Raw genomic sequence first — 111,383 nt, forward strand, 5'->3', positions numbered from 1 at the left:
TTGGCGCCCAGGGGCGCAACCTGGGTTTGTGGGGGTGGGGTCGTGAGTGCGTAACAGTGCTCGAAGACCGTTACGCACTCACGACTCATGCTGGCACCTCGGTGGGGTGGGGTTGCAGCTGTGTGAAGACGCTCGCACCTCGGTCGGCCCGGCCGACCGCCTGGCGGAAAGCCGAGAACAGCTCGCGGCCGGTGCCGAACGGTGCGCGGTCGGCTGAGGGAGCGGGTGCCCGGGAGGCCAGTTCGTCGTCGGGCACGAGCAGTTCCAGCGTTCCGCGGTCGGCGTCGAGGCGGACCACGTCGCCGTCGCGCACCCGCGCCAGCGGACCTCCCGCGCTGGCCTCCGGGGTCAGCTGGATCGCCGCCGGGATCTTGCCGGAAGCGCCGGACATGCGGCCGTCGGTGACCAGCGCGATCTGATGGCCGCGGTCCATCAGCACGCCCAGCGCCGGGGTGAGTCCGTGCAGCTCGGGCATGCCGTTGGCCTGCGGACCTTGGTTGCGGATCACCACCACGACGTCGTGGTCCAGCTCGTCGTTCTGGAACGCGGCGGTGAACTCGTGCTGGTCGTCGAAAACCCGCGCCGGGGCAGTGACCGCGCGGTGCTCGGCGCTGACCGCGGACACCTTGATCACCGAGCGCCCCAGGTTGCCCTCCAGCACCCGCAGCCCGCCGTCCGGCGCGAACGGGTCGTCGACACCGCGCAGCACGTCCGGGTCCAGGCTCTTGCGCGGCGCATCGCGCCACACCAGCTCGCCGTCCTCGAGGAACGGTTGCTGCCGGTAGCGGTCCAGGCCCGGCCCGGCGACGGTCTTGACGTCGGCGTGCAGCAGCCCCGCATCCAGCAGCTCGCCGACCAGCGTCTGCACCCCGCCCGCAGCTGCGAAGTGGTTGATGTCGGCCGAGCCGTTCGGGTACACCTTCGCCAGCGACGGCACGACGGCCGACAGGTCGGAGAAGTCGTCCCAGCTCAGCTCGATGCCGGCGGCCGCGGCGATGGCGACCAGGTGCAGCGTGTGGTTGGTGGAGCCGCCGGTGGCCAGCAGCGCGACCACGCCGTTGACGATGGCGCGCTCGTCCACGATCTCGCCGATCGGCGCGTCCAGCCCAACCACGCGCCGCGCGGCCTCCTCGGTCAGCGCCTTGCGCAGCGGGGTGCCCGGCGGCACGAAGCTCGATCCCGGCAGGTGCAGGCCCATCACTTCCACGACCAGCTGGTTGGAGTTCGCGGTGCCGTAGAAGGTGCAGGTGCCGGGGGAGTGGTAGGACGCGGACTCGGCTTCCAGCAGGTTCTCGCGGCTGGCCTTGCCCTCCGCGAACAGCTGCCGGATGCGGCTCTTCTCCCGGTTCGGCAGTCCGGAAGGCATCGGCCCGGCGGGCACCAGCACGGTCGGGAGGTGTCCGAAGGCCAGCGCGCCGATCAGCAGCCCCGGCACGATCTTGTCGCACACCCCGAGCAGCAGAGCGCCGTCGAACATCTCGTGGGACAGCGCAACGCCGGTGGCCATCGCGATCACGTCGCGGGAGAACAACGACAGCTCCATGCCGGTGCGGCCCTGGGTGATCCCGTCGCACATCGCGGGCACCCCGCCGGCGAACTGCGCGACGCCACCGGCCTCGCGCACCGCGTCCTTGATCCAGGCAGGGAACTCGGCGTAGGGCTGGTGCGCGGAGAGCATGTCGTTGTAGGCCGACACGATCGCCACACCGGGCTTCGTCGCACCGCGCACCGCGAGCCGGTCGGCGCCGCTGCAAGCGGCGAACCCGTGCGCGAGGTTGCTGCACGGCAGTTCGGTGCGTGCCGGTCCGACGGCGGCTGCAGCGCGGATGCGCTCCAGGTACGCGGTGCGGCTCGGGGCGCTGCGCTCGACGATGCGCTCGGTGACCTGTTGGACGACATGCTGCGCGGACTGCGCCATGGATCGCCTCCGGAAGTGACCTCGAAACCGGGCGGCAACGCTGGCGCCACATGACTGCCATCACACTAACGGGTGTGTTCTGGATTTCACAATCGATCCAGTTTACCGGCAAACCATCCCCGTTCTGTCAGACCGGTGCGCGATCATCTGATAGCTGTGGTGAGTGGGAGGAGTGGTGATGCGGATTCGCGTGCTCGCGCTGGTGTGCTTGAGCGCCGTGCTGACGGGCTGCGGTCAGGATCCGGAGGTCGCGCAGAACCGGCTGCCTCCCGCCCCGGCCACGTCCGTCGCGCCGCCGGTGTCGTCGGACGGCACTTCGGTGGAGCTGTCCACCTCGCCGACCCTGGTCAAGATCCAGCAGCGCCGGAAGGTGCGGGTCGGCGTCCGCGTCGACGCCCCACCGGCCTTCCTCAGCCGCGACCAGACCGGTGACTACCAGGGCTTCGACGCGGAGATCGCGCGCGACCTGGCCCACCGCATCGGCCTGGAGCCAACCGACGTGCAGTTCCGGCGGCTGCCCACGACGCAGCTGCGGGACGCGGTGCTGTCCGGTGACGTCGACCTGCTGCTCGGTGGCGAGGCCGATGATCCGCAGCTGGCGAAGGTCGGGCCGTACGCGATCACCGACACCGAGCGGAACCTGGTGATCAAGTCCGACGACCGGTTGCTGGCCGAGGAGCTGCAGCGCATGCTCGACGCCGCGGTCGCCGACGGATCCTGGCAGCGCGCCTACGACAAGACCCTCGGCGCAGCCGGGATCCAAGCCCGACCCGGCTCCTGATCGCCTGCGCCGCGCAGTGAGTTCGCCTGCTCCCGGCGAAAAAACAGATGCCGATTGCGCGGCTGATCCGCAGACTCGAACCCTGCGTCGCGTTCGACGACGTGGTGGCCCGACTCGGGCTGCGCCGGTCGAACCGACCGATTACTCGCGAGGAGCAACCTGACCATGACCGATTCCGCAACTGCGGACGTCGCCCGCGGCACCACACCACCGCGGGCGCCAGTGCTGATAGGTGTGCTGGTCGCCTCTGCGTTCGTGATGATCCTCAACGAGACGATCCTGAGCGTTGCGCTGCGCGATCTCACGGTCGACCTGGAGGTCAGCACCACGACCGTGCAGTGGCTGACCAGCGGATTCCTGCTGACGATGGCGGTGGTCATCCCCACCACCGGTTTTCTGCTGGAGCGCTTCACCCCGCGCCAGATCTTCCTGACCGCGCAGTCGCTGTTCAGCGCCGGCACTCTGATCAGCGCGGTCGCGCCGGGGTTCGAGGTGCTGCTGGCGGGCCGCGTCGTGCAGGCGTGCGGAACGGCGGTGATGGTGCCGCTGCTGATGACCTCGGTGATGCGCCTGGTCCCGGCCGACAAGCGCGGCGCGACGATGGGCACGATCACCATCGTCATCGCCGTGGCGCCGGCGATCGGCCCGACGATCGGTGGCGCGGTGCTGAACCAGCTGAGCTGGCGCTGGATGTTCTGGATCGTGCTGCCGCTAGCGCTGATCGCGCTGGCCATCGGCGCGGTCTGGATGCGGTTGGACAGCGAGACGCGGGCGGTGCCGCTGGACCTGCGCTCGGTGCTGCTGTCGGCCGTGGGCTTCAGCGGTCTGCTCTACGGCCTGTCGCTGGTCGGTGAATCCGGCGGGCTGCAGCAGCTGCCACCGTGGATCCCGGTCGCGATCGGCGCGGTCGCGCTGGCCACCTTCGCGGCGCGGCAGATCCGCTTGCAGCGCCAGGACCGCGCTTTGCTGGACCTGCGCCCGTTGGCCAACCGGTCCTTCGGAACCGCCTTGCTGCTGAGCGCTCTGCTGTTCATGTGCCTGCTGGGGGCCGGGGCGATCCTGCTGCCGCTGTACCTGCAGACCGTCCTGCACCAGACGACGTTCGCCAGCGGCTTGGCAGTGCTGCCGGGTGGTCTGGTCATGGGTCTGCTCGGGCGTCCGGTGGGCCGGTTGTTCGACCGGGTCGGTGCGCGACCGCTGGTGATCCCGGGTGCGCTGGCCATGGCGGTTTCGCTGTGCCTGTTCGCCACCCTCGGGCCGAACTCGCCGCTGGCCGCGGTCATCGCGATCCACGTGGTGCTCATGGCCGGTCTCGGGCTGATGATGACCCCTCTGATGACCGCGTCGCTGAGCGCGCTGCCCGATCACCTCTACTCGCACGGCAGCGCGATCATGGCGACGCTCCAGCAGGTCGCGGGCGCGTTCGGCACGGCGGTGTTCGTCACCGTGTCCGCCCTGGCCAGCAGCACCCCATCCGGCATCCCGGACGCGGCGGGCCTGCGCACGGCGTTCATCGTCGCTGCGGGAATCGGCGTGCTGGCGTTCATCACGTCCTTGTTCATCCGCACGCCTCCGACCGCGGAGCAGTCGGAACACACCGCTGAGGAACCAGGCCGAGAGCCGACACCCGCAGCGCACTGACCGAGCCCAGTCGAGAAAGCCCCGAGCCACCGAGCTCCGGGGCTTTCTCGTGCGCTGTTCAGGACATCCGCCCCTTTCCGCGGCCACCCCGCGAAAGCTGCACTGGTCGGTGGGCTCGGTCAGAACTCCCCGGAGGCTGGCATGGCGAACGTTCAACAACGGGTCGCCCTCATCACGGGCGCGAGCAGGGGGATCGGCGAGGCCGTGGCCCGGTTGCTGGCGTCCCGGGGCATGGGGGTCGTCGTCAACTACCGCAGCAGCCGCGACGAGGCGCACGACGTGGTCGCGTCGATCAGATCCACCGGCGGCCGCGCGATGGCCGTGCAGGCCGACGTCCGAGACGAATCCGACGTGCTTGGCATGGTCGAGCGGGTCCGGGCCGCCATGGGCGGGGTGGAGGTCCTGGTCCACAACGCCCTGATCCCGTACGCCATCAAATCGTTCGACGAGATCTCGTGGGACGAACTGGGCGGCAAGCTGGAACAGGAGATGCGAGCGGCTTTCCTGATGACGAAGGCGGTCGTCCCCGGCATGGCGGAGGGCGGTTACGGGCGGATCGTCTACCTCGGCACCGTGTTGAGCCGGCGGCCGCGTGAGGGCATGATCGCGCTCGGAACCGCGAAGGCAGCCCTGAGCCAGTTCGCCCGCTTCGTCGCGCAGGAGTTGGGACCTCGCGGGATCACCGTCAACGTGGTGGCACCGGGTCCGGTGGGCGAGACCGCGATCGCCGACGCCGCCTTGAGCCAGGAACTCGAGCAGCGCCAAGCAGCCCAGACGGCACTCGGTCGCATCGCCTCACCGGAGGACGTAGCCCGGGCCGTCGCCTTCTACGCCGGGGACGACAGCGGATTCATCACGGGTACCACCGCGCCGGTCAACGGTGGACTGGCCATGGACTGACGCGTCCCGAGGAGGCAACGCCGTGCGCACGATCGACCTGACCTACGTCGGACTGGGAATCCACGAGGAACTGGTCGCCCACGTCGCCGACCAGGAGAACTACTACGAGCAGGAGGAGGTCCACGTCGCCCTGCGCGACGGGCGCGCCTGGGACGACGAACGGATCCGGCGGACCGCCACGATCGGACTGGGCCGAGCAGTGGTGTCGCGCATCACCCACGGTGTTCCGTGGACGGTGCTGTGCGTCAACACCCAGTGGCCGCTGTTCTGGCTGCTCGCCCGCGATGCTCACGCGTCGGTTGAAGCGCTGAAGGGCTGCCGGATCGGCATCCATCCGCCGAAGACAGCGCCTGGGTGCTTCTCCCGCATCGTGCTCAGGAGGCACGGGCTCGATCCCGACCACGACGTCAAGCCGGTCCTCATGGCACCAGGTGACTACGGCCGCCATCTCCGGCTGCTTGCCGAAGGCTCGCTGGACGCGGCGTTCGTCGGCAGCACCCTGGCGCCCGAGGTCGCGGTCCGCGAGAACGGCCTGCGGCTGCTGGCCTTCGTCGGGGACCACTTCAAGATCCCCACGGTCGGCGTCGCCGTGGACCGCACCCGCACAGCGCCGGACGATCCAGCAGTGCTGGCTCTCGTGCGGGCCAACCGACGTGCCTTGCGCACGATCCACGACGAACCGGATCTGGCCGCCCGATACGTCAACGCCCTCGTCCCGAGCCTCACCGAGACGCAGGCCTGCCGGTACTACGAGCGCTACGTCGCCCCGTACTTCACCACCGACGGCCGCCACGACCCGTCCGTCGCGGCCCAGGCGATGTCGACCGTGGCGGGAGAGCTGGGAATCTCCGCGGTGCCCGACGCAACCGACATCTATCGCACGGAACCAGTCGCATGACGTCGCACGAGAAAGGCCGAAGAGATGAAGATCGCTGTCATGGGAGGGACGGGGCTCATCGGATCGCAGGTGGTCGAGATCCTGATCGCGGCCGGGCACGAGGCGGTGCCGCACTCGCTGTCCACCGGTCTGGATCTGCTCAGCGGGCAAGGCCTGCGCGAGGCGGTGGAGGGGGTCGACGTCGTCGTCAACCTGACGAACTCGCCGACCTTCGACGAAGCCTCGCCCGCGTTCTTCCAGCAGACCATGGACAACCTGCTGGCGGCCGCCGAAGCCGCCGGCGTCGGCCACGCGGTCGTGCTCTCCATCGTGGGCGCCGATCGGGTGCCGGGCCTGGTCTACTACCGCGCCAAGGTGCTGCAGGAGGACCTCCTCAAGGCCAGCTCCGTGCCGCACTCGATCGTCCGCGCCACCCAGTTCTTCGAGTTCCTCGCCGCGGTGCTGACCGAGGACGCCGACGAGAACACCGTCCGCCTGCCAGCCACGCTCGTCCAGCCCATCGCAGCGGCCGAGGTCGCCCAGGCCGTGGCCGACGTCAGCCTGGGCGAGCCGTTGCAGGGCACTCGCAACATCGCCGGACCCGAGATCTTCACCCTCGACGAGCTGGGCAAGATCACCCTCGCCGCCCACGGTGACCACCGCATGGTCGTCACCGACAACACCGCCGGCATGTTCGCAGCGGTACCGGGCAACGCCCTCATCGCCGACGAGGACGCCGCCATCGCCAAGACCACCTATCGCGAGTGGCTCACCCGCTGACTCGGCGGGTCAGCTGCCGCGCCGAGTTTCGGCGAGCCGTTGCAGGCCGTCGAGCTGCCACTCCAGTTGCTGCTCGAAGGTCACCACCTCGGCCATCGGATCGGGTTCGTTCAACCAGCGGATGTAGTGCGGGTAGTCGCCGTCCGCCTTGATCCGCTCCAGGTAGGGACGCGCGGCCTCTTCGAGCTCGGTGTCGGAGGCGAGCCCGGTCCGCTGGCGCATGGCGAGTTCTTCCAGCAACGCCAGCCCGGAGCCGAAGACCTGCCCGAGCACGGTGTTGATGAAGCCGATGCGGCCGGCAGCCTCCAGGCCGAGCTCGTCGACGGCGGCGAGCGCGGAGTCGTAGAGGCGCAATGCGTTCGGGCCGAGCGGTGGGCGGCTGAAGGCCAGCCGCGCGAACCACGGGTGCCGTTGCACCGCGGCCCACGCGGACAAGCCCATCGCGCGCAGGCAGGTCCGCCAGTCGCCGGGCGGTGGCACGGTGATCTCGCCGTAGACCTCGTCGACCATCAGGTCGGTCAACCCGTCCTTGCTGCCGACGTAGCGGTACAGCGCCATCGGGCTGCGCGAGCCGAGCCGGCTCGCGATCGCCCGCATCGTGACCTCGCCCGACGAGCTCTCGTCGGCGAGGGCGATCGCGGCGGCGACGACTCGCTCGCGGCTGAGCTGGTCGGTGGCTGGTGGGGGCGGGGGTTCGTCGAACCAGACCAGGCCGCCCGTTGGTTTAGCAGCGTTCATTTGCCCCGGATGGTAACCCGCGTGTACAACGTACACCGTGAATGTACAACGTACACTCGAATCTCAGGTGCTGGTGGTGGGTGGCGGCCTGGTCGGTTTGACGACCGCCCTCGTCCTGCGCCACCACGGCGTCGACGTGACGCTGGTGGAGAAGCGCGCGACGACCTCGCCGCAACCCAAAGCCCGCCGGTTCCACATGCGCAGCCTGGAGATCTTCCGTGCGCTCGGGCTCGCCGCGACGGTCCGCGAGGCCGCGCGCGACCTCGCCGAACACGACCACATGGCCACCGGGCGCACGCTCGCCGAAGCTCGGCAGCTACCGCTGTGGCGGCCCTCCGGCCCGGACGACGAGCCGATCGAGGCCAGTCCGGAACTGCCGTGCCTGGTCGCTCAAGACGTGCTGGAGCCGGTCCTGCGGCAGGCGGCCGAGGACGCCGGGGTGCGAGTGCGGTTCCACGCCGAGCTGACCTCGTTCGCGCAGGACACCGACGGTGTGCTCGCCGAGCTGCGTGATCGTCGGACGGGGCGGAACGGCCAACTCCGCGCGGCTTTCGTCGTCGCGGCTGATGGTGCGCGCAGTCCGATGCGCTCCGCGTTGGGGATCAGCCGTTCCGGCCGCGGTGCCATTGGCGGGCCCAACGTCAACGTCTACTTCCACGCCGATCTGTCCGAGGTGGTCCGCGGCCGGGAGTTCAACCTCTGCCAGCTCGAGCATCCGGACGCACCGGGTGCGCTGGCTGCGGTCGACGGACGGTTCCGGTGGGTGTTCATGGCCGGAGGCGCCGAGGTCGAACGGGATTGGCCCGCGCTGCTGCGCACCGTGCTCGGTGTGCCAGCGCCGGATCTCGAAGTCCGCAGCGTCCTGCCCTGGCAGCCGGAGATGCTGGTCGCCGACCGCTATTCGGGCGGGCGGGTGCACCTGGTGGGGGATGCCGCCCACGTGATGCCGCCGTTCGCCGCGCTCGGCGCGAACACCGGCATCGACGACGCGCACAACCTCGGCTGGAAGCTCGCCGCAGTGCTGTCCGGTGCGGCCGCGCCCGCGCTGCTGGACAGCTACGACACCGAGCGGCGCCCGGCCGGGTGGTTCGCCGCCGATCAGTCGAGTCGGCGAAGGGGTGTGACGACCACGCCGGATCCGACGCTGGCCGACCCGTTCGTGCTGGCAGCTGGTGGGTTCCAGTACCCGGCCGGGGCGTTCGCGGGTGGCCCGGACGAGGGCGGCGAGGTCGAGCCGGTCACCGAGTTCGCCCCGGCCGGGCGGGTCGCCACCCGCATCCCCCACCACTGGCTCGGCCCCGGGCGGACGCTGTCCACTTTGGACCTCGCTGGTCCGGGATGGGCGCTCGCGGTGGCCGACGATCCGCAGCGCTGGGCGCCCAACGGCATTCCGGCTCACCGGTTGGACGCCGACTTCCTGGCACCGGGCGAAGGGCTCCTGATCCGCCCCGACGACGTGATCTCCTGGCGCGGCACCGATCCCACCGCGCCGGCCGAAGTCCGCGCGAAGCTCCTCGCCAGCAAGTGACCGCAAAAAAGAGCACCTCCGACCGGTGCGGTCGGAGGTGCTCTTCAGCGTGGCTTTGGTCAGTCGCCCGCGGTGGTTTCCGCGAGCGGCTTGGCCGTCGGAGCCAGTTGCCTGGTCTTCTTCGTGCGGCGGTTGCGCCGGTCCAGATAGGTGGCGAACCACGTCAGCAGCAGGCACATCGAGATGTAGATAGCTGCCACCACCAGGCTGACCGGGATGATCGGCCGGTCCAGCGTCGGGATGCCGCCGAGGTAGCGCGCGTAGTACAGCAGCTCCTGGTAGGTGATCAGGAAGCCGAGCGCGCTGTCCTTGAGCAGCACCACTAGCTGGCTGATGATCGCCGGCAGCATCATGCGTACCGCCTGCGGCAGCACCACGGTCCGCATGACCTGGTTCTTGCGCATGCCGATGGAGTACGCGGCCTCGGTCTGGCCCTTGGGCAGAGCAGCCACACCGGCCCGGAACGTCTCGGCCAGCACCGAACCGTTGTACAGGGTCAGGCCGAGCACGACCGACCAGTACTGGCCGAAGTTCACGCCCAACGTCGGCGCCGCGTAGTACAGGAAGAAGATCAGGACGACCAGTGGGATCGCGCGGAACAGCTCCACGATGATCCCGCACGGCACCCGGATCCAGGAGTGGTCGGAGAGCCGGCCGAGTGCGAACACCGCGCCGAAGACCAGGGCGAGCAGCGCACCCATGAGGAACGCGCGGACGGTGTTCCACAGGGCGCCGAACAGCTCGATCTGGATCTGCTCGTAGAGCAGCCACTCCCACTTGCTGGCGTCGAATTGGCCGGTGGCGTAGAAGCGCAGCACCACGTAACCCAGCAGGCCCAGCACCACGATCGTGCTGATGATGCTGATCAGCCGGTTCCGCGCGCGGGCGCGCGGACCGGGGGTGTCGAACAGGACGCTGCTCATCGGGCCACGCTCCACCGTTTCTCGAAGCTGCGCTGCACCAGGGTCAGCGGGATCACCAGGATCAGGAACCCGACGGCGATCCACACGAACGCGTTCAGCGTCGGCTCACCCTGCTCGTTGAGGAACGGGATGACCGAGCCGATCTCGTTCACGCTGAACCCGGCCGCGACCGTGGTGTTCTTCAGCAGCGCGATCAGCACGCTGACCAGCGGCGGAACCGTGGCCCGGAACGCCTGCGGCAGGATCACGTTGGTCAGCGACTGGCCGAAGCCGAGGCCGATGGAGCGCGCCGCCTCGGCCTGTCCGACCGGAACGGTGTTGATCCCTGCTCGCAGCACCTCGCAGACGAAGGCCGACGTGTAGATGGTCAGCGCGATGATCGCGGCGGTGAAGAACGGGAACTGAACCAGCTCGAGCTTGGGGTAGGCGAAGACGAAGAAGAAGAACACCAACGTCAGCGGTGTGTTTCGCAGCAACGTCACGTAGCCGGTGCCGACCGCCCGCAGTGCCGGGATCGGGCTGACCCGCATCGTGGCCAGGATCGTGCCCAGCACCAACGAGCCCACTGCGGACAGCAGGAAGAGCTCGATGGTGCGGAGGAATCCCCTGGCGAGGACGTCGCCGTACTCCACCAAGATGTCGAACAATGAGTACTCCAGGAGGAATCGGATGCCCAGGGCACTTGTGGCGCCCTGGGCATCCGATGACGGATCAGTAGCGGTCCACCTTGGGCGGTTCGGCGGTGCTGCCGGACTTGCCGAGGGTCGCGTCGTAGATGCGCTTCCACTCGCCGCCGTTGGCCGCCTGCTCCAGGATGTCGTTGACCTTCCCGCGCAGGGCGTTGTCGTCGCGGGACATGCCGACGCCGTAGGGCTCTTCGGAGAACGGCTTGCCGACGACCTTGACCTTGTCCGGGTCCTGGGCCGCGTAGCCCTTCAGGATGGCGTCATCCGTGGTGACCGCGTCGATCTGGCCGTCGAGCAGCTGCTGCACGCACTCGGAGTAGCGCTGGAACTCGACGATGTTCTGCGGCTCGGTCAGGCCCTCGCTCTTGACCTTCTGGATCGGGGTCGATCCGGTCGCCGAGCAGACCTTCTTGCCCTTGAGCGAGTCCTTGCCGGTGATGTCGGTGTTGTCCGCGCGAACCAGCAGGTCCTGACCGGCCATGTAGTACGGCCCGGCGAAGCCGACCTGCTCCTTGCGCTTGTCGTTGATCGTGTAGGTGCCGACGTAGTAGTCGACCTCACCGGTGGAGATCGCCTGCTCGCGCGCGGTCGACGGGATCGGCTTGTAGTCGATCTGGGTGTTCGGGTCGAAACCCAGCTGCGCGGCGATGTGCCGGGCGATCTCGATGTCGAAGCCGGAGTACTCGTTGGTGACCGGGTCGCGGAAGCCCAGACCCGGCTGGTCCTCCTTGACGCCGATCGTGACGCGGCCCTTCTGCTTCATCCGGTCGAACGTCGGCGATCCCTGGACCTGCACGTTCTGCGCGACGTCCTGGTTGACCTGCTGGTCGCCACCGCCGGGGGAGCCCTCACGACCGCAGCCGGTCAGGGCCAGCGCCAGCGAGGCGGCCAGCACGGTCACCAACCGCATTTTCTTGGCTCGCATTGTCTGCCTTTCTCCGCAGGTGGGCACTCAGTGGGTGAGGATCTTGCCGAGGAAGTCCTTGGCGCGGTCGCTCTTGGGGGAGTCGAAGAACGCGTCGGGCTTGGCGTCCTCGACCACCTCGCCGTCGGCCATGAACAGCACCCGGTGCGCGGCCCGGCGGGCGAAGCCCATCTCGTGGGTGACGACGACCATGGTCATGCCCTCGGCGGCGAGGTCGGTCATGACGTCGAGCACCTCGTTGACCATCTCCGGGTCCAGCGCCGAGGTGGGCTCGTCGAAGAGCATCACCTTCGGCTTCATCGCGAGCGCTCGGGCGATCGCCACGCGCTGCTGCTGACCACCGGAGAGCTGCGCCGGGTACTTGTCGGCCTGGTTCGCAATGCCGACCCGTTCCAGCAGCTGCAGCGCGGTTTCCCGGGCCTCGTCCTTGCTCTGCTTGCGGACCTTGACCGGTCCGAGCGTGACGTTCTCCAGGATGGTCTTGTGCGCGAAGAGGTTGAACTGCTGGAACACCATGCCGACGTCGGCGCGCAGTTCGGCCAGCGCCCGGCCCTCGGAGGGCAGCGCGACGCCGTCGATCTCGATGCCGCCGGAGTTGATCGGCTCCAGCCGGTTGATCGCGCGGCACAACGTCGACTTGCCCGACCCGGATGGCCCGAGGACCACCACGACCTGCCCGCGTGGGACTTCCAGGTCGATCTCCCGCAGCACGTGCAAGGAACCGAAGTACTTGTCGACCGCGGACATCCGGATCATCGGAACGTCCTTGGAAGCTGCGGTCATTCAAACTCCTGAACGCGTCAGAGTGGATTTCGTTGGCCGAAACTTAAGCCCCTACGGGGGGATAGTCCAGATAGAAGAAGCCTTGACAGGTTGCAAGTAGGTTACGCTCCGCAGTTGCTTCGCGTGGGTGATCGATGACGGTCGGTAGCTGAATCGCGATCGACTTGCGCGCCGGGCGGGTGAATCCGCGACATGACCAGGCGCTACCGTGGAACGGTGAGCACGAGGACGTACGAGATCCGCACCTTCGGCTGCCAGATGAACGTGCACGATTCGGAGCGGCTCGCGGGCATGTTGGAGGACGCCGGGTACGAGCGCGCCGGTTCGGGCGACGCCGACGTGGTCGTGTTCAACACCTGCGCGGTGCGGGAGAACGCGGACAACCGCCTCTACGGCACGCTCGGCCACATGCGCCCGGCCAAGGACCGCAACCCGAACATGCAGATCGCGGTCGGTGGTTGCCTGGCGCAGAAGGACCGCGACACGATCGTCAAGCGCGCCCCGTGGGTGGACGTCGTCTTCGGCACCCACAACCTCGGGTCGCTGCCGACTCTGCTCGAGCGCGCCCGGCACAACGAAGAGGCCGAGGTCGAGATCCTCGAGGCGCTCGACGTCTTCCCGTCGACGCTGCCCGCGCGCCGCGAATCGGCCTACGCCGGCTGGGTGTCGGTCTCGGTCGGCTGCAACAACACCTGCACGTTCTGCATCGTGCCCGCGCTGCGCGGCAAGGAGAAGGACCGCCGTCCCGGCGAGATCCTGGCCGAGGTGCAGGCACTGGTGTCCGAGGGCGTTCTCGAGGTGACGCTGCTGGGGCAGAACGTCAACGCCTACGGTGTCGAATTCGGCGACCGCTTCGCGTTCAGCAAGCTGCTGCGCTCCTGCGGGGAGATCGAGGGCCTGGAGCGGGTCCGCTTCACCTCGCCGCACCCGCGCGACTTCACCGACGACGTGATCGAGGCGATGGCCGAGACGCCGAACGTGTGCCCGCAGCTGCACATGCCGCTGCAGTCGGGCTCCGACCGGATCCTCAAGGCGATGCGCCGTTCCTACCGCTCCGAGCGGTACCTGAACATCCTGCGCAACGTGCGCGAGGCGATGCCGGACGCGGCGATCACCACCGACATCATCGTCGGCTTCCCGGGTGAGACCGAGGAGGACTTCGAGGCGACGATGGAGGTCGTCCGGCAGGCGCGGTTCTCCAGCGCGTTCACCTTCCAGTACTCCAAGCGGCCCGGCACCCCCGCGGCGGACCTGCCCGACCAGCTGCCCAAGGAGGTCGTCCAGCAGCGCTACGACCGGCTGGTCGAGCTGCAGAACGAGATCTCCTGGGACGAGAACAAGAAGCTCGTCGGCCGTCCGGTGGAGCTGCTGGTCGCCGAGGGTGAGGGCCGCAAGGACGCGGAAACCCACCGGCTGTCCGGTCGGGCCCGCGACGGGCGGCTGGTGCACTTCACGCCGACCGGTGCCCTCGACCGCGAGATCCGGCCCGGCGACGTCGTGCACACCACCATCACCCGCGCCGCCCCGCACCACCTGGTCGCCGACGCCGACATCAGCTCGCACCGGCGGACCAGGGCCGGTGACCACTGGGAGGAGGGTGTGCGGCCGAAGACCTCGGGCGTCACGCTCGGCCTGCCCTCCTTCGGAGCACCGGCCGCGAAGCCGGCCGCGGAACAGGGATGTGCGTGTTGACCCAAGTTCAGGACGTGACGATGAGCGAAGCCAAGATCGGCCGAGACCTGCTGCGCCGCATCGACCCGGGCGCCCGAGCACTGGTGATCGCCTCGGTGATGCTGGTGCTGGTCGTCTCCTCGCTGCTGCCGTGGGCAGGTGACGCTGCGGGCTGGCAGGTGCTGACCGGTCAGGCGGACCCGGAGCTCAAGATTGGCCTGCTGCCGTGGCTGTTCGCGGTCAACTCCACGGTCGTCGGCCTGGGTTTCGGCTCGCTGGCGCTGATCACCCGCCGCTGGGTGTTCGCCTTCGCGGCGGGCCTGGCCGGAGCGGTGGTGACCTTCGAAGGCATGATCGCGATCTGGTCTCGCCAGACCAGCGGCCAGCACGGCCCTGCGATCGGCCTGATCCTCGCGATGGTCTGCATGGCCGTCCTGACAGTCCAGTGGATCAAGACCATCTGGACGCAGGAGGACTGAACCGTCTCCGAATGAGGGGCACCTTCGACCGCTGGTCGAAGGTGCCCCTCACTTGTGCCCGTTTTTGATCCTTTGCCTTTGAAGCGCCGAAGGCGCATAGTCCACCCTCGCAGCTTGCACCGCCGCGGGTTCTCAGCGTTCGCCTGGCGGGGACGGCCCCACTGCCGTGTATTTGGCATGCGCAGACCAGGCGGACGCTGAGGTTCCGCTACCCGCACCGCCACGCAAAACGAGTTCAAAACAGGTTCTTCGGCCGATCGGGTGAGCGCAACAACTGGTCCGGTGCTTCGGACGTCCCACGGGCATGTCGAGAGATCTTCACTGGGACGGCGGCTACAACGTTCGCGACCTGGGCGGCCTGCCCGCAGGTGACGGACAGCAGGTGCGTCGGGGCGCGGTCGTGCGCTCGGCGGGTTTGTCGTTTCTGACGGAGAACGGCTGGACGCGGGTGTGGGAGCACGGCGTCCGCACCGTCGTCGATCTGACCGACGAGGGTGAGGAGCGCGCTGACCTCGCGCCGCGACCGGCCGGTCTGACCAACCTCAAGATTCCGCTGGATCCGGTGCACGACACCGAGTTCTGGGACTACTGGGGCAAGGGCCTGCAGGGCACCCCGCTGTACCTCCGGCCGTTCCTGGACCGGTTCCCGGAGCGCACTGCGAAGGTCGTCAAGTCCATCGCGCACGCCGAACCGGGCGGCGTGATCGTGCACTGCGCCGCTGGTCGCGACCGAACCGGGATCATCGCGCTGGTGCTGCTTGCCTTCGCCGGGGTGGCGGCCGACGAGATCGTCGCTGACCACGGTCTCAGCGACGAGCGGTTGCGGCCGATGTTCGAGCGGCTCGGTCGACCGGACCAGGAGCCGGTGATCAGCGAAGTCCTCGCCGAGCGCGGCACCACCAAGCGCGAAGTGGTGCACGCGGCGCTCGACGGGTTCGACGTCGAAGCCCACCTACGAGCCGGTGGCTGCACCGACGCGGACCTGGCGGTGCTGAAGGAGAGGCTGCTCGCGCCGTCCGCGTGACGGCGCGAGCCCACGGGGCTACCGGCTGGCGATCGCCTGCTCCGCGGCCGCCAGCCACTCCCGCCACTGGTCGGCCTGCTCCTGCGCCTTCTTCGCGCGGCGCTCGTCGCCCGCGGCGCGCGCCTTCTCGGCCTGCGCCTCGAACTGCTCGACCCGCTCGCGGAACTGGTCGACCCGGGCCTGCGCCTCGGGGTCGGTGCGCCGCCACTGCGTGTCCGCGGCGGAGCGGACCTTGTCGCCCACGGTCCGCAGACGGCCTTCCAGCTCGCGCATCCGCTCCCGCGGCACCTTGCCGATCCCGTCCCAACGCTCCTGGATGCGGTGCAGGTGCGCCTGGGCGGCCTTGAGGTCTGCGGACGCATCGATCTGCTCGGCCTCGACGAGCAGCTCTTCCTTCAGCTTCGCGTTCTCGGCGAACTCGGCGTCGCGCTCGGAGAACGCCTCCGAGCGGCGGCTGAAGAACCGGTCCTGCGCGGCGCGGAACCGCTGCCACAACGCCTCGTCGCTGTCCTTCGGTGCCCGCCCAGCGGCCTTCCACTCGGCCATCAGCTGCTTGTAGCGGTTCGCGGTGTCACCCCAGTCGCTGGACTCGGTCAGCGCCTCCGCTTCCTCGACGAGTTCCTGCTTGTGGGCCTTGGACGCCGCGCGCTGCCGGTCCAGCTCGGCGAAGTGCGAACCCCGGCGGCGGCTGAACGCGTCGCGCGCCTTGGAGAACCGCCGCCACAGCTGCTCGTCGGTCTTGCGGTCGACGCCGCGGACCTTCTTCCACTCCTCGAGGATCTGACGCAGCCGGTCGCCCGCGCTCTTCCAGTGCGTGGCCTCGGCGGCGATCTCCTCGGCCTCGGCGACCAGCGCTTCCTTGCGCGCGATGGCGTCCGCTCGGGCCTGCTCCTTCTCGTGCTTGGCGCCTTCGACGGCCTGCTCGGCGCGCTCCAGCAGGTGTTCGATCCGGGCGTTGAGCGCCGTCAGGTCACCGATCACGTGAGCATCGGCCAGCGACTCGTGCAGGTGCTTGGCGTTGGTCAGGGTGTGCTTCGGGTCGCCGGCGTGGGTGCGCAGCCGGGTCTCAAGCAGCTCGACCTCGGTGAGCAGGTCGTCGAACTTGCGCGCGTAGAGGGCCAAGCCCTCGGCGGCGTCACCGGCCTGCCAGGAGCCGATCGCCCGCTCCCCGTCGGCGGTGCGGACGTAGACCGTGCCGTCGGCGTCCACCCAACCCCACTTGGTGGGATCGCTGGACGCGGTCGGTACCGCGGGCGCGGCCGTGGTTGACCCGGTGGTGCCGGTGATCGAGTCCTCGGTCGCCTTCTTGGCGACCGGCTCGGGGGTCGTGTCCTGGTGCGTCATGGCCGGCTTCCTCCTTGCGTGCCCGCTCCGATGCCCGTGCTTGGCACGGGCGCCCCGAACCATCGGGGCCCAGCAAGCGGTGACCCGAACCCATCGGCGGTCCGTCCTCCGCTGGCGCATTCAAACAGGTCAAGGCGCGAATCGGTACTCCGTCGCGGAATTGACGCGCCGGAGCAACGGCGAACCTCCGCGCGCGGCGTCCGCAGCGATCTTGTGACCTGCACGGCTTCATTGTCTTCAAGCACCTGTTCGGTTGCAGAGGGCAGGGGTGGACAAGCCGACGTCGAAGCCGCTCGCGGCTCCCCGCTCCGTGCCATTCGCCAGTGCCTCTACCGTGCACAGATGTGATCGCCTGTGTCGCTGTGGTGCCGTACCCGCCGTTGCTCGCCCCCGCGCTGACCGTGCGCGCCGACGCGGAAACCGAGCGTTTGCGGGGCGCCTGTTCGCGCGCCGTGTCCAGTCTGACTGAATGTGCAACCGAATGGGTGGCCGTTGCCGCAGATCGATCCGGCCCGCTCGTGCTGGGCCCGGACTCAGCCGGAACCTTCTCGGGGTTCGGCGTCGATGTCCCGGTGACGTTGGGCGGCACCGCGCCCGCGGACCCGGAGTTCCCGCTCCCCGCGCTGATCACCGGTCTGCTGCGCGAACAGGCAGGTGCCAGCTCTGCATCGGTGCACCTGCTCTCCCCGGACACTCCGGCGGAAGAGAGCCAGCGGCTCGGTGAGTCGTTGGCGGAGGAAGCCGTTGGCCTGCTGGTCCTGGCGGATGGCACGAACTGCTCCGACGAGCGCTCGCCGTACCTGCCGGACGAGCGAGCCGGGCAGCTCGACGAGCAGATCCGCACTGCGTTGGCCGATGTCGGCACCGACCGGCTCCGGGCGCTGGACCCGGAGCTGTGCGCCGAACTCGGTGTCGAAGGCCGCGCGGCGCTCCAGGTGCTGCCGGGAGTCGTGGCCGCCAGCGGCGGAACCTGGCGAGGCGAGCTCCTCTACTCGGCAACGCCATACGGAGTCACCTACCACGTCGCAACCTGGACCCGGCAGCCCTGAACCCGCCGCCGTCACCCTGAAATTGACGCCTCGCGGCAGGGGAGTGGTGGGGATCCGGTAGGCCGGGGGCAGGAACTAAGGTCGAGGGGTGCAGTGCCTTCCCCACCTGGTGGCGATCGTCGGTCCCACCGCTACCGGCAAGTCGGATCTGGCCGTGGAGCTCGCCCAGGAGCTTGGCGGTGAAGTGATCAACGCGGACGCGATGCAGCTCTACCAGGGGATGGACATCGGCACCGCCAAGCTCACCGAGGCCGAGCGCCAGGGCGTTCCGCATCACCTGCTCGACGTCCTCGTCGTCACCGAGACTGCGTCGGTCGCGGCCTACCAGCGGCAGGCGCGCGGCGTCGTCGAGGACGTACTCGCCCGCAACCGCACGCCGATCCTGGTCGGCGGCTCCGGGCTCTACGTGCAGGCCGTGATCGACGACCTGACCTTCCCCGGCACCGACCCGGAGGTCCGCAGCAAGTTCGAAGCGGAGCTCGCGCAGGTCGGCCCCGCGGCCTTGCACCGACGGCTGGAGGAGCTGGACCCGGCGGCCGCCGCGGCGATCCTGACCAGCAACGGGCGGCGCATCGTGCGTGCGCTCGAAGTCATCGAGATCACCGGCAAGCCGTTCTCGGCGAACCTGCCGAAGCCCGGGCCGCCGCGTTACGGCGCGGTGCTGCTGGGCCTGGACCGCCCGGTCGAGGCCCTCGACGAGCGCGTCGACCTGCGCGTCACCCGCATGTTCGACGCGGGACTGGTAGACGAGGTCCGCAGCCTGGAGAAGGTCGGGCTGCGCGAGGGGCGCACCGCCAGCCGCGCCCTCGGCTACCAGCAGGTTCTCGCCGAACTTGACGGCGCGGAGGACATGGCGGAGGCCGCGGCCGAGACCGCCAAGCTCACCCGCCGCTTCGTCCGGCGGCAGCGTTCCTGGTTCCGCCGCGACCTCCGGACCCGCTGGTTCGACGCCGCCGACCCGGCGCTGGTCGCCGATGTCCAGGCCGCACTCGCTCCGTAGACTTGCCTCGTGCGCACTTCTCAGGGGCCCGAGTTCATCAAGGGCCACGGCACCCAGAACGATTTCGTCATCCTGCCCGACCCGGACGGCGCGTTGGAGCTGACCGAGGAGCGGGTGCAGGCGCTGTGCGACCGCCGCCGCGGGCTGGGCGCGGACGGCGTGCTGCGAGTGGTCCGTGCCGGCGCGCTGCCGGACGCCCCCGCCGACGTCCCGGCGGACGTGTGGTTCATGGACTACCGCAACGCCGACGGCTCGATCGCCGAGATGTGCGGCAACGGCGTGCGGGTGTTCGCCCGCTACCTGGTCGATGCCGGGCTGGCCGCTGAAGGTGAGCTGCCGGTCGGCACCCGCGCGGGCGTGCGACCGGTCCGGATCCGCGAGGACGGGCACGTCACCATCCACATGGGCGCGGCGAAGATCTTCGGCGAGTCCACCACCAACGCTTCCGGCCGCACCTTCACCGGGGTTGCCGTCGACGTCGGCAACCCCCACCTGGCCTGCGTGAGCGACGTCGAGCTGGAAGGCCTGGACCTGAAGACTCGGCCGCCGCACGACCCCGACCTGTTCCCGAACGGCACGAACATCGAGTTCGTCCGGCCGCTGGACGGCGACCACGTGCAGATGCGGGTCTACGAGCGTGGAGTGGGCGAAACCCGCTCCTGCGGTACCGGCACCGTCGCAGCGGCCGTCGCGGCGCTGCGTGCGTCCGGTGCGGACACCGGGCGTCGAGTCGTGCACATCCCCGGTGGCACCGTCGAGGTGGAGGTCACCCCGACGACTGCCACGCTCACTGGGCCGGCCGTCCTGATCGCCCGCGGGCACCTCGACCCGACCTGGTGGCAGAACGCGTAACGGTTCGGCTGTTGGTGGCCTCACACGGGTGCAAACGGGTCACCGCCAGTTCGAGGCGTGAAAATCAGTCGCGGACCGTGGGACAATGGTGTTGATATGAAAAATTCTTTGACCTGGTCCGCCGAACTCGACCACGACGTGATCGAAGCCGACGAATACGAATCCGCTCCGTCCGCAGATCCGTCCACGGGCGAAATGGAACGCGACGAGCGCGCGTCGCTGCGGCGGATCGCGGGGTTGTCCACCGAGCTCGCGGACATCACCGAGGTCGAATACCGCCAACTCCGCCTGGAGCGCGTGGTGCTGGTCGGTGTCTGGACCGATGGCGACGCCGCGCACGCCGACGCCTCGCTCGAGGAGCTGGCCCGACTGGCCGAAACGGCCGGCTCGGAGGTGCTGGAGGGCATCATCCAGCGCCGCGACCGCCCGGACCCCGGCACCTACGTCGGTTCCGGCAAGGTGCTCGAGCTCCGCGACATCGTCGTGGCGACCGGTGCGGACACCGTGATCTGCGACGGTGAGCTCTCGCCCGGCCAGCTGCGTCAGCTGGAGGAGAAGCTCAAGGTCAAGGTGGTCGACCGGACCGCGCTGATCCTGGACATCTTCGCCCAGCACGCCCGCTCCAAGGAGGGCAAGGCGCAGGTCGAGCTCGCCCAGCTCCAGTACTTCCTGCCGCGCCTGCGCGGTTGGGGCGAGACGATGTCCCGGCAGGCAGGTGGCCGCGCCGGGGCCAACGGCGGTGTCGGTACCCGTGGTCCTGGTGAGACCAAGCTGGAGACCGATCGGCGGCGTATCCACAAGCGCATAAGCAAGCTCCGCAAGGACCTGGCCGCGATGAGCACGGTGCGCGGTACCAAGCGGGGCCGCCGGGAGGCCAACGAGGTGCCGAGCGTGGCCATCGCCGGCTACACCAACGCGGGCAAGTCCAGCTTGCTCAACGCGCTAACCGGCGCGGGCGTGCTGGTGGAGGACGCGCTGTTCGCCACCCTGGACCCCACCACCCGCCGGGCCGCCACTCCGGACGGTCGCGCTTACACGCTGACAGACACCGTCGGTTTCGTGCGCCACCTGCCGCACCAGCTGGTCGAGGCGTTCCGCTCCACGCTGGAGGAGGTCGGCGGCGCGGATCTGCTGGTGCACGTCGTGGACGGCTCCGAGGGGTCGCCGCACGAGCAGGTCGCCGCGGTGCGCGAGGTGCTCAGCGAGATCGGCGACGAGCACGAGTCGGAGATGCCGCGGGAGCTGCTGGTGGTGAACAAGATCGACTCGGTGGATGAGACGCGCATGGCAGAGCTGCGACGGTTGCTGCCGGGCGCGATGTTCGTCTCCGCGCACAGCGGCGCGGGCGTGGAGGAGCTGCGCGAGGCCATCGCCGAACTGCTGCCCCGCCCGGACGTCTTCGTCTCCGCGCTCGTGCCTTACACCCGCGGCGAACTGGTCGCGCGCGTGCACGCCGAGGGCGAGGTCGTCGCTGAGGAGCACACCCCGGACGGCACCAGTCTGCAAGCCAAGGTCCGATCCGACCTGGCCAGCGCGCTGGAGCCCTTCACCGGCAAGGGCTGAGAACTGCGGTTGCACTGCTGCTGGTGACGTCGGGCACCGCCTCGGCGTCACCATTTCTGCGCGTCGGTAGTCCTGACCAGACGACGGGCCGAATCCGTCAGTCCGTCGGTCAAGCCGAGCAGGACCGGCGCTTCAACCGGCCAGCACTGCTGTTCGCCGCTGTGCTGGCCGGGCTGTCTGTCTTCCGCACGGGCCGACTGCGCCGCAAGCGCTGACCCGGGTATCACCAGACCCGGGTATCAACGTTGCTCGGCCCCGCAGGAAGAACCTCTAGAACGGTCGTCTCAGAGACGACGCAAAACTGCGACTACCTTGCCGAGGATCGCCGCGTCGTCGCCCAGGATTGGCTCGTAGGCGGCGTTGTGGGGCAGTAGCCAGACGTGCTCGTCGGTGCGCTTGAAGGTCTTCACCGTCGCCTCGCCGTCGATCATCGCGGCCACGACGTCGCCGTTCTCGGCGTCCGGCTGCTGGCGCACGGCGACCCAGTCACCGTCGGTGATGGCGAGGTCCACCATGGAATCGCCGACGACCTTGAGCAGGAACAGCGTTCCGTCGCCGACGATTTCCTTCGGCAGCGGGAAGACGTCCTCGATCGACTCCTCGGCCAGGATCGGACCACCGGCCGCGATGCGTCCCACCACCGGCACGTAGGCGGGCTTGGCCTGCCCGGAACCCTCCAGCTCCAACTCGCCGCCGACCAGCACGCCGACCGTGCGCGGACGGTGCGGATCCCGGCGCAGGTAGCCCTTCCGCTCCAGCACGCGGAGCTGGTAGGCGACAGACGAGGTCGAGGTGAGGCCGACGGCATCACCGATCTCGCGCACGCTTGGCGGATAGCCGTGCTCGCGCATCCACTTGCGGATGGCGTCCAGCACCCGCAGCTGGCGTTCGCTGAGTTCTTCGACTCCGCTGGGCTGCTCGGGCAGGGCGTGCACCTCGGCCTGGGAGTCCTTGATGTCTTGTACCTGGCCCTTGATCGAGCCGGTCGCATTGCTCGCCACCGCTGCCTCCTGTCCATGTGGGTGAACTGCGGTGTTGATCGCGGGGGCGTTCGGAACGCCCGGTTTCCACAGTAGACGCGCGAAACGTAGAGATCAAACACCTGTTCGAGTTAATTTTGACCCCAGATATCGCGCTTCGGGGCACTCTTGGTACACAATCGCACGCAGGTTCGATCGAACATTTATTCGATCTTGGTTCGCGGTGCGGGAGGCGGCATGACCACGTTCATCGATGCGGCGGGGCGGACGCGCCAGGTCGAGCGGCGGTCGGCCGCCCGGCGGAGGACGACTGATCCGGTCGTAGTGATCCGGCCGCGCGACGGAGAGGTGCAGGCAGCTTGCCGGGTCGCGTCGCGCGCGGCGCAGCCAGCTGCGGACGCGTACGACCGGGCGCGCCGGAGCGGCGAATGGATTTGGCTGACCTCGGTGGCGATCTTCACTTTCCTCATTGTCATGCTGGTGGGCCTCTTCGGGTTCCGCGACGCGCTGATGGCGGGTGGTACCACCCTGGTCGAGGTACGCGCCGGTGACACTCTGTGGGGGATAGCCGACCAGGTGGCCCCGGCTGGCGACCCGCGGGCCGTGGTCACTCGGATCGTGGAGCTGAACGGGTTGGACACGACCGCCGTCGAGGCTGGTCGACTGCTAGTGGTTCCGGTGTCCGATTGATCCACTTGACGGAGTGGCCGGGGTCTCGTGTCCGGGTGCTCCATGCGGCGACCTGCCGGTTTTCAAGCGCGGTGTGCGAGGGGGGTGGACGCGGCACGCAGAAGGCCGTTCCTGGTTTGCATCGCGCTCCCGGCGCGGTTTAGAGTTGACCACAACATCTAGTAGTTACGTCCGTGTGTTTAGTCCACAGGTTGGGCTTGTAAGGTGTTCGCGCACCCACGGAGCGTGAGTGGTCGTCGACTGCCGTGAGGCAGGTGGCGGCGAACTGGGGAAGGGGGTGAGTGCCGGTGCGGTGCCCATTCTGCCGCGGGGAGGACTCCAGGGTCGTCGATTCGCGCGAGGTCGAGGAAGGTCAGGCGATCCGGCGCAGGCGATCGTGCTCGACGTGCGGTCGGCGCTTCACGACCATCGAGGAACTGGTGCTGTCGGTGGTCAAGCGCTCCGGTGTCACCGAGCCCTTCAGCCGGGAGAAGGTCGTGCGCGGCGTGCGCCGCGCGTGCCAGGGGCGTCCGGTCGAGGAAGACGCGCTGCAGCAGCTCGCGCACCAGGTGGAGGAGACCGTCCGGTCGCTCGGCGTGTCCGAGCTGCCCAGCCACGAGGTCGGTTTGGCGATCCTCGGGCCGCTGCGCGAGCTGGACGAGGTCGCCTACCTGCGCTTCGCGAGCGTGTACCAGGCGTACTCCTCGGTGGAGGACTTCGAGAAGGAGATCGCCGAGCTGCGAGCGGCCCGCGAGGCCGCGCAGAGCGGTGCGGAGAACAGCAGTGAGTAAGGCGCGCCGGCGCGCGGTTCGCCGCCAGGCCGGAAACGCAAGACATCAGCCGGAGTCCCAACCGGGGACGCCGCTGAGTGAACAGCCACGACCGAACCGGACGGGTAGCCCGGACGGGGCCGACCAAGCACGACGAGTGAGTGACAAGGAAGAGGGTCAGGTCATGACAGAGACCGTCGGTAGCCCGGCCGGCGCAGCGGGGGAGTCGGCAGCAGGTGCCCGCGAGGGCATCCGGGTGCAGCGCGTCTACACCACCGAGGGGGTGCACCCCTACGACGAGGTCAAGTGGGAGCACCGCGATGTGGTGATGACCAACTGGCGGGACGGGTCGGTCAACTTCGAACAGCGCGGTGTCGAGTTCCCCGACTTCTGGTCGCTCAACGCGGTCAACATCGTCACCAGCAAGTACTTCCGCGGTGCGATGGGTTCCGAGGAGCGGGAGAGCAGCCTCCGGCAGCTCATCGACCGGGTCGTCAAGACCTACGTCGCCGCCGGTGTCGAGTACGACTACTTCGCCACCGACGCCGACGCGGAGATCTTCGAGCACGAGCTGACCTGGATGCTGCTGCACCAGGTGTTCAGCTTCAACTCCCCGGTGTGGTTCAACGTCGGCACCAGCTCGCGCCAGCAGGTGTCCGCCTGCTTCATCCTCTCCGTCGACGACACGATGGAGTCGATCCTCGACTGGTACAAGGAAGAGGGCCTGATCTTCAAGGGCGGTTCCGGCGCCGGCCTGAACCTGTCCCGCATCCGTTCCTCCCGCGAGCTGCTGTCCTCGGGCGGCACCGCGTCCGGTCCGGTTTCGTTCATGCGCGGTGCGGACGCCTCGGCGGGCACCATCAAGTCCGGTGGCGCGACCCGCCGTGCGGCGAAGATGGTCGTGCTGGACGTCGACCACCCGGACATCGAGGAGTTCATCGAGACCAAGTCGCGCGAGGAGCACAAGATCCGCGCGCTGCGCGACGCCGGGTTCGACATGGACCTCGGTGGCGCCGACTCCAACTCGGTGCAGTACCAGAACGCGAACAACTCGGTGCGCGTCTCCGACGAGTTCATGCGCGCGGTGGAGAGCGACGGCCAGTTCGGGCTGCGCGCCCGCACCTCCGGTGAGGTGCTGGACTCGGTGCAGGCCCGCGCCCTGTTCCACAAGATGGCCAAGGCCGCTTGGGGTTGCGCCGACCCGGGCATCCAGTACGACGACACGATCAACGACTGGCACACCTCGCCGGAGACCGGTCGGATCACCGCGTCCAACCCGTGCTCGGAGTACATGCACCTGGACAACTCCAGCTGCAACCTGGCGTCGCTGAACCTGCTCAAGTTCCTGCGCGATGACCTGACCTTCGACGCGGACCTGTTCGAGAAGGCCGTCGAGTTCGTCATCACCGCGATGGACATCTCGATCTGCTTCGCGGACTTCCCGACCGAGCCGATCGGCACCACCACCCGCAAGTTCCGCCAGCTGGGCATCGGCTACGCCAACCTGGGTGCGCTGCTGATGGCCACCGGTCACGCCTACGACTCGGACGGCGGCCGGGCTCTGGCGGCGGCGATCACCTCGCTGATGACCGGTACCGCCTACAAGCGGTCGGCCGAGCTGGCCGGTGTGGTCGGCCCGTACGAGGGCTACGCCCGCAACGCCGAGGCGCACCAGCGCGTCATGCGCAAGCACGCCGCGGCCAACGACCTGGTCCGCACCTACCACCAGAACGACGCCGCCGTGCACAAGCTGGCGACGAAGGTGTGGCAGGAGGGCCTGGAGATCGGTGCCCGCAACGGCTGGCGCAACGCGCAGGCCTCCGTGCTGGCCCCGACCGGGACCATCGGCCTGATGATGGACTGCGACACGACCGGCATCGAGCCGGACCTGGCGCTGGTCAAGTTCAAGAAGCTGGTCGGCGGCGGCTCGATGCAGATCGTCAACCAGACGGTGCCGCGGGCGCTGAAGGCGCTGGGTTACCAGGACGAGCAGATCGAGGCGATCGTCGAGTTCATCGCCGAGAACGGCCACGTGGTCGACGCGCCGGGTCTGCGCCCGGAGCACTACGAGGTCTTCGACTGCGCGATGGGCGAGCGCTCGATCGCGCCGATGGGCCACGTGCGGATGATGGCCGCGGTGCAGCCGTTCATCTCGGGTGCGATCTCCAAGACGGTCAACATGCCGGAGTCGGCGACCATCGAAGAGGTCGAGCAGCTCTACTTCGAGGGCTGGAAGCTGGGTCTGAAGGCGCTGGCGATCTACCGCGACAACTGCAAGGTGGGTCAGCCGCTGTCGGCGGGCAAGGGCGACAAGGCCGAGAAGGAGAAGGAGGTCGAGAAGCAGATCGAGTACCGCCCGGTCCGCAAGCGGCTTCCGAAGAAGCGTCCGAGCCAGACGGTGTCGTTCACCGTGGGTGGCGCCGAGGGCTACCTGCACGCCGGTTCGTACCCGGACGACGGGCTGGGCGAGATCTTCGTCAAGCTCGGCAAGCAGGGTTCGACCCTGGCGGGTGTCATGGACGCCTTCTCGATGTCGATCTCGGTGGGTCTGCAGTACGGCATTCCGCTGGAGTTCTACGTCTCGAAGTTCCAGAACCTGCGCTTCGAGCCGGCCGGCATGACCGACGACCCGGACGTCCGGATGGCCAGCAGCGTGCTGGACTACTTGTTCCGCCGTCTGGCGCTGGACTACCTGCCCTACGAGAAGCGTGCCCAGCTGGGCATCTTCACCGCCAATGAGCGGGAGGCGCAGGTCAGCGGTGAGGCGGTCCCGGCCGAGCAGCCGAACGAGGTCCACCTGGACACCCTGCGCTCTACTGTGGACTACTCGAAGAAGGAGAAGTCCGAGGACTTGAACCGGGCGGGCAGCTCGACCGAGCTCCTGGAGCTGCGCCTGGGCAAGGCCGCGGACGCGCCGCTGTGCATGACCTGCGGCACCAAGATGCGTCCGTCGGGTTCCTGCTACCTCTGCGAGGGCTGCGGCTCCACCTCCGGCTGCAGCTGAGGTTGGATTTACTGCATCTAACACAACATTGAGCACCTGACGCGGAGTCGTGAAGGTGCTGGTGAAAGGGGAGTCGGCCGCTCAGGTCGGCTCCCCTTTCTGGTGCATACGCCGTCCACTGGGCCACCTGTGCCGTCGCTCGAGCAAAGGAGACGGCGGCGAGCGGTAGTTCAGTCAGAGCGCGGCGCATGAAAAACAGCACCGGCTTACGGTGGACAACGTCGCGCAGCGTGCGGGGGTGCACAACGGTCTACCGTCGGTGGACGGACCGAGAGAGCCTCGTCGTGGACGCGCTTGCCGACCACGTCGCCGCCCGATACCGGCGCTGTTGACACCGATCTCCGCGAACTCGCGCACTCGCTCGTGCGCACGATGACGAGCCCGATCGGACAGGCCGTCCTCGCGGCGATGCTCTCGGATGCGGCGCGCCTACCGGAGATCGCCGACGCCAGGAAGCGCATCTTCAGCGACCGGCTCAGGCGCGCCGAACCGGTGATTGCGCGGGCTGTCGAGCGCGGAGAACTTCCCGCCGACACAGATCCCGGCGAACTGCTCAAGACACTCGCCGCGCCGATCTACTTCCGACTGCTGATCAGCGCCGAGCCGGTCGACGACGTCACCGCCGAGCACGCGGCCGCCCTCGCGCTCGCCGCCGCACGAGGCGGCGTGGTGCGGAAGAAGTGAGCCGGACGCCGGAAGATAAAGAAGTCTCCGGCGGAGCGATGCTCGCCACCTGTTGGACGGCCAGCAAGGGCGGAGCCGTTATCGTGGGTGCGGGGCCGTGACTGGCGTTCAGGTGGAGTACCACCGGGGAGCGGCCCGGCCGGCTGTGCCGGTCCGAAGCCGCGCGCCTGGGTGATCAGGAAGAACGACACCCGAGGAGCAACGCATGGCTGACTCTCGTCTGATCGACGGCACCGCGGTGGCCCGCGACATTATGGATCGCACCGGCGAGAAGGCCGCGCACTTCGAGAAGCAGACCGGGGCCAAGCCCTGCCTGGCGACGGTGCTGGTCGGCGAGGACCCAGCTTCGGTCACCTACGTGCGGATGAAGCGGAACCGGTGCGCGAAGTACGGCATCGAGTCCCGTCACGTGCCGCTACCGGACACGATCACGACCGAGGAACTGGTCGGCGCGATCACCGAGCTGTCGAACGACCCGTCGGTGCACGGCATTCTGCTGCAGCACCCGGTCCCGGCCCACATCGACGAGCGCTCGGCGTTCGACGCCATCTCGGCGGAGAAGGACGTCGACGGTGTCACTTCGCAGTCCTTCGCGTCGATGGCGTTCGGATTCGACGGTTTCGCCTCGTGCACGCCGGCGGGGATCATGCGCCTGCTCGACGCCTACGACGTGGATCCGCGAGGCAAGCACGCTGTGGTGATCGGCCGCAGCGCCATCTTGGGCAAGCCGATGAGCATGCTGCTCCTGGGGCGCGACGCGACGGTGACGGTGTGCCACTCGAGGACTACCGACCTGCCCTCGCACGTGCGGAACGCGGACATCGTGGTCGCTGCGGTCGGCAAGCCGGAGTTCGTCCGCGGCGAGTGGCTCAAGCCCGGTGCGGTCGTGATCGATGCGGGCTACAACGAGGGCAACGTCGGCGATGTCGAGTTCGACGAAGCGGCCACCCGCGCCGGCCTGATCACCCCGGTCCCGGGCGGGGTTGGCCCTACAACGATCGCGGTTCTGCTCGAGCAGACCGTCACCGCAGCCTTCCGCCAGCAGCGAATCCCCACCGAGGCGTAGTACGGACCGGATCCACATCGGACGCTGATCGCCGCTCCGGATCGGAGCGGCGATCGCGGGATTTTCGTTCGCGCGCAATGCGAAACTGGTATCCGGCCCGGACAGCTGGGACACCTGGACCTGCCTCGGGGGTCTGACCGAGAGGTCTTGGCGTGTTTCGTGAACGGTTGATCCAGGACGAGCAGCAGGCGCGTCAGGCAGCCGAGTGGCTCACGGAGTCCGAGCTCGGCGCCTCGAAGGTCTTCCTGTGGGTTGCGGCGAGGTTGGTCGCAGCTGGCGGTTGATGCCTGGGTGGGGGGCTGCACCCGCGACCCCCCCACCAGTGGCGTCAGTTCTGGCGGTCGGCGAGGAGCTTCTCGGTGCCGACGAGGCGGACGCAGGTGGCCAGGCCCGCGATGGCCTCTTCGAGTTCCGCCTGGTCCGGGAAGGTCGGAGCGATGCGGATCATGCTGTCGGTCGGGTCGTCGCCGTAGGGGTGGGTCGCGCCGGCCGGGGTGAGGGCGATGCCCGCCTCCTTGGCCTTCGCGACCACCGCGCGGGCGCAGCCCTCGGGGACCTGCAGGCTGATGAAGTAGCCGCCGACCGGCTTGGTCCACGAGGCGAGGTCGGTGTCGCCCAGCTCAGCGGTGAGGATCTTGTCGACCGCGTCGAACTTGGGGCGGATCAGCGCCGCGTGCTGCCGCATGTGCTCACGCAGGCCCTCGGCGTCGCGGAGGAAGCGGACGTGGCGCAGCTGGTTGATCTTGTCCGGGCCAATGCTGCGCTTGGCGGTGCAGCCCAGCCACCACTCGACGTTGGCGGGGGAGGAGCCGAAGAAGGCGACACCGCCACCGGCGAAGGTGATCTTCGAGGTGGAGCCGAAGACGAACGCCCGTTCCGGGTTGCCGTTCTCGGCGCACAGCGCGAGCACGTCGGCGATCTCAACGGCCTCGGCGGTGAGGTGGTGCACCGCGTAGGCGTTGTCCCAGAAGATCCGGAAGTCCGGGGCGGCGGTGGGCATGGCGGCCAACCGGCGCACGGTCTCGTCGGAGTAGACGACGCCGTCCGGGTTGCTGTACTTGGGCACGCACCAGATGCCCTTGATCTTCGGGTCCTCGGCGACGAGGCGCTCGACGACGTCCATGTCCGGGCCGTCCGCGGTCATCGGGACCTGGATCATCTTGATGCCGAACCGCTCGCACAGCGCGAAGTGCCGGTCGTAGCCGGGGACCGGGCACAGGAACGCGATCTCGGGCTCCTCGACCCAGCGGCGCTGGCCGCCCGGGAGAGTGCCGAGCTGTGCGAAGACCAGCGCGTCGTGCATCAGCTCGAGGCTGGAGTTGCCAGCGGCCAGCAGCTGCTCGGCCGGCACCTGCAGGTCGTCGCTGAAGATCGCCCGCAGCTCGGGCAGACCCTGCTGCCCGCCGTAGTTGCGCAGGTCGGTGCCGTTCGCGGAGGTCAGCGGGCCCTGGACGGTCGCCAGGTCGTTGGAGAGGTCGAGCTGGCGTGGCGACGGCTTGCCCCGGGTGAGGTCCAGCTGCAGGCCGCGCGCGACCAGGGCCGCGTGGTCCTGGCTGGCGCGATCGCGCTGGGCGGTCAGCTCTTCGACGGTCGATGCTGGAGCGTTCACCGGGGTCCCTTCGCCGTGAATCGTGGATCAGGCCACCTGTACACCCTAATGACCTGCTCGCCGCCATTTCGACGGCACCGGGATGTGGTGCGTGCCGGCCGCCCGGCGCGGCGGCGGAATCCTCGCGTTGCCAACCGATCCGGTGGATCGTGTTCCTGGCCACAGCCCGTCACCGCAGTGCTGAAGGCAGACCTTCGCGATAGGTCGGGTACTGCGGCGTCCAGTCCAGTTCGCGTTTGGCCTTGCTGTTGTCGAGCCGGATCTGAGTGCCGACCAGCAGGGCGTGCAGGTAGGGGGTGGCTCGCAGCAGCCAGCCGGGTATGCGCAGCGGGGCTGGCGCTCCCGCGGTCTTGGCCACCGCGCTCAGGAAGTCGCCCATGTCGACGGGCTGGTCGTCGACGATGTTGTACGCCTGACCGGCTCGTCCGCGCTCGAGTGCGGCGATCGTGGCGGAGGCGGCGTCGGCGATGTGGATCGGGTGCAGCGTCGCTGCCGGGCGCGGAACGGGGAGCAGTCGTTTCCGCGCCAATGCCAGCATCTTCCGCGTCGCGGGCTCGGGTCCGTAGAACAGTCCGTAGCGCAAGGCGATGCCTTCGATCCCCGAAGCTCCGAGCACCTGGTCCTCATTGGACCGCAGCGACCGCAGGTGGTGGTCGAAAGCGCCGTGCCCCGTCTCGGCGAACGGGTGGTCTTCGGTGAGGCTTTGCTGGCCGTGGTCGCGCCATCCGTAGCCGAGGAAGAACGACTGGGTGACGAACCTGTGTGCCCCGAGCTGCGTTGCGGCGCGCAACAGGTTTCGCGTACCCACATCGCGCAGTGCATCGGTGGGGTGCAGGTCGCGGTGGTGAGCGGGGGTTCGCGTGATGGCGGTGGCCTGGTGGATCACCGCGTCCGCGGTCTGCCCGTCGAGCGCGGTCAGGAGTGCATCAGCGTTCATCACGTCGGCGATCACGGGCACGACTCCGGCGGCGCGGATTCGCTGCGCCCCGGTGGAACTCCGGGTGAGTCCGATGACCTCGTGACCCGCTGCGAGCAGCTGGGGCACAAGTGCGGAGCTGATCGTCCCAGTTGCTCCGGCCAGCACGACTCTCATCGTCCGACCTCCAATCCGGAGTGACGGATCGTGCGCATCCGGATCAGGAGTGCGGCGGCCCCCAGTGCGGCCGTGCCGAACAGGATCCACGAATCGGACGGGCGACCGCCACCGGTGTCGACTGCGTGGTTGATCCCGTGGAGCAGGTCGACGACCACGAATCCGGTGAGCACGACGACCAGCGCATCGCGCCAGGTCAGGGCGGTGAGCATCATCAGCCCGATGCCGATCTGGAACACCCCTGCGTCGTGCAGGAAGTGCTCGTGGTTCGGCCAGTTCGCCCACTCCGCGAAGCTCGTCGGATCGAGCCGGCACCAAGAGCCGGTCACGAGCATCATGGCTGCGCCGATGATGGTCACGGTCGTGGTGAAGACGTTCCGCGGGCACTGTGCGTACGTTGTCATCGAGACCCTCCTTCTCGTCGCTGGGTGGACGAGAAGGGCCGCCGGGACGTGACACGAGCGCAGAAGCGGTTGGCGGATCGGTGAGTCGAAGCCCGACTGGATTCGCCTCGAAGTGCTCTGGAAGGTCGGTTTGCGGGCGAACCCGGTGTTCCGCGTGCGGTCGGATCCCCTCATCGTCGCAACGTTCGTCGAGCCCTACCGGGGCGTGAGTCGGATCGTCTGGCCGGTCGTCGTCCCGATCCACCTGGTGGCGCGGCGCTATCTGCTCTCCCGGGCCGTGCGCTTTACGCCAGACACGACTCGCTGACGCTTGCTTGGGCGAGGCGTCGACGCCAGTATTGGACAGCTCGTTTCATGACCTGTTGCGGTCCTCGCATGGCGCGACCGAGGTTGTTCGACGAGGACCGTGCGCTGGAGGCCGCGATGCGGACCTTCTGGGCGAATGGTTACGAGGCGACGTCGACCCAGGATCTGTGCGAGGCGACCGGCCTCGGTCGCAGCAGCATCTACAACACCTTCAACAGCAAGCACGACCTGTTCATGCGCTCGCTCGTCCGCTACATCGATGCCACGACCAAGCAGCTGTCGATCCTGGACGACCCCGAGAGCTCCGAGCTGGAGCGGATTCGGGCGCTGTTCGCGGTGATCGTCGAATCGGAGCTGGATAACCGCCGGGGCTGGTGTTCGCCGGGCTGATGCCGCAGATGGCCGTCGGACTCGACGCCACCATCCCGCAGATCGGCTACCTGATCATCGCGTTCGCCGCCGCGATGGCCCTCGGCGGGCCGTTCCTCACTGTCGCGCTGATGAAGTTCCGGCCGAAAACGGCGCTGCTGAGCCTGTTCGGGATCTTCCTCGCCGGCAACCTGCTGGCGGCCACCGCGGCGGGGTACGGGGTGATGGTGGTGGCCCGCGTCATCACCGGTGTGGCGTCCCAGGCGTTCTTCGGAATCGCGCTGTCGTTGTGCGCGCAGCTGACCCGTCCCGAGGTGCGTGGCCGCGCCATCGCAGTGGTGATGGACGGACTGATGCTGGGCACCCTGCTCGGCATGCATCGGTCTGTGTCAACGGTCTAGAAGCACCCGCGCTGCGACGTGCTGGGTTCCTGTCCGGCACGTCGCAGCGCGGGTGCGCTAGCCTCCACGGCATGACGGCTCCTGCTCATGCTGCTGTGGTCGGTTAGTTCCGGATCCCACCCCACCGGCCGAGGCGTGCGTGCCCGGCTGGGGATCTGAGCGTCCACCTTCCGCTTCGTGCAGCTCAAGCGCGCAATTCGCTGCTGAGCTGCATTCGACCGCATCAGCAGGAGCGGTTCATGCACCTTCCAGAAGTCGATGCTGCTTGCGCGCAGCAGGTCATGCCCGGAAATGCGCTGCGTTGGTTCTCGGTTAACGGCGCAGAACCACCGGCTCAGTTCGTCCACGCCGATGACCGGATGCCTGCGAACCGGGCGTGCCAGCTGGTATCCCGGGGGACGGGCTTGCTGTGGCAGGGCGATTTCCACCAGGCCCGCCAACTCCTCAGCGCGATCTCCCGCCGTCTGCAGCGGCCGCAGAAGCGCACTTCGTCTGCCACCGAAGCGTTCTTCCACCACCGGCAGGAACAGTCGCGCAGAGCACGGGCGCTGTCACTCGTCATGGTCCGCATCGAGAGTGACCATGTGCTGGCGCTGCGTCGCGCACCAGACGTTGGTCCTGCTTGCCGCGACGTTTACGGAGAGGTTGACGCGCCGTACGTCGTCCCGCTGCGGGAGTTGCTAGGCGTCATCAGTGCGAGGGAATGGCGGAGGAAGGGCGTCGCAGTGCCAGCGCTCGGGGCACACATCCACCCGCACTACGGCGTGTTCGCCCCGACGAGGAACGAGTACGTCGACCTGGTCGCAGATGCTCCGCTGTCGCAGATCCGGACCGCATTCGACATCGGTACTGGAACCGGCGTGCTGGCAGCGGTTCTCGCGCGCCGCGGCGTGGTACGGGTGGTGGCCACGGACAGCTCGGCACGAGCGATCCGGTGCGCCGAGGACAACGCGCGACGGTTGGGACTCGCCGGTCGGATCGAACCTGTGGAGGCAGACCTCTTCCCGCCGGGACGTGCGCAGCTGGTCGTGTGCAACCCGCCGTGGGTGCCTGCCCAGCCGCATTCGTCGCTGGACCACGCGGTCTACGACCCGGAGAGCCGGATGCTGCGGGACTTCCTCGATCGATTGCCCGCCCACATGCAGCCGGGAGGGGAGGGGTGGTTGATCCTCTCGGACCTGGCTGAACGCCTTGGCCTGCGCACTCGAGCCGATCTGCTCGAGGCCATTCACCGGGCCGGGCTTCATGTCGTCGCCAGATCGGACACCGAGCCTCGTCATCCGAAGGCCGCAGCGTCCGAAGATCCGCTCCACGCCGCCCGCGTCGCGGAGGTCATCTCTCTGTGGCGGCTCGCGCCGCTCGAGGGCTGAACGGGCATTCGTGGGTGTCGTCCTGGGCGGCACCCACGGGTGTCACGTTCTGCGGCTTCGACTCGTCCTCCTGGTGTCTTCGGGAAAGGACGGATGAGTGCGGAATCCGATTTTGGTGACTGGCGGGACGGGCACGCTGGGCACAGCAGTGGTGGACCAGTTGCTCGATGCCGGACACGACCTGCGAGTGCTCAGCCGTAGGACTCACTCGGCCGTTGCCAGGCACGAGTGGGCGACCGGGGATCTGCGCACGGGCGATGGCATGGACGCGGCGACGTCGGGAGTCGACGCCATCGTGCACTGCGCAACGACGTTGGGGCGCAAGGACGTGGCGGCGACGCAGCGACTGATCGACTCGGCGCGGCGCAACGGCGATCCGCACCTGATCTACATCTCGATCGTCGGCGTCGACGAGGTGCCATTGCCCTACTACCGGGCGAAGCTCGAAGCCGAGGAACGCGTGGTGAGCTCGGGATTGCCGTGGACGATCCTGCGGACCACCCAGTTCCACGACCTGGTGGCCCGGATGACCTCGGCGCAACGCCGGTCACCGGTGATCGCGACGCTCGCGGGAGTGGACTTCCAGCCGATCGACGTCCGGGAGGTCGCGGCGCGTCTGGCCGAGCTCGCGGTCGGCGCTCCGACGGGCCGCGTCCCGGACATGGGCGGGCCGGAGATCCGCAGCCACCGCGACCTCGCCCGCGTGTACCTGGCACCGGACGCCGTCGGCTCGTGCTGCCGATCCGCGTGCCGGGCGCAGCTTTCGCCGGTTATCGCCGCGGTGGACACCTGGCTCCGGAGCAGGCGGTCGGCCGCGTGACCTTCAGCGATTTCCTCGCCGAACGGGGCGCTGACGATGCGCGCCTGGCTCCGCACGGGTCTGTTCGTCCTGACCTTCGTGCACGTCGCAACGGGAACTTGGACGTTGTTCTTCCCGCAGTCGTTCTACGACGATGTGCTGACCGTCAGCGACTACCCGCCGTTCAACGAGCACCTGTTCCGCGACTTCGGGGCGATGAACCTGGCCATGGCAGTGGTGCTCGGCGCAGCCGCGATGCTCCTCGACCGGCCCCTGGTCCTCGTCGCGTTGGCGTCGAACCTCGTCTGGGTCGTGCCGCACCTGGTCTTCCACACCGTGCACCCAGCGCACACGGCAGGCCCGCTGCTGGTGGTGGGCCTGACCGCGATCGTCGCGATTCCGGTGGCGCTGCTCGCGCTTACCCGCGGTGCTTTGCCAGCAGGTGCGCGGCGACAGCAGTCGCACCGGTGACGGAGAAGACCGACGGCCAGGCCCCGATCTTCTTGGCCAGCGGGTGCGAGCCGGTCAGCGCTGCGGTGTAGGTGGCGCCCAGGGCGAGGGCCGGGACGACGCCGGTCCGGCGGCGGCAGGTCTCCATCGCGGCGAGCCCCGCGCCTGCCGCGACAACTCCGCCCCAGTGCCGGTGCTTGGTGGCGCGGGCGACCGCGAAACCGCCGATCAAACCGGCCGAGGTGAGCAGGCTGGACGGGATGGACATGCGCACTCCTTGCAGCTGGCGGCGGACTTGTTCCCGCGACTCTACCGGGACGCGGGCGGGGAAATTTGGCGCAAACCCGCCCAGAACGTGCTTCACCGGGCATTTCGAGCTAAGAAATGTGCTGGTGTCATGTCCCTTCGATGTTCCCGGGAGCCTGCATGCGGCGCGTTCGGATAGGTTTGCTGGCTGCGTTGTGCGTCCTACCGCTGAGCGGACCGCCCGCGATGGCGCAACCGCCGCAGGGCCCCGTGTTCCAGGACGGGGAGGCGCAGCCGGTGTTCGATCCGGGGCAGGCGGTGCGCGAGGACCTGTTCGTGACCGCGCCCGTGGACAGCGATCACGACGGGCAGGACGACCGGGTGCACGTCCAGGTGGTGCGGCCGAAGGAAACCGACCAGGGCCTGCGCGTTCCGGTCGTCTACCAGGCCAGTCCTTACTTCTCCGGTGGCAACGACGTCCCGAACCACAACGTCGACACCGAGCTCTACGTGCCGGAGAAGCCCGGCAACCGGTCGCTGCGCACCTCCGCCGCTGACGAGCGGATGGCGGTGGCCGCCGACATCAAGTGGGACTACGAGGAATACCTGCTGTCCAGGGGATTTGCCGTGGTGTACGCGGAATCCCTGGGCACCGGCGAGTCCACCGGATGCCCGACCACCGGGGCCGATAACGAGACCATCGGCGCGAAATCGGTCGTCGACTGGCTCAACTCGCGAGCTCCCGGGCACGACGCCGACGGCGCGCTCGTGGCGGCCGGCTGGGCGACCGGCAAGGTCGGGATGATGGGCGTGTCCTACAACGGCACGCTGCCCAACGCGGTGGCCAGCACCGGCGTCGACGGGCTGGAAGCGATCGTGCCGATCGGTGCGATCTCGAACTGGTACGACTACTACCGCAGCGACGGAGCGGTCGTCGCGCCCGGCGGCTACCAGGGCGAAGACGCCGACGTGCTCGCCGAGTACGTGCACACCCGAGCCGACCGCGAACCGTGCCGCGCGGTGCTCGACCAGCTCAGGGCGGACCAGGACCGGATCACCGGCGACTACAGCCCGTTCTGGGACGAGCGCAACTACCTCAACGACGTCGGAAACGTCCGGGCCGCAGTGCTTTCCGTGCACGGGCTCAACGACTGGAACGTCAAGACCAGGCAGGCAGCCCAGTGGTACGAGGCGCTGCGCGAGCGCGATGTTCCGCACAAGATCTGGTGGCACCAGTCCGGACACACCGACCCGATCCGGCTCCGCAAGGAGGAGTGGCTGCGTGAGCTGAACCGCTGGTTCACCCGCTACCTGTACCAGGTGCCCAACGGCGTCGAGGGCGAGCCGCGCGCCACCGTGCAGCGCGAGGACGGCAGCTGGAGCCAGGAGCCGGAATGGCCCGCGCCGCAGGCCGAAGACGTGGTCCTGCGGCCGACCCCCGGCGGTCCTGAGCGGGGTGGGCTGACCACGGAGAAGAAGTCCGACCGGGCCGTTGAGTCGCTGCGCGACGACGCGACTCGGCTGGCCGAAGACCTCGCGGCCGCACCGAGTTCGCCGAACCGGTTGGCCTACTTCAGCGAACCGCTCGCGGAGCAGGCCCGGGTCAGCGGAACGGTGCGGGCGGAGTTCGCCCTGGCCTTCGACCGGTCGGCAGCGAACGTGACCGCGCTGCTGGTGGACCAGGCGCCGGACGGCTCGGTGTCGGTGGTGACCCGGGGTTGGGCCGACCCGCAGAACCGGCAGAAGATCGACATGACCTCGCCGATCAAGCCCGGGCAGACCTACCGGATCGAGGTGGCCATGCAGCCGGACGACTACGTGTTCGCGCCGGGGCACCGCCTCGGCGTCGTCGTGCTGTCCAGCGATCATGACTTCACGCTGCGTCCGAAGCCGGGCGCGGGGCTGGCGCTGGACCTGTCCCGCACGTCGATCACGCTGCCGATGCTCGGGTCCGTCCGGTAGCGGTCCGAGGGTTCAACGGGCAGTCGGAGTTTCGACTCCGACTGCCCGTTTTTGATAGAACTTCGCGTTGTTGCGCCGGTTGCGGAGCGCATTCGCCGATCAAGCGATCCGCTTCACCCCGCCGAATGTCATTCCATAGTGGACTTTTCGGGATTCTGATCGTCAATTGTCCACAGCGGACCAATTGATCCACAGATTCCGAAAAACCCCTTTCCTCAACGGGATTCGGCGGTGATGGTGGTGGCATGACAACGCGACTGAACACCACCGTTTCGCTGACCGAGCCCGACGACGTGCTGGCCGCGGTGCCGCACATGCTCGGCTTCCACCCGACCAACTCGCTCGTGGTGCTGACGCTGCACGACCTGGGGTTCACCCCGAGGTTCGGCGTCACCGTGCGCACGGACCTGCCCTGTTCGATGCGGATATGCGGATTCGGCGAATACCTGCTGTCCGGACCGCTGGGGCGGCAGCGGGCGGAAGCCGTCATCCTCGTCGTCATCGGGGAAGGACCCAGCGAGGACGCCTGCGACGACAACTGCGCCGGCGCCTGCCAACGACCATTGCTCAACGGGACCGATGCGGACGAGATCGATACCGGTCCGCCGCACGCGGACCTGGTCGACATGATCCGGGATTCCTTCCACCGGGCCGGAATCGTGACGGCGCACGCCATGTGGGCGCCGGAGATCCAGGCCGGTGCCCGTTGGCACTGCTACTCCGATCCGGAGTGCTTCGGCGAGATCCCCGACCCGAAGTCCTCGCCGGTCGCGGCTGCGATGGCCGCAGCGGGAGCGGTGACCTTCGGCAGCCGCGACGAACTCCGCGCGCTGGTGGCACCCGAGTCGCCCCAGACCGTCACGCGCTGGTCGGCGAAGCTCGACGCGCTGGCCGAGGAACGGATCGAAGACCACGATCCGGCCAGGGTGGCGCGAGACGTGCAGCTCGTGCACGCGGCCATCCAGCGCGCGGCCAGTGGTTCCGCGCTGACCGAGGACGACAAGCTACGGGTGCTGCTAGCGGTGTCCGACACCCGAGTCCGCGACATCGCCTTGGGCACCGCACTGGGCGAAACGGCCAAGGCGGCCGAAGAGCTCTGGCTCGCCCTGGTCCGCAACGCCCCGGACCCGGAACTGCCCGAAGTCGCCGCGCTGCTGGCGTTCTCCGCCTACCTGCGTGGCGAGGGTGCGCTCGCCGGGGTCGCGCTGGAAAGGATCGAGCGGACCGAGCCGGACCACCAGCTGGGAGCCCTGCTGCGGCAGGCCATGGAAGCAGGCCTGCCGCCCACCGAACTGGCCGTCATCGCCAGAGACGCCGCTGAAGACGCCCGGATCATGCTCGAAGAGGACGGAGCTTGGTGATGCAGGACAACGCGAAGATCCGACTGCGCGGGAACCGCTGCTCAGGCCCCCTGGCGCTGCTGGGTGAACTGCCAGGCGTCGCGCACGATGACGTCGAGGTCGGCTCGCTGCGGCTGCCAACCCAGCTCGTCCCGCGCGCGCTGGCTCGACGCCACCAGCGTCGCCGGGTCACCGGCGCGGCGCGGCGCCACCTTGGCGGGGATCGGGTGACCGGTCACCCGGCGGCAGGTGTCGATGACTTGCTTGACCGAGAAGCCGGTGCCGTTGCCCAGGTTGTAGATCCGGTGCTCGCCAGCGACGGCGTTCTCCAGGGCCAGCAGGTGGGCGTCGGCCAGGTCCGTGACGTGGATGTAGTCGCGGACGCAGGTGCCGTCCGCGGTGGGCCAGTCCTCGCCGAACATCTGCACCTGCTCCCGCTGGCCGAGGGCGACCTGCAGCACGATCGGGATGAGGTGCGTCTCGACGGTGTGCCGCTCGCCGAAGGCGTCGTGCGCGCCCGCCACGTTGAAGTACCGCAGGCTGACCGCGCCGATGCCGTGGGCGTTGGCGTAGGAGGTGATCGCGTGGTCGATGGCCAGCTTCGTCGCGCCGTAGGTGTTCGTCGGCCGCGTCGCGGTGTCCTCCGTGATCGGCGAGACCTCCGGTTCCCCGTAGGTCGCCGCGGTGGAGGAGAACACCAACCGGGGCGTGCCGTGCTCGCGCATCGCGTCCAGCAGCCGCAGCGAGGTGACCACGTTGCCCTGCCAGTACTTCTGCGGGTCCTGCATGGATTCGCCGACCAGCGACTTGGCCGCGAAGTGCAGCACACCGTCGAACGGCTCCGCGAGCAGCTCGCTCGCCGCTGCGGCGATGTCGGCCTCGACGAACTTGCAACCGTCCGGGACCGCGTCGGCGTGCCCGGTGGACAGGTCGTCGACCACGACGACCTCGTGACCGGACTCCACCAGGCGTGCGGCGCACACGCTTCCGACGTAGCCGGCGCCGCCTGTGACGAGGAGCTTCAACTCGGTACTGCCTTCCGTGCGAGTTCTAGTTCGGCCGCCGTGGACCGGCGAGCGGCAGCGGTCGCCCGGTGGTCACCGGTCCCGCCCCGCACCGGCGGAGGGTACCGCTGTGAAAAGCCGGGGCTCAGTCAGGTGCGCCTGCTCGAAGGCGTCCAGGACGGCCTGCTCGATCTGCGGCCGGTCGCCGACGGGCACGAGGGCGATCGCGGAACCGCCGAAGCCGCCGCCGATCATCCGGGAACCCAGCGCGCCGGTGGCCAATGTCGTGTCGACCGCGAGGTTCAGCTCGGGGCTGGAGACCCGGTAGTCGTCGCGCAGGCTGGCGTGCGAGGCGTTGAGCAGCGGGCCGATCTCGGCGTACCGCCCGGCGCGGAGCTCGTCCACTGTGGTCAGCACCCGGTCGTTCTCGGTGACGACGTGCTTCACCAGTGGGCGGAGTTCCTCCGGAAGCTGCGGCAAGACCGTCGGCAGCTCCGCCGCGGTCACGTCGCGCAGTGCCTTGCGCTCGAGCAGCTCCGCTGCGCGCTCACAACCCCGACGGCGTTCTCCGTAACCGGATTCGCTGTGCGAATGCTTCACGCGGGTGTCGATGACGAGCAGTTCCAGGTCTGCGCTGAGCGGGTCGAACGGGATCTGCTCGGCGTCGCCGGAGCGCACGTCGAAGAACAGCGCGTGCGCCTCGGTGCAGGCCAGCGATGCGGTCTGGTCGAGCAGGCCCGTCGGCGCCCCGGCGAAGTCGTTCTCGGCCCGCTGCACCAGACGCGCGATCTCGCCGAGGCGCGGCGCGCCCGGCTGCCCCGGCGCGGCGTGCGCGGAGTCGAGCAGCGCCAGCGCCGTCGCGCACTCCAGCGCGTGCGAAGAGGACAGACCGGCACCGGTCGGCACGTCACCGACGATCACCAGGTCTGCCCCGCTGAGGGTGAAACCGGCTTCGCGCAGCGCCCAGGCGACCCCGGCGGGATAAGCGGCCCAACCGGTGGGGGAGCCCGGTCGCAGTCCGTCGATGCTGGTCCCGTGGCTGCGGTGCAGTCGTCCGTCGCTGCCGTAGGTCGCCATCGACAGGCGCCCGTCGGTGCGGGTCCGGATCGCGACCGCGGTACGGTGCGGCAAGGCGAAGGGGAGCACGAACCCGTCGTTGTAGTCGGTGTGTTCCCCGATGAGGTTCACCCGACCGGGGGCGGACCAGACCGCGTCGGCGACGCCGCCGTGCTCTTCGGCGAATACTGCCGCCGCGCGCTCGGCCGAGGTCACTTGGCGTGCACCATGACTGCGTGCGCGATGCCGGTGGACAGCTCGGTGCTGCCGTTGTCGCCCCGCACCTCGATCGGCTTGTTCGGCCCGATGACCGACATGATCTCCACCTCGTGGCCCGGCACGACGCCGACTTCCTTCAACTCGGTCATCAGGTCGGGGTCGAGCTGGACGTGCTCGGCGATGCGGCGGATGACCGCCCGCCCACCGCCGTTGCGGGCGATCTCGTCGACCCGCTGCAGGTCGCCCTCGGCTGAGGTCTCGGTGTCGTCCACGCCGAGCTCGTCGAGGCCGGGGATCGGGTTGCCGTAGGGGGACGTGGTGGGACGGCCGAGCAGCTTGACGAGCTTGCGCTCGACGGCCTCGCTCATCACGTGCTCCCAGCGGCACGCTTCGTTGTGCACGTGCTCCCACTCGAGACCGATCACGTCGACGAGGAGCCGCTCGGCGAGGCGGTGCTTGCGCATCACGCTGACGGCACGCGCGCGGCCGGTCTTGGTGAGCTCGAGGTGCCGGTCTTCGGCAACTGTCAGCAGCCCGTCGCGCTCCATGCGGGCCACCGTCTGGCTCACCGTGGGGCCGCTCTGCTCCAACCGCTCGGCGATGCGGGCCCGGAGTGGAACAACGCCCTCTTCTTCGAGGTCGTAGATGGTGCGCAGGTACATCTCAGTGGTATCGATGAGATCGTTCACGTCGGCTCCCCATTCAGTCCCAACCACGATGCTAGTCGCCCCGGGCGACAGCAGTCAGTGGTCGGGGAGTTGACTGCCAGGATTTTCGACCGACCTCGTCGCCGGGCTACGAAAGGCCGTCCAGATGGATCCTTTGATCAGTACCGATGATCTCATGGCCGCGTTGGCGGAGCAGGCACCCCCGACCCTGCTCGACGTCCGTTGGTCGCTGCTCGGACCACCCGGCCGGGAAGCCTATTGGGTAGGCCACTTGCCGGGTGCGGTGTTCGTCGATCTGGACGCCGAACTGGCCTCGGAACCCGGTTCTGCGGGCCGCCACCCGCTGCCGGATCCGGGGGACTTCGAAGCGGTCCTGCGGCGGGCCGGAGTGGACACCGACCGGCCGGTGATCGTCTACGACGCCGACAACGGTTCGGCCGCTGCCCGCGCCTGGTGGTTGCTGCGCTGGGCCGGTCATCGGGAGGTGGCCGTGCTCGACGGTGGCTACGCGGCGTGGACCGCGGAGGGACGGCAGACCACGGTCGAGCAGCCGCAGCCGGCCGAAGGTGACTTCCGGGTTCGGGCCGGCTCGATGCCGGTGGTGGACGCCGACGGTGCAGCGCAGCTCGCCCGCGAGGGGACGCTGCTGGACGCGCGCGCACCGGAGCGCTACCGAGGCGATGTCGAACCGATGGATCCGCGGGCCGGGCACGTTCCGGGTGCGCTGAACGCGCCGTTCGCCGCGCACGTGACCGACTCCGGGAAGTGGCGTTCCGCAGCGGAGCTGGCGGCTCACTTCTCCGCGCTCGGTGTCAACGCGGGCAGAGCGATCGGTGCTTACTGCGGTTCGGGCGTGACGGCGTGCTCGGTGCTACTTGCTCTGGAGCACGCCGGAGTGACCGATCCGAAGCACCCGGCCGCGCTGTACGCGGGCTCGTGGTCGAACTGGTCGGCGGACCCGGACCGCCCGGCCGCGACCGGAGAGGAGGCGGGCTGACCGATCGATTTGGCCCAGCTCGATCAAGCGCAGCGCAGTGTCCTGGAACACTGTGTTGGCAGACACAGGGCGGGTAGCGTCCGGGCCATGGGTTCTCAGTGCGCGGTGGTGTGGGACGAGTCGGTGCTCGACTACGACCTCGGCGGGCACCATCCACTGCATCCGATCAGGTTGGACCTGACCATGCGGTTGGCCCGGTCGCTAGGCGTCCTCGACGGCGTCGACGTGCTCAAGCCGGAACCGGCGACCGAGGAAGACCTGCTGCGGGTGCACACCCGGGAGTACATCGAGGCCGTTCGCGCCGCGCCGATGGCGGGGTGGGAGGTCGGCCACGGGCTCGGCACCGAGGACAACCCGATCTTCGAGCGGATGCACGAGGCCGCGGCGCTGATCTCGGGCGCTTCGATCCGGGCCGCGGAGCAGATCGTGTCCGGCAAGGCGGACCGGGCGTTCAACATCGCGGGCGGGTTGCACCACGCGATGGCTGACCGCGCGGCGGGGTTCTGCATCTACAACGATTGCTCGGTGGCCATCGCGTGGATGCTCGAGCAGGGGGTGGAGCGCATCGCCTACCTCGACGTCGACGTGCACCACGGCGACGGGGTGCAGGCGGCGTTCTACGACGACCCTCGGGTGATGACCATCTCCCTGCACCAGCACCCGCTCACGCTGTGGCCGGGCACCGGGTTCAGCACGGAGATCGGCAGCGGGTCGGCGGATGGCACGGCGGTGAACATCCCGTTACCGCCGGGGACCGGGGACGCCGACTGGCGTCGCGCGTTCCACGCGGTGGTGCCCTCGGTGCTGGCGACGTTCCAGCCGCAGGTGCTGGTGACGCAATGCGGGGCCGACGCGCACCGCGACGATCCGCTGGCCGACCTGTCGAAGACCGTGGACGGGCAGCGCGCGACCTACCAGGACCTGCGGGAGCTGGCCGACAGCTGCGCCGGCGGCAAGTGGCTGGCGCTGGGCGGTGGCGGCTACTCGCTGTTCCGCGTGGTGCCGCGCGCCTGGACGCACCTGTTGGCCACCTTGTTGGACCGGGACGTCGCACCGGAGACGACCATCCCGGAGGATTGGATGGCGCATGCGGTGCGTGTCTCCGAGAACGTGCCGCTGCCGACGTCGATGACCGACGGGGGTGATCCGTCGTTCGAGCGCTGGACGGGGGTGACCGCGTCCTCGGTGGACACCTCGATTCGTGACACCCGGCACGCGGTGTTTCCGTTGCACGGTCTCGACCCGGGCGACAGCCGCGACTGAGGAGTCCGAAGTGGACGGAACGGTTCAGGGGCAGGGGAAGGCCCCGGAGGAAGTGGAGTACCCGCGGCAGTGGGAAGCCGACGTGGTGCTCTCCGACGGTGGCACGGTGCACATCCGGCCGATCATGGGCGCGGACGCCGAGAAGCTGATCGCCTTCCACGGGCGGCTCAGCGACCGGACCCGCTACTACCGCTACTTCGGTCCCTACCCGCGGATGCCCCAGCGCGACGTGGAGCGCTTCACCCACGTCGACTACGTCAACCGGGTCGCGCTGGTCGCGCTGCTCGGTGACGACATCGTCGCGGTGGGCCGCTTCGACCGGCTGGGCGAGCAGAAGTCGGCCGAGGTCGCGTTCGTGGTGGAGGACTCGCACCAGGGGCGCGGTCTGGGGTCGATCCTGCTGGAGCACCTCGCGGCCGCCGCTCGGGAGCGAGGGTTGCAGCGCTTCGTGGCCGAGGTGCTGGCGGAGAACTCGACGATGGTGCGGGTGTTCCGCGACGCCGGGTACCAGGTGAGCCGCGCGATGGAGGAAGGCGTCGTGCACCTGGAATTCGACATCGATCTCACCGAGGAGTCGGTCGCGGTGGCCCGCGCCCGGGAGCAGGCAGCCGAGGCGCGCAGCGTGCACAACCTGCTGCGACCGCGGTCGGTGGCAGTGATCGGGGCTTCCACCGACCACCGCAAGATCGGCCACGCGGTCCTGACGAACCTGCTCACCGCGGACTTCACCGGCCCGGTGTACCCGGTGAACCCGGAACACCGCTCGGTGCGGGGCGTGCGCGCCTACGCGTCGGTGCTCGACATACCGGACGAGGTGGACCTGGCCGTGGTGGCGATCCCGGCCGCCGGGGTGACCGAGGTGCTCGACGACTGCCTGGCCAAGGGGGTCAAGACCCTGGTCATCGTCAGCTCCGGGTTCAGCGAGAGCGGTCCGGCAGGGCGCGAGGTCGAGCGCGCCATGGTGCGCGAGGCTCGCGTGCACGGCATGCGGGTGGTCGGCCCGAACGCGCTGGGCGTGGTCAACACGGCCCCGGACCTCCGGCTGAACGCGAGTTTGGCCCCGCAGCTGCCCGGTCGCGGGCGGACCGGGTTCTTCTGCCAGTCCGGCGCGCTCGGGGTGGCGATCCTGGCCACCGCCACCGAGCGCGGGCTGGGGCTGTCGACGTTCGTCTCGGCGGGCAACCGCGCCGACGTGTCCGGCAACGACCTGCTGCAGTACTGGCAGACAGACCCGGCCACCGATGTGGTGCTGCTCTACCTGGAATCGTTCGGCAACCCGCGCAAGTTCGGCCGGCTGGCGCGCCGGTTGGCCCGCAGCAAGCCGATCGTGGTAGTCAAGTCGGGGCGCAACGCGGTGCGCCCGGGTTTGGCGGCGACCTCGGTGCAGGTGGACGAGAACAGCGTGCAGGCGCTGTTCGAGCAGTCCGGCGTCATCCGCGTGGAGTCGGTGGCGCAGATGTTCGACACCGCGCTGCTGTTGGCGCACCAGCCGCTGCCGCAGGGCGATCGCGTTGCGATCGTGGGCAATTCCTCCGCGCTGGGCATGCTCGCAGCGGACGTGGCGCAGGCCCAGGGCCTGCAGCTGGCCGGGGATCCGGTCGACGTGGGCGCGTCGGCGGGGCCGGAGGACTTCGCCGCCGCAGTTCGCGACGCTGCTCTGCGCGAGGACGTCGATGCGCTGGTGACGGTGTTCGCGCCGCCGGTGGCGGTTCCTGGAACCGCATATGCGAGAGCCATGCGTGAAGCTTTGCAAGAAGCGGACGTTGCGCGGTCCAAGCCGGTGGCGACCACGTTCCTGGCCGCCGAAGGCGTGCCGGACGAGCTCGTGGTGCCGGGGCCGGACGGCATCGCGGGCAAGGGGTCCGTCCCGTCGTACCCGAGCCCGGAGCGTTCGGTGCTGGCCCTGGCCAGGGTGACTCGCTACGCGCAGTGGCGCGCCGCGCCGCAAGGTCATTTCGTGAGGCCCTCGGACGTTGACGCCGAGCGGGCACGGACGCTGGTCGAGGGCTGGCTGGCGGCGGGTATCACCACGCTCGACGACAAGCGCGTGCTGAGCCTGCTCGCCTGCTACGGCATCGACGTGGTGTCGTTCAGCCGGGTGAGCAGTGTGGACGCAGCTGTGGCCGCAGCCGAGGAGCTCGGTTACCCGGTTGTGCTGAAGACGGTCAACGATCAGCTCCGCCACCGCAACGACCTCGTGGGCGTCCGGCTCGACCTGGGCAGCGCCGATGCGGTGCGCGCGGCCTACGCCGACATCCACCGGGTGTCCGGGATGGACGAGGTCTACGTGCAGCGGATGGCGGTGCGCGGAACCTCGTGCGTGATCGACCTGATGGATGACCCGTCGTTCGGCACGCTGGTGTCCTTCGGGCTTTCCGGGGTGGCCAGCGAACTGCTCGGCGACAAGGCCTACCGCGCGCTCCCGCTGTCCGATGTGGACGTGTCGGCGCTGGTCCGCGCGCCGCGGGCGGCGCCGCTGCTGGCGGGTTACCGGGGCAGCGAGCCCGCTGATCTCGCGGCGCTGGAGGACCTGGTGCTGCGGGTGGCGACGCTGGCCGAAGATCTGCCGGAGGTGCGAGACCTGGCGTTGCGGCCGGTGCTGGCTTCGCCGGTGGGTGCTGTGGTCACCGGCGCCAAGGTCGCCATCGGGGAGTCCCCGGTTGTGCTGGACAACGGGCCGCGGCGACTGCGCTGACGCCCTGTCCGAGACGAGAGCGTTCCGTTAATCTGTGCCTCGTGGACATTGAAACCACCGATCGCAGCCCGGAGCCCGACGCGCCCGCCTCGGTAGTGCTCGGCTTGGTCTCGGCCGGGCCGCACCGGATCAAGGTGCGCGCGGCCCAGCAGGACGATCCGAGCAGCCCGGTGGTCGTGCTCGTCCCCGCCATGGGCGTGCCCGCGCGCTACTACCGGCCGTTCGTGGCCGACCTGCACCGCCAGGGTCTGACCGTGGTGACGTTCGACCTGCGCGGCCAGGGCGAGAGCAAACCGCTGGCGGCCCGCGGCGTGCGCTACGGCTACCAGAGCCTGATCGACGACCTGGAAGGCGTCCTCGACCTGGTCGAATCGGTGCTGCCGCAGGCGCCGCGCTTCCTGCTCGGGCACAGCCTCGGTGGCCAGATCGCCATGCTGCACTCGGCACGCCACCAGGAGCGGGTGCAGGGCGTGGCGCTGGTCGCCTCGGGATCGGTGTGGTTCCGGAGCTTCCCCGGCTACTACAAGCTGCGCACGCTGATCGGCACGCAGGTCGTGGCCAGCGCCTCGACGCTGCTCGGATACTGGCCCGGCCACCGCTTCGGCTTCGGCGGTCGGCAGGCGGCCGGCCTGATGCAGGACTGGGCACGTCAAGCCCGCACGAGCGAGTACCGCCTCAAGGGCTCGGCCACCGATTACGAAGCGGCGCTGGGCGAGGTGCGGATGCCGCTGCTGACCGTCAGCGTCGCGGGGGACCGGTTGGCGCCGCGGTCCTCAGTGGACCACCTGGCGGGCAAGGCGCGGCACGCGCTGCGCACGTCCAAGCACTACACGCGGGACACGTCCGGTGCGGAGAACCTCGGCCACTTCAGCTGGGTGCGCAACGGCGGTGCGCTCTCGCGGTGGATCCGGGACTGGATCGCGGCCGCGCACGAGGCCTCCGTCCACTCCTGAGCTGATATGACGAGGCCGGTGGGATCGATGTCCCACCTCGTCATATCAGCAGACCGAGTCGGTCGGGTTGGGAACGCCGAGGCCGAACAGCGGGCGAAGCTTCAGTCCGATCCAGGTGCCGGCCAGGGCCAACAGCCCCCAGATCCAGCCGTGCAGCGAGAGCGAGGCGATCCCGGAGAAGTAGGCCCCGATGTTGCAGCCGTAGGCCAGGCGCGCCCCGTAACCCATCAGCAGACCGCCGATCACCGCAGCCAGCACCACCTTCACCGGCATGCGCTTGGCCAGCACGAACGCGCCCGACGCGGCGGAGGCGACCAGCGCGCCGATGATGATCCCGAAGTCGAGCACCGAGGTGGAGTCGGCCAGCAGCGGACCCGCCAGCGACTCGGCCCGCTCGCCCTGCCAGTAGGGCCAGCTCGCCACGTCGACGCCGACCGCCTGCAGCGCCTTCGAACCCCACAGGACGAACGCCGAGGTGATGCCCCACGGCGACCCTCGCGTCAACAGCACGACCGCGTTGAGCACGGCCAGCAGGATCGCGCCGGCCCACAGCGGCCACGCGCCGCGCAGCACCCGCCACAGCCCGCGCGACGTCGGCGGGCGGCCAGCGGGGGGAGCGTCGTGCCGACGAGCCCACCGGGTCGCCGCGAACCCGATCGCACCCAGCACCGCCAGCTGCATGATCAGAGCACCGAAGTAGCCCAGGCCGGTGTCCTCGGCCAGCGAGAAGGATCCGAGCGTGATCGCATCGGACGTCCACAGTGGAAAGTGCAGGGCGCCCAGCACGGAACCGCAGATGAAGAAGAACAGCGTGACGACCAGCAGGCCGTTCCCGCCGCCGACGGCGAACAGGGTTCCCGAGGCGCAGGCGCCGCCCAGCTGCATGCCGATGCCGAACAGCAGTGCACCGACGACCAGGCCGAGACCGACCGGTGAGACGTTTCCTTCCACCTCACCGCCGAAGAACGACACCCCACCGGCCAGGATCGGGGCGAAGAGGATCGACGCCGCACCGAGCATCAGCAGGTGAGCTCGGATTCCCTCGGTCTGCCCGACGGAAACGAGCTGCCGCCAAGCTGACGTGAACCCGAATCGGGAGTGGAACAGGGTCAATCCGAGGGCGAGTCCGAGCGCGGCCAGCACGGCGGACTTCACCCCGACCACGGCGGCTGCGGCAGCAACCAGTGCCACAGCTGCGATCACGCCGACGGTCAGCGGACCCCACTGCGGTTTTCCCTGCGGTTTTTCCGGGGGAGCAGTTCTCTCTGGGGCGGATGCGGCAGTGGTCGACATTTCTCGTCACTCCAAGGCTGGAAGTGGTCGCATCGACCAAACCAGAATCAGGTGACCGATCACCAGCAGTTCCGGACTGTGGGAAAGCTGTTGAGGATCGATGTGATTTCCACGCAACCCGCCGTGCGACCCGTTCCGTCTGTAGGGCATGAGACGCCTACACACCGCAATGGGTGCGGGGGCTCTGCTCCTTGCGCTGGCCGCCTGCGCCCAACAGCCGACCAATGAAGTGGGTTTCGGCGGCCAACCGCCGGCACCGCCGGGACCGGTGCAGCCGAAACCGGAGAACGAACGCACCCCCGTCGCCGAGAGTTCGCTGGACGCTTCGGCGCTGCCCAAGGGATACCCGACGAAGGTCTGGACCCAGGACGACGGGACCGCCCTCGTGGCCACCGGCCAGGAAGGCGGCTGCAGCAAGGTGCACGCCGAGGTGGCCGAGCAGACCCCGCAGCTGGTCAAGCTCGTCCTGGTCGAGGAAACCCCGGAACCACCGGGGATCTGCACGATGGACCTGCGCTACCCACCGGTGGCGGTCCGCCTGGACGCGCCGCTGGACGCCCGCAAGGTCGTCCTGGAACAGCAAGACGTCAAGGTGCCGCGCTGATCGTTGGCGCACAACGGAAACCTGCCGAAAGGACACATTGAGCAGATAAGGAGAACGCCGTATTTCCCTAGGAGGTGGGGCTCCTGTGGAAATACGGCGTTTTCTGCTTTCAGGAATGTCCGCGAGTTCTTTGCGTGGTTGTGCCAGCGCCGAGGGTGGGCTATGCGCCTTCGGCACATGCGGGACTTCCGGCCGGTGCTGGTCGAGTTTCGCGGTCACTGCTTACCAATGGAAGCGGCTTTGCCGCTTGCCTGATGAAACTCGACCAGCAACACAGCTCACTGCTAGTTCGTGCTCACTCCGTCAGCGGTTGAAGGAGATCTGCAGGGTCGGCTTGGTCGCTTCGGCGAAGAAGTCGTCGCCCTTGTCGTCGACCACGATGAAGGCCGGGAAGTCCTCGACCTCGATGCGCCAGACCGCTTCCATGCCGAGCTCGGGGTACTCCAGCACCTCGACCTTGCGGATGCAGTCCTGGGCCAGGCGGGCCGCGGGGCCACCGATGGAGCCGAGGTAGAAGCCGCCGTGGGTGCGGCAGGACTCGGTCACCTTGGTCGACCGGTTGCCCTTGGCCAGCATGACCAGCGAGCCGCCCGCGGCCTGGAACTGCTCCACGTAGGCGTCCATTCGGCCCGCGGTGGTGGGGCCGAAGGAACCGGAGGCGTAGCCGTCCGGCGTCTTCGCCGGACCGGCGTAGTACACTGAGTGGTTGCGCAGGTATTCGGGAATGGGCTCGCCAGCGTCGAGGCGCTCGGCGATCTTGGCGTGCGCGATGTCGCGCGCCACCACCAGCGGGCCGGTCAGCGACACCCGGGTCTTGACCGGCAGCTTGGACAGCTCGGCCCGGATCTCGTTCATCGGGCGGTTCAGGTTGATCTTGACGACCTCGTCGGACAGCTGCTCGTCGGCCACGTCCGGCAGGTAGCGGGCCGGGTCGCGCTCCAGCTGCTCCAGGAACACGCCCTCCGGGGTGATCTTGGCCTTGGCCTGCCGGTCCGCCGAGCAGGACACCGCGACGCCCACCGGTAGCGACGCGCCGTGGCGCGGCAGCCGGATGACCCGCACGTCGTGGCAGAAGTACTTGCCGCCGAACTGCGCGCCGATGCCGAACTGCCGGGTCATCTCCAGGACCTGCTGCTCCATCTCGACGTCGCGCAGCGCGTGCCCGGACGCCGAGCCTTCGCGCGGCAGTTCGTCGAGGTAGCGGGCGGAGGCGAGCTTGGCGACCTTGAGGTTGAACTCGGCGGACATGCCGCCGACCACGATCGCCAGGTGGTAGGGCGGGCAGGCCGCGGTGCCCAGCGAGCGCAGCTTCTCCTCGAGGAACCGGCCGAGCCGCGCCGGGTTCAGCAGCGCTTTGGTCTCCTGGTAGAGGAAGGTCTTGTTCGCGCTGCCGCCGCCCTTGGCCATGAACAGGAAGTCGTACTGCGGATCGGTGCCGGCCTTGGAGTACAGCTCGATCTGCGCGGGCAGGTTGCTGCCGGTGTTGCGCTCTTCCCAGAAGTTCAGCGGAGCCATCTGGGAGTAGCGCAGGTTCAGGTCCTGGTAGGCGTCGAAGATGCCGCGGGCCAGTGCCTGCTCGTCCTGACCGCCGGTGAGCACGGACTCGGTGCGCTTGCCGATCACGATCGCGGTGCCGGTGTCCTGGCACATCGGCAGCACGCCGCCGGCCGAGACGCACGCGTTGCGCAGCAGGTCGGTCGCCACGAACCGGTCGTTCGGGCTGGCTTCCGGGTCGTCGATGATCGCACGCAGCTGGGCCAGGTGCGACGGACGCAGCAGGTGCTGGATGTCCTTGATCGCTTCGGTCGCCAGGGCGGTGAGCGTGGTCGGCTCGACTTCCAGGAAGCGCCGCCCCGCAGCCTCGACTACTCGAACACCTTCGTCGGTGACCAAGCGGTATTCGGTGTCGTCGGGGCCGAGCGGCAGTACCTCGGTGAAATCGAACTTCGTGGTGGTCACGTCGCGGCTCCTTTGCGCGCGTTCGGGTTACGCGATGCCCCATGTAACCGCGTGGTGGATCAGCGCGTCCACGGGGGTGGCCCAGGTGTGACGAAGCGCCACCGACCGGTGCGGGTGAGCGGTGCGGAACCTGCGACGCTTGCGGTAGGACTTGTCGCCGCACTTCGAGCGGTGCCCGTAGCTACGGAGGTCACTTTGTCGACGACGGATCCACTCGACCAGCTGGTCAACCTTCGCGACCTGGGCGGACAGCCCATTGGAGATGGTGCGACGACGCGAACGGGCGTCGTGTACCGCAGTGACGCGCCGCACTCCGGCGATCGCGCCCCGGAGGGCATGCCGAGCTGGCCGCCGAAAGTGGTGGTCGATCTTCGCGATTCATGGGAGGCGGAGGGCAAGCAGCACCCGCTGGCGGAGGTCGCCGAGGTGCGCCACGTCCCGCTGCTGGAGGACCTCGAAGAGGTCGAGCTCGAGCTCGACGACTCGGCGCACGACCTGACCAAGCTCTACCAGACGATCCTGCAGGGAGCTCGGAAGAAGCTGGTCGAGGTGTTCCGCATCGTGCTGGAAGCCGACGGCCCGGTCCTGATCCACTGCGCAGCGGGCAAGGACCGCACGGGAGTGTCGGCGGCTTTGCTGCTGAGCGCGGCGGGAGTCCGCGAAGACGTCATCGTGGCCGACTACGCCCGCACCGACCAGAACATGTTCCGCGTCCTCCAGCGGCTCGACGCGGCCCCGGTCCTCCCACCAGGTGTGGACGAGGACATGGTCCGAGAACTCATGTCGACTCCCACCGAGGCGATCAAGAGCGTCCTCAAGACCTTCGAGAACTACGACGGCGGAGCAGCGGGCTGGCTCCAAAGCCACGGAGCAACAAAACAAGAACTGACCAACTGGCGCCACAAGTTCGCCCTGGCCCCCTGACCGGAGCACCTGCGGAAAGCGAACGGCCTGTTCCCCTCGAAGAACGAGGTGAACAGGCCGTTCGCGCAAACCCGGCACCGCAGGCACGGCACCCAAGTAAGGGTCGGGAGGTCGGACCCGTCCTAACGACGACCCCGGCCTCCCGGAGAAAGCGGTGGAAACCCACCGCGAAGCCAAATCCCCCAAGACCAAAAACCCTGACCCCGCCACCCCAAAAGGTCAACAAGCCAACCGGGTTAACAACAACCCCAACCCAGCCCCGAATGGGCCAAACCGGACCCCATCCCGGCCCCGGACGGCCCCACGAACCAGACCGAACAAGGGCTGGTCCGTGAGCAGGCCGAGAACGCCAGGAAGGGGAGGAGCCTTCCTGGACGTCACCACCGCACCGTGGGGGGCTGCGGGGGCTCGGCCCCCGCAACATCATTGGAGGAGCGGTGATGGCCTGTGCTTTCCGCAGGCACACGTCCCCCCACCGCTCCGTCGGTCAACTCGCGTAGGCCCGCAGGCGGTCGGCGCGGTCGCCCTGCCGGAGCTTGGACATGACCTCGCGCTCGATCTGCCGAACTCGCTCGCGGGACAGGCCGAACGCCTTGCCGATCTGGTCCAGGGTGCGCGGCTGGCCATCGTCGAGGCCGTAGCGCATCCGGATCACCGACTGCTCGCGCTCTTCCAGGGTGGCCAGCACGCGGCGCAGGTCGTCCTGCAGGAAGCCGGAGATCACCGCGTTCTCGGCGTCGGCGGATTCGGCGTCCTCGATGAAGTCACCGAGCGGCGCGTCCTCCTCTGCACCAACCGGCATGTCCAGGCTGACCGGGTCGCGGGAGTGGTCCATCAGGTCGAGGATCTTCTCCACCGGGATGCCGGCCTCTTCGGACAGCTCGTCGTCGGTGGCTTCCCGGCCGAGCTTCTGGTGCAGGTCGCGCTTGATGCGGGCGAGCTTGTTGACCTGCTCGACCAGGTGGACGGGCAGGCGGATGGTGCGGCTCTGGTCGGCCATGCCGCGGGTGATGGCCTGCCGGATCCACCAGGTGGCGTAGGTGGAGAACTTGAAGCCCTTGGTGTAGTCGAACTTCTCGACCGCGCGGATCAGGCCCAGGTTGCCCTCCTGGATGAGGTCCAGCAGCGGCATGCCGCGACCGGTGTAGCGCTTGGCGAGGCTGACCACCAGGCGGAGGTTGGCCTCCATCAGGTGGTTCTTGGCTCGACGACCGTCCCGGACCACGGCGTTGAGGTCGGAGCGCCGCTCGGGGGAGAGGTTGTTGCTGGTCTCCAGCAGGTGCTTGGCGAACACCCCGGCCTCGATGCGCTTGGCGAGGTCGACCTCTTCCTGTGCGGTGAGCAGCGCGGTTCGCCCGATGCCGTTGAGGTAGACGCGCACCAGGTCTGCCGATGGGCCTTGGGTGTCCAGGTCTTCGGCAACTGCGACGTCTGGCTTGGTGGTCTGCGGGACGGTCATGAGCTCCCTCCCTGATGGGCTGGCTTGGCTGGCGCAATTCACACCTGCGCGCCGGTGCGCGGTGCGTTTGACGCGTACGCTCGTTGGTACGGGCTTGCGCGTCGACGTCTCCTCCGGGTGTTGTCGATCAGTGCTGAGGCACCTCTCGACATGGCCGTCGAAGCTTCGTTACCTGGAAAACGACCGGCGTGCCGAATTCGTTCCCGAAGTTCTAGATTAAGAGACGTCATGGCGGTCACATCCGTTGCATCGCCAAGCCTGAGGATTTCCTGAGAGTCCTCGTTACATTTACACCTCAACCAAAAGTGTGAATGGTCCGTCGTTGACGCTCTCCACCGACATCATCGCCCCGAAGGCCCCGGTGGACACCCGAGCGCCCCGCTCCCGCAGCTCCGCTACGACCGCCTCCACCAGCGGTTCGGCGTGCTCCGGGCGGGCCGCCTCGGTCCACGACGGGCGGCGTCCCTTGCGGGTCGAGCCGTAGAGCGTGAACTGGCTGACGACGAGCAGCGGTGCCCCGGTCGTGGCGCAGGACTCCTCGTCGCGCAGCGCGCGAATCTCATGCAGTTTGCGCGCCATTTTGACGACTTCTTCACGCCCGTCGGAATGCGTAACACCCAATAGCACTAACAGCCCGGGCTCTTCGATCTTGCCGACGACGACACCATCGACCGATACCGAGGCCCGAGTGACTCGAGTGGCGATTGCCCTCATTGCGCACCGCCCGTCCATTCCGCCGGAACGAGCATTCCGTGCCGGATGAGCTCGCGCACCACGGGCAGTGCGGCGCGGGTCAGTTCCTCGGAGTCCTCGCCGAATCCCATTGCGAGCAGTTCGATGAGTTCCTCGAGCGGCAGCGCACCCCGGCACCCGGCGAGCAGCCGCACGCCGAGCTCGTCGACCTCGTGCTGCCAGCCCGGACCGTCGGTGCGGTGCAGGCGGTGCACCAGCGGGCTCCAGCCCTCGTCACCGGGCGCGGACACCTGCTCCAGCACAGTGCTGTCCGCGGTGACCAGCCGAGCGGCCAGCAGACCGTCGTTCGACCCGTGCACGCGCAGCCAGTCGACGCGGCGCAGCCACTGGTCCGACTCCGGGCCCAGCGGGTCCTCGAAGGCGTGCCGCAGGTCCTCGCAGACGACCTCGCCGCGTGCGGCGTCGGTGCGGCGCAGGGTGACGAACCCGAAGCCGATCCCGAGCACGCCGTTGTTCTCGAACCAGTCCAGCCACTCGCCGGCCTTCTGCTGCCCCTGCTGGGAGCGCAGGTCGTAGCCCGCGTCGCGCAGCCAGGTGCCGACGTACAGCGCCGGGTCGGCGACGTCGCGCTGCACGAACCAGGCGTCCACCCCGGCGCCCGGCGGCAGCCACCGGGACACGCGGTCCTCCCAGTCCTCGCCTTCGCGGTGCACCCAGGACGCCAGCAGCTGTCCGGTGCCGCCTTCGTTGAGGAAGGAGGGCAGCTGGCGCACCACCAGCGCGCTCGCGTCGTCACCGGCCAGGCCGGAGTCGCGGTAGGTGAAGTCGGTGCGCGGCGGCCCCACCACGAACGGCGGGTTGCACACCACCATGTCGAAGCGGCGCCCGCGCACCGGCTCGAACCACTCGCCCTCGACGAGCTCGACGTCGAGCTCGTTGATCCGGAACGTCGCGTCGGCCAGCGCCAACGCCCGTTTGGAGACGTCGGTCGCGGTGATGCGCTGAGCGTGCTTGCTCGCGTGCAGCGCCTGCACCCCGCAGCCGGTGCCCAGGTCGAGCACCGAGCCGACCTCCCGCCGCGAGGTGGCCCGAACCAGGCTCAGCGAGGCGTGCCCGACGCCGAGCACGTGGTCCGGCTCGACCGGACGGCCGCCGCGCAGCTCCGAGTCCAGGTCCGACATCACCCACCACGAATCGTCGCCGACGCCGTGCGGGCGGATGTCGAGCCCGGCGCGCATCCGGTCGCCGTCGGCGACGACGATCCCGGCAGCCTGCGCCTCGGCAAGCGGCAGTGGCGCGAAAGCTGCCTCGACGGCGGCCTGTGGCTCGGCCTGCCCGAGCAGGAACAAGCGGATGAGAGTGCCGAGCGGCCCGGCGTCGGCAGTGGCGCGCAGCGCGGGCACCAGCTCGCCGCGCCCGAGCGAGATGTGCGCCTCCGGGCCGAGCAGTTCGACGACGCCATCGGCGTCGTATTCAGCAGCGCGAAACGCGTCGCGAAGTCGGTCGATGCGGTCGTGGGACAGATCTGGTATCACGCCCCAAATCCTCACACGACCGCCGACTGCCGCATCCGCCCACCGAATGATGAGCTCAGTCCGCCAGGATGCGTTCCCCACGAGCCGCGTTGGCCTCTCCTTCCTGCTGCCGCCGCACCGATTCGACGTCTCCGGGTTCCAACGGGAACCGAGCCGCGAAGTCCTCGCCAATGCGGAAGATCGCGTTGACCGTCCCCTGCGAAGCGAGCTCCCTGATGGGCAGCCCACTCCACTCGGGGAACTGCCCATCAACCAGCTCCCGCACGGTCCCCACCGAAACGCCCAGCTGGCCGACGTGCATTTCCACACAGGCAGTCTGACTCGTCACGATCTTCGGCGGCAAAGGAATTTCCGCTGGACGTCGTTGTCGTGCTGCGGATTCGCTGAAAAAGCGCTTTGCGTCGTTGCCGCGGTGTGGGAGCCTGCGCCGCGGTGTCCGTTGCATTCGGTCGTGGAAGGTCGCGATGTTCTCGATTTCCCTGGGTGACGACAACGCGGAGCTCCGCCCGCTGGAACCCTCGCGGGCAGCGGAGTTCCTGGCCCACGTGGATCGGGGGAGGGAGTTCATCGGGCAGCACATCGGGCTGGCGGACGCGGTCACCGACCTGGAATCGAGCCGCTCGTTCCTCCAGCAGTACGCGGAGAAGGCCGCGGCCGACACCGGGCGGATCTACGGGATCTGGGTGCACGACGAGCTGGTCGGCGGTGTCCGCTTCCGGACGATGGACGTCGCGCGCGGCAACGCCGAGGCGGGCTGCTGGCTGGAGCCGTCGGCGGTGGGCCGGGGACTGGTCACCAGGGCGGCGCGGATGATCATCGACTGGGCCGTCGAAGAGCGCGGCATCCACCGGATCGAGTGGTTCGTCTCGGCGGCGAACCAGGCCAGCATCGCGGTGGCCAAGCGGCTGGGGATGGTCAAGGACGGCACGCTCCGGGAGTCCAACCTCCATCGCGGCGAAAGGCAGGACATGGAGCTCTGGTCTGTCCTGGCCCCGGAGTGGCGTGCGAGCAAGCAGGGGAACTAGCCGATAGCGCGGATGCCTACAGCTGGTCTGCGGGGACTTCGTAGATGATTTCCAAGCCGTCCTCGTCGTCCCACTGTTCCCCGACCTCGACGAAGCCGTACTGCGACGCCAACCGGTAGGAGGGCAGGTTGTCGGGGCTGATGGTGACCCGCACGGTGCTCACCTGCGGCTCGCGGGCGGCGCGCTGGAGCAGGGATTCCAGTGCTGCGCGGGCGTATCCGCACCGTCGGTGGTCGGGGTCGACCGCGTAGCCGATCTCCACCATTCCCGATGCGTCGGGAGGCCCGTGGTAGCCGGCGCGCCCGACGGCCAGCTGGCGTCGTTCGTCCCAGATGACACCGGTGACCCACGCTGCGCTGGCCGGATCCTGCTCGACCTGCCTGCTGCGCATCCGCCACAGCCCGCGCCACTCCGGACCTGCGAAGTGAGCGGAGAGAGGAACGGGGCTGGCCGCATTCGCCGCCGCCAGATCGCCTTGAAGAAGCGCCTGGAACGCCGGGCCGTTCAGATGCACGATCCGCACGTCCGGAGTCCGGCGACGCTCGGAATCTGCCAACTGATGTTCGTCGAACATCAAGCAACTCTCCCAACTCAGCCACAGAGCTCTGCCGAATTCGTGCCCGCTCCGAAAACTCCCCGCCGCCGACCTGTCCGCATATCGGAGGTTCGGCGGATACGACGATCTTCACCGAATCCGCCCGGCCGCGCGACGCTTTTTCTCGCCGGTGCCGACACCGGGTCATCGACGGGGTTGCCGGTTCCGGCGCGTGCGACGATGTGTCCATGCCGAAGAAGCTCAACCTGACCGGCGATGCCGAGGCCGACAAGCTGCTCTCCGATGACCCGTTCGCGCTGCTCACGGGGATGTTGTTGGATCAGCAGGTGGCGATGGAGCTGGCGTTCGCCGGGCCGAAGAAGATCGCCGAGCGGATGGGCGGGTTCGACGTCACCAAGATCGCCGAGTCCGATCTCGACGAGTTCGTCGAGGTGTGCGTGCAGAAGCCGGCGATCCACCGGTACGGCGGGTCGATGGGGCGGCGGGTGCACGCGCTGGCCCAGTACATCGTCGAGCACTACGACGGCCGGACCGAGGCGATTTGGACCGAGGGCGACCCGGACGGCAAGGAAGTGCTGAAGCGGCTCAAGGCGCTGCCGGGCTACGGCGACCAGAAGGCGCGGATCTTCCTCGCACTGCTGGGCAAGCAGCGGGGCGTCCAGCCCGCCGGATGGCGCGAGGCCGCTGGGGGCTACGGCGAAGATGGCTCCCGCCGCTCGATCGCCGATGTGGTCGACGAGCAGACCCTGAACGAGGTCCGCACCTGGAAGAAGGAGCAGAAGGCCGCCGCGAAGGCCGCCAAGGGCTGAGCGGAAAACCGGTCGACATCGTTTCGACCGGCTGGCTAGCGTTGGCCCATCATGGACGAGCAACGGGTCGTGCGGGTGTCGAAGTACCTGGCCAAGCACCTGAGGCACCAGCCGGAGCGGATCGGCATCGATCTGGACGCGAACGGTTGGGTGGCGGTCGACGAGCTGTTGGCCGCTGCTGCCGCGCGCCGGTTCCCGATCTCGCGGGAGGAACTGGCCGAAGTCGTCGCGAGCAACGACAAGCAGCGGTACGTGATCGAAGGTGACCGGATTCGGGCCAACCAGGGGCATTCGGTTCAGGTCGACCTCGACCTGCCGGTCGCTGAGCCGCCCGCCCTGCTCTTCCACGGCACCGTCGCCCGCAATCTGGACGCGATCCGGGGCGAGGGGCTTCGCCCGATGAACCGCCACCACGTCCACCTGTCCGCTGATCGTGAGACTGCGGGGCGGGTGGGTGCGCGGCGTGGGCGCCCGGTGGTCCTGACGGTCCGAGCGGCCGAGATGCGCGGGGCCGGGCACGAGTTCCGAATCAGCGCGAACGGGGTGTGGTTGACCGCGCACGTCGCGCCCTCGTTCATCGACTTCCCCTGACGAGCGCCGGGATACGACTCCGCCGAACTCTCACGAAAACGCGCCCCCTCTCGATACCCGGGTGGGGGCGCGATTCAGAGATGGGAACTCAGGCTGCTGCTGCGCCCGGGCGCTGGTAGCGGTCGACGTACTCCTGGTCGGAGAGTTCGGCGATGGCGTACATGATCTCGTCGGTGATCGAGCGCAGGACCGGCAGCGAGCTGTCCAGGCCGGTGTAGCGGCGGAAGTCCAGCGGATCGCCGAAGCGCACCGAGACCGGGTGCAGGCGCGGGATCTTCTTGCCGCGCGGCTGGAGCTTGTCGGTGCCGGTCAGCGCCACCGGCACGACCGGCGCTCCGGTGCTCAGCGCGAGCCGGGCGACACCGGTGCGGCCCCGGTACAGGCGGCCGTCGGGGGAGCGGGTGCCCTCCGGGTGGATGCCGAACGCGCCGCCGTCCAGCAGCACCTGCTCGGCTGCGTCCAGCGCTTCCTTCGCAGCGCGGCCCTTGCCCCGGTCCACCGGGATCGCGCCCAGCGAGCTGAACAGCCACTTCGTCAGCGCGCCCTTGGTGCCGCTGCCGTTGAAGTACTCGGCCTTGGCCAGGAACGCGACCGGGCGGGGCAGGACCAGCGGGACGATGAAGCTGTCGAGCACGGCGAGGTGGTTCGGCGCCAGGATCACCGGACCAGTGGTCGGCACCTTGTCCGCGTCGATCACCTTCGGCCGGTAGATCGTCCGCGCCACCGCGCCGACGACCCGCTTGCTCACCGCGTACAGCATTCACCCTCCACGACTCGGATCCCGATGAATCTAACCCCTGGAGGTTTCGCGCGTGCGTCGCGCTGGTCAACCTCAGGGGCGAGCCACGAATTCCGCGCGGCACCCAGGGTGTTGGTGGCGGCGATCAAGTGGGAGCATAAATGGTGGAGGTAGCGCCGTGAACAGTTCACATCGTGACGACTCCCCGGTGCTGATCACCGAGGCCAAGCCGTCCTTGGACGACGAGCAGGCGACGCGTCGCCGCAGGTACGCGATCATGATGGCCAGCCGGATTCCGTGTCTCGTGCTGGCGGCAGTGGTGTTCCAGGTGTGGCATCTGTGGTGGTTGTCACTGATCATCCTGGCGATCTCCATCCCGTTGCCGTGGATGGCGGTGCTCATCGCCAACGACAAGCCGGCGAAGAAGAGCGAGAAGGTACACCGGTTCCGCCGCTCGCACCACGCCCTGGAGTCCCGGCAGCACCAGGTCATCGACAGCTGACGCGGCCGTGCGAGGTGGCCTCCGGAACCCGCCGGGCGCGGTCCGGAACCATTCGCGCTCGTCGTGCGGCATCATTGGGGCATGAGCACGATGACGCTGCCGGAGACCGATACCCGGACCGAGACCACTGATCAGACCAGTGACGACCGGCCGGAGATGTTCCACTACGTGCAGAAGAACAAGATCGCCGAGAGCGCGGTCATGGGCACGCACGTGGTGGCGCTGTGCGGTGAGGTCTTCCCGGTCACCAAGTCGCCGAAGCCGGGGTCGCCGGTCTGCCCGGACTGCAAGGAGATCTTCAACTCCCTGCCGCCCGGCGGCGACAAGGAATAGACGCTGACCGCAACCGCGCGGGGCGCTCAGCCACCGCGCGGTTCGGCCTGCTTGCGCAGCTTCGGCAGCGGTATGCCGTTGCGCGGTAGCTCCACCGTCTCGCCCTTGACGGGCTTCTCGGGCGCCTCGTGCTCCGCCGGTTCCTCCGGCGCGCTCTCCTCGTCCGCGGTCTGGCCGTTACGCCACGCGCGGTAACCCTCTTCGGTGTGCATGCGCTGCGCGAGGCGCTTCATCTCCAGCCGCCGCCACCGGCGGCGCTCCCGACGCGTCATCTTCGCCGGGTACATCTCCTGGATCGCGTTGTTGAACTGGGCGCCCATGATGATCGCCAGGCCGATGAAGAACGCGAACAGCAGGAACGCGATCGGGGTGGCCAGCGCGCCGTAGGTGTAGCCGGTGCCGGTGACCCAGGTGATGTAGAGCCGCAGGCCGATGCTCGAGCACAAGAACAGCACCATCGCCAGCAGCGCGCCGGGCAGGCCGCGGTGCCAGGGCAGCTTGCGCGGGACCGCCACCTTGTACAGCGTGGCCAGCGCCACGACCAGCCCGATCGCGGTCGCTGGGTAGTAGAAGATCTGGATCAGCCAGGCGATGTCGTCCTGGTAGTCGCGCGGGAAGACCGTCGGCAACCAGTTCGGGCCGAGCGCGATGATCGGCAGCCCGACCACCGCGAGCACCAGGCACACCAGGTACAGCAGCAGCGCGAAGATCCGCTGCCAGACGCTGTTGCGCACTAGGTACTGGTTGTAGGCCATGGTGATCGAGTCGACCAGCGACGCCAGCGCGGACGAGCCCGCCCACAGCGACAGCAGGAAGCCGACCGAGACGATCTCGCCCTTGCCCTTGGTCAGGATGTCGGCGACCGTCGGGCCGATGATCTGGTCCACCACGTTCTGGGTGAACACGGTTCGGGAGAAGGCCAGGATCTTGCCATGCACCGCGTCGACGACCGACGGGCCGAACCAGTCCCCGAGGAAGCCCAGGCTGCCCAGCAGACCCAGCAGCAGCGGCGGCATCGACAGCGTCTGCCAGAACGCGGCGGCCGCCGATTCGGAGAAGATGTTGTCCCACCATGCCTTGTCCAGGGTGCGGGCGATCAACCGCAGTGGTCCTCGTCGCACCGGGGCGTCCCGCGGTGCGGTGGCTGCACTGCGTCCCCGGCTGTCTGGCGAATTCAGCGAACCCATGGCACCCATAAGGATGCTGCATCGGCCCGGCCGATGAGCGCCGACCCGGAAAAACGGTGTGTCGCATTCGTCTCCACGCGGCCTTGCCGGTGAAGATCGAGGCGCGCAGGTAAGCTGCACGACGGCCCGCAGCGAGTCGACGAAGTCCAGTTCGCGGGTGTTCGCAGGGCGGTGCCATGGCTCGCCCTCGCCATTCAGGTATGGGGAGACCTAGGAAGGAGCGGCGAGCCGGCGTGTCCGAAGCGCAACTCGACAATCCAGTCCGATCCGTGCTCAGCGACCCCTCGCAGACTTCTTCTCGGCCACTGCGCGCCTGGCAGCGCAGAGCGCTCACGAAGTACTTGTCGACCCGCCCGCAGGACTTCCTGGCGGTCGCGACGCCGGGCGCGGGCAAGACGACCTTCGGACTTCGGGTCGCGGCGGAGCTGCTGGCCGACCGCACGGTCGAGGCGGTCACGGTCGTTGCCCCCACTGAGCACCTCAAGCACCAGTGGGCGTTAGCGGCGGCCAGCGCGGGCATCGCGCTGGACTCGAACTTCCGCAACGCCGACGGCATCACCTCCAGCGACTACCAGGGCGTCGTCGTCACCTACGCGCAGGTCGCGGCCCACGAGGCCCTGCACCGGGTGCGCACCGAGCGCCGCAAGACGCTGGTGATACTCGACGAGGTGCACCACGCGGGCGACGCGAAGTCCTGGGGCGACGCGATCCGGGAGGCGTTCACCCCGGCCGTGCGGCGGCTGGCGCTGACCGGTACGCCGTTCCGAAGCGACGACTCGCCGATCCCGTTCATCGGCTACGAGCCCGACGCCGACGGTTCGCTGCGCAGCCGCGCCGACCACTCCTACGGCTACTCGGACGCGCTCAACGACGGCGTGGTCCGGCCGGTGGTCTTCCTGGCCTACTCGGGCGAGGCGCGGTGGCGCACCAGCGCCGGTGACGAGTTCAGCGCCCGCCTCGGCGAGCCGCTGACGGCCGAGCAGACCGCCCGCGCCTGGCGCACCGCCCTGGACCCGGCGGGGGAGTGGATCCCGTCCGTGCTGCGGGCTGCGGACACGCGGTTGGCGCAGCTGCGCAAGAGCGGCGTGCCCGATGCCGGTGGTCTGGTGATTGCCACCGACCACGTCACCGCCAAGGCCTACGCCAAGACCCTCCACAAGCTCACCGGCGACGAGCCGGTGGTGGTGCTCTCCGACGACCCGCAGGCCTCCAGCCGGATCGCCGAGTTCGCCGAATCCGACGACCGGTGGATGGTCGCGGTCCGAATGGTGAGCGAAGGCGTCGACGTGCCGCGGCTGGCCGTCGGCGTGTACGCCACCAGCGCCTCGACCCCGCTGTTCTTCGCCCAGGCCATCGGCCGCTTCGTGCGGTCCCGGAAGCCAGGGGAGACGGCCAGCGTCTTCCTGCCCAGCGTGCCGGTGCTGCTGGAGCTGGCCAGCCAGCTGGAAGCCCAGCGCGACCACGTCCTGGGCAAGCCGCACCGGGAGAAGGACGGCTGGGACGACGAGCTGCTCGCCCAGGCCAACCGCAAGGAGGACGAGCCCGGCGAGGAGGAGAAGTCGTTCACCGCGCTCGGCGCTGAAGCCGAGCTGGACCAGGTGATCTACGACGGCTCGTCGTTCGGCACCGCGGCCTTCAGCACCTCCGAGGAGGAGCAGGACTACCTCGGCCTGCCGGGCCTGCTGGAACCCGACCAGATGCGGGCGCTGCTGCGCCAGCGCCAGTCCAAGCAGCTCGACGACGTCGCCAAGCGCGAGGCCAACGCGAAGGCGGCGAAGGCCGCCGAGCAAGCCGAGCAGCGCGCGAACGCGAAGCCGCAGAGCGTGCAGGAGCGGTTGGCGAAGCTCCGCAAGGAGCTGAACACCCTGGTGTCGCTGCACCACCACCGGACCCGCAAGCCGCACGGCAAGATCTACAACGAGCTGCAGAAGTCCTGCGGCGGCCCGCCGACGGCGATGGCCACCGTCGAACAGCTCGAAGAGCGAATCGCCACCCTCCGCTCCTGGTGAAATTACAGTTTCAATTGAAACTGTGAAGTGGCCCGTTCGGCGCAGCGTGCGGTCGTGACCGGTCTCTTAGGGTCGGCGCATGGGTTTCGACGTGGAGAAGGTCCGGGCGCAGTACCCGGCGCTGGCGGACGGCAGGGCTTGGTTGGACGGCGCGGCGGGCACCCAGGTGCCGCAGCCGGTGATCGACGCCGTCACCGATGCCTACCGGATCGGGATGTCCAACGTGGGCGGGCCGTACGAGTCCAGCCGCCGGGCGGGCGGGGTCGTCGCCGAGGCTCGGGCGGCCGTGGCCGACCTGGTAGGGGCGCCCGATCCCGCGTGCGTGGTGTTCGGCCCGAGCATGACTGCGTTGACCTACCGGTTCGCCGCCGCGTTGGTCGACGGCTGGCGGCCCGGTGACGAGGTCGTGGTGACCCAGCTGGACCACGACGCCAACGTCCGGCCGTGGATCCAGCACGCGCAGCGCGCGGGCGCGACGGTGCGCGTGGCGGAGCTGGACCCGATGACCGGCGAACTGCCCGCGCAGCGCGTCACCGACCTCATCGGCGAACGCACCAAGCTGGTCGCGGTCACCGCGGCGTCAAACGTGCTGGGCACCATGCCGGACCTGCGGACGATCACGGACCGGGCCCGTCAGGTGGGCGCGATCTCCTACGTCGACGGCGTGCAGCACTGCCCGCACGCCCACGTGCAGCTCGCGGAGCTGGGCGCGGACTTCTACGCGACCAGCGCCTACAAGTGGGCGGGACCGCACCTGGCCGCGGTGGTGGCCGGGGACCCGTGGTCGTTGGAGAACCTGCACCCGGACAAGCTCAAGCCGTCGCCGGACACCTCACCGGACCGCTTCGAACTCGGCACCAACCCGTTCGCCGCCATGGTCGGCGTCGTCGCCGCAGTGGAGCACCTGGCCGAGCTCGACTCCGACGCCGACGGCAGCCGGGCCGAGCGTCTGGCGGTCTCCCGCCGCGCTGTTCTGGCCCACGAGGACGCCTTGGCCAGGACGTTGTTCGACGGGATCGCGGCGTTGGACGGTGCGGTGCGCTACGGCGCTCCGCAGGGCCGGTGCACGCCCACTGCCTTCTTCGGGCTGCGGGGGCTGGAGCCGTCGGCGGTGGCCGAACAGTTGGCCGAGCGGGGGCTCAACGTCTCCTACGGCCACTCCTACGCCTGGGAGGCGGTGCACGCGCTCGGCATCGGCCCGAAGGGCGGCGTGCGGGCGAGCCTGTCGCACTACACGAACGAGTCCGACGTCCGACGGCTCCTCGAAGCCCTCAGCGACCTCACCGCCTGACCGGCGCCGGAAAGAGACCGTGCCCCCGCAGGAAGCCCTGCGGGGGCACGGTCATCTCGTCTTGCGGGTGTTTACTGCTCGCCCTGCTGGAGGTCGGCCTGCACCTCGCGCAGTCCGTCCTCGTAGGCGCGGGCGTGGTGCCCGCAGAACAGAAGCTCGCTACCGGATGGCAATACGGCGCGAAGCTTGGCAGCGGCCCCGCAGCGGTCGCAGCGGTCGGCGGCGGTCAGCTCGGGGCGGGTGAGCGTTCCCGGCATCGTGATCTCCCTCCGTCCCGGCGTCGGTTTCATCCGACGCCCTCGATCCTGCTACGACCACCGGTGGCCCACTGGCTGCGGGGTCGGTGCTCGTTGCCTCCACTCTTCCAGACGCTCGAGCGCTAGTCAGTGTTCCCGCGCCGACCGGCGACGGTCGTCACTATGAAGCACCCGGTTGCAGCAGCGCTGTTCGCGGAACGTGATCGAATCCGCGAAAACCCTTGTGACAAGGGAAAATGCGGTTCCGGTTGCGATCAGAGCGGAGTCCGGTGTGGACCTTATTCCAGACATTCGGTGTTTCAGATCACAGAACAGGCGGTGATCGGTGAACGCCGTTTCCGCTGGAAGCGAACAACGAATCTCACGAGTTGGACCGCTCCTGCTGCCGAACGGACGCCGAACACGTCGCGAACAGCGGCCCGAACCGTCGACCAAACGGTCGATGGCCAGGCTTAAGTCGGAACGCGCTGATGGGGCGGAGCACCGGGAACGCCTCCGATCCGGTCGGAGCGCGGAACGGTTCGCAGGCGCGGCTGAGCGCTCGTTCTCGCGAATGAAAAATGCCGCCGCCCGCAGAGCGCGGGCAGCGGCATTCTTCGGGAAGGAACTCAGTCCAGGTAGTCGCGGAGCACCTGGGAGCGCGACGGGTGGCGCAGCTTCGACATCGTCTTCGACTCGATCTGCCGGATGCGCTCGCGGGTCACGCCGTAGACCTGGCCGATCTCGTCCAGCGTGCGCGGCTGACCGTCGGTCAGGCCGAAGCGCAGGCGGACCACGCCGGCCTCGCGCTCGGACAGCGTCGCCAGCACCGACTGCAGCTGGTCCTGCAGCAGCGTGAACGACACCGCGTCGACCGCGACGACGGCCTCGGAGTCCTCGATGAAGTCACCGAGCTGGCTGTCGCCCTCGTCGCCGATGGTCTGGTCCAGGGAAATCGGCTCCCGGGCGTACTGCTGGATCTCCAGCACCTTCTCCGGGGTGATGTCCATTTCCTTGGCGAGCTCTTCAGGCGTGGGCTCGCGGCCCAGGTCCTGCAGCAGCTCACGCTGGATGCGACCGAGCTTGTTGATCACCTCGACCATGTGCACCGGGATGCGGATGGTGCGAGCCTGGTCGGCCATGGCGCGGGTGATGGCCTGCCGGATCCACCAGGTGGCGTAGGTGGAGAACTTGTAGCCCTTGGTGTAGTCGAACTTCTCGACCGCGCGGATCAGACCGAGGTTGCCCTCCTGGATCAGGTCCAGGAACGCCATGCCGCGGCCGGTGTAGCGCTTGGCGAGGCTGACCACGAGTCGGAGGTTGGCCTCCAGCAGGTGGTTCTTGGCGCGCTCGCCGTCCCGCACGATCCAGCGCAGGTCGCGCCGCATCTGGGTGGTGAGCTGCTCGCCGGACTCCTCGATCTGCCGGATGCGCTCGGCGCCGTAGAGGCCGGCCTCGATGCGCTTGGCCAGCTCGACTTCTTCCTCGGCGTTGAGCAGCGCGACCTTGCCGATCTGCTTCAGGTACGCGCGCACCGAGTCGGCGGAGGCGGTCAGCTCGGCGTCCTTGCGCGCCTGGCGCAGCGCCTCGGACTCCTCCTCGTCCCAGACGAAGTCGCCGGACTCCTTGGAGTTCTCGTCCGGAACCGGCTCTTCTGGGATCTCCACCTCGACTTCGGCCAGGTCGGCGACGTCCGGGGAGGTCAAGTCGGTCTCGATCGGTTCGTCGAGCTCCATGCCCTCGCCGCTGCCCTTGGCGGAAGCCGACTTGGTCGACTTCTTGGCCGGGGCCTTGGCGCCCTTCTTGGCCGCCGCGGTCTTCGGGGCGGCCTTGCGGGTCGTCGACTTCGCACCCGTTGAGCTCTTGGTGCTCTTCCGCGCGGCGGTGCTCTTCGTCTGCGCGTCGTCAGACGAAGCAGCCGCCTCCGAAGCTGGGGTGGCCTGGGACTGGCCCGACTCGGACTGGGCACCGCCGGTTGCGGCGGAGCTGGAGCGTCGGGTTGCGGTTTCTGCGGCTGCCACGTACGCCCTTTCGCGACGGTCGATCAGGGCTGGCCGGAGGGCGCGAAACCTCGGCCGCCAAAGGTCGGGTAACAACCCACCGGACTCCAGTCCCTGCGCGGAAGGGGAGAACACCAGGTGAAACCGGTGCTTTCTCCTCACGGAAGGGCCTCGAACCAAGTGGGCCGTGTTCCATTGTAACTGCGATCCGGGGGTGCGGTTCCGCTGCAAGGCGCAGTCCGCGCGTCCCGTCGTGTGCTAGAAGACCCCTGAGTCAGGCGTTGTTGCTGGTAGCGGCGGTAGCGGCGCCGACGATGCCCGCGTCGTTGCGCAGCGACGCGGCCACGACCGGGGTGCGGGTCTCCAGCAGCGGAATCCACTTGTGACCCTTCCTGCTGACCCCGCCGCCGGCGATGATCAGATCCGGCCACAGGAACTGCTCGAGGGCCTGGATGTAGCGGGTGACCCGCGGAGCCCACTCCGGGTAGGTCAGGTCCAGGTTGTCCTTGACCGAGGCCGCGGCCTCGGACTCAGCGTCGTGGCCGTCGACCTCGATGTGCCCGAACTCGGTGTTGGGCACCAGCTTCCCGTCGATGAACATGGCGCTGCCGATGCCGGTCCCGAAGGTCAGCACTACGACGAGCCCGCGGTGCCCGGCGCCGGCGCCGGAGCGCATCTCGGCGATCCCAGCGGCGTCGGCGTCGTTGAGCACCAGGACGTCCTCGCGGGTGCGGCCGAGCCGCTCGGCGAACAGCGTCTGCGCGTCGGTGCCGATCCAGCCCTTGTCGATGTTCGCCGCGGTGAGCGCGGTGCCGTCCTTGACGACGCACGGAAGGGTGATGCCGACCGGACCGGTCCAGGAGAACTTCTCGACGATCTCGGCGACGGCGTCGGCCACTGCGGACGGGGTCGAGGGTTGCGGGGTCGGAATCCGCATCCGCTCCTCGGCCAGCACGCCGCCTTCGACGTCGACCGGACATCCCTTGATGCCGGACCCGCCGATATCCACGCCGAAACCGCGGGCAGTCCCCATGGCTGATCCTTCCTATTCGATTCAGATCGAGGTGTGCAGACCTTAACCGGGTTGTGTTGCGATGTGAGCGTGGGATTGGCAACTGAGGTAGACGCAATGGCGTTGCGCGAGGTCGCGGTGCAGATCGCGATCGAAGCCGCCAAACTGGCCCGCACCGTGCGTGACGAAGCAGTCACCAGGGGTGTTGACACGAAGAGTACCGAAACCGATGTCGTGACGGCCGGTGATCGCGCGGTCGAGCGGCTGGTCCGCGAGCGGCTCGCCGAGCTGCGCCCCGGTGAATCGGTGCTCGGCGAGGAAGAGGGAGGGGAGGAAGCGCTCGAGGGGCTGCGCTGGGTCGTCGACCCGATCGACGGCACGGTCAACTACCTGTACGGATTCCCCTGGTACTCGGTGTCGCTGGCCGCGCAGGTCGACGGGCGTTCGGTGGCTGGCGCGGTGGTCGAGCCGGTATCCGGACGGGTCTGGAGCGCAGCCCTCGGGCACGGCGCGTTCCTGGACGGCGAGCGCCTGCACGTTTCGGCCGCCGATCGGCTGGACCTGTCGCTGGTCGGCACCGGCTTCGCCTACGACGCCGAACGCCGCAAGGCGCAGGCGGCGGTCGTGGGCGAGCTGATGGGGCAGGTGCGCGACATCCGCCGCGCCGGTGTGGCGTCGCTGGACCTGTGCGCGGTCGGCGCGGGCTGGCTGGACGGCATGTACGAGGTCGGCTTGAAGCGGTGGGACTGGGCGGCCGGTGCGCTGGTCGCCGAAGAGGCCGGTGCCCAATTGCGCCTGCCCGAGCGCGGCACCACCGACGACCTGGGTGACGAAATGCTCATCTGCGCCACACCTGGCATCGCCGAGGAGCTCACCGGAGCGCTCCGCGAAGCCGACGCAGGTCAGGTCTGAGCAGCAGTTCGAGATCGTGAGCGCGCGGACCCTTCCGCGCGCTCACGGCGCTCAGCAGTGGACGTCGCGGGCCTTCTCCAGCAGGTCCTTGCTGATCTGCGGAGGTGAGACCTCCTGGTGCGCCCCGCCCTGCTGGTCGCGCTGCGGGACCCAGTTCTCCAGCTCCTGGAGCACCTGCTTGGCCTCGGAGGTGGTCTTGATGTCCTTGAACTTCTTCCCGAGCGCGAAGTCGACGCTGGCGTCTGGCCGCTCGTCGCGGACCAGCTGAGCGCACGGCGTGATCAGGCTCAGCGTGCGGGCCGCGCTCGCCCCGGCGGCGCCGAAGCGGATCTGGCCATGGCACTTCAGGTCGTAGTTGACGTAGGACGGGTCGTTGTCCGCGCCGCCCTTGGCGAAGCCGAGACTGGCCAGCTCACTGCTGACCAGGGTGGCCTGCCGGGCCTCCCCGTTGCCGTTGAGCACCCGCACCTGCACGTCCTGGGGCGGGATCGGGTTGGTCGAGTCCAGCGCGTCACGCTTGAGCATGCTGCCCAGCGGCGCCTGCTCGGGCATCGGCTCACCGGCCGGCGAGGCGGTCGGTGGTGTCGGCGGGGGGCAGGTGGTGGCGGCTTCGATGTCCAGCACGGAGTCGAAAACGCGCGTCCACAGGAACCCGGCTGCCACCACGAGGCAGACGAGCACCAGCAGAGCGGGCAGTGGTCGACGGCGCCGGTACCCGGCTCGTCGTCCCCCTCTTGCACCAACGGCTGCCACGACCCGCCCCTCCTTGGATGCTCCTACCAGTGCACTGGATCAAGCCTATGCGCAGAACCCCCGTCGTGCGGCGCCGGAGGCAGTAGCTGTGTCGCGGCGGGCCCAACACCACCGCTGAATCGATGTGGTCGGGCTGAATTGCCAGCGCACGGCATCGCAGGACGTCCTGGCGGGCAACCGATGGCGACAGCCGGATGTCGTGCCGGATCGATCTCCGGGAGGCTGTGGATGCAGTGAACACCACACCTATGGGTGACCTGCTGCATGTGCGGATCCGCCATGAGCTACCCTCTCGGCGCCTCACGGAGTGCCGGATGAGGCAAGTCGCTCATAACGGGGGAACTGAACGCGTTGCAGGGCGAGACCACGATCACTGCGCCACCGGGCACAAATCCTGGTCCTGGAACGTTTACCAGCGGCACACCATTGCAGTCTCCACAAACGCAGGGGTGAATCACGATGGCGACCGACTACGACGCTCCGCGCCGCGAGTCCGAGGATATGGCCGAGGACTCGTTGGAGGAGCTGAAGGCGCGACGCAACGATGCGCAATCGGGCGTCGTCGACGAGGACGAAGGGGCGATCGCGGAGAACTTCGAACTCCCGGGTGCGGACCTGTCCGGCGAGGAGATGACCGTCAAGGTCCTCCCCAAGCAGGCGGACGAGTTCACGTGCGCGAGCTGCTTCCTCGTTCATCACCGCAGTCGACTGGCCGAGACCAAGAACGGCCAGTTCATCTGCCGCGACTGCGCTGCCTGAGCACGCAGACGTCGACGAAACCGGGAAGTGGCTGGGCACACGCAGGGCGTGTGCCCAGTTTTCTTTCCCCCGCTCGAACCAGGTCAGCTCTTGCCCAGCGCCTCGATGAGCTCTTCGGGGCGCCGGGTGCTGACCACCCAGTACGGGGTCGGGTCGTTCGCGTCGTCCAACCAGATCCGCACCGAGGTGCGGATCGAGGAGCGGTGCACCATGAACGCGGCCGGATCCAGGTCCGGACCCAGTGCCTTGCGCCGCTCCTGCGGCGCGATGACCTCGACCTCGTCGATGAACCGCAGCGGCAGGTGCGCGTCACCCACCCACAGCTCGCCGCCGAGGACTTCCACCTTGGTGCGACCCAGCCACAGCGGGATGGCGATCGCCAACGGCACCAGCACCGCGTACGGCAGCCACGCCCGCACGCCTGGGTAGCCCATGTGCACCTGCGCGGCCATCAGCACGGCACCGATCATGGGCAACGGCCAGGACCACCAGGCCGCGTACAGCCGCTCCCGGTACACCGGGGGCTCCGTCGAATTCGCCTGACCGGGCATGTCCCCGCTCGTGCTGGCCGCTTCTACGCTTTCCGACACGACTTCAGGGTAGTCTCGCCGCCCGTGTCGAACGTGAAGGTCCTGCTGACCCGACTTGACCCCGACGTGCCGCTGCCGGCCTACGCCAAACCCGGCGACGCCGGCGCGGACCTGGTGACGACCAGCGACCTGGTGCTCGAACCCGGCGAACGCGCGGTGGTGGGCACCGGCATCGCGCTGGCGCTGCCCGAGGGCTACGCCGGTTTCGTGCACCCGCGCTCCGGACTGGCCGCCAAGGCCGGCTTGAGCGTGGTCAACGCGCCGGGCACGGTCGATTCCGGGTACCGCGGTGAGATCAAGGTCTGCCTGATCAATCATGATCGGGACAACTCGCTGTCGCTGCAGCGCGGCGACCGGATCGCCCAGCTCGTCGTGCAGAAGGTCGAGCACGCGGTGTTCCAGGAGGTCGACGAGCTGCCCGCGTCGCAGCGGGGCGCCGGGGGCTACGGGTCCACCGGCGGGCACCAGGTGCTGGCGGTCTCGGGAACCGAGGCCGGTCACGGGACGGAGGGCTGAGGGGATGTTCGGATTGGGCCGCGGTCGGGGCAAGCGCGCCGACGACGTGGTTGAGGAGTCAGCGGTCGAAGCCGAGGACGTCGTGGAGCGCGGACCGTTCGACGAGACCGAGGCGCCCGAGGACGAGGTGGAGCGCCTCGACCTGGGCTCGGTGCGGTTGCCGGTGCCCGAGGGCGGCCAGCTCCAGGTCGAGGTCGACCCGTCGGGTCCGGTGCGCGCAGTGCACCTGGTCACCCCGGTCGGTCGGCTGACCGTGAGCGCGTTCGCCGCACCGCGCAGCAACGGTCTGTGGAACGAGGTCAGCGGCGAGCTCACCGAGCAGCTGCGCAAGGACGGCGCCCGGGTGCACACCGAGGAGGGCGACTGGGGCGTCGAGTTGGTGGCCGATTCGCCGAAGGCCGCGCTGCGGTTCATCGGCGTGGACGGCCCGCGCTGGCTGCTGCGCGGCGTCGCGGCCGGGCCGGCGGAGTCCGCCGAGGACTGCGCGAAGCTGCTGTACGCGGTGCTCGACGAGACGATCGTGGTGCGCGGCACCGACCCGATGCCGGTGCGCACCCCGCTGCCCATCGAGCTGCCGGAGGCGATCCTGCGCCACATCCAGCAGGCCCAGCAGGCCGAGGCCAACGGTCAGGCCCCGCAGTGACCGGACTCGGACGCCGTCCCGGCACCGGGGCGACGTCCGAGCCGCTACGTTGGGCGGGTGCCGAACGCTGCTGAATGGTGGGTCTACCTCGGTGCCGCGCTGCTGATCGCCTTCGCGCCGGGGCCGGGAATCCTCTACGTCCTGGCCCGGAGCATCCGCGGCGGTTCCCGGGAGGGGGTGCGTTCGGCGATGGGCAACGGCCTCGGGGCGTCTGTGCACGTGCTGGCCGCGGCCGTCGGGCTCTCGGCGCTGCTGATGGCTTCGGCGGTGGCGTTCACCGCGGTGAAGCTCATCGGGGCTGCGTATCTCATCTACCTGGGCGCACGCGCGCTCTGGGAGCTGCGCAAGGGCTCGGGTGAGCAGGCTCAGGACTCGCCGCGGCAGCGCGGCTCGGCGGTGGTGCAGGGCTTCTTCACCGAGCTGTTCAACCCGAAGACCGCCGTGTTCTTCCTTGCCTTCCTGCCGCAGTTCGTGCACCCGGAGCAGGGCTCGGCGACGTTGGCGTTCCTGGTGCTCGGACTGATCTTCGTGGTGTTCGCCATCTCGGCTGACCTGCTGGTGGCCGCGTTCGCGGGTCCGCTGGCGGCCAAGCTGGCCCGAAACCCGCGCTGGTGGCGGCGTCAACAGGTGGTCAGCGGCAGCACCCTGATCGGCCTAGGCGGGGCGCTCGCGCTGTCCCAGAACTGAAGGCTGTCGTCAACTCGGTTTGCGTGGCAGTGCAGGTCTCAGACGCCGTCTGAGAACCCGCGGCGGTGCAAGCACCGAGGCTAAACGCCTTCGGCGTTTCAAAGAAGAAGCAAGCCAGCCTCGATGTTGATCCGATCGAGCGATCAAGTTCGCAATCCCGCCGGAGGCGGGACCCTGCGTCCGATGGCCGCTACGCTGGGGGTGCACGGGCTGCGCGAGTCGAGCCCCGAGGGCGCACAGGAGCGCTAGATGAGTAAGAGCGAGGGCGGCTACTGGCGTCGCCTCGTACGGCGCTTGACCAGTGACGTCGCCGAGCTGGACGCCGACGACCTGTCGGAGCGGTCCCTGGCCGGTGGAGCGCAGCCGGCAAGCGACTGCAAGTGCGGTCAGGCGGCCGTCGTGCTCGGGCGGGTCCGCAGCGTCGGGCTGTGCCCGAAGGCATCGGCGCCGACGCTGGAGGCCGAGCTCTTCGACGGCACCGAGGACGTCACGCTGGTGTGGCTGGGTCGCCGCCGGATCGCTGGCATCGAACCGGGCCGCATCATCAAGGCCCGTGGCCGGATCGCGGTTCGAGACGGCCGCAAGGTGCTTTACAACCCCTACTACGAGTTGCAGAACACCGCATGAGCGAACGCGATGCAGCGGCTGCCGGGCTCTCCGCCCAGGACGCGGCCGAGAAGCAGTCGGACACTGGCGAGCAGCAGGCCACTGGAGCCGAGAACACCTTGTTGGAGCAGATGGGCGGGGTCAGCGGACTGGCCTACTCCGCCGTGCCCATCGTGGCTTTCGTGGTGGTCAGCTCCTTCATGAGCCTGATGCCGGCGATCTGGTCGGCGATCGGGGTGGCGGTGGCCATCGCGATCTTCCGGATGGTGCGCAAGGAACCGCTGCAACCGGCCATCTCGGGCGTGATCGGGGTGGCGGTGTGCTCGTTCATCGCCTACCGCTCCGGTGACGCCAAGGGCTTCTTCCTGCTGGGCATCTGGACGAGCCTGATCTACGGCGGGTTGTTCCTGGTCTCGGTGCTGGTCCGCTGGCCGCTGGTGGGCGTCGCCTGGTCGGCGCTGAACGGTCTGGGCTTCGCCTGGCGCAAGCAGAAGCGCGCGCTGCGCGGCTACGACCTGGCCACGCTGGCGTGGGTCGCCGTGTTCGCCGCGAAGTACGTCGTGCAGCAGTGGCTCTACGAGGCCGACCAGACCGGTTGGCTGGCGTTCGCCCGGATCGCGATGGGCTACCCGCTGACCGGCCTGGCGCTGATCGTCACGGTGTGGGCGATCCGGCGAGCGGCGAAGGTCGCGGAGCAGGAGAAGACCGAGGCGGAGGAATCGCCCGCGGTGAGTTCCAACCCGTCCCTCAGCTGGGATCTCGGACCAGAGCGGGGTCGTGAGTGCTGAAACCGGCTGCAACCGGCTGCAACCGGCTTTCGCACTCAACACCCCGCTCGAGTGTCTGACGACGACTTCCGCGATTTCAATGGAAATCAGACGTCTGATTTCCATGTGAAATCGTGCTGATGCGCACCCGGTCGGGTGGATTTCGGGGTCAGTCCTGCTGATCGTGGATGATCGCTCGGATCTGCTGCTCGACGTCGGCGGTGGCCACGAAGAGCAGTTCGTCGCCGATCTCCAGCGGATCGTCGGCCTGCGGCACGATGACCCGGCCACCGCGCAGGATGCTCACCAGCGCCGCGTCCGCAGGCAGCTTCAGCTCGCGGACCCGTCGCCCGGCTAGCGGCGTGGTCTCCGGCAGCGTCACCTCGACCAGGTTCGCCTGGCCTTGGCGCAAGGTCATCAACCGGACCAGGTCGCCGACGTTGACCGCTTCCTCGACCATCGCGGCCAGCATCCGGGGCGTGGACACCGCGACGTCAACGCCCCACGCCTCGGTGAACAGCCACTCGTTGAGCGGGTCGTTGACGCGGGCGACGACCCGGCGCACCGCGAACTCGGTCTTCGACAGCAGCGAGACCACCAGGTTCACCTTGTCGTCGCCGGTGGCGGCGATGACCACGTCGCAGGACTCGAGCCCCGCTTCCTCCAGCGAGGCCAGCTCGCAGGCGTCGGCCAGCATCCACTCCGCGTCGGGGATGTTCCTCGGTCGGTAGTTCGCCGCGCTGCGCTCGATGAGCAGGACTTCGTGGTCGCCTTCGAGCAGCTCCCGCGCGATGGACTGGCCGACCGCGCCGGCGCCCGCGATCGCGATGCGCATTACTCGCTCTCCTCGGGTGTGTGGCGGGCAGCCGCCGTGACGTCGGTGACGGTGCCCGACAGCGCGGCCACGTAGACCACGTCGTCGGCCTGGATGACCGTCTTGGCCTCCGGAAGCACGCCGTTGCCGAACCGCGTGATGAACGCGACCCGCGCGCCGATGGTGGATTCCACCTCGGACACCCGGTGCCCGACCCAACCCTCGTGCAGCGGCAGCTGCAGGACCGCGACGGTGCCGGACGGCTCCCGCCACGCGGTGGCCACGCCCTCGGGCAGCAGCATCCGCAGGAACCGGTCGGTGGTCCACGGAACGGTGGCCACGGTGGGGATGCCCAGGCGCTGGTAGACCTCGGCGCGCTTGGGGTCGTAGATCCGGGCGACCACGTGTTCCACGCCGAAGGTCTCGCGGGCGACCCGCGCCGAGACGATGTTGGAGTTGTCTCCGTTGGACACGGCTGCGAACGCCGTTGCCCGCTCGATGCCCGCTTCGACCAGGATGTCCTGGTCGAAGCCGTTGCCAGTGACCTGCTGGCCGCGGAAATCCTTGCCCAGACGGTGGAACGACTGGGGGTCCTTGTCGACCACGGCCACGGTGTGATCGAGCCGTTGCAGGGCGGCGGCCAGGGACGACCCGACCCGGCCGCATCCCATGATCACCACGTGCACGAGCTTCGTCTCCTCGCTGCGGGGATGTGCTGGCGTTGCGACGATCTCGCGATCGTCTGCTGACGGTACCTGGAGGACCGCGGATCCGGGTCTGGGAACGACGGCCGGTTCCGGGCTGGTGCACCGTACCGGGTGAGGTGCGGATGTGGGCAGGGGTGGCCCCGGGATGTGACCTGCTAGCAAAACGGACGGCAGAACCACCCGGTTGGCCGCGCATTGCGCTTACGCTCTGTGCCGTGTCCAAGCTCGCAACCGCAGCGAAACGGCTGATCGTCGGTCGACCGTTCCGCAGCGACCGCCTCGCGCACACGCTGCTGCCCAAGCGCATCGCGCTGCCGGTGTTCTCCTCCGACGCCATGTCCAGCGTGGCTTACGCACCGGAGGAGATCCTGCTGGTGCTCTCGGCCGCGGGCATCTCGGCTTATGCCGTGAGCCCGTGGATCGGGTTGCTCGTCGCAATCGTGATGATCACGGTGGTCGCCTCGTACCGGCAGAACGTGCGCGTCTACACCTCCGGTGGCGGCGACTACGAGGTCGCCAGCGTCAACCACGGGCGCCGGTGGGGGTTGGTGGTGGCCAGCGCCTTGCTGGTCGACTACATCCTCACCGTCGCCGTCTCGATCTCCTCGGCGGCGGCCAACATCGGCTCAGTGATCCCGTTCGTGGCCGAGCACAAGGTGCTGTTCGCGGTCGGCGCGATCGTGCTGCTCACCGCGATGAACCTGCGCGGTGTCCGGGAATCCGGTTCGCTGTTCGCGATCCCGACCTACGCCTTCGTGGTCGGCATCCTATTCATGATCATCTGGGGTTTGTTCCAGAGCTTCGTGCTCGGCGCGGACCTGCGGGCCGAGAGCGCGGGTTTCGGGTTGGTGCCCGACGAGAGCCAGACGGCCGGGGTCGCGTTCGTGTTCGTGGTGCTGCGCGCGTTCTCCTCCGGTAGCGCGGCGCTGACCGGTGTGGAGGCGATCAGCAACGGCGTACCGGCGTTCCGCAAGCCGAAGTCGCGCAACGCGGCGACCACGCTGGCGCTGATGGGCAGCATCGCCGTGGTGATGTTCCTGGGCCTGCTGTGGTTGGCCAAGTTGACCGGCGCGGTGGTCGCCGAGGATCCGGCGAGCCAGCTGATCGGCGCGCCCGAGGGCTATCAGCAGAAGACGCTGGTCGCGCAGCTGGCCGAAGCCGTCTTCCACGGTTTCCCGCCGGGCGTGTGGTACCTGGTGTTCTTCACCGGCCTGATCCTGGTGCTGGCGGCCAACACCGCGTTCAACGGTTTCCCGGTGCTCGGCTCGATCCTGGCGCAGGACCGGTTCCTGCCGCGGCAGCTGCACACCCGCGGCGACCGGCTGGCGTTCTCCAACGGCATCGTGTTCCTGGCCGCCGGTGCGGTCATCCTGGTGTTCGCCTTCCAGGCCGAGGTCACCCGGCTGATCCAGCTCTACATCGTCGGCGTGTTCGTGTCGTTCGTGCTCAGCCAGAGCGGCATGATCCGGCACTGGAACCGGAAGCTGCGCACCGAGGAGGACCCGCAGACCCGGTCCCGGATGCGGCGCGCGCAGGCCATCAACACCTTCGGTCTGTTCATGACGGCCAGCGTGCTGGTGATCGTGCTGATCACCAAGTTCACCCACGGTGCCTGGATCGCGATCGCCGCGATGGCCGCCATCTACGTGCTGATGACCGCCATCCACCGGCACTACGACCGGGTGGCCGAGGAGCTCACGCAGCAGGAAGCCGACGGGGTGCTGCCCTCGCGCAACCACGCGCTGGTCCTGGTCTCCAAGCTGCACCTGCCGACGATGCGGGCCATCGGCTACGCCCGCGCTACCCGGCCCGACGTGCTGGAGGGCGTGACGGTCAACGTCGACGACGAGGACACCCGGGCGCTGACCGCCCAGTGGCACGCGGAGAACCTGCCGGTGCCGCTGAAGGTGCTGGAATCGCCGTACCGGGAGATCACCCGACCGGTGCTGGAGTACGTCAAGCGGATCCGCCGGGACAGCCCCCGCGACGTGGTGACGGTGTTCATCCCGGAGTATGTGGTGGGGCACTGGTGGGAGCAGCTGCTGCACAACCAGAGCGCGCTGCGGCTCAAGAGCCGGCTGTTGTTCCAGCCGGGTGTGATGGTCACCAGCGTGCCGTGGCAGCTGGAGTCCTCCGATCGCATCCGTCAGAAGAAGAAGCAGCAGCTGGCCTCGATGCCCGGCGCCACGCGGCGCGGGCTGGGGGCCAACGGGAAGGGAAGCGGTGACCGGAAAACCGGACTGGACCGGTAGGCGGCTCGAAGTCGAGGTCGGTGCCGTCGCGCACGGCGGCCATTGCGTGGCGCGGTACGAGGGCCGGGTGGTGTTCGTCCGGCACGCGCTGCCCGGCGAGGTCGTGGTCGTGGAGGTCACCGAGGACGCCGGGGGAGGCTTCTGCCGCGCTGACGCGGTCGAGGTGCTGACCCCTTCCGCGGGCCGGGTGAGCCCGCCGTGCGCGCTGGCCGACATGGCGCTCGGCCGCGACCGGTGCGGTGGCTGCGACTGGCAGCACGCCTCGGGCGAGACCCAGCGCGAGCTGAAGGCGGCGGTGGTCGCTGAGCAGCTGCAGCGGATCGCCGGGATCGACTGGCCGGTGCAGGTGCGCGAGCTGCCCGGCGGATTGCTGCGCTGGCGCACGCGCGCGCGGCTGGCCGTGGACCGCAGCGGCAACGCCGGGTTCCGCGCGCACCGCAGCCACCGGGTGGTGCCGGTGGAGGACTGCCCGATCACCGCGGCGGGCGCGATGGCGGAGGTCACCGATCGCCGCTGGCGGCCGGGCGCGGAGCTGACTGCGGTCGAGGACTCGCGCGGCGAGGTCCACGTGACCGCGGTGGACCACAAGCCGAAGCGGCGGCATGCGCGTCCCGTGGCCCGGCACGTCCGCGGCGGCGAGGTGGCGCACGAGTCCGCCGCAGGACGTTCGTTCGATGTGTCGGTGCAGGGCTTTTGGCAGGTTCACCAGGCCGCGCCGGACGTCTTCAGCGAGACCGTCGCGCAGCTGGCCGCAGTGCCGGCTGGCGGTGTGGCCTGGGACCTCTACGGCGGGGTCGGTCTGTTCGCGGCGGTGCTCGCCGAGCAGGCCGGGCCGACCGGAGAAGTGCTGCTGGTGGAGTCGTCCAAGCGCGCGGTGGAAGACGCTGTGGCGAACCTCCGGGACCTCCCGCAGGTGGCGTTCCGCGCGGGCACGGTGGAGCGCGTGATGACCGACGAGGACCTGCCGACGCCCGACGTCGTGGTCCTGGACCCGCCCCGCAAGGGAGCCGGTCGCGCCGTGGTGGACGCAGTGGCCTCGCGACAGCCGTCCCGGATCGTCCATATCGCCTGCGACCCGGCGGCATTGGCCCGCGACGTCTCGCTCTACGCCGAACACGGCTACCGCCTGAGCGACCTGCAGGCCTTCGACGCGTTCCCGATGACCCACCACATCGAGTGCATCGCCCTCCTCGAGCCCGTCGACGAGTAACCGGCCTCGAACTTCCGCTTGGCGAACCACAGTTTCAATTGAAACTGTGGTTCGCCGTGCCTGGAAATTACAGTTTCAATTGAAACTGTGAACCTGGTGGCCGTCGGGCGCGTGGGTCGATCCGAGGATGGAAACGGCGAGATGACGAATCGCGAACACCTGCCGGAGGTGCTGCCCGCGCCGCCCGAGTCGGGGACCGAGGCGCGGGCGGTGCCCGGAAATCCCAGTGCCGCACCGGAATTCGTGCCGGGGCGTCGACCGGTGTCGCTGGCGTTGGGCGCGTTGAGCGTGGTGGTGCTGCCTGCGTTGGGGCTGCTGCTCGGTTTGGCGGCTGCGCCCGGGTCCTCGCTGATCTGGGCGGCGGTGTGGATCGGGATCGCCGCGGTGGGTTGGTTGCTGGACCTGCGGACTCCGCGCCGTTGGGCGGGTTGGGCGTTGCTCGCCGCAGTGCCGCAGGTGGTGGTCGACCTGATCTTCGCGGCGCCGCTCGGCCTGCTCGGGCTGGTCGTCCTGATCGTTGCGCCGCTCGCGGCGCGTGTTGCGTATCGGCGTTGCAACGCACTCGCTTCGGACCTGGCTGAACTCGACGTGGAGACCGTCCTGCCTGCCGGTTCCGCACGGCTGCGGATCGGCCGGGACCGGGTGGTGCTGGTGCAGAACGTCACCGGTGGGTCCGGAAACCATGCGCTGCCGCTGGCCGAGCTCGCATTGGCTCAACCCGGTGAGATCGACGCCGATGAGGCCTGGTGGCCGTTGCCCGGTGGTGTCGGCGTTCGCCTGCGCTGCGGACCGGCGGTGCGATTGGTCGCGGGGAAGCAGCAGTGGGTGCTGCCGGTCGACGACCCGAGGCTGGTGGCGGCGATCGTGCGTCGCCGCGGCACTGCCGCCTGGTCGCTGCGAACCGGCCCCCAGGATCTGCCCACGTGGCACGCGCTGCGCAAGTGGGCAGTCGAGCGCACCACGACCTACCGCAGCGGACCGAAGGCCCTGGCGCACCCGGCGTTCCGGGCGCCGGTGGGATTCCTGGCCGCGATCCTCGGCTCGATGCTGCTGGCCACCTGTATCGGGCGAGCACTGAGCGACCTGGGTACGTGCATCGTCGGCATCGTCGGCATCGTCGCGCTGGCGCTCGGTGCCTACTTCGTCGTCGCCTGGTTGCGCGTGCGCAGCCGTTTGGAGTTCGCCGAACTCCAGCAGCTCCCGCCGCACAGCCCACCCTGGGGCGACCTTCGCCCCGACATCGCCCCGATCCCCTCCTGGCGCCCCTGGAGCTGAACGCAGAGGGTGTCAATTTCTCGCGAAATTGACACCCCGGCCCGGGCAGTCCGTGGCGCAGCTGCTCCGGGAAACGGTGGGATCTGGCCATCGGTGACGATCCCCGCAGCGTTGACCTGCGCAGTCAACAGTCCGTTCGAGGGTGGTCGCGGCGGCGGTCACAGTCATCGCAGCGCTTGGTGCCTCGGGAAGCTGCGCGGTCTGCCTTGCAGGTGTTGGAGCAGTGAAGACGTTGGCCGCGAGTTCGATCTTCAGGTGGGCGTGGACGCTCGGCTGATGGCTCGGGCACCGGCAACAGCGGCCGTTTGGCGGTACCGGTACGCGGGAGCATCGATCGGCCGCGAGCGGCCGGGCGGGGCGTACACCGCGCCGGGCCGTCGGTAGCCCGCTCCGTAGACTGGGCGCACCATGTATCGCGGCGGAGCCAGGCAGCCAGCCGGGCCCGGCATGCGAATGAACCCGACCAGCACTATGAGTGAGGTGGAGTGGTGACGCTGCTGGGGTCCGTGCGCAATCCGGCCGATGTCAGGCGCCTTAAGCACGCTGAGCTGGCGCAACTGGCTGAGGAGATCAGGCAGTTCCTGATCGCGAAGGTTTCGCGGACCGGTGGTCACCTGGGGCCGAACCTGGGGGCGGTCGAGCTGACCCTGGCCGTGCACCGGGTGTTCGACTCGCCGCGCGACGCGGTCGTGTTCGACACCGGTCACCAGGCCTACGTGCACAAGATCATCACCGGTCGGCAGGACGGCTTCGACCAGCTGCGCAAGCGGGACGGCCTGTCCGGCTACCCGTCGCGCGCCGAGAGCAAGCACGACCACGTGGAGAACAGCCACGCCTCGACCGCGCTGTCCTACGCCGACGGCATGGCGCGTGCCTTCCAACAGCGCGACGAGCAGCGGCACGCCGTGGCCGTGGTCGGTGACGGCGCGCTGACCGGCGGGATGTGCTGGGAGGCGCTGAACAACATCGCCGCCGACCAGGAGCGCCCGGTGGTGATCGTGGTCAACGACAACGGTCGCTCCTACGCCCCGACCATCGGTGGCCTGGCCGAGCACCTCGCTGCGCTGCGGCTGAACCCGAGCTACGAGAAGGCGTTGGAGAGCGGTCGCCGCACGCTGCGCAACCTGCCCGTGGTGGGCCGTTCGCTCTACACCGGCCTGCATGCGGCCAAGAGCGGCATCAAGGACGCCTTCGCCCCGCAGGTGATGTTCTCCGACCTGGGCATCAAGTACCTGGGCCCGGTGGACGGCCACGACATCCGCGCGATGGAGCACGCGCTGCAGATGGCCAAGTCCTTCGGCGGCCCGGTGATCGTGCACGCGGTGACCCGCAAGGGCAACGGCTTCGCCCCGGCAGAGAACGACCAGGCCGAGCAGATGCACCAGGTCAAGGTCATCGACCCGGAGACCGGCCTGCCGACCAAGCCGGCCCCGAAGAGCTGGACCGACGTCTATGCCGACGAGCTGGTGCAGATCGGCGCGGAGCGGCCCGATGTGGTGGCCATCACCGCGGCGATGCTGGGCCCGACCGGGCTGAAGAAGTTCGGCGAGGCCTACCCGGAGCGGTGCTTCGACGTCGGCATCGCCGAGCAGCACGGCATGACCTCGGCGGCCGGCATGGCGATGGGCGGGCTGCACCCGGTGTTCGCGGTGTACTCGACCTTCCTCAACCGCGCGTTCGACCAGCTGCTGATGGACGTCGCGCTGCACAAGCAGCCGGTGACGGTCACCCTCGACCGCTCCGGTGTCACTGGCGACGACGGGGCCAGCCACAACGGCATGTGGGACCTGTCGATCCTGGGCCTGATCCCAGGCATCCAGGTCGCCGCCCCGCGCGACGGGGTCACGCTGCGCGAGGAGCTGCGCGAGGCGGTCGCCGTCGACGACGGGCCGACCGTGGTGCGCTTCTCCAAGGGCCCGGTGATCGAGGAGATCCCGGCCGTCGAGCGCATCGGCGGTGTTGACGTGCTGCGGCGCGGCAACGGTGACGTGCTGCTGGCCGCGGTCGGCGCGTTCGGCGAGCTCGCGGTGGCGGCGGCTGAGCGGCTGGCGGCGCAGGGCATCGACGTCACCGTGGTCGACCCGCGCTGGGTGGTGCCGGTCCCGGAGCAGATGGTCGACCTGGCCTCCCAGCACCGACTGGTGGTCACCTTGGAGGACTGCGGTCGGCACGGCGGTTTCGGCTGGGCGCTGGCCGCTGCGCTGCGCGACGCCGAGCTGGACGTCCCGCTGCGCGACCTGGCGGTGCCGAACGAGTTCCTGGAGCACTCCTCGCGCGAGGAGGTGCTGGCCGACCTCGGCCTCACCGAGCAGGACATCGCCGCACGCATCACCGAGTGGCTGGCCAAGTTCGGCGGCGCGCGCACCCCGCTGCGAGTCGCCACCGACGTCGAGCGCCCCGCTGCCAACGGCTGACGCATACACGCGGTTTCAATGGAAATCGGATGTCTGATTTCCATTGAAATCGCGTGCCGCGGGTTGGACGCGGGTGCCGGGGATCGATCGTGTTCGGGGTCGTGGTTCTGGGCGTTGTGGCAGGGTGAGGGCGTGCGAATCCTGGTCGTCGAGGACGAGAAGCCGTTGGCTGACGCGGTTGCTCGCGGGCTGCGGCGGGACGGCATGGCCGTGGACGTCGCCTACGACGGCGAGAGCGGTCAGGAGAAGGCGTCGATCACCCGCTACGACGTGGTGGTGCTCGACCGCGACCTGCCCGGCATGTCCGGCGACGAGCTGTGCCGGGAACTGATCAACTCCGGTGAGCTGACGCGGGTGCTGATGCTCACCGCGAGCGGCACGGTGGCCGACCGCGTCGCCGGGCTGTCCCTGGGCGCCGACGACTACCTGGCCAAGCCGTTCGCCTTCGCCGAACTCGTCGCCCGCGTGCGGGCGCTGGGGCGGCGCGCGACACCGGCCCAGCCGCCGCTGCTCACCGCGCTCGAGCTTGAGCTGGATCCGGCGCGGCGCACGGTTCACCGGAACGATGGCGAGATCGAGCTGACCCGCAAGGAGTTCGGCGTCCTGGAGGTCCTGCTGTCGGCCGGTGGTGCCGTGGTGAGCTCCGAGGAGTTGCTGGAGCGGGTCTGGGACGAGAACGCCGACCCGTTCACCACGACTGTGCGGGTCACCATGATGACCTTGCGCAAGAAGCTGGGCGAGCCGGGCGTCATCGAGACCGTGGTCGGCTCCGGCTACCGGGTGCCGTCGGCGGGACGCGCCGAGCACGCTCGGGGCTGATCCGATGCGCGCGGCCGCCCGGTCGTTCTCCCGCCGCGGGCCCGGCCTCCGGCTCCGCCTGACGCTGCTTGCGACCGGGCTGGTCGCCGTGGTCAGCGGTCTGCTGCTGTGGTTGGGCTGGGTCCTGGTGGGCAACGTGGTGGCCGCGGTGCCGCAGCTACCGGATGGCACGCTCGTCCGGGTGCACGGTGTGGACGTGCCGGCGCCGTTGCTGGGGGAGGCGTTGCGCGACTCCGCGCGGCAGCAGGTCCTGCTGATCGGCGGAGGGGCTTTCGTGGCGGTCGTGCTTGCTGCCGCATTGCTGGCATGGACGGTGTCCGGCCGGGTGCTACGACCGCTGCACGAAGTGACCGCGACCGCGCGGCGGCTTTCGGCTGAGTCGTTGGACGAACGGATCGCGCTGAGCGGTCCGCGCGACGAAGTCGCCCGTCTTGCCGACACTTTCGACGAGATGCTCGACCGGTTGCAGGCGGCTTTCGACTCCCAGCGCCGGTTCGTCGCCAACGCCAGCCACGAGCTGCGCACGCCGTTGTCGGTGATCCGCACGGAGCTGGAAGTCACGCTGTCCGATCCCGACGCCGACGAGACGGAGCTGCGCCGGATGGCCGAGGTGGTCCGCGAAGCCACAGCGCGCGCGGAACGCCTGGTGGAGTCCCTGCTCCTGCTGGCGCGCACGGAAGGCGTCGAGCTGGCGGTGCGCGAACCGGTCGATCTCACCGAGGTGGTGGGGCGAGCGCGGCGCGCGGTGGAACCGGAGGTTCGCCAGCGCGGGCTGCGGGTGAAGTGCAGCGGCGAACCGGCGTTCGCGGTGGGGGACCCGGCACTGCTGGAGCGCGTCGCGGGCAACCTGCTGGAGAACGCGGTGCGGCACAACGTCGACGGCGGCTGGGTGCAGATCGCCATCGGCAGCGATCCACAGTGGACAACCCTGCGAGTGGCGTCCTCCGGCCAGAACATCCCGCCGGAGCAGGTGGAAGCCCTCTTCGAACCGTTCCGCCGAGCAGGAGTCGAACGAACCGCCCGCAGCGGAGCAGGTTTGGGCCTGTCGATCGTCCAAGCAGCGGCGAAGGCCCACCACGGCCGAGTCCAGGCCGAAGCCCTCCCCACCGGAGGCTTGGCCGTGACCGTCCAACTCCCCGCGGCGCCCTAGCGAGCCAGGTCTGGGAGACGCAGCGAGGTCACGTTGACGTCGAGCGGCACTGGGCTCGACGTGATGTGCACGAGCCCTTGACCGATCGCAGCGGTCTCGTCGCACACGTATCGGCCGTTCTCCAGCCGGTACGCAGCAAGTTCGGTGGGGCCGCCGTGGTTTTGAGCGACGCTCCAGAAGAAGGGGACGCCAGCTCTTTCGCAGGCTTGGAACTTCTCCTGCTGCTCGCTCGAAGTGTTGCCCGGAGACCAGATCTCGCCGATGAGCAGGACGTTCCCCGGCTGGAACGACGTGCCGACCGGTGCGGTGTCGAGGACGACGAAGTCGGGGATGAGAGCCGAGCGATAGCTCGTGCTGATCTCGACGCCGATACCGCCGACCGCGTAGAGATCGTTGCGTTCAGCCGCACTGATCGCCTGATCGAAGAGCGAGATGATTCGTTTCTCAGCCCACTGGTGCTGTCCGCTGGGCGGTGGCGTCACGAGCCAGTACCCCTCGATGAGTTCCAGGCGCGATCCGTCCTCGCGGGCGGGAAGCGCATGCCAATCGGCGATCGTGAACGGGCCCAGTTCGTGCTGAACAAGCGCGGTCACCGGTCATCACCTCATCTCCGTCCGCTCCATCATGGCAGAACCGGCATCTGACCTCACGCACATGAAAGCGGGGCCGGGACGATTCACCCCGGCCCCGCTTCCACGGTTCTTCGATCAGGCGGAGACCGATGCCACGCCCGGGTGGAGGAAGCGCTTGCCGTTGACCTTCTCCGAGATGCCCGCTCGGTCCAGGTACGGCGTGATGCCGCCCAGCCAGAACGGCCAGCCCGCGCCCAAGAGCATGCACAGGTCGATGTCCTGCGCCTCCGCGACCACGCCCTCGTCGAGCATGAAGCGGATCTCCTCGGCCAGCGCGTTCAGCGCCCGGTCGCGGACCTGCTCCGACGTCGAGGGCTTGTCGCCCTGCTCCCACAGCGCCGCGACCTCGGGGTCCACGATCTGCCCGCTCGTCTCCTGGCCGCCGCCCCCCACGGAGGCGCTCTGCTCGTCGGCGGTCCACACCGCGGTCTTGCCGGCCGCGACGAACCGCTGCATGTTGGCGCTGAGGCCGAAGCGGTCCGGGTAGGCCGCGTGCATCGTCTCGTTGACGTGCTGGGCGACCGCCGGGCCGACCAGCTGCAGCAGCACCATCGGGGTCATCGGCAGGCCCAGCGGCTCCAGGGCGTTGTCGGCGACCTCGAACGGCGTGCCCTCGTCGACGGTGGCGATGACCTCGCCCATGAAGCGGGTCAGCAGCCGGTTGACCACGAACGCCGGGGCGTCCTTGGCCAGCACGCAGGACTTCTTCAGCTTCTTGCCGACCTTGAACGCGGTGGCCAGCGCCGCGTCGTCGGTCTTCTCGCCGCGCACGACCTCCAGTAGCGGCAGGACCGCGACCGGGTTGAAGAAGTGGAAGCCGACGACCCGCTCCGGGTGCTGCAGCCGGGAGGCCATCTCGGTGATCGACAGCGACGAGGTGTTGGTCGCCAGGATCGCCTCGGCGGAGACGTGCTGCTCCAGCTCGGCGAACACCTTCTGCTTGACTGACATCTCCTCGAACACGGCCTCGATGACGAAGTCCGCGTCGGCGAACGCCGCCTTGTCCAGCGATCCGGTGACCAGGGACTTGAGCTTGTTCACCGCGTCCGGCGACAGGCGGCCCTTGGCGGCGAGCTTGTCGATCTCGCCGTGGATGTAGGCCACGCCGCGGTCGATGCGCTCCTGGTCGATGTCGGTGATGACCACCGGCACCTCCAGGCGGCGCACGAACAGCAGCGCCAGCTGCCCGGCCATCAGCCCGGCGCCGACCACGCCGACCTTCTTGACGTCGCGGGCCAGCGACTTGTCCGGCGCACCGGCCGGGCGCTTGGCGCGCTTCTGGGTCAGGTCGAACGAGTACAGCCCGGAGCGCAGCTCGTCGGACATCAGCGCGTCGGCCAGCGCCTCGGTCTCGGCCGCGTAGCCGGCGTCGAGGTCGTTGCCGCGGGCCAGCTCGATCAGCTCGACGGCCTTGGTCACCGCCGGGGAGGCCCCGTGGGTGCGGGACTCGACGATGCCCTTGGCGCGGGCAACGGCGTCGTCCCAGCCCTTGCCGCGGTCGATCTCCGGGCGCGACACGGCCTGCTCGCCGTTGATCACGCGGACCGCCCAGCGGATCGACTCCTCGAGGAAGTCGGGGCTGTCCAGCAGCTCGTCGAAGATGCCCAGGCCCTGGGCCTTCTTCGGGTTGAGCATCCGGTTCTGGCTCAGCGCGTTCTCGATGATCACGGTGACCGCAGCGTCCGGACCGATCAGGTTCGGCAGCAGCTGGGTGCCGCCCCAACCCGGGAACAGGCCCAGGAAGCACTCCGGGAACGCGACCATGCCCGCGGACTTCGACACCGTCCGGTAGTGGCAGGACAGCGCCAGCTCGAGACCGCCGCCGAGCGTTGCGCCGTTGACGAACGCGAAGGTCGGGATCTTCGACTCGGTCAGGCGGCGGAACACGTCGTGACCGGCCTTGGCGATCATGTGCGCGTGCTCGCGCTCGGTGATCCGGCCGATGCCGGACAGGTCGGCGCCCACGGCGAAGATGAACGGCTTGCCGGTGACCGCGATGGCCGCGGGTTCGGCGGCGAAGGCCTCGTCCAGCGCGGCGTTCAGGCTCTCCAGCCCGCCCGGGCCGAAGGTGGACGGCCGGGTGTGGTCGTGGCCGTTGTCGATGGTGATCAGCGCGAGCTTGCCGGCCAGACCGGGTGCGTCGACGAGGCGGGTGTGCGCCTTGGTGACGACCTCGTCGGGGAACAGCGCGGCGAATTCGGTCACTGCTCGCCTCCTGCGTTGTAGTTCGGGTTCTCCCAGATGACCGTTCCGCCCATGCCGAAGCCGATGCACATGGTGGTGATGCCGTAGCGCACCTCGGGGTGCTCGGCGAAGTGGCGGGACAGCTGAGTCATCAGCCGCACACCGGAGGAGGCCAGCGGGTGGCCGCAGGCGATCGCGCCGCCCCACGGGTTGACCCGCGGGTCGTCGTCGGAGATGCCGAAGTGCTCCAGGAAGGCCAGCACCTGCACCGCGAAGGCCTCGTTGATCTCGAACAGGCCGATGTCGTCGATGCTCAGCCCGGCGCGCTCCAGCGCCTTCTCGGTGGCCGGCACCGGACCGACGCCCATGACCTCGGGCTCGACGCCGGCGAAGGCGTAGCCGACCAGCCGCATGCCGACCGGCAGGCCCAGAGACTCGGCGGTCTCGGCGTCGGCCAGCAGGCAGCCGGTGGCGCCGTCGTTGAGGCCTGCGGCGTTGCCCGGGGTGACCCGGCCGTGCGGGCGGAACGGCGTCTTCAGCCCGGCCAGCGCTTCCGCGGTGGTGCCCGGGCGCGGCGGCTCGTCGGCGGTGGCCAGGCCCCAGCCCTGCTCGGCGGAGCGGGTGGACACCGGCACCAGGTCCGGGGTGATCTTCCCGGCCTGCAGCGCCTCGTCGTAGCGCTGTTGGCTCAGGGCGGCGTAGGCGTCCGTGCGCTCCTTGGTCAGCGTCGGGAACCGGTCGTGCAGGTTCTCCGCGGTGGAGCCCATGATCAGCGCGGACGGGTCGACGACCTTGTCCGAGACGTAACGCGGGTTGGGGTCGACGCCCTCGCCCATCGGGTGCTTGCCCATGTGTTCGACGCCGCCCGCGATCGCCACGTCGTAAGCGCCGAAGGCGATGCCGCTGGCGATCGTGGTCACCGCGGTCATGGCGCCCGCGCACATCCGGTCGATGGCGAAGCCCGGGACCGACTTGGGCAGCCCGGCCAGCAGCGCGGCGCTGCGGCCGATGGTCAGGCCCTGGTCGCCGATCTGGGTGGTGGCGGCGATGCCGACCTCGTCGATGCGCTCCGGCGGCAGCTCCGGGTGCCGCCGCAGCAGCTCGCGGATCACCTTGACGACCATGTCGTCGGCGCGGGTCTCGGCGTAGATGCCCTTGGAACCGGCCTTGCCGAACGGCGTGCGTACGCCGTCGACGAAGACCACGTCCCGAACCGCGGGGCGGCTGCGGCTGTCGGCGGGTGCCGACGCAGGTGCGGCCACGGCGTGCTCCTCACTGGCTTGATGGATGGTGACCGGCCAGGTCCGTGCAGATGCTTACCGGCCGGTAACCGCACTCTAGCGCTTATTACCCGCCGGTAACCACACGGCCACCCCTGTCGGGTGTCTCACCTGTTGATCGTGGGACGGCCAGCGTCGATCATCCACTCTCCAGACACCGACAGCACCGCGGCCCACCGGCTGTTGGTGCCGTCAGCGAGGAGCGGTCATTCCGAGGGCGCGGTGGCGTGGAGCGCTTCGCTGATCGCTTCAGCGGTCAGCTCTAGCTGCCACCCGCGGGCGCCCTTCTCGCGCAGCAACGCCGTCACCGCGGTCAGGCTCCGGTCCTCGGGCGGGGTCCAGCAGGTCCGCCGCACGAGGTCCGGGAGCAGCAGGTTCTCCACCGGCAGCCGGTGGTCCTCGGCGATCTTCGACAGCGCCGAGCGGGCTGCCGCCAGCCGCGCGGCCGCGTCCGGATCGCGGTCGGCCCACCGGTTCGTCGGGGGCGGGCCGTCGTGGGGGGAGGCCGGAGCGGGCAGCTCGTCGTTCTCGAGCCGTCGAGCCGACCGGAGCGCCTGCAACCACATCGAGGCCCGGCGCCGCTGCTGCCGACCGCCGAACACCGGCAGTGCGACCAGATCGGCCTCGGACTTCGGATTGGCCTGTGCGGCCTGCACGATGGAGGAGTCGGGCAGCACCCGGCCCGGTGCGAGATCGCGGTCGCGGGCGAACTTGTCGCGGGTCTGCCAGAGCGCGCGAACGGCGGCCAGCTGTCGCGGGTTGCGCACGCGGTGGATGCCCGACGTGCGGCGCCACGGTTCGGCGCGCGGGGGAGCCGGCTCGGCGGTGCGGACGGCCTCGAACTCCTCGAACGCCCACTCGAGCTTGCCCTGATCCTCCAGCTCGTCGTGCATCGCATCGCGCAGATCGACCAGCAGCTCGACGTCGAGCGCGGCGTAGACCAGCCAGTCCTGGGGGAGCGGGCGCCGCGACCAATCGGCCGCGCTGTGCCCCTTCTCCAGCTGGTAGCCGAGCATGCGCTCCACGAGCGCGCCGAGCGAGACGCGCTCGAGGCCGGCCAGTCGCCCGGCCAGCTCGGTGTCGAACAGCCGCGCCGGACGCAGGTCCAGCTCGGCCAGGCAGGGCAGGTCCTGCGAGGCGGCGTGCAGCACCCACTCGGTGTCGGCCAGCGCCGACACCAGCGGATCGAGCTCACCTCGCAGTGCGATCGGGTCCACCAGCACGGTCCCGGCACCTTGGCGGCGCAGTTGCACCAGGTAGGCGCGTTGCGAGTAGCGGTATCCCGAAGCGCGCTCGGTGTCCACGGCCACCGGTCCGTTGCCCGCGGCGAGCGCTGTCGCGGCGGCGCGCAACGCCGCCTGAGTGTCCACCACCGGCGGTACGCCGTCGGCGGGTTCGGTCAACAACACCGGTTCCGGGCGGTCGGACCCGACGGTCTCGGGGCTTGCAGCTTCCACGGCTACCAGACCTTACGTGCTTTGGTCCGCTCCGTGGGGCCACTCCGACCGAGCTCGTCGGGCCGACCGCTCCGGTGCAGGTGCGTAGGCGTCCGGATCAGCGGATCACGCCGGCCCGCATGGCCAGCGCGACCATCTGTGCCCGGTCGCCGGTGCCCAGCTTGCGCCCTATCCGCGACAGGTGGCTCTTCACCGTGAGCGCGGAGAGGTTCAGGGCCTCGCCGATCTCCTTGTTGGAACGGCCGTCGGCCACCAACTGGAGAACTTCGACCTCTCGCCCGGACAGCTCGCGAGGGGTGTTGTCCGTCCCGGGTACGCGGGTACCGGCGGCTAGCACCGGCGCCACGCTCGGGTCGGCGTACACCCCGCCGTCGAGCACGCGGCGCACGCCGTCGGTGACCACCATCGGCGAGGCCGACTTCAGCAGGTACGCCTGCGCACCTGCTTGGAAGGCGGCCCGCACCGCGTACGGGTCATCGGACGATGCGAGCACCACGATCCGAGGCCATCCCTGGCTCCGGAGTTCGGTGACCAGTTCGATGCCGGTCCCGTCCGGGAGTCCGAGATCGAGGATGGCGAGGTCGCACGGACCGGTCGCCAGAGCGCGAGCTCTGGCCTCGGCCATCGATGCGGCCTCGTGCACCGTGCCAGCGCCCATCTGCAGCAGCCGGGCGGCGATGGCCTCCCGGAGCAGCGGATGGTCATCCACCACGAGCACCGTGAACAGCTCTTCCCGCGGGTGCGGGACCATGTTGGCCGGCAAAGTGCCGGCGGGCGTGGTTCGAGCGGCCTGACCTAAGCCGACGGCAGCCACGTCACTACCTCCCTGGAGTCGGTCGTGCCCCCCGACCGGCACCGGGACTTTCGACCAATCAGCCGCGCCACTGATCGACCGAAAGTGGTGTCGTCGGGTGGCAGCGTAACCGCCCAAGCGGGTCAGTGGGACGATCAATCGGGTATCTATCCCGATCGAGTTGGCACCTGCGCATGATCAAGTCACGCTTTCGGGTGACTATCTGCAATCACCGTAACGTCGGAGCGTGGCCAACCGACATAATATGAACGCGTATCGTGAATAATTTGCGTGTTCAACGGTTTCGCGGCCGGTGACGGAACTTCGCGAATGGAAATGGACTTCGGCGTGTCGCACGCTCGGCCTGTCGCAGGATCTTACGCGCTGGAGTCGGCGGACACAGCCGGTGATCGGACGAAGGCGGCTCAGTCGTGCGGCGCAACGCTGTTGGACGGACGGCCGAGCATCGAGACGCCTTCCGGCGGCAGTCCCGCCGCGCTCGCGATCAGTTCCTGGAATGCCGCCGCGTGCGGCTCCAGATCGGGGTCGGTGGCCGTCCACGACCCGCGCAGCTCCAGATCGTGACTGCGGGACGGTCCGGCGATGTCGCCGAAGCGGGCCGAGGACGTCAGCGTGACCGTGCCGCCCAACGCCGTCCACGACGCTCCGGAGCCCTCGAGCGCATCGGTGAGCCACGACCAGCCGACGGCCGGCAGCAGCGGGTCGGTGGCCAGCTCCGGGTCGAGCTCGGCCCGCAGGAACACCACGAGCCGCAGCACGCCGTCCCACGTCTCCTGGCCCTCCGGGTCGTGCAGCAGGACCAGTCGAGCGGTGGCCAGCTCACCGGCCGGACCGTTCGCCTCGGCGGCCAGCGCGTGCGCCCAGGGGGCGAGTCGCTTGGGCGGGCCAACTTCGGACAGCTCGATCTCTGCACGCGGGCGAGCCGACGTCAACGTGGCAACTGCCTGCCGAAAAACGTCGGGCGCCGCCGCCATCTCCGTCACGTCACCGACTCTAAGCGGCCGGATCAGAGTGCTCACGGAGGCGCGCCGATCAAGACCAGCTGTGGCCATCAGCACCCCACCTCGCCAAGCTCCCCTGTCGACACCGACGAGGAGAAGGTGTTGGTGATGCCCAGGTCCATGGTCCCGGAGTCCAGGTGGGCGCTGAGGTTCCGCTACCTGCACCGCTACGCAGAGCGAGTCCGGAGAACACCTCATGCGAAGATTGGCTTTGCCAGCCCGGTCCGCCGCCGTGGCATGCCCGTGCGGTGCTCCGGGGATCGATCGACGTACGGACGCTGACCCCCGATGACGAATCCCGCGCCGGTCTCGGCCCGCCGAGACCTCTCCGACGCTCCCTTCCTCGTCGCCGCCCGCGGTGGCACCCCCCGGCACACCCCGGTCTGGTTCATGCGCCAGGCGGGTCGCTCGCTGCCCGAGTACCGGCGGGTCCGGGAGGGCGTGCCGATGCTGCAGGCGTGCCTGACCCCGGAGCTGGTCAGCGAGGTCACCCTGCAGCCGGTGCGCCGGCACGGGGTGGACGCCGCGATCCTGTTCAGCGACATCGTGCTGCCGCTGTACGCCGCGGGCATCGGGCTGGACATCGTCGCGGGCACCGGGCCGGTGGTGGCCGAGCCGATCCGCGGCGCTGACGACGTCGCCGCGCTGCCGCAGCTGGCGCCGGAGCAGGTCGCGCCGGTCGCCGAGGCGGTCCGCCTGCTGGTCGGGGAGCTGGGGCAGACGCCGCTGATCGGGTTCGCCGGTGCGCCGTTCACGCTGGCCTCCTACCTGGTCGAGGGCGGTCCGAGCCGCAACCACGAGCACACCAAGGCGCTGATGCACTCCGATCCGCAGACCTGGCACTCGCTGATGGAGAAGCTGTCGGCGGCCACGCTCCAGTTCCTGAAGGTGCAGCTGGCGGCCGGGGTCGACGCGATCCAGCTGTTCGACTCGTGGGCCGGGGCGCTCTCGCTGCGCGACTACCGCGAGTTCGTGCTGCCGCACAGCGAGCGGATCTTCGCCGAGGTCGCCGAGATCGCCGACGTGCCGAAGATCCACTTCGGGGTGGGCACCGGCGAGCTGCTCGGCGCGATGCGCACCGCCGGACCCGACGTGGTCGGTGTGGACTGGCGGGTGCCGCTGGACGACGCCGCGGTGCGGCTGCGCGCGGCCATGCCCGACGCGGCAGCGCCGGTGGTGCAGGGCAACCTCGACCCGGCGGTGCTGTTCGCCGGCTGGGACGCGGTGGAGCGCGAGGTGCGCCGGATCCTCGCCGAGGGCGAAGCGGCCGGCGGGCACATCTTCAACCTCGGTCACGGGGTGCTACCGACCACCGAGCCGGAGGTGCTGACCCGAGTCGTTGAGCTCGTCCACACCGCGAGCAAGCAGCAGTGATGGCTCCTCGAGTCGCGGTCGTCGGCGGCGGCATCGCGGGATTGGCCGCCGCCCACCGGTTGCGCCGAGAACTCGGTCCGCAGGCCGAGATCGTCCTGGTCGAGCAGGCTTCCCGCGTCGGCGGCAAGCTGCGCACGGTCGAACTGGCCGGGCGGTCCTATGACGTCGGGGCGGAGGCGTTCCTGGCGCGGCGGCCCGAGGTCCTGCGCCTCGCGGACGAGCTGGGCGTGGCCGACGACGTCGTGCACCCGGGCGGTTTTTCGGCGTCCGTGCGCGCTGGTGGCCGGACGCGGCGCTTGCCGACCGGGACCGTCATGGGCGTTCCCGCTGAGCCCGAGTCGGTGCAGGACGTGCTGTCCGACGCCGGTCTGTCGTTGGTCCGCGCGGAGAAAGACCTGCCGCCGCTGCGGCTCGAAGGTGCGGATGCGTCGGTCGGCGAGCTGCTGCGCGGCCGGGTCGGCGACGAGGTCGTGGACCGGCTGGTGGAGCCGCTTCTCGGCGGTGTCTACGCGGGAGATTCGAACCGTCTCGGGCTGCGGGCCACGATCCCGGCCCTGGCAGCGGCGCTGGACGGGGGAGCGGAGTCGATCACGGCTGCGGCCTCCGCTGCGCTGCCAGCGCCGAAGCCCGATGCGCCGAAGTTGCCGGTGTTCGGTGCTTTCCAGAACGGCTACCGGCGGTTGATCGACCAGCTGCTGATCGCCGCCGATGCGAAGCTCCGGCTCGGGCTGCCGGTGCGAAGCCTGGCCAGGACCGAATCCGGTTGGCGGTTGGAGATCGGGGCGGCGCCGAGTCCGGAGTTCCTGGACGTCGACGGTGTCGTGCTGGCGGTTCCCGCTCCTGCGGCGCGCCGACTGCTCCAGGACGTCGTGCCGAGCGCGGCGGCCAAGCTCGGCGAGGTGGAGCTGGCCTCCATGATCGTCGTCGGCCTCGCGCTGCCCGCGGACGCGGAACTGCCGAACGCCTCGGGCGTGCTGATCGCGCGCGGCGAGCGCCACGACGACGGAACCCCGTTCACCGCGAAGGCCTTCACCTTCTCCAGCAACAAGTGGCCGCACCTGCGCGGCGCGAACGGCGAACTGCTGGTGCGGGGTTCGGTCGGCCGCTTCGGCGAGACCGCGGACCTGCAGCTCGACGACGCCGAGGTGCTGCGCCGGGTGCAGGCCGACTTCGCCGAGCTGACCGGGATCGCGGCGCAGCCGGTGGAGTCGACCGTGGTGCGTTGGGGCGGTGGGCTGCCGCAGTACGGCGTGGGCCACCTGGACCTGGTCGCCGACGTGGAACGGGCGCTGGCCGAGGTGCCGGGGCTGGCCCTGGCCGGGGCGGCGCTGCACGGCGTCGGGGTCCCGGCGTGCATCGCGACGGGGGAGTCCGCAGCGATGGAGATCACGCGGGCCCTGCTGCCGGGGACCCTCAGAGAAGTGGGACGATAAGGACATGGCGCGGCTGAACTACGACGAGCTCAACGACACCATTCGCTACACCATGTGGTCGGTGTTCCGGATCGAGCAGGGCACCCTGCCCGAGGACCGGGCCAAGGCCGCTCAGGTGACCCAGGAGTACCTGGACTCGCTGGCCGAGTCCGGCGTCGTGGTCCGCGGCGTCTACGACGTCTCCGGCCTGCGGGCTGACGCGGACTTCATGATCTGGTGGCACTCCGAGGAGATCGAGCAGGTCCAGGCCGCCTACACCGGGTTCCGCCGCGAGACCCCGCTCGGCCAGTCCTCCGAGCCGGTGTGGAGCAACGTCGCGCTGCACCGCCCGGCGGAGTTCAACAAGAGCCACATCCCGGCGTTCCTGGCCGGTGAGGAACCGCGCAAGTACATCTGCGTGTACCCGTTCGTGCGCTCCTACGAGTGGTACCTGCTGCCCGACGACGAGCGCCGCAAGATGCTGGCCGACCACGGCAAGGAAGCCCGCGACTACCCGGACGTCCGGGCGAACACGGTGGCCTCCTTCGCGCTCGGCGACTACGAGTGGATGCTGGCCTTCGAAGCCGACGAGCTGCACCGCATCGTCGACCTGATGCGCCACCTGCGCAGCACCGAGGCCCGCCTCCACGTCCGCGAGGAGATCCCGTTCTACACGGGCCACCGGGTCGACGTCACCGACCTGGTGACCCGGCTCCCCTGACGGTCTGCGTCAACCGAGCTCCGATGTCCCGCGCGGGGTCGGGGTCGCCTGGTTCTCCGGGTGGCACCGACCCCGCGCGGTCGTTCCGCTGAGCGATCTGCTGGGGCGGAACGCCCGGCTTGGGCAGGTTCGCCTGGGTCGGCGTGTCCGCCTTGGGCAGGTTCGCCTGGGTCGCGGTGTCCGGCTTGGACAGGTTCGCCTGGGTCGCGGTGTCCGGCTTGGACAGGTTCGCGCTGATGGTGCGCTGCAGGTGCCGGTGCACGCTGTTGAACTCCTGGCGCAGCCCCAGGACCTGCCTGCTGAGCGCGTCGCCCTGCGACAGCGTGTCGGTCTCGACGGCGCGCAGCAGCACGCCGAGATGTCCGTGCAAGCGCTGGTGCACGTCGACGAACCGGACGATCTGCTGCTGCGTCTCCAGCGGCGGCGATGTGCGCGCGACCGCCTTGACCATGGTCTCCTGCCAGCGCTGAGCGGTCTGGCGGTAGTGCCGGTCGGCGGCCACCCGGTAGTGCGGCGCGACCTGGCCGTCCATGGCGGTGCGGATCAGCTCCTGGCTGCTGTCCACGAGCTCGCGGGCGCTGGTGGTGATCGCGTACGCCCACTCCCACTGCTCGGTCTGCGTGCTGGTCTTGCGCTCCTCCCGAGCTTCCTCCAGCTGGCTCTGCGCCAGCTTGATCTGCTCCCAGGCCCGCTCCGCCTGCGTGCGGGCGTTCTGGGCCGCCTTCGTGGCCTTCTCCGCTTGGCCCTCGGCGGCGGTCACCAGGCGGCGCATCGCTTCCGTCTGCTGCGCCGCCTCACGGGCCTCGCGTCGGGCCAGCACCAACTGCCACCCGGCGACCCCGACGGCCACGATCGCCAGTCCTGCGGCGACCCACGTGACCACGTGCTCCCAACTCATGCGCCAAACGCTGACACAACAGACTGACCCGCTGATCCAGCTGAGGACAATCTCACGTTGCGATTCGGCTACGCGGCTTGCCGGCCGCCGCTCACCAGTTGATGAGCACGTTGGTAGGACACGCCGAGAACCTGTCCGATCTCCCGCATGGACAGGCCGATGTCGTGCAAGGTGGCGGCGGCGCCGCGGAGTTCCTCTGCGGCCTTCCCCTGCGCCTGAGCCGCCTCGGCTCGAAGTGCCTCCGCCCGGTCCAAGCGTTCCTGCACCTCGGCGGGGAGGTCGATGTGGATGTCCAGCTCGATGTCGCCAGCAGGCTTGTCCGTCATGATCTCGATCAGATCCTGCGCCATTTCCCTGATCTCTGACACTTTGCGAGCTTGGGTTGTTCTTTCGACCGCAGGAACCCTGATCATCCAGAACTTTCCGTCACGAGTGACGTGCACGTCGTAGGTCGTCATCACAGCCACCACTTCTCCCCGAGTTCCTTCTGGCACTCCTTGAAGATGTCCATGGCGGTGTTCTCACCGATCTCGCTGTGTCTCGGAATCGGTAGCCGCATCTCGCCTAGCTGGTAGATCGTGTGGTTCCCGCCTTCTCGGGCGAATCCCCAGCGGATCTTCCTGCGCTTCGCCGCCTTGGCGATCTTCTTCAGGAGGCCGCGTTGCTTCACGAGCCTATGTCTACCCAAGGCTTGACGCAACCGTCAACTTTGCTATTGACACCCCACTCGAACTAGTGATCAGTTCGAGATCGATGATCGTCAGTCCGCCGGCACCAGTCGGACGGCGATGGAGTTGATGCAGTAGCGCTGGTCGGTGGGGGTGGCGTAGCCCTCGCCCTCGAACACGTGGCCCAGGTGGCCGTGGCAGGCCGCGCACAGGACCTCGACGCGGACCATGCCGAGGGAGCGGTCCTCGCGCAGGATCACCGCGTCGCTGTCGGCCGGGTCGTAGAACGACGGCCAGCCGCAGTGCGACTCGAACTTGGTCTGGCTGCGGAACAGCTCCGCTCCGCAGCCGCGGCACTCGTAGATGCCGGTGGTCTTGGTGTCGACGTACTCGCCCTGCCAGGCCGGCTCGGTGGCGGCTTGCCGCAGCACGGCGTACTCGTTCGGGCTGAGCTGCTCCTGCCACTCGGCGTCGGTCTTGCTCACCTTCGGCGTCCCTGCATCCATGCGTCCACGCTAATCCGACTCAAGATCAACTGCACAGTCGCAGGATCAGATCGAGTCGAACACCACCGCCGACGGTTCAGCCGGAAGGTGTTGATGACGAAGGTGAGGGCGTTCCAGACCGTGTAGAGGACGCCGAGGAGGATCAGCGCGACCACTGCGACCGCCACGAGGCGGCGGTGGCCGCCGGTGCGGTTGACGCTCTGGGCGAAGTCGTCCACGCCGCGCAGCATGCCCTCGACGGTGGCGTCGGCGTTCGGCCGGCGCATCCGGTCGCGGTGCGCTGCGAAGGCCTGGACCTCGGGATCCTCCGGGTCGAGCCCGTCGAGGTCGTCGCCGAGGCGAGCGGTCTGGTCGTCCGGTTCGCCGCGCTCCACAGCACCACCGTATCGCCTCGTCACCGCGCTGCGGACGATCTGCCGATTACCGCGTTGGTGGGTAACCTCCAGCCCGATCCACTTAGGACAGGAGGCGCCGATGACCGCGCAGCCACCAGACCTGTTCCGCCCGGAGCTGGACGTCACGCCGCCCGAGCTGCAGCGGCGCTGGACCGTCCTGCTGCGAATCCTGCTGCTCATCCCGCACTTCATCGTGCTGTGGTTCGTCTCGATCGCGGCCGCGGTGGTGGTGATCATCGGCTGGTTCGCCGCGCTGTTCCTCGGCCGCCTGCCGGACTGGATCTCCGGTTTCCTGACCCTCTTCGTCGGCTACCACGCGCGCGTGTCGGCGTCCCAGCTGCTGCTCGTCGACCGGTACCCGCCGTTCCTGGTGGACCAGCCGGACTACCCGGTTCAGATCGAGGTCCGGCCGGAGGAGTTGAACCGGCTGGCAGTGTTCTTCCGGCTCATCCTGGTGATCCCGGCGGCGGTGGTCAGCGCGGTCGTCGCCCACGGCTGGGCCGTCCTGGCGTTCTTCATCTGGCTGATCGTGCTGGTCCTGGGCCGCACCCCGCGCCCGGTGTTTGACGCCGCCGCGGCGGCGCTGCGCTGGGGATTCCGCACGAACGCCTACTTCTACCTGCTCACCGGTGCCTACCCGCGCAAGCTCTTCGGCGAGGCGAAGGCGGAGGAGAACCCACCGCGCCAGTCGCCCGGCACGCGCCCGCTGGTGATGTCCAAGGGCGGCAGGGTGCTGCTGATCGTGTTCATCGCCTTGGGTGTGCTCGGCCTGCTCGCCGCCGGCGCCGCGCAGTCGACCTACCAGCAGCAAAACCTGTACCAGCGGGAATACCAGTGGGCGTTCTAGCGCCTCAGACGACGGCTTCCGTCCAGCGGCGCAGGATCTCCTCGACGGTCTGCTCAGGTGTCTGGTCGGAGGTGTCCAGCCACAGGCCCAGGCGTGGTGTGTGCTCGTGCAGCACCTTGTTCAGCTCGGCGATCTGAAAGATGCCGTAGGCGTCCTTGCCACGACCCACTTCGCGCTCGGCGATCGCCTCGACGTCCGGGGCGAGCACGACCACCAGCAGCGGACGGCTGCGGACGTGCTCGACCAGCTCGGTCAGGTGTTCGCCGAGCACGACGTCCTGCACGACGACGGTGAAACCCTCGGTGAAGTAGGCGTCCGCGGTCTGCGCGGTCAGCCGGTGCCGCAGCCGCAGCTGGCGCAGCGCCTCGTCGGACGGCGTCGCCGTCATCTCCTCGCGGCCGCCGACCACCATGCGGCGGAACGCGTCGCCTCGCAGGTGCACCGAGCGGGGCAGGCGTTCGGCGATGCCTTGCGCGATCGTCGACTTCCCGGCGGCCTGGATGCCGGTGATCAGCAGGATGGCACGGTCGAGCATGGAGCTCCTTCGGTCGGAGGAACTGATCATTTCACCCGCATGCCGGATTCGCCGGGAGCGTTCTCGATACCCGCTACTGATTGCAATGGATTGATGGGTTCCGAGCAGCTCGATGGAGCACATCGGTTCGCTCGGGCGGCGGTGTCGCCATTGCTCCGTTGGCGTGCACCATCGCACGTGCTGTATTTCCCACGAAGCGGGAGGCCAACATGGTCCGCACCGAAGTCGAGCGCGCTCCGCAAGCCAAGGGTGGTTGCAGCTGCTGCGGTAGCTGCAGCGGTCCATCCTGTGGCTGCTGCCCCAGCTGCGGCTGAGCGGCGTGGGTCTGCCCGGGGTGTTTGCGGGATCACTCCGGGCAGGCCATGCCGTCCGTCGGGACGGCGCCCTGCAGCAGGAACTTGCTGACGGCGTCGGTGGCGCACTGGGAACGGCCGATCGCACCGTGCCCGGCGCCCTGCCAGCGCACCAGCACGCCGGTCGGCAGCTGCTCGGCCAGGTGCTCGCTGCCCGACTCCAGCACCATCGGATCGTTCGCGGTGCTGATCACCGGGATCGGCGGCAGGTCGGGGCGGCGCGGCGCGGGCAGCGGTTGCTGCGGGACCGGCCACGACCCGCACCACACCAGCCGCTGAGCTGCGGCACCGCCGAACAGCGGGAACCTGCTCACCAAGTCCGTCGCTAGCTCGCTGGCGCGCTGCGGCGGCACCCGCAGCGTGGTGTCGTTGCAGCTGGTGATCAGCTCGCCGTCCAGCCACGGCGGGTTGGCACCCTGCGCGGTGACCAGCGGCGCGCTGATCTTCGCCAGCCCAGCACCGTCACCGCGGTTCGCTGCGGCCAACGCATCGGCCAGCGCGGGCCAGCTGTTGCGGTCCGCCAGTCCGAGCAAGATCGCCTGCACCACACGACCGCTGCCGACGGAGGTCTCCGGAGCCGGTAGCGGATCCTTGCGCGTGCGGTCGATGAGATCGCTGACCGCCTTGCGCGGATCCGGGCCGAGCGGGCAGCCGCGACTGCTGCAGTCCGCGGCGAAAACGTCGAAGACCTCCTCCGCGCTCTGCGCCTGGAGCTCCGCCTGCCCGATGGCGTCGCGGGTCGGGTCCGGCGCACCGTCCAGCACCAGCCGGCCCACCGAGGTCGGGAACCGCTCGGCGTAGGTGGTCAGCAGCCGGGACGCTTCGCCGCGGCCGATCGCGTGCAGCTTCGGCACGCCCAAGTCCAGGCGGAGTTCTTCGAGGTCGGAGGCGGCCCGCCAGGTGTCGTAGGCCTGCAGCCGCTCGTCGAGGTCGAGCAGGCACTCCTGGCTGGCGCGCAGCACCGAGTCCAGCAGCCGGTCCAGGTCGGCGCGGTCGGTGGCGCGCGCGTCGAAGCCGACGATGTCCTCGCGCTGCGGCTGCGGCACGCAGTCGGCCGGATCGGACTCGCCGGTGCCGCGCCGGTCCATGCCGATGATGTCGAAGGTGTTCAGCAGCTGCGGCAGCTGCGCGGCCATCCGCGCGGCGAAGGTGGTGCCGGGCTCGCCGCCGATGTCACCGACCACCACCAGCGGCACGCGCTCCCCGGAGCCGACGCGGATCAGCGCGTTGCGCGCGGTGCCGCGCTCCGGGGCCTCCGGCGAGTCGAGCGTGCTCAGCAGCTGCGAGCAGTCGACGGTCAGGCCCGGCGGTAGAGCGCCGCCCAGCTCGTCGCGGGTCTGGTCGGTGCAGTCCGACCAGTTGAGCATGTCGTCGGCGGGTCCGCCGAGCTCCGGGACGGGCGCCGGTTTCGGCGGCTGCGGCGCGGGCGCGACCTGCTGGTCGCCGTCCTGGAAGGCGACCGCCGGGCGGTCCGACGGGCCAGCGGAGCACGCCGTGAGGACCACCAGCAGCAACGGCAGCAGCACGGCCCCGGCCCGATGAGTGGTGCGCGGCACGGGTACTCCTCGTCGGCGAAGCGCGGTGGCAGAACCCGGTCAGCATCGCATGATCGAGGTGAGGCTCCGGTGAGGGCCCTGACATTTCGGTGGGCGGCCCGGCGGTGCCGAGCTAACGTGCGGCGGTAGGCGAACTCGGATTGCGAAGGGGGATCGTGCACGTCGCGCAGACCAGCTCGAGCGCATCGTCGAGCGGGCGACCGCTGTTCAGCTTGGGGCACGCCTCAGCACGAGCGCTCGGCGCGATCCCGCCGCCGATGCTGGTGCTGGTGGGCGTGGTCAGCCTCCAGGTCGGCGCGGCCTTCGCCAAACAACTGTTCGGCATGGCGGGCGCGTCCGGTGTGGTGGCGCTGCGGCTGTCCTTCGCCGCGCTGATCCTGCTGGCGGTCTGGCGCCCATCGCTGCGCATGGACCGCAAAACGCTGCTGGTGGTGGCCGGTTACGGCTCCGTGCTGGCGGGCATGAACGTCTGCATCTACCAGGCGTTCGAACGGATCCCGCTGGGCGCGGCGGTGACTATCGAGTTCCTCGGACCGCTCGCGGTGGCGATGATCGGCTCGCGCCGCAAGCTGGACGTCGTGTGGGCGGTCCTGGCCGGTCTCGGCGTGTTCCTGCTGTCCCGGGTCGAGGGCGGTCTGGACCCGGTCGGCGTGGCCTTCGCACTCCTGGCGGGCGCTCTGTGGGCTGGCTACATCCTGGTCGGCGCGAAGCTCGGCAGCCGAACCACCGGAGGCTCCGGCCTCGCCCTGGGCATGGCCTTCGGCGCCCTGGTGGCGGCCCCGTTCGGCATCGCCGAGGCAGGAACGTCCCTGCTGCACCCGGCGGTGTTGGTCGCCGGCCTGATGGTCGCCCTGATGTCCTCGGTGATCCCGTACTCCCTCGAACTCGAGGCGCTCCGCCGAATGCCTCCGAGGGTCTTCGGCATCCTGATGAGCCTCGAACCCGCAGTAGCGGCCCTAGCCGGCCTCCTGGTCCTGGGCGAACTCCTCGGCGCCTGGCAATGGGTAGCGATCGCTTGCGTAGTCGCAGCCTCAGTCGGCTCGGTGAGCACCACCAAGAACGACGACAAACTCAAGGACACCGGCGCCAACTGAGCACACCCGTCGCCGCCTCGCCTCACCGTCGGTGAGTCGTGCGCCCGACACGCCGAGAGCTGTGGACAACTCGCCCGGTCTGTGGAGTTCTTCCGCAATTTCAAGGAGGTTTTGCCAGGCTCGTTTTGCGTGGCGGTGCGGGTGGCGGAACCTCAGACGTCGCCTGGCTGCGGGATCCCGTTTTTATGTATGTCCAATACACGGCAAACGGGCTGTCCTCGCCAAGAGCCCAAGTCGGGCGGGCACAGTCTGAGAACCCGCGGCGGTGCCGGTTGCGGGGGTGGGCTATGCGCCTGCGGCGCATGCGACCCTCGCTGCGCGGTGTCGGTCGTGCTTCGCGGTCACCAGCCGGACAGGATGAAAAGGGCTCAATGGACATCAGACGTCTGATTTCCAATTGAATTTGATCCTGGTCGGTGACCACCGGGAAGCCTTGTCGGCCCGGGAGGTGCTCCGAGACCGGTGGTCAGACCGCTGGGAGCTTGGTGGGGTGGAGTGCCCGCATGAGGGTTAGGAGGGTTCTGTTGAGGGGGACTGGGATGTTGTGGGTGGTTGCTGCTCGGACGAGGGGGCCCGTGATGTGTTCGTGTTCTGTTGGTAGGCCGGCGATTCGGTCGTAGAGCATCGACGTTCCGTTTGTCGGGGGGAACCTTTCGATGTAGTCGGCCAGGACCCGTTCGGCGTCGGAGTGGGTGAGGTTCGCGCCTTCGGCCCGGGCCACATCGACCGCCTCGGCGAGTACGCCTGCGCACAGTTCCTGGACGTCGGGTTCGGAGAGGACGTCCAGGCGGCGGAGGGTGAGGGCGGTAATGGGGTTCGGGGCCAGGTTGGTGAGCATCTTTCGCCATGCCGCAGTGTGGAAGTCGTCGGTCGGGCGGATGGTCAGGGCGTCGCCGGCGAGCAGATCGGCGAAGCGCTCACCGACTTCGCCCGCTTCGACCTGCATCGTCATGGGGGAGCGGCGGACCACGTGGCCGGGGCTGACCCGTTCGGCCGCGACGTAGATCAGCGCGGGCAGGACCGGGCCGCGCAGGTTCATCGCGGCGACCGACTCTCGGTGCTCAACTCCGTTCTGCACCACCACGATCGGCGCGCGGCCGTCGTCCAGGCGCTGCAGCCAGCCGGTCGTGCTCGGCACGTCCTGGACCTTGGTGGTCAGCAGGATCCAGTCGGCTTCGCCGAGCTCGCCGGGGTCGGTCACCACCGATGCCGGGACTTCTCCGGTGCCTTCCGGGGTTTCCACCGTCAACCGGTCGAACGGGGTTCGCACGCACAGCGACACCTCGTGCCCGGCGGCATGCGCTGCCGCTGCGAGAACTCCACCGATGCCGCCAGAACCGATCACCGCGATGTGCACGGCGACGGACATTACCCGTTCGAACGGGTTTCGCGATCCACGTCGCCGACCAGCACCGCGTCGAGGGCGTAGCGCGTCGGCTCGTCCAGCTGGTCGTAGCGGCAGGACTCCGGATCGCGGTCCGGGCGCCACCGGACGAACTGCGTGGTGTGGCGGAACCGGGCCGGATGCCCGCCTTCGGTGTGGTCGTAGGAGACCTCGACGACCCGCTCCGGCCGCAGCGGCACCCACGGCTGCTCGCTGCTGCTCCAGCGGTTCACCGACCCTGGCAGCCGTCGGCCCGTCGCGTTCTCGCCCAGCCACGGGTGCTCGCCGTCGGTGATGAGCTCGGCGAGTTCGGTGGCCAGCTCGCGTCGCCGTGCGGCGGGGAACGCGCCCACGACGCCGACGTGGTGCAGCACCCCGTGCTCGTCGTGCAGGCCCAGCTGCAGCGATCCCACCGCGGTGCCGGGTTCGGTCTTGGCGTGCCAGCGCAATCCGGCGACCACGCAGTCGGCGGTGCGCGAGTGCTTGATCTTGAGCATGGTCCGCTTGCCGGGCAGGTAGGCGCCGCCGGTGGGTTTGGCGATGATGCCGTCCAGACCGGCACCCTCGAACACCCGGAACCACTCCGCGGCGGTGTCCGGGTCGTCGGTGACCGGCGTGGTGCGCAGGCCGCTGCTGTCGAGGCCGAGCCCGGCGAGCAGTTCGCGGCGCTCGGTCTGCGGGGCTTCGGTGAGGTCGCGGTCGTCCAGGGCGAGCAGGTCGAAGGCGATGAAGGTGGCCGGGGTCTGCTCGGCGAGCATCCGGACTCGGCTGGTGGCCGGGTGGATGCGCTCGCCCAGGACGTCCCAGTCCAGTCGGTCGCCCACGTCGTCGCGCTGGATCACCACCAGCTCGCCGTCCAGCACCGCCGGACGCCGGACGTGCTCGGCGACGGTGGCCAGCACCTCGGGGAAGTAGCGGTTGAGCGACCGGCCGGTGCGGGACTGCAGCTGCACCGGGGAGTCGGCCTGCGGATCGACGAACACCAGACAGCGGAAACCGTCCCACTTCGGCTCGAACAGCAGGCCGCCCTGCCGCGGGAGGCCGTCGGTCGGACTGGCCAGCATCGGTTTCACCGGCGGCTGCAGGGGGAGCACAGCGGACCTCCTCGGTCAGTGGACGCGTTGGCGGGGAGCCCGGTCCAGTTGCAGGCGGATCGCCGTGGGCAAGGTATCCGTCCCCAGCGCTTCGCGGGCGCGGGAAAGGACTTTCGCGTCGAGATCTCCCCACACCTGCTTGACGTCAGTTCCCTCCTGCAGCGACAGCGTCAGCCGCAGCGACGGGCGCTGCTCGGTACCGGCCATCCGGACTCGCGCCCGGTTGACGCCGGTGACCTGTTCGGCGTCGGCGCGCACCGCCTCGGTCAGCGCTGCGGCGGTCACCGTCAGCTCGCCGTTGCCGCGCTCCAGCCGCACGTCCGGGCGGGATTCCGGGCGCAGCGCCCGGACCACCCACCACAGGCCCAGGACGAACAGCGCGATGCCGACCGCGATCCCGATCCCGAGGGCGAGCTGCGAGTTCTCGCTCAGCCACTGCACCAGGATCGGATCAGCCAGCGGGCGCTGCGCCCGGAACAGGCCGAGCCAGCCGGTCCCGACCAGCAGCGCTGCGGCGCCGAGCACCACGGCGAGCACCGCGATCAGCACGATCACGCCGCGTTCGAAGCCCATGCCGCGACCGGTCGGGGTGGTGCTCGGCTTGATCTCGGTCATCGACGCTCCTTGGGCGTGCTCACCGACACCAGCACCTTGGGAGTGCTGCGCAGCGGAAGGTCCTGCACGGCGGTCTCGGCGGTCTCGGTCAACCGACCCGGCAGGTCGCCGACCTCCCTGAACTGCGAACTCGCCTTGACCTGCACGCGCTTGGCGCTCGCGGTGACTGCGGCGGTGGCGACGCCGTCCTGGTCGCGCACCTGGTGCCCGACCAGCCGGGCCAGCGACCGCGGATCGGTGGTCACGGTGACTTCCGGGGCCGGGTCGTGCAGCCGGATCTCCCGACGCCGCGAGCCCGTCACGACGATCAGCAGGACCAGCCCGGCCACGAGCACCAGTGCGGCGGTCACCCGGACCGGCGCGTCGTCCCACGACGTCACGCTCAGCGCGGCGTGGATGCGCTGCCAGGGCACGATCAGGCCGCCGCGGCCCGGCTGCACCAGCGCTGCCACCGCCTCGATCGCCAGCACCGCTCCAGCAGCGGCGACGGCGACACCGAGCAGCGTCGTGATCAGGCGAACCAGAAATCGCATGTCCTCACTCCACCCGCGGTGGCGCATCCGCGGCGACCAGCCCGGACACGGTCACGTCGACGGTGCGCACCTGGCAGTCGGCCAGGCGCGTCAGCTCTTCGCCGATCCGGGTGCGCAGCGCCGCGATGGCCTCGCGGACCGGCGCCGGGTAGCGCAGCGCGACGTCCAGCCGGACCCGCAGCGCGTCGTTCGGGCCGGACACCTGGGCGCTCGCTCCGTGCCCGCCGAGCCCGACCCCGGCGATCCGTCGGCGCGTACGCGCGGAGCCCGGATCCTGGTCCGCGGTGTGCTCGGCGATCTTGCGCAGGACCGTGCGGCTGATGTGCAACCGGCCCCGGTCGGCCGGGTCGGCGCGCTCGGCGGCCTCGGTGCTCATCGGTCGCGCCCGCGACCGAGGATGTCGCCGATCTCCAGCTCACCGTCCAGCAACCGGCCGACCACCAGCCCGAGCACACCGACCAGCAGTGCGATCAGGAAACCGGTGAATCCGCCGATCGCGGCGGCCGCGCCGAGGATCAGCCCGGCGAGCAGACCGGTCTGTGTCCAATTCATCTGGCAAACCCTCCAAAGGACTGGCTCGGTGCTCGAGCCGACGAAGATCGACACCAGTGCGGGGAAAGGCTCTCATCGGACCCGGGGTGGCTGCTTGCGGCGGGCTCGCCAGTCGCGGATCCGGTGCAGCAGCCCGCGGATCCCGCGCGGCCGGTGCACCACCACGATCGGCGCGTCGTAGCGGTCGCGGCCCGCGCGCAGTTCGGCGAGCCCGGCGGCGAACGCCTCCGGGTCGCCCCCGACGTCCGGGTGGTTGGCCCGGACGAACGCGCGGATCGCCCGGCGGGTGTCCGGATCCTGCTGCACAGCGACCATCATGCGCCCTCCGGCGGATCGTCGGGGCCGAACACGTCGGCCACCGTGATGTCCACCGGAATCCCGCCGACGGCCGCGGTCAGCTCGCCGCGCAGCTCGGCCACCACCCCCGGCAGCGGTCGGTCCAACCGCAGCACCACCGCGATCTCGACCGCGTCGTCGCCCACCCGGACCCCGGTGATCTGCTGCCCGGGCTGGTAGGTGGCGATCTCGCCGTACCGGCCGCCGTGCAGCCGCACCACCGAGGGGTGCGCCAGCACCCGGTCGGCCAGCTCGCTGGCGGAAACCTGCTCCGGCATTCGGTGGACGTCCTCCTGGAGATCGGGTGTGTGCTGCTACCGCTCGGTCATTCGACGCGGGAGGTGGCGGGCTGGACGGTTTCTTCGCCGTCCTCGTTGGGCAGGTGGATGTCGTTGACCACGATGTTGACCTCGATGACGTCCAGCCCGGTCATCCGCTCGACCGCGGTGATCACGTTGCGCCGCACCGCGCGCGCGAGGTCCACGATGGACGCCCCGTACTCGACCACGATGTCCAGGTCGACCGCGGCCTGCTTCTCGCCGACCTCGACCTGCACGCCGGAGGTGGAGGAAGTGCCGCTGCCGCCCGGGATCCGGTCCCGGATGGCGCCGAAGGCGCGGGAGACCCCGCCGCCCATCGCGTACACCCCGGAGATCTCGCGGGCCGCGATCCCGGAGATCTTCTGCACCACCGAGGCCGCGATGGTGGTCTTGCCCTGCGCGGTGTCGTCGGCCAGTCGGGTCGGTGCCGTGCTGGTGCGGGTCTCGGAGATCCGCCGGCTCTCGGTGCCGCGCTCGCTCGAAGACGACTGCGCGTCCTGGGTTCCTCCGCTGTTCTGAGCCATGGAAATACCGCTCCTTCCCGGTTGCGCCGAAGCCGCGGCCCGGCGTGATCTGCTGTGCATCGGATGCGCGCACCCGATCTGATCTTGCGCGGCTGGGCGCCGCATCGCCAATCTCATGTCGTTCTCTGCGGTTCGACGTCGGCGATGCGCACCCACACCGCCGGTGCTCCCGCGCCCAGGACGTCCCGCAGCGCGGAGGTCAGCTCCTGCTGGATCTGCTCGGTCAGCGTCGCGGGCAGCAGGTAGCGCACCGCCAAGTCCATGAGGGCGCGTTCCACCAGGCCGTGCGGCGGGTCGACCGGGATCCGCGCGGCGCACCTCCGCGATCTCCTCGTAGCTCAAGCCTTCCAACTCCCACAGTACGAGGGGAACACGTTGCGAGGGTTCGAGCGTGTTGATGGCCCGATGCACGAGCGCGGCTTCCTCGCTGCGAACCGCGTGGCCTTCCGGATCGACCGTGTCCCGACCGGAGAGCACCTCCGCCGTCGGCTCCAGCGGCACCGTGGGTTTGCGGCGGCGGACCTGGGCCAGGGCCGAATCGCCGCGGAACCGCGCCAGGCCCCACCAAGCCGACACCCACGCCTCCTGCACCGCGTCCTCGGCCTCCGCGGAATCGCCGAGGATCCGGTAGGCGATCCGGTACATGGTGGCGGTGTGCTTGCGGACCAGTTGGTCGAAGGCGGTCGCGTCGCCGCTTTTCGCAGCAGCCACGAGCGCCTCGTCGGTGCTGGCCCCAACAGTCACTCGCGCATTCTCGCGTAACGCAGGAGCAGCAGCGATTCCGCGTGCAGAACCGACTCCAGCCGCATCGCCCGGGGCGGCTCGGCACCGGCGCCCGCGGCGATCCGACCGGCATCTCCACTGGCCAACAGCGGTGACAGGGTCAGGCACATCTCGTCGACGAGGTCCTGGTCGATCAGGGAGCCGAAGAGCCGCGGGCCACCTTCGCAGCCGATGCGGCGCAGCCCGCGCTCGTCCAGCGCGTCCAGCGCCACCCGCAGATCCACTTCCCGGTCCCCGGTGACGACGACGTCGGCGCCCGCATCGGCGAGTTCGGCCCGGCGTTGCGCGGGGGCGGATTCGGTGGTGAGCACGATGGGCGGCACCAGGGTGTCGGTCAGCAGCGGCGAGTCCGGGGGCAGCGATGCGCGCGCGGTGACCAGCGCGATCGGCGGGACCTCCGACATGCCCAGGCGCTCGCGTCGCTCCGTGCGGACCTCGTGGCGCTTGACGCCGTGGTAGCCCTCGACCATCGCGGTGCCGACGCCGACCAGGACCACGTCGGAGGCCTCCCGGATCAAGCCGAACACCCGCTGGTCGACCGGCGCGGACAGGCCGCCCGAAGCGCCCTCGACGGTGACCGCGCCGTCCAGGCTGGAGACGAAGTTGACCCGCACCCAGGGGCGTTCCAGATGCTCGGGGTAGGTGTAGAACTGTTCCAGCTCGTCGTCCACCTGCTGCGCGCCGTCCAGCGGCCAAAGCCTGTCCACCACACGCCAATCCCACCACGTCTGCCGAGGCCCGGCCGGGGTGGTGGGTGAGCAGGAGCACGTGCCCGCACGGCCGGGCGGCCCAGTGCCCGGAGATAGAGTCAGCGCATGAGTTTCCCGCGTCTGGTGGACCGCCGTCCTGATCTCACCCCGGACGAGCTGGTCCAGGCGATGACCCCGCCACCCATGTTCGACGCGGTGCGCTTCGACACCTACCTGCCCAACCCCGACGAGCCCAGCCAGTCGGAAGCCGTCCGGGAGTGCGCGACCTTCGCCGAGCGGATCAACTCCGACAGCAGCGGCGGGTCGTGGCTGCGCGGGATGTTCGGCCGCAAGAAGCCCGACAGCGGCAAGCGCGGCCTCTACCTCGACGGCGGGTTCGGCGTCGGCAAGACCCACCTGCTGGCCTCGCTGTGGCACGCCACCGAGGGCCGCAAGTCCTTCGGCACGTTCGTCGAGGTGACCAGCCTGGTCGGCGCCCTGGGCTTCGCCGAGACCGTCCGGCGGCTCTCCGAGCACGAGCTGCTGGCCATCGACGAGTTCGAACTGGACGACCCCGGTGACACGATGCTGGTCACCCAGCTGATCGCGAAGCTCACCGACGCCGGTGTGCACGTCGCGGCCACCTCCAACACCCTGCCGGACAAGCTCGGCGAGGGCCGCTTCGCGGCGGCGGACTTCCTCCGTGAGATCCACGCGATGTCGGCCCGCTTCGGCGTCGTGCGAGTCGACGGCCCGGACTACCGGCACCGCGGTCTGCCGGACGCGCCGCCGCCGATGAGCGACGACGAGCTGCACCGCCTCGCCGAGGCGACCGACGGCTCAACGCTGGACGACTTCGACGTGCTGTGCGACTTCCTCGCCAGCGTGCACGCCTCGAAGTACGGCCGCCTGGTCGACGACGTGACCGCGGTCCACCTCAGCGGCGTGCACGCGGCCCCCGACCAGGACGTGGCGCTGCGCCTGGTCGCCCTCGCCGACCGCCTCTACGACCGTTCGATCCCGGTGCGAGTCTCGGGCGAATCGCTCTCGACGCTGTTCACCGAGGAGATGCTGCATGGCGGCTACCGCAAGAAGTACCTCCGCGCGATCAGCCGCCTGACGGCCCTCTCCCGAGACCTCGCCGCTTCCTGACGCTCCGCCTCACCCCCGTGAGCACTTTCCGGTGCCACAGCACCAAAAAGTGCTCACGGCACACCACCTGCGGAATGCCTTGCGTCACCCGGGGTTGTGTCAATTTCGCGGCGTCGCCGACCAGCGGCCACACGAACGGCGCGCCCAGCTTGCCGCGGACCACGTCGATGAACGGGGCGTCCAGCACCATCTTGCCGTCGAGCT

Annotated in this window: 114 protein-coding genes, 2 pseudogenes and 1 riboswitch; of the genes and pseudogenes, 60 read left to right on the forward strand and 56 right to left on the reverse strand. The window is 69.3% G+C overall.

From position 1 onward, the window contains the following. Positions 1-85: 85 nt before the first annotated feature. The gene (edd, locus tag ACWCO2_RS14600; RefSeq protein ID WP_450128226.1) at positions 86-1,918 is read right to left on the reverse strand and encodes a phosphogluconate dehydratase; all 1,833 of its coding nucleotides are present in this window, start codon (positions 1,916-1,918) and stop codon (positions 86-88) included. Between the two features lie 178 nt (positions 1,919-2,096). Here edd and ACWCO2_RS14605 point away from each other — a divergent pair, with 178 nt between their 5' ends. The 5 genes from ACWCO2_RS14605 (at position 2,097) to ACWCO2_RS14625 (ending at position 6,897) form a co-directional block, all read left to right on the forward strand. Beyond that, the gene (locus ACWCO2_RS14605) at positions 2,097-2,699 is read left to right on the forward strand and encodes a transporter substrate-binding domain-containing protein (protein WP_450128227.1); all 603 of its coding nucleotides are present in this window, start codon (positions 2,097-2,099) and stop codon (positions 2,697-2,699) included. A gap of 165 nt (positions 2,700-2,864) precedes the next feature. Then, positions 2,865-4,340, forward strand: coding sequence for a DHA2 family efflux MFS transporter permease subunit (locus ACWCO2_RS14610; protein WP_450128228.1), 1,476 nt, complete (start codon positions 2,865-2,867; stop codon positions 4,338-4,340). A 141-nt stretch (positions 4,341-4,481) separates the two neighbouring features. Next, positions 4,482-5,240 carry an SDR family NAD(P)-dependent oxidoreductase gene (locus tag ACWCO2_RS14615; protein ID WP_450128229.1) on the forward strand — a complete coding sequence of 253 codons (759 nt, stop codon included), beginning with the start codon at positions 4,482-4,484 and terminating at the stop codon, positions 5,238-5,240. Positions 5,241-5,262: 22 nt separating this feature from the next. Further along, positions 5,263-6,138 (forward strand): ABC transporter substrate-binding protein, encoded by an 876-nt coding sequence (locus ACWCO2_RS14620; RefSeq protein ID WP_450128230.1) that lies wholly within the window; start codon positions 5,263-5,265, stop codon positions 6,136-6,138. A gap of 24 nt (positions 6,139-6,162) precedes the next feature. Beyond that, complete coding sequence (locus tag ACWCO2_RS14625) at positions 6,163-6,897, forward strand: SDR family oxidoreductase (RefSeq protein WP_450128231.1); 735 nt, start codon at positions 6,163-6,165, stop codon at positions 6,895-6,897. 9 nt (positions 6,898-6,906) lie between these two features. Here the strand turns inward: ACWCO2_RS14625 and ACWCO2_RS14630 are convergent, their stop codons facing one another. Beyond that, positions 6,907-7,635, reverse strand: a complete 729-nt coding sequence (locus tag ACWCO2_RS14630) for a TetR/AcrR family transcriptional regulator C-terminal domain-containing protein (RefSeq protein ID WP_450128232.1) — start codon at positions 7,633-7,635, stop codon at positions 6,907-6,909. A 67-nt stretch (positions 7,636-7,702) separates the two neighbouring features. Between ACWCO2_RS14630 and ACWCO2_RS14635 the strand changes: the two genes are divergently transcribed. Further along, entirely contained in the window at positions 7,703-9,163 is a 1,461-nt protein-coding gene (locus ACWCO2_RS14635; protein ID WP_450128233.1) for an FAD-dependent oxidoreductase, read from the forward strand. Between the two features lie 59 nt (positions 9,164-9,222). Here ACWCO2_RS14635 and ACWCO2_RS14640 read toward each other — a convergent pair whose 3' ends face one another. The 4 genes from ACWCO2_RS14640 to ACWCO2_RS14655 all read right to left on the reverse strand — a co-directional run bounded on the left by ACWCO2_RS14640 (position 9,223) and on the right by ACWCO2_RS14655 (position 12,453). Then, complete coding sequence (locus ACWCO2_RS14640) at positions 9,223-10,086, reverse strand: amino acid ABC transporter permease (RefSeq protein ID WP_450128234.1); 864 nt, start codon at positions 10,084-10,086, stop codon at positions 9,223-9,225. After that, positions 10,083-10,733, reverse strand: a complete 651-nt coding sequence (locus tag ACWCO2_RS14645; protein ID WP_450128235.1) for an amino acid ABC transporter permease — start codon at positions 10,731-10,733, stop codon at positions 10,083-10,085. The genes ACWCO2_RS14640 and ACWCO2_RS14645 overlap by 4 nt, the downstream gene beginning before the upstream one ends. A 64-nt stretch (positions 10,734-10,797) precedes the next feature. Continuing rightward, positions 10,798-11,697 carry a glutamate ABC transporter substrate-binding protein gene (locus tag ACWCO2_RS14650; protein ID WP_450128236.1) on the reverse strand — a complete coding sequence of 300 codons (900 nt, stop codon included), beginning with the start codon at positions 11,695-11,697 and terminating at the stop codon, positions 10,798-10,800. 27 nt (positions 11,698-11,724) lie between these two features. After that, positions 11,725-12,453, reverse strand: a complete 729-nt coding sequence (locus ACWCO2_RS14655) for an amino acid ABC transporter ATP-binding protein (protein WP_450128329.1) — start codon at positions 12,451-12,453, stop codon at positions 11,725-11,727. Positions 12,454-12,672: 219 nt separating this feature from the next. On the opposite strand from ACWCO2_RS14655, the gene miaB reads away from it, so the two are divergent. The 3 genes from miaB (at position 12,673) to ACWCO2_RS14670 (ending at position 15,654) form a co-directional block, all read left to right on the forward strand. Then, the gene (gene miaB / locus ACWCO2_RS14660; RefSeq protein ID WP_450128237.1) at positions 12,673-14,172 is read left to right on the forward strand and encodes a tRNA (N6-isopentenyl adenosine(37)-C2)-methylthiotransferase MiaB; all 1,500 of its coding nucleotides are present in this window, start codon (positions 12,673-12,675) and stop codon (positions 14,170-14,172) included. A gap of 20 nt (positions 14,173-14,192) precedes the next feature. Beyond that, a complete protein-coding gene (locus tag ACWCO2_RS14665; protein WP_450128238.1) occupies positions 14,193-14,630 on the forward strand; it encodes an Rv2732c family membrane protein in 438 nt (145 codons plus the stop codon). A 304-nt stretch (positions 14,631-14,934) separates the two neighbouring features. After that, complete coding sequence (locus ACWCO2_RS14670; protein WP_450128239.1) at positions 14,935-15,654, forward strand: tyrosine-protein phosphatase; 720 nt, start codon at positions 14,935-14,937, stop codon at positions 15,652-15,654. A gap of 18 nt (positions 15,655-15,672) precedes the next feature. Here the strand turns inward: ACWCO2_RS14670 and ACWCO2_RS14675 are convergent, their stop codons facing one another. Further along, complete coding sequence (locus tag ACWCO2_RS14675) at positions 15,673-16,998, reverse strand: DUF349 domain-containing protein (RefSeq protein WP_450128240.1); 1,326 nt, start codon at positions 16,996-16,998, stop codon at positions 15,673-15,675. Between the two features lie 344 nt (positions 16,999-17,342). Here ACWCO2_RS14675 and ACWCO2_RS14680 point away from each other — a divergent pair, with 344 nt between their 5' ends. The 5 genes from ACWCO2_RS14680 to ACWCO2_RS14700 all read left to right on the forward strand — a co-directional run bounded on the left by ACWCO2_RS14680 (position 17,343) and on the right by ACWCO2_RS14700 (position 21,677). Beyond that, positions 17,343-18,047 carry a hypothetical protein gene (locus ACWCO2_RS14680; RefSeq protein ID WP_450128241.1) on the forward strand — a complete coding sequence of 235 codons (705 nt, stop codon included), beginning with the start codon at positions 17,343-17,345 and terminating at the stop codon, positions 18,045-18,047. A gap of 88 nt (positions 18,048-18,135) precedes the next feature. Next, positions 18,136-19,047, forward strand: a complete 912-nt coding sequence (gene miaA, locus ACWCO2_RS14685; protein WP_450128242.1) for a tRNA (adenosine(37)-N6)-dimethylallyltransferase MiaA — start codon at positions 18,136-18,138, stop codon at positions 19,045-19,047. Between the two features lie 9 nt (positions 19,048-19,056). Next, positions 19,057-19,899 (forward strand): diaminopimelate epimerase, encoded by an 843-nt coding sequence (gene dapF, locus ACWCO2_RS14690; protein ID WP_450128243.1) that lies wholly within the window; start codon positions 19,057-19,059, stop codon positions 19,897-19,899. 195 nt (positions 19,900-20,094) lie between these two features. Next, a complete protein-coding gene (hflX, locus tag ACWCO2_RS14695) occupies positions 20,095-21,462 on the forward strand; it encodes a GTPase HflX (protein WP_450128330.1) in 1,368 nt (455 codons plus the stop codon). Between the two features lie 23 nt (positions 21,463-21,485). Then, on the forward strand, positions 21,486-21,677 hold the full coding sequence (locus ACWCO2_RS14700) for a hypothetical protein (protein ID WP_450128244.1): 192 nt from the start codon (positions 21,486-21,488) through the stop codon (positions 21,675-21,677). Positions 21,678-21,746: 69 nt separating this feature from the next. On the opposite strand, the gene lexA is transcribed toward ACWCO2_RS14700, so the two are convergent. Then, positions 21,747-22,463 carry a transcriptional repressor LexA gene (lexA, locus tag ACWCO2_RS14705; protein WP_450128245.1) on the reverse strand — a complete coding sequence of 239 codons (717 nt, stop codon included), beginning with the start codon at positions 22,461-22,463 and terminating at the stop codon, positions 21,747-21,749. Between the two features lie 216 nt (positions 22,464-22,679). Between lexA and ACWCO2_RS14710 the strand changes: the two genes are divergently transcribed. The 6 genes from ACWCO2_RS14710 (at position 22,680) to ACWCO2_RS14735 (ending at position 28,919) form a co-directional block, all read left to right on the forward strand. After that, positions 22,680-23,132 carry a LysM peptidoglycan-binding domain-containing protein gene (locus tag ACWCO2_RS14710; RefSeq protein WP_450128246.1) on the forward strand — a complete coding sequence of 151 codons (453 nt, stop codon included), beginning with the start codon at positions 22,680-22,682 and terminating at the stop codon, positions 23,130-23,132. A 287-nt stretch (positions 23,133-23,419) separates the two neighbouring features. Continuing rightward, complete coding sequence (gene nrdR / locus ACWCO2_RS14715; RefSeq protein WP_450128247.1) at positions 23,420-23,902, forward strand: transcriptional regulator NrdR; 483 nt, start codon at positions 23,420-23,422, stop codon at positions 23,900-23,902. A 163-nt stretch (positions 23,903-24,065) separates the two neighbouring features. Then, entirely contained in the window at positions 24,066-26,885 is a 2,820-nt protein-coding gene (locus ACWCO2_RS14720) for a vitamin B12-dependent ribonucleotide reductase (RefSeq protein WP_450128248.1), read from the forward strand. 294 nt (positions 26,886-27,179) lie between these two features. Next, positions 27,180-27,569 (forward strand): TetR-like C-terminal domain-containing protein, encoded by a 390-nt coding sequence (locus tag ACWCO2_RS14725; RefSeq protein WP_450128249.1) that lies wholly within the window; start codon positions 27,180-27,182, stop codon positions 27,567-27,569. Between the two features lie 87 nt (positions 27,570-27,656). Further along, positions 27,657-27,749, forward strand: a riboswitch (ZMP/ZTP riboswitch). A 25-nt stretch (positions 27,750-27,774) separates the two neighbouring features. Next, the gene (locus tag ACWCO2_RS14730) at positions 27,775-28,635 is read left to right on the forward strand and encodes a bifunctional 5,10-methylenetetrahydrofolate dehydrogenase/5,10-methenyltetrahydrofolate cyclohydrolase (protein WP_450128250.1); all 861 of its coding nucleotides are present in this window, start codon (positions 27,775-27,777) and stop codon (positions 28,633-28,635) included. Between the two features lie 152 nt (positions 28,636-28,787). Next, on the forward strand, positions 28,788-28,919 hold the full coding sequence (locus ACWCO2_RS14735; protein ID WP_450128251.1) for a hypothetical protein: 132 nt from the start codon (positions 28,788-28,790) through the stop codon (positions 28,917-28,919). 44 nt (positions 28,920-28,963) lie between these two features. On the opposite strand, the gene ACWCO2_RS14740 is transcribed toward ACWCO2_RS14735, so the two are convergent. The 3 genes from ACWCO2_RS14740 to ACWCO2_RS14750 form a co-directional block, all read right to left on the reverse strand. Further along, positions 28,964-30,244, reverse strand: a complete 1,281-nt coding sequence (locus ACWCO2_RS14740; RefSeq protein ID WP_450128252.1) for an aminotransferase class I/II-fold pyridoxal phosphate-dependent enzyme — start codon at positions 30,242-30,244, stop codon at positions 28,964-28,966. Positions 30,245-30,413: 169 nt separating this feature from the next. After that, positions 30,414-31,337 (reverse strand): NAD-dependent epimerase/dehydratase family protein, encoded by a 924-nt coding sequence (locus ACWCO2_RS14745; protein ID WP_450128253.1) that lies wholly within the window; start codon positions 31,335-31,337, stop codon positions 30,414-30,416. Beyond that, the gene (locus ACWCO2_RS14750) at positions 31,334-31,741 is read right to left on the reverse strand and encodes a hypothetical protein (RefSeq protein WP_450128254.1); all 408 of its coding nucleotides are present in this window, start codon (positions 31,739-31,741) and stop codon (positions 31,334-31,336) included. The genes ACWCO2_RS14745 and ACWCO2_RS14750 overlap by 4 nt, the downstream gene beginning before the upstream one ends. A gap of 112 nt (positions 31,742-31,853) precedes the next feature. On the opposite strand from ACWCO2_RS14750, the gene ACWCO2_RS14755 reads away from it, so the two are divergent. From ACWCO2_RS14755 to ACWCO2_RS14780, 6 genes and pseudogenes are all read left to right on the forward strand, one after another. Further along, positions 31,854-32,048 (forward strand): hypothetical protein, encoded by a 195-nt coding sequence (locus ACWCO2_RS14755; RefSeq protein WP_450128255.1) that lies wholly within the window; start codon positions 31,854-31,856, stop codon positions 32,046-32,048. A 68-nt stretch (positions 32,049-32,116) separates the two neighbouring features. After that, positions 32,117-32,437: a TetR/AcrR family transcriptional regulator gene (locus ACWCO2_RS14760; RefSeq protein WP_450128256.1), complete on the forward strand. Its 321-nt coding sequence runs from the start codon at positions 32,117-32,119 to the stop codon at positions 32,435-32,437. Positions 32,438-32,445: 8 nt separating this feature from the next. Then, on the forward strand, positions 32,446-32,817 hold the full coding sequence (locus ACWCO2_RS14765) for an MFS transporter (protein ID WP_450128257.1): 372 nt from the start codon (positions 32,446-32,448) through the stop codon (positions 32,815-32,817). A gap of 239 nt (positions 32,818-33,056) precedes the next feature. Further along, the gene (locus ACWCO2_RS14770) at positions 33,057-34,187 is read left to right on the forward strand and encodes a methyltransferase (protein ID WP_450128258.1); all 1,131 of its coding nucleotides are present in this window, start codon (positions 33,057-33,059) and stop codon (positions 34,185-34,187) included. 97 nt (positions 34,188-34,284) lie between these two features. Further along, a pseudogene (locus ACWCO2_RS14775) lies at positions 34,285-35,036 on the forward strand (SDR family oxidoreductase); the annotation flags it as partial. A gap of 7 nt (positions 35,037-35,043) precedes the next feature. After that, positions 35,044-35,457, forward strand: a complete 414-nt coding sequence (locus tag ACWCO2_RS14780) for a hypothetical protein (protein WP_450128334.1) — start codon at positions 35,044-35,046, stop codon at positions 35,455-35,457. On the opposite strand, the gene ACWCO2_RS14785 is transcribed toward ACWCO2_RS14780, so the two are convergent. After that, on the reverse strand, positions 35,405-35,704 hold the full coding sequence (locus ACWCO2_RS14785; RefSeq protein WP_270948003.1) for a hypothetical protein: 300 nt from the start codon (positions 35,702-35,704) through the stop codon (positions 35,405-35,407). The genes ACWCO2_RS14780 and ACWCO2_RS14785 overlap by 53 nt on opposite strands. 158 nt (positions 35,705-35,862) lie before the next feature. Between ACWCO2_RS14785 and ACWCO2_RS14790 the strand changes: the two genes are divergently transcribed. Both ACWCO2_RS14790 and ACWCO2_RS14795 read left to right on the forward strand, forming a co-directional pair. After that, positions 35,863-37,644 (forward strand): Xaa-Pro dipeptidyl-peptidase, encoded by a 1,782-nt coding sequence (locus ACWCO2_RS14790; protein ID WP_450128259.1) that lies wholly within the window; start codon positions 35,863-35,865, stop codon positions 37,642-37,644. Between the two features lie 245 nt (positions 37,645-37,889). After that, entirely contained in the window at positions 37,890-39,005 is a 1,116-nt protein-coding gene (locus ACWCO2_RS14795; RefSeq protein WP_450128260.1) for a DUF4192 domain-containing protein, read from the forward strand. A gap of 41 nt (positions 39,006-39,046) precedes the next feature. On the opposite strand, the gene galE is transcribed toward ACWCO2_RS14795, so the two are convergent. The 3 genes from galE to ACWCO2_RS14810 all read right to left on the reverse strand — a co-directional run bounded on the left by galE (position 39,047) and on the right by ACWCO2_RS14810 (position 41,952). Further along, a complete protein-coding gene (galE, locus tag ACWCO2_RS14800) occupies positions 39,047-40,009 on the reverse strand; it encodes a UDP-glucose 4-epimerase GalE (protein WP_450128261.1) in 963 nt (320 codons plus the stop codon). Between the two features lie 72 nt (positions 40,010-40,081). Next, a complete protein-coding gene (gene galK, locus ACWCO2_RS14805) occupies positions 40,082-41,260 on the reverse strand; it encodes a galactokinase (protein WP_450128262.1) in 1,179 nt (392 codons plus the stop codon). Then, positions 41,257-41,952: a metal-dependent transcriptional regulator gene (locus ACWCO2_RS14810; RefSeq protein WP_450128263.1), complete on the reverse strand. Its 696-nt coding sequence runs from the start codon at positions 41,950-41,952 to the stop codon at positions 41,257-41,259. Before ACWCO2_RS14810 ends, galK begins: the two co-directional genes overlap by 4 nt. A gap of 124 nt (positions 41,953-42,076) precedes the next feature. Between ACWCO2_RS14810 and ACWCO2_RS14815 the strand changes: the two genes are divergently transcribed. From ACWCO2_RS14815 to ACWCO2_RS14830, 4 genes are all read left to right on the forward strand, one after another. After that, positions 42,077-42,928, forward strand: coding sequence for a sulfurtransferase (locus ACWCO2_RS14815; protein ID WP_450128264.1), 852 nt, complete (start codon positions 42,077-42,079; stop codon positions 42,926-42,928). A gap of 87 nt (positions 42,929-43,015) precedes the next feature. Next, positions 43,016-44,191 carry an acetoin utilization protein AcuC gene (locus ACWCO2_RS14820; protein ID WP_450128265.1) on the forward strand — a complete coding sequence of 392 codons (1,176 nt, stop codon included), beginning with the start codon at positions 43,016-43,018 and terminating at the stop codon, positions 44,189-44,191. Positions 44,192-44,201: 10 nt separating this feature from the next. After that, positions 44,202-46,886: a bifunctional acetate--CoA ligase family protein/GNAT family N-acetyltransferase gene (locus ACWCO2_RS14825; RefSeq protein ID WP_450128266.1), complete on the forward strand. Its 2,685-nt coding sequence runs from the start codon at positions 44,202-44,204 to the stop codon at positions 46,884-46,886. A gap of 41 nt (positions 46,887-46,927) precedes the next feature. Next, complete coding sequence (locus ACWCO2_RS14830) at positions 46,928-47,839, forward strand: alpha/beta hydrolase family protein (RefSeq protein WP_450128267.1); 912 nt, start codon at positions 46,928-46,930, stop codon at positions 47,837-47,839. Positions 47,840-47,884: 45 nt separating this feature from the next. Here ACWCO2_RS14830 and ACWCO2_RS14835 read toward each other — a convergent pair whose 3' ends face one another. Continuing rightward, positions 47,885-49,132: a YeeE/YedE family protein gene (locus ACWCO2_RS14835; protein ID WP_450128268.1), complete on the reverse strand. Its 1,248-nt coding sequence runs from the start codon at positions 49,130-49,132 to the stop codon at positions 47,885-47,887. A gap of 148 nt (positions 49,133-49,280) precedes the next feature. Here ACWCO2_RS14835 and ACWCO2_RS14840 point away from each other — a divergent pair, with 148 nt between their 5' ends. Further along, positions 49,281-49,736: a hypothetical protein gene (locus tag ACWCO2_RS14840; protein WP_450128269.1), complete on the forward strand. Its 456-nt coding sequence runs from the start codon at positions 49,281-49,283 to the stop codon at positions 49,734-49,736. A gap of 303 nt (positions 49,737-50,039) precedes the next feature. Here the strand turns inward: ACWCO2_RS14840 and ACWCO2_RS14845 are convergent, their stop codons facing one another. Then, positions 50,040-51,695 (reverse strand): fumarate hydratase, encoded by a 1,656-nt coding sequence (locus ACWCO2_RS14845; RefSeq protein ID WP_450128270.1) that lies wholly within the window; start codon positions 51,693-51,695, stop codon positions 50,040-50,042. Between the two features lie 195 nt (positions 51,696-51,890). Between ACWCO2_RS14845 and ACWCO2_RS14850 the strand changes: the two genes are divergently transcribed. Continuing rightward, positions 51,891-52,619 (forward strand): tyrosine-protein phosphatase, encoded by a 729-nt coding sequence (locus ACWCO2_RS14850; RefSeq protein WP_450128271.1) that lies wholly within the window; start codon positions 51,891-51,893, stop codon positions 52,617-52,619. A gap of 487 nt (positions 52,620-53,106) precedes the next feature. Here the strand turns inward: ACWCO2_RS14850 and ACWCO2_RS14855 are convergent, their stop codons facing one another. The 4 genes from ACWCO2_RS14855 to ACWCO2_RS14870 form a co-directional block, all read right to left on the reverse strand. After that, a complete protein-coding gene (locus ACWCO2_RS14855) occupies positions 53,107-54,078 on the reverse strand; it encodes a sigma-70 family RNA polymerase sigma factor (protein ID WP_351038651.1) in 972 nt (323 codons plus the stop codon). Between the two features lie 288 nt (positions 54,079-54,366). Continuing rightward, positions 54,367-54,792, reverse strand: a complete 426-nt coding sequence (gene dtd, locus ACWCO2_RS14860) for a D-aminoacyl-tRNA deacylase (protein ID WP_450128272.1) — start codon at positions 54,790-54,792, stop codon at positions 54,367-54,369. Beyond that, positions 54,789-56,306, reverse strand: coding sequence for a DUF7782 domain-containing protein (locus ACWCO2_RS14865; protein ID WP_450128273.1), 1,518 nt, complete (start codon positions 56,304-56,306; stop codon positions 54,789-54,791). Before ACWCO2_RS14865 ends, dtd begins: the two co-directional genes overlap by 4 nt. Before the next feature lie 55 nt (positions 56,307-56,361). Then, complete coding sequence (locus ACWCO2_RS14870; protein ID WP_450128274.1) at positions 56,362-56,613, reverse strand: hypothetical protein; 252 nt, start codon at positions 56,611-56,613, stop codon at positions 56,362-56,364. 157 nt (positions 56,614-56,770) lie between these two features. Between ACWCO2_RS14870 and ACWCO2_RS14875 the strand changes: the two genes are divergently transcribed. Beyond that, positions 56,771-57,331, forward strand: coding sequence for a GNAT family N-acetyltransferase (locus ACWCO2_RS14875; RefSeq protein WP_450128275.1), 561 nt, complete (start codon positions 56,771-56,773; stop codon positions 57,329-57,331). 16 nt (positions 57,332-57,347) lie between these two features. Here the strand turns inward: ACWCO2_RS14875 and ACWCO2_RS14880 are convergent, their stop codons facing one another. Next, positions 57,348-57,905 carry a GNAT family N-acetyltransferase gene (locus tag ACWCO2_RS14880; RefSeq protein ID WP_450128276.1) on the reverse strand — a complete coding sequence of 186 codons (558 nt, stop codon included), beginning with the start codon at positions 57,903-57,905 and terminating at the stop codon, positions 57,348-57,350. 209 nt (positions 57,906-58,114) lie between these two features. Between ACWCO2_RS14880 and ACWCO2_RS14885 the strand changes: the two genes are divergently transcribed. Beyond that, complete coding sequence (locus ACWCO2_RS14885; RefSeq protein ID WP_450128277.1) at positions 58,115-58,696, forward strand: HhH-GPD-type base excision DNA repair protein; 582 nt, start codon at positions 58,115-58,117, stop codon at positions 58,694-58,696. Positions 58,697-58,747: 51 nt separating this feature from the next. Continuing rightward, a complete protein-coding gene (locus ACWCO2_RS14890; RefSeq protein WP_450128278.1) occupies positions 58,748-59,287 on the forward strand; it encodes an RNA 2'-phosphotransferase in 540 nt (179 codons plus the stop codon). Positions 59,288-59,375: 88 nt separating this feature from the next. Here ACWCO2_RS14890 and ACWCO2_RS14895 read toward each other — a convergent pair whose 3' ends face one another. Further along, positions 59,376-60,047 carry a lysophospholipid acyltransferase family protein gene (locus ACWCO2_RS14895; protein WP_450128279.1) on the reverse strand — a complete coding sequence of 224 codons (672 nt, stop codon included), beginning with the start codon at positions 60,045-60,047 and terminating at the stop codon, positions 59,376-59,378. Between the two features lie 157 nt (positions 60,048-60,204). Here ACWCO2_RS14895 and ACWCO2_RS14900 point away from each other — a divergent pair, with 157 nt between their 5' ends. Further along, positions 60,205-60,528: a DUF3099 domain-containing protein gene (locus ACWCO2_RS14900; protein WP_450128280.1), complete on the forward strand. Its 324-nt coding sequence runs from the start codon at positions 60,205-60,207 to the stop codon at positions 60,526-60,528. Positions 60,529-60,609: 81 nt separating this feature from the next. Further along, positions 60,610-60,861 carry a DUF3039 domain-containing protein gene (locus ACWCO2_RS14905; protein WP_450128281.1) on the forward strand — a complete coding sequence of 84 codons (252 nt, stop codon included), beginning with the start codon at positions 60,610-60,612 and terminating at the stop codon, positions 60,859-60,861. Positions 60,862-60,887: 26 nt separating this feature from the next. Here ACWCO2_RS14905 and ACWCO2_RS14910 read toward each other — a convergent pair whose 3' ends face one another. Further along, positions 60,888-61,982: a YihY/virulence factor BrkB family protein gene (locus ACWCO2_RS14910; RefSeq protein WP_450128282.1), complete on the reverse strand. Its 1,095-nt coding sequence runs from the start codon at positions 61,980-61,982 to the stop codon at positions 60,888-60,890. A gap of 299 nt (positions 61,983-62,281) precedes the next feature. Between ACWCO2_RS14910 and ACWCO2_RS14915 the strand changes: the two genes are divergently transcribed. Next, positions 62,282-64,057: a DEAD/DEAH box helicase gene (locus ACWCO2_RS14915; RefSeq protein ID WP_450128283.1), complete on the forward strand. Its 1,776-nt coding sequence runs from the start codon at positions 62,282-62,284 to the stop codon at positions 64,055-64,057. Positions 64,058-64,136: 79 nt separating this feature from the next. Continuing rightward, positions 64,137-65,348: a cysteine desulfurase-like protein gene (locus ACWCO2_RS14920; RefSeq protein ID WP_450128284.1), complete on the forward strand. Its 1,212-nt coding sequence runs from the start codon at positions 64,137-64,139 to the stop codon at positions 65,346-65,348. Positions 65,349-65,419: 71 nt separating this feature from the next. On the opposite strand, the gene ACWCO2_RS14925 is transcribed toward ACWCO2_RS14920, so the two are convergent. The 3 genes from ACWCO2_RS14925 to ppgK form a co-directional block, all read right to left on the reverse strand. Continuing rightward, positions 65,420-65,605 (reverse strand): DUF7455 domain-containing protein, encoded by a 186-nt coding sequence (locus ACWCO2_RS14925; RefSeq protein WP_270947977.1) that lies wholly within the window; start codon positions 65,603-65,605, stop codon positions 65,420-65,422. Positions 65,606-66,213: 608 nt separating this feature from the next. Next, complete coding sequence (locus tag ACWCO2_RS14930; protein WP_450128331.1) at positions 66,214-67,632, reverse strand: RNA polymerase sigma factor; 1,419 nt, start codon at positions 67,630-67,632, stop codon at positions 66,214-66,216. Positions 67,633-67,858: 226 nt separating this feature from the next. Further along, positions 67,859-68,617 (reverse strand): polyphosphate--glucose phosphotransferase, encoded by a 759-nt coding sequence (gene ppgK, locus ACWCO2_RS14935; protein ID WP_450128285.1) that lies wholly within the window; start codon positions 68,615-68,617, stop codon positions 67,859-67,861. 96 nt (positions 68,618-68,713) lie between these two features. On the opposite strand from ppgK, the gene ACWCO2_RS14940 reads away from it, so the two are divergent. Continuing rightward, on the forward strand, positions 68,714-69,508 hold the full coding sequence (locus ACWCO2_RS14940; protein WP_450128286.1) for an inositol monophosphatase family protein: 795 nt from the start codon (positions 68,714-68,716) through the stop codon (positions 69,506-69,508). 51 nt (positions 69,509-69,559) lie between these two features. On the opposite strand, the gene cei is transcribed toward ACWCO2_RS14940, so the two are convergent. Then, a complete protein-coding gene (gene cei / locus ACWCO2_RS14945; RefSeq protein ID WP_450128287.1) occupies positions 69,560-70,261 on the reverse strand; it encodes an envelope integrity protein Cei in 702 nt (233 codons plus the stop codon). Positions 70,262-70,720: 459 nt separating this feature from the next. On the opposite strand from cei, the gene ACWCO2_RS14950 reads away from it, so the two are divergent. Continuing rightward, entirely contained in the window at positions 70,721-71,020 is a 300-nt protein-coding gene (locus ACWCO2_RS14950; RefSeq protein ID WP_270947973.1) for a DUF4193 domain-containing protein, read from the forward strand. Between the two features lie 83 nt (positions 71,021-71,103). On the opposite strand, the gene ACWCO2_RS14955 is transcribed toward ACWCO2_RS14950, so the two are convergent. Next, positions 71,104-71,610: a DUF3093 domain-containing protein gene (locus ACWCO2_RS14955; protein WP_450128288.1), complete on the reverse strand. Its 507-nt coding sequence runs from the start codon at positions 71,608-71,610 to the stop codon at positions 71,104-71,106. Positions 71,611-71,634: 24 nt separating this feature from the next. Between ACWCO2_RS14955 and dut the strand changes: the two genes are divergently transcribed. The 5 genes from dut (at position 71,635) to ACWCO2_RS14980 (ending at position 74,850) form a co-directional block, all read left to right on the forward strand. Next, positions 71,635-72,126: a dUTP diphosphatase gene (gene dut, locus ACWCO2_RS14960; protein ID WP_450128289.1), complete on the forward strand. Its 492-nt coding sequence runs from the start codon at positions 71,635-71,637 to the stop codon at positions 72,124-72,126. Between the two features lie 4 nt (positions 72,127-72,130). Then, positions 72,131-72,769 carry a DUF3710 domain-containing protein gene (locus tag ACWCO2_RS14965; RefSeq protein ID WP_450128290.1) on the forward strand — a complete coding sequence of 213 codons (639 nt, stop codon included), beginning with the start codon at positions 72,131-72,133 and terminating at the stop codon, positions 72,767-72,769. A gap of 57 nt (positions 72,770-72,826) precedes the next feature. Continuing rightward, entirely contained in the window at positions 72,827-73,456 is a 630-nt protein-coding gene (locus tag ACWCO2_RS14970) for a LysE family translocator (protein WP_450128291.1), read from the forward strand. Between the two features lie 249 nt (positions 73,457-73,705). After that, positions 73,706-74,083, forward strand: coding sequence for an OB-fold nucleic acid binding domain-containing protein (locus ACWCO2_RS14975; RefSeq protein ID WP_450128292.1), 378 nt, complete (start codon positions 73,706-73,708; stop codon positions 74,081-74,083). Continuing rightward, complete coding sequence (locus ACWCO2_RS14980; RefSeq protein WP_450128293.1) at positions 74,080-74,850, forward strand: DUF3159 domain-containing protein; 771 nt, start codon at positions 74,080-74,082, stop codon at positions 74,848-74,850. The genes ACWCO2_RS14975 and ACWCO2_RS14980 overlap by 4 nt, the downstream gene beginning before the upstream one ends. 148 nt (positions 74,851-74,998) lie before the next feature. Here ACWCO2_RS14980 and ACWCO2_RS14985 read toward each other — a convergent pair whose 3' ends face one another. Both ACWCO2_RS14985 and ACWCO2_RS14990 read right to left on the reverse strand, forming a co-directional pair. Further along, the gene (locus tag ACWCO2_RS14985) at positions 74,999-75,664 is read right to left on the reverse strand and encodes a potassium channel family protein (protein WP_450128294.1); all 666 of its coding nucleotides are present in this window, start codon (positions 75,662-75,664) and stop codon (positions 74,999-75,001) included. Further along, entirely contained in the window at positions 75,664-76,329 is a 666-nt protein-coding gene (locus ACWCO2_RS14990) for a potassium channel family protein (protein WP_450128295.1), read from the reverse strand. The genes ACWCO2_RS14985 and ACWCO2_RS14990 overlap by 1 nt, the downstream gene beginning before the upstream one ends. Before the next feature lie 236 nt (positions 76,330-76,565). On the opposite strand from ACWCO2_RS14990, the gene ACWCO2_RS14995 reads away from it, so the two are divergent. The 6 genes from ACWCO2_RS14995 (at position 76,566) to ACWCO2_RS15020 (ending at position 85,470) form a co-directional block, all read left to right on the forward strand. Further along, positions 76,566-78,602: an APC family permease gene (locus tag ACWCO2_RS14995; protein ID WP_450128296.1), complete on the forward strand. Its 2,037-nt coding sequence runs from the start codon at positions 76,566-76,568 to the stop codon at positions 78,600-78,602. After that, positions 78,574-79,812 carry a class I SAM-dependent RNA methyltransferase gene (locus ACWCO2_RS15000; RefSeq protein ID WP_450128297.1) on the forward strand — a complete coding sequence of 413 codons (1,239 nt, stop codon included), beginning with the start codon at positions 78,574-78,576 and terminating at the stop codon, positions 79,810-79,812. The genes ACWCO2_RS14995 and ACWCO2_RS15000 overlap by 29 nt, the downstream gene beginning before the upstream one ends. A gap of 141 nt (positions 79,813-79,953) precedes the next feature. Continuing rightward, positions 79,954-81,087: a hypothetical protein gene (locus ACWCO2_RS15005; RefSeq protein WP_450128298.1), complete on the forward strand. Its 1,134-nt coding sequence runs from the start codon at positions 79,954-79,956 to the stop codon at positions 81,085-81,087. Between the two features lie 488 nt (positions 81,088-81,575). Further along, positions 81,576-83,501 (forward strand): 1-deoxy-D-xylulose-5-phosphate synthase, encoded by a 1,926-nt coding sequence (gene dxs / locus ACWCO2_RS15010; RefSeq protein WP_450128299.1) that lies wholly within the window; start codon positions 81,576-81,578, stop codon positions 83,499-83,501. A gap of 132 nt (positions 83,502-83,633) precedes the next feature. Then, on the forward strand, positions 83,634-84,320 hold the full coding sequence (locus tag ACWCO2_RS15015) for a response regulator transcription factor (RefSeq protein ID WP_450128300.1): 687 nt from the start codon (positions 83,634-83,636) through the stop codon (positions 84,318-84,320). Between the two features lie 4 nt (positions 84,321-84,324). Beyond that, positions 84,325-85,470 carry a sensor histidine kinase gene (locus ACWCO2_RS15020; RefSeq protein ID WP_450128301.1) on the forward strand — a complete coding sequence of 382 codons (1,146 nt, stop codon included), beginning with the start codon at positions 84,325-84,327 and terminating at the stop codon, positions 85,468-85,470. Here the strand turns inward: ACWCO2_RS15020 and ACWCO2_RS15025 are convergent. The 6 genes from ACWCO2_RS15025 to ACWCO2_RS15050 form a co-directional block, all read right to left on the reverse strand. After that, positions 85,467-86,063 carry a Uma2 family endonuclease gene (locus ACWCO2_RS15025; RefSeq protein WP_450128302.1) on the reverse strand — a complete coding sequence of 199 codons (597 nt, stop codon included), beginning with the start codon at positions 86,061-86,063 and terminating at the stop codon, positions 85,467-85,469. The two genes, ACWCO2_RS15020 and ACWCO2_RS15025, sit on opposite strands and share 4 nt — an antisense overlap. A gap of 114 nt (positions 86,064-86,177) precedes the next feature. Next, complete coding sequence (locus ACWCO2_RS15030) at positions 86,178-88,307, reverse strand: 3-hydroxyacyl-CoA dehydrogenase NAD-binding domain-containing protein (RefSeq protein ID WP_450128303.1); 2,130 nt, start codon at positions 88,305-88,307, stop codon at positions 86,178-86,180. Further along, a complete protein-coding gene (locus tag ACWCO2_RS15035; protein ID WP_450128304.1) occupies positions 88,304-89,548 on the reverse strand; it encodes a thiolase family protein in 1,245 nt (414 codons plus the stop codon). The genes ACWCO2_RS15030 and ACWCO2_RS15035 overlap by 4 nt, the downstream gene beginning before the upstream one ends. Positions 89,549-89,772: 224 nt before the next feature. Then, on the reverse strand, positions 89,773-91,023 hold the full coding sequence (locus tag ACWCO2_RS15040; protein WP_450128305.1) for an HRDC domain-containing protein: 1,251 nt from the start codon (positions 91,021-91,023) through the stop codon (positions 89,773-89,775). Between the two features lie 97 nt (positions 91,024-91,120). Then, positions 91,121-91,837 carry a response regulator gene (locus tag ACWCO2_RS15045; RefSeq protein ID WP_010695004.1) on the reverse strand — a complete coding sequence of 239 codons (717 nt, stop codon included), beginning with the start codon at positions 91,835-91,837 and terminating at the stop codon, positions 91,121-91,123. Between the two features lie 404 nt (positions 91,838-92,241). Continuing rightward, a complete protein-coding gene (locus tag ACWCO2_RS15050) occupies positions 92,242-92,811 on the reverse strand; it encodes a DUF3000 domain-containing protein (protein WP_450128332.1) in 570 nt (189 codons plus the stop codon). A 315-nt stretch (positions 92,812-93,126) separates the two neighbouring features. Between ACWCO2_RS15050 and hemE the strand changes: the two genes are divergently transcribed. From hemE to hemQ, 3 genes are read left to right on the forward strand one after another with little or no spacing between them, the layout of a single operon-like run. Then, entirely contained in the window at positions 93,127-94,212 is a 1,086-nt protein-coding gene (hemE, locus tag ACWCO2_RS15055; RefSeq protein ID WP_450128306.1) for a uroporphyrinogen decarboxylase, read from the forward strand. Beyond that, positions 94,212-95,645: a protoporphyrinogen oxidase gene (hemG, locus tag ACWCO2_RS15060; protein ID WP_450128307.1), complete on the forward strand. Its 1,434-nt coding sequence runs from the start codon at positions 94,212-94,214 to the stop codon at positions 95,643-95,645. Before hemE ends, hemG begins: the two co-directional genes overlap by 1 nt. Positions 95,646-95,649: 4 nt before the next feature. After that, a complete protein-coding gene (gene hemQ / locus ACWCO2_RS15065; protein WP_450128308.1) occupies positions 95,650-96,345 on the forward strand; it encodes a hydrogen peroxide-dependent heme synthase in 696 nt (231 codons plus the stop codon). Here the strand turns inward: hemQ and ACWCO2_RS15070 are convergent. The 5 genes from ACWCO2_RS15070 to ACWCO2_RS15090 all read right to left on the reverse strand — a co-directional run bounded on the left by ACWCO2_RS15070 (position 96,317) and on the right by ACWCO2_RS15090 (position 98,791). Then, on the reverse strand, positions 96,317-97,243 hold the full coding sequence (locus ACWCO2_RS15070) for a hypothetical protein (protein ID WP_450128309.1): 927 nt from the start codon (positions 97,241-97,243) through the stop codon (positions 96,317-96,319). The genes hemQ and ACWCO2_RS15070 overlap by 29 nt on opposite strands. Before the next feature lie 68 nt (positions 97,244-97,311). Further along, a complete protein-coding gene (locus ACWCO2_RS15075; protein WP_450128310.1) occupies positions 97,312-97,701 on the reverse strand; it encodes a hypothetical protein in 390 nt (129 codons plus the stop codon). Beyond that, positions 97,701-97,913 (reverse strand): hypothetical protein, encoded by a 213-nt coding sequence (locus tag ACWCO2_RS15080; RefSeq protein ID WP_450128311.1) that lies wholly within the window; start codon positions 97,911-97,913, stop codon positions 97,701-97,703. Before ACWCO2_RS15080 ends, ACWCO2_RS15075 begins: the two co-directional genes overlap by 1 nt. A gap of 90 nt (positions 97,914-98,003) precedes the next feature. Then, complete coding sequence (msrB, locus tag ACWCO2_RS15085) at positions 98,004-98,417, reverse strand: peptide-methionine (R)-S-oxide reductase MsrB (protein WP_450128312.1); 414 nt, start codon at positions 98,415-98,417, stop codon at positions 98,004-98,006. Then, positions 98,393-98,791, reverse strand: coding sequence for a hypothetical protein (locus ACWCO2_RS15090; RefSeq protein WP_450128313.1), 399 nt, complete (start codon positions 98,789-98,791; stop codon positions 98,393-98,395). The genes msrB and ACWCO2_RS15090 overlap by 25 nt, the downstream gene beginning before the upstream one ends. Before the next feature lie 100 nt (positions 98,792-98,891). On the opposite strand from ACWCO2_RS15090, the gene ACWCO2_RS15095 reads away from it, so the two are divergent. Beyond that, the gene (locus ACWCO2_RS15095) at positions 98,892-99,659 is read left to right on the forward strand and encodes a DUF4389 domain-containing protein (RefSeq protein WP_450128314.1); all 768 of its coding nucleotides are present in this window, start codon (positions 98,892-98,894) and stop codon (positions 99,657-99,659) included. A 4-nt stretch (positions 99,660-99,663) separates the two neighbouring features. Here the strand turns inward: ACWCO2_RS15095 and ACWCO2_RS15100 are convergent, their stop codons facing one another. Continuing rightward, a complete protein-coding gene (locus ACWCO2_RS15100) occupies positions 99,664-100,194 on the reverse strand; it encodes a phosphotransferase-like protein (RefSeq protein WP_450128315.1) in 531 nt (176 codons plus the stop codon). A gap of 346 nt (positions 100,195-100,540) precedes the next feature. Then, positions 100,541-102,103 (reverse strand): alpha/beta hydrolase, encoded by a 1,563-nt coding sequence (locus ACWCO2_RS15105; protein ID WP_450128316.1) that lies wholly within the window; start codon positions 102,101-102,103, stop codon positions 100,541-100,543. Positions 102,104-102,258: 155 nt separating this feature from the next. Between ACWCO2_RS15105 and ACWCO2_RS15110 the strand changes: the two genes are divergently transcribed. After that, entirely contained in the window at positions 102,259-103,197 is a 939-nt protein-coding gene (locus tag ACWCO2_RS15110) for an EamA family transporter (RefSeq protein ID WP_450128317.1), read from the forward strand. Between the two features lie 466 nt (positions 103,198-103,663). Here ACWCO2_RS15110 and ACWCO2_RS15115 read toward each other — a convergent pair whose 3' ends face one another. From ACWCO2_RS15115 to ACWCO2_RS15165, 11 genes and pseudogenes are all read right to left on the reverse strand, one after another. Then, on the reverse strand, positions 103,664-104,566 hold the full coding sequence (locus ACWCO2_RS15115) for a 2-dehydropantoate 2-reductase (protein WP_450128318.1): 903 nt from the start codon (positions 104,564-104,566) through the stop codon (positions 103,664-103,666). Beyond that, positions 104,566-105,675 carry an ATP-dependent DNA ligase gene (locus tag ACWCO2_RS15120; RefSeq protein ID WP_450128319.1) on the reverse strand — a complete coding sequence of 370 codons (1,110 nt, stop codon included), beginning with the start codon at positions 105,673-105,675 and terminating at the stop codon, positions 104,566-104,568. Before ACWCO2_RS15120 ends, ACWCO2_RS15115 begins: the two co-directional genes overlap by 1 nt. 15 nt (positions 105,676-105,690) lie before the next feature. Continuing rightward, positions 105,691-106,290 carry an alkaline shock response membrane anchor protein AmaP gene (gene amaP, locus ACWCO2_RS15125; protein WP_450128320.1) on the reverse strand — a complete coding sequence of 200 codons (600 nt, stop codon included), beginning with the start codon at positions 106,288-106,290 and terminating at the stop codon, positions 105,691-105,693. Further along, positions 106,287-106,823 carry a DUF6286 domain-containing protein gene (locus tag ACWCO2_RS15130; protein ID WP_450128321.1) on the reverse strand — a complete coding sequence of 179 codons (537 nt, stop codon included), beginning with the start codon at positions 106,821-106,823 and terminating at the stop codon, positions 106,287-106,289. Before ACWCO2_RS15130 ends, amaP begins: the two co-directional genes overlap by 4 nt. A gap of 4 nt (positions 106,824-106,827) precedes the next feature. Next, positions 106,828-107,199 carry an Asp23/Gls24 family envelope stress response protein gene (locus tag ACWCO2_RS15135; protein ID WP_450128322.1) on the reverse strand — a complete coding sequence of 124 codons (372 nt, stop codon included), beginning with the start codon at positions 107,197-107,199 and terminating at the stop codon, positions 106,828-106,830. After that, complete coding sequence (locus tag ACWCO2_RS15140) at positions 107,196-107,375, reverse strand: hypothetical protein (protein ID WP_450128323.1); 180 nt, start codon at positions 107,373-107,375, stop codon at positions 107,196-107,198. Before ACWCO2_RS15140 ends, ACWCO2_RS15135 begins: the two co-directional genes overlap by 4 nt. 72 nt (positions 107,376-107,447) lie before the next feature. After that, positions 107,448-107,693 carry a hypothetical protein gene (locus ACWCO2_RS15145; RefSeq protein ID WP_450128324.1) on the reverse strand — a complete coding sequence of 82 codons (246 nt, stop codon included), beginning with the start codon at positions 107,691-107,693 and terminating at the stop codon, positions 107,448-107,450. After that, complete coding sequence (locus tag ACWCO2_RS15150) at positions 107,690-107,989, reverse strand: hypothetical protein (RefSeq protein ID WP_450128325.1); 300 nt, start codon at positions 107,987-107,989, stop codon at positions 107,690-107,692. Before ACWCO2_RS15150 ends, ACWCO2_RS15145 begins: the two co-directional genes overlap by 4 nt. Positions 107,990-108,036: 47 nt before the next feature. Next, positions 108,037-108,555 carry an Asp23/Gls24 family envelope stress response protein gene (locus ACWCO2_RS15155; protein WP_450128333.1) on the reverse strand — a complete coding sequence of 173 codons (519 nt, stop codon included), beginning with the start codon at positions 108,553-108,555 and terminating at the stop codon, positions 108,037-108,039. 327 nt (positions 108,556-108,882) lie between these two features. Next, positions 108,883-109,299, reverse strand: a pseudogene (locus ACWCO2_RS15160) (RNA polymerase sigma factor); the annotation flags it as partial. After that, entirely contained in the window at positions 109,296-110,048 is a 753-nt protein-coding gene (locus tag ACWCO2_RS15165) for a pyrimidine reductase family protein (protein WP_450128326.1), read from the reverse strand. The pseudogene ACWCO2_RS15160 and the gene ACWCO2_RS15165, both read right to left, overlap by 4 nt. Positions 110,049-110,153: 105 nt before the next feature. Here ACWCO2_RS15165 and zapE point away from each other — a divergent pair, with 105 nt between their 5' ends. Then, positions 110,154-111,179 (forward strand): cell division protein ZapE, encoded by a 1,026-nt coding sequence (gene zapE / locus ACWCO2_RS15170; protein WP_450128327.1) that lies wholly within the window; start codon positions 110,154-110,156, stop codon positions 111,177-111,179. Here the strand turns inward: zapE and ACWCO2_RS15175 are convergent. Then, positions 111,136-111,383 (reverse strand): hypothetical protein (locus tag ACWCO2_RS15175; RefSeq protein WP_450128328.1); only part of this gene is annotated, 248 nt, incomplete at its 5' end. The two genes, zapE and ACWCO2_RS15175, sit on opposite strands and share 44 nt — an antisense overlap.

Source organism: Saccharopolyspora sp. NPDC002376 (assembly GCF_053593195.1).

Excerpts from the sequence above, each read along its gene's own strand:
- ACWCO2_RS14880 (WP_450128276.1), bottom strand. The coding sequence starts at position 57,905 with ATGTTCGACGAACATCAGTTGGCAGATTCCGAGCGTCGCCGGACTCCG.
- ACWCO2_RS15155 (WP_450128333.1), bottom strand. The coding sequence starts at position 108,555 with ATGGCTCAGAACAGCGGAGGAACCCAGGACGCGCAGTCGTCTTCGAGC.
- ACWCO2_RS14985 (WP_450128294.1), bottom strand. The coding sequence starts at position 75,664 with ATGCGCATCGCGATCGCGGGCGCCGGCGCGGTCGGCCAGTCCATCGCG.
- ACWCO2_RS14780 (WP_450128334.1), top strand. The coding sequence starts at position 35,044 with ATGCGCGCCTGGCTCCGCACGGGTCTGTTCGTCCTGACCTTCGTGCAC.
- ACWCO2_RS15070 (WP_450128309.1), bottom strand. The coding sequence starts at position 97,243 with ATGAGTTGGGAGCACGTGGTCACGTGGGTCGCCGCAGGACTGGCGATC.
- ACWCO2_RS15020 (WP_450128301.1), top strand. The coding sequence starts at position 84,325 with ATGCGCGCGGCCGCCCGGTCGTTCTCCCGCCGCGGGCCCGGCCTCCGG.
- ACWCO2_RS15135 (WP_450128322.1), bottom strand. The coding sequence starts at position 107,199 with ATGAGCACCGAGGCCGCCGAGCGCGCCGACCCGGCCGACCGGGGCCGG.
- ACWCO2_RS14675 (WP_450128240.1), bottom strand. The coding sequence starts at position 16,998 with ATGACGCACCAGGACACGACCCCCGAGCCGGTCGCCAAGAAGGCGACC.
- ACWCO2_RS15140 (WP_450128323.1), bottom strand. The coding sequence starts at position 107,375 with ATGAATTGGACACAGACCGGTCTGCTCGCCGGGCTGATCCTCGGCGCG.
- ACWCO2_RS14920 (WP_450128284.1), top strand. The coding sequence starts at position 64,137 with ATGGGTTTCGACGTGGAGAAGGTCCGGGCGCAGTACCCGGCGCTGGCG.
- ACWCO2_RS15145 (WP_450128324.1), bottom strand. The coding sequence starts at position 107,693 with ATGATGGTCGCTGTGCAGCAGGATCCGGACACCCGCCGGGCGATCCGC.
- ACWCO2_RS14655 (WP_450128329.1), bottom strand. The coding sequence starts at position 12,453 with ATGATCCGGATGTCCGCGGTCGACAAGTACTTCGGTTCCTTGCACGTG.
- hemQ (WP_450128308.1), top strand. The coding sequence starts at position 95,650 with ATGGCGCGGCTGAACTACGACGAGCTCAACGACACCATTCGCTACACC.
- ACWCO2_RS14820 (WP_450128265.1), top strand. The coding sequence starts at position 43,016 with ATGGGTTCTCAGTGCGCGGTGGTGTGGGACGAGTCGGTGCTCGACTAC.
- ACWCO2_RS14950 (WP_270947973.1), top strand. The coding sequence starts at position 70,721 with ATGGCGACCGACTACGACGCTCCGCGCCGCGAGTCCGAGGATATGGCC.
- ACWCO2_RS14980 (WP_450128293.1), top strand. The coding sequence starts at position 74,080 with ATGAGCGAACGCGATGCAGCGGCTGCCGGGCTCTCCGCCCAGGACGCG.
- ACWCO2_RS14835 (WP_450128268.1), bottom strand. The coding sequence starts at position 49,132 with ATGTCGACCACTGCCGCATCCGCCCCAGAGAGAACTGCTCCCCCGGAA.
- ACWCO2_RS14625 (WP_450128231.1), top strand. The coding sequence starts at position 6,163 with ATGAAGATCGCTGTCATGGGAGGGACGGGGCTCATCGGATCGCAGGTG.
- hemG (WP_450128307.1), top strand. The coding sequence starts at position 94,212 with ATGGCTCCTCGAGTCGCGGTCGTCGGCGGCGGCATCGCGGGATTGGCC.
- ACWCO2_RS14855 (WP_351038651.1), bottom strand. The coding sequence starts at position 54,078 with ATGACCGTCCCGCAGACCACCAAGCCAGACGTCGCAGTTGCCGAAGAC.
- ACWCO2_RS15095 (WP_450128314.1), top strand. The coding sequence starts at position 98,892 with ATGACCGCGCAGCCACCAGACCTGTTCCGCCCGGAGCTGGACGTCACG.
- ACWCO2_RS14770 (WP_450128258.1), top strand. The coding sequence starts at position 33,057 with ATGCACCTTCCAGAAGTCGATGCTGCTTGCGCGCAGCAGGTCATGCCC.
- ppgK (WP_450128285.1), bottom strand. The coding sequence starts at position 68,617 with ATGGGGACTGCCCGCGGTTTCGGCGTGGATATCGGCGGGTCCGGCATC.
- ACWCO2_RS14975 (WP_450128292.1), top strand. The coding sequence starts at position 73,706 with ATGAGTAAGAGCGAGGGCGGCTACTGGCGTCGCCTCGTACGGCGCTTG.
- ACWCO2_RS14795 (WP_450128260.1), top strand. The coding sequence starts at position 37,890 with ATGACAACGCGACTGAACACCACCGTTTCGCTGACCGAGCCCGACGAC.
- msrB (WP_450128312.1), bottom strand. The coding sequence starts at position 98,417 with ATGGATGCAGGGACGCCGAAGGTGAGCAAGACCGACGCCGAGTGGCAG.
- ACWCO2_RS14885 (WP_450128277.1), top strand. The coding sequence starts at position 58,115 with ATGCCGAAGAAGCTCAACCTGACCGGCGATGCCGAGGCCGACAAGCTG.
- ACWCO2_RS14760 (WP_450128256.1), top strand. The coding sequence starts at position 32,117 with ATGGCGCGACCGAGGTTGTTCGACGAGGACCGTGCGCTGGAGGCCGCG.
- ACWCO2_RS15130 (WP_450128321.1), bottom strand. The coding sequence starts at position 106,823 with ATGCGATTTCTGGTTCGCCTGATCACGACGCTGCTCGGTGTCGCCGTC.
- ACWCO2_RS14840 (WP_450128269.1), top strand. The coding sequence starts at position 49,281 with ATGAGACGCCTACACACCGCAATGGGTGCGGGGGCTCTGCTCCTTGCG.
- ACWCO2_RS14815 (WP_450128264.1), top strand. The coding sequence starts at position 42,077 with ATGGATCCTTTGATCAGTACCGATGATCTCATGGCCGCGTTGGCGGAG.
- hflX (WP_450128330.1), top strand. The coding sequence starts at position 20,095 with ATGGAACGCGACGAGCGCGCGTCGCTGCGGCGGATCGCGGGGTTGTCC.
- amaP (WP_450128320.1), bottom strand. The coding sequence starts at position 106,290 with ATGACCGAGATCAAGCCGAGCACCACCCCGACCGGTCGCGGCATGGGC.
- ACWCO2_RS14905 (WP_450128281.1), top strand. The coding sequence starts at position 60,610 with ATGAGCACGATGACGCTGCCGGAGACCGATACCCGGACCGAGACCACT.
- ACWCO2_RS14640 (WP_450128234.1), bottom strand. The coding sequence starts at position 10,086 with ATGAGCAGCGTCCTGTTCGACACCCCCGGTCCGCGCGCCCGCGCGCGG.
- ACWCO2_RS14965 (WP_450128290.1), top strand. The coding sequence starts at position 72,131 with ATGTTCGGATTGGGCCGCGGTCGGGGCAAGCGCGCCGACGACGTGGTT.
- ACWCO2_RS14750 (WP_450128254.1), bottom strand. The coding sequence starts at position 31,741 with ATGACAACGTACGCACAGTGCCCGCGGAACGTCTTCACCACGACCGTG.
- ACWCO2_RS15115 (WP_450128318.1), bottom strand. The coding sequence starts at position 104,566 with ATGTCCGTCGCCGTGCACATCGCGGTGATCGGTTCTGGCGGCATCGGT.
- edd (WP_450128226.1), bottom strand. The coding sequence starts at position 1,918 with ATGGCGCAGTCCGCGCAGCATGTCGTCCAACAGGTCACCGAGCGCATC.
- ACWCO2_RS14790 (WP_450128259.1), top strand. The coding sequence starts at position 35,863 with ATGCGGCGCGTTCGGATAGGTTTGCTGGCTGCGTTGTGCGTCCTACCG.
- ACWCO2_RS14785 (WP_270948003.1), bottom strand. The coding sequence starts at position 35,704 with ATGTCCATCCCGTCCAGCCTGCTCACCTCGGCCGGTTTGATCGGCGGT.
- ACWCO2_RS14665 (WP_450128238.1), top strand. The coding sequence starts at position 14,193 with ATGAGCGAAGCCAAGATCGGCCGAGACCTGCTGCGCCGCATCGACCCG.
- ACWCO2_RS14925 (WP_270947977.1), bottom strand. The coding sequence starts at position 65,605 with ATGCCGGGAACGCTCACCCGCCCCGAGCTGACCGCCGCCGACCGCTGC.
- ACWCO2_RS15150 (WP_450128325.1), bottom strand. The coding sequence starts at position 107,989 with ATGCCGGAGCAGGTTTCCGCCAGCGAGCTGGCCGACCGGGTGCTGGCG.
- ACWCO2_RS14630 (WP_450128232.1), bottom strand. The coding sequence starts at position 7,635 with ATGAACGCTGCTAAACCAACGGGCGGCCTGGTCTGGTTCGACGAACCC.
- ACWCO2_RS14605 (WP_450128227.1), top strand. The coding sequence starts at position 2,097 with ATGCGGATTCGCGTGCTCGCGCTGGTGTGCTTGAGCGCCGTGCTGACG.
- ACWCO2_RS15005 (WP_450128298.1), top strand. The coding sequence starts at position 79,954 with ATGACGAATCGCGAACACCTGCCGGAGGTGCTGCCCGCGCCGCCCGAG.
- ACWCO2_RS15050 (WP_450128332.1), bottom strand. The coding sequence starts at position 92,811 with ATGGCGGCGGCGCCCGACGTTTTTCGGCAGGCAGTTGCCACGTTGACG.
- ACWCO2_RS15100 (WP_450128315.1), bottom strand. The coding sequence starts at position 100,194 with ATGCTCGACCGTGCCATCCTGCTGATCACCGGCATCCAGGCCGCCGGG.
- ACWCO2_RS14650 (WP_450128236.1), bottom strand. The coding sequence starts at position 11,697 with ATGCGAGCCAAGAAAATGCGGTTGGTGACCGTGCTGGCCGCCTCGCTG.
- ACWCO2_RS14610 (WP_450128228.1), top strand. The coding sequence starts at position 2,865 with ATGACCGATTCCGCAACTGCGGACGTCGCCCGCGGCACCACACCACCG.
- ACWCO2_RS14720 (WP_450128248.1), top strand. The coding sequence starts at position 24,066 with ATGACAGAGACCGTCGGTAGCCCGGCCGGCGCAGCGGGGGAGTCGGCA.
- ACWCO2_RS14895 (WP_450128279.1), bottom strand. The coding sequence starts at position 60,047 with ATGCTGTACGCGGTGAGCAAGCGGGTCGTCGGCGCGGTGGCGCGGACG.
- ACWCO2_RS14710 (WP_450128246.1), top strand. The coding sequence starts at position 22,680 with ATGACCACGTTCATCGATGCGGCGGGGCGGACGCGCCAGGTCGAGCGG.
- ACWCO2_RS15075 (WP_450128310.1), bottom strand. The coding sequence starts at position 97,701 with ATGACGACCTACGACGTGCACGTCACTCGTGACGGAAAGTTCTGGATG.
- ACWCO2_RS14765 (WP_450128257.1), top strand. The coding sequence starts at position 32,446 with ATGGCCGTCGGACTCGACGCCACCATCCCGCAGATCGGCTACCTGATC.
- dtd (WP_450128272.1), bottom strand. The coding sequence starts at position 54,792 with ATGAGGGCAATCGCCACTCGAGTCACTCGGGCCTCGGTATCGGTCGAT.
- zapE (WP_450128327.1), top strand. The coding sequence starts at position 110,154 with ATGAGTTTCCCGCGTCTGGTGGACCGCCGTCCTGATCTCACCCCGGAC.
- ACWCO2_RS14875 (WP_450128275.1), top strand. The coding sequence starts at position 56,771 with ATGTTCTCGATTTCCCTGGGTGACGACAACGCGGAGCTCCGCCCGCTG.
- miaB (WP_450128237.1), top strand. The coding sequence starts at position 12,673 with ATGACCAGGCGCTACCGTGGAACGGTGAGCACGAGGACGTACGAGATC.
- hemE (WP_450128306.1), top strand. The coding sequence starts at position 93,127 with ATGACGAATCCCGCGCCGGTCTCGGCCCGCCGAGACCTCTCCGACGCT.
- ACWCO2_RS14890 (WP_450128278.1), top strand. The coding sequence starts at position 58,748 with ATGGACGAGCAACGGGTCGTGCGGGTGTCGAAGTACCTGGCCAAGCAC.
- ACWCO2_RS14940 (WP_450128286.1), top strand. The coding sequence starts at position 68,714 with ATGGCGTTGCGCGAGGTCGCGGTGCAGATCGCGATCGAAGCCGCCAAA.
- ACWCO2_RS14615 (WP_450128229.1), top strand. The coding sequence starts at position 4,482 with ATGGCGAACGTTCAACAACGGGTCGCCCTCATCACGGGCGCGAGCAGG.
- ACWCO2_RS14745 (WP_450128253.1), bottom strand. The coding sequence starts at position 31,337 with ATGAGAGTCGTGCTGGCCGGAGCAACTGGGACGATCAGCTCCGCACTT.
- ACWCO2_RS14730 (WP_450128250.1), top strand. The coding sequence starts at position 27,775 with ATGGCTGACTCTCGTCTGATCGACGGCACCGCGGTGGCCCGCGACATT.
- ACWCO2_RS14670 (WP_450128239.1), top strand. The coding sequence starts at position 14,935 with ATGTCGAGAGATCTTCACTGGGACGGCGGCTACAACGTTCGCGACCTG.